This window comes from Thermoanaerobacter kivui (assembly GCF_000763575.1).
GTDB classification, from domain to species: domain Bacteria; phylum Bacillota; class Thermoanaerobacteria; order Thermoanaerobacterales; family Thermoanaerobacteraceae; genus Thermoanaerobacter; species Thermoanaerobacter kivui.
The window spans coordinates 2,062,844-2,178,186 of record NZ_CP009170.1; the positions used below are offsets into that span (position 1 = coordinate 2,062,844).

109 protein-coding genes, 3 tRNA genes, 13 pseudogenes and 3 riboswitches are annotated in these 115,343 nt (G+C 33.6%); of the genes and pseudogenes, 31 read left to right on the top strand and 94 right to left on the bottom strand.

The genetic code is table 11. The features are described from left to right. Window positions 1-139 precede the first annotated feature (139 nt). Window positions 140-664, top strand: a complete 525-nt coding sequence (locus tag TKV_RS10505) for a folate family ECF transporter S component (protein WP_236617254.1) — start codon at window positions 140-142, stop codon at window positions 662-664. A 235-nt stretch (window positions 665-899) separates the two neighbouring features. Here the strand turns inward: TKV_RS10505 and TKV_RS13990 are convergent, their stop codons facing one another. After that, window positions 900-1,298: a HEPN domain-containing protein gene (locus tag TKV_RS13990; protein ID WP_322785808.1), complete on the bottom strand. Its 399-nt coding sequence runs from the start codon at window positions 1,296-1,298 to the stop codon at window positions 900-902. Between TKV_RS13990 and TKV_RS10515 the strand changes: the two genes are divergently transcribed. Continuing rightward, window positions 1,189-1,779 carry an IS607 family transposase gene (locus tag TKV_RS10515; protein WP_049685894.1) on the top strand — a complete coding sequence of 197 codons (591 nt, stop codon included), beginning with the start codon at window positions 1,189-1,191 and terminating at the stop codon, window positions 1,777-1,779. The two genes, TKV_RS13990 and TKV_RS10515, sit on opposite strands and share 110 nt — an antisense overlap. Beyond that, a pseudogene (locus TKV_RS12545) lies at window positions 1,760-1,921 on the top strand (IS200/IS605 family accessory protein TnpB-related protein); the annotation flags it as partial. The gene TKV_RS10515 and the pseudogene TKV_RS12545, both read left to right, overlap by 20 nt. A gap of 49 nt (window positions 1,922-1,970) precedes the next feature. Here TKV_RS12545 and TKV_RS10525 read toward each other — a convergent pair. Both TKV_RS10525 and TKV_RS10530 read right to left on the bottom strand, forming a co-directional pair. Then, a pseudogene (locus TKV_RS10525) lies at window positions 1,971-2,381 on the bottom strand (nucleotidyltransferase domain-containing protein); the annotation flags it as partial. Between the two features lie 375 nt (window positions 2,382-2,756). Continuing rightward, entirely contained in the window at window positions 2,757-3,308 is a 552-nt protein-coding gene (locus tag TKV_RS10530) for a hypothetical protein (RefSeq protein WP_049685895.1), read from the bottom strand. Window positions 3,309-3,708: 400 nt separating this feature from the next. Between TKV_RS10530 and TKV_RS10535 the strand changes: the two genes are divergently transcribed. Both TKV_RS10535 and TKV_RS13640 read left to right on the top strand, forming a co-directional pair. Then, window positions 3,709-5,154, top strand: a complete 1,446-nt coding sequence (locus TKV_RS10535; RefSeq protein ID WP_322785809.1) for an ATP-binding protein — start codon at window positions 3,709-3,711, stop codon at window positions 5,152-5,154. A gap of 175 nt (window positions 5,155-5,329) precedes the next feature. Further along, window positions 5,330-5,470: a hypothetical protein gene (locus TKV_RS13640; protein ID WP_236617486.1), complete on the top strand. Its 141-nt coding sequence runs from the start codon at window positions 5,330-5,332 to the stop codon at window positions 5,468-5,470. Here the strand turns inward: TKV_RS13640 and TKV_RS12550 are convergent. From TKV_RS12550 to TKV_RS12555, 4 genes and pseudogenes are all read right to left on the bottom strand, one after another. Then, a pseudogene (locus TKV_RS12550) lies at window positions 5,407-5,618 on the bottom strand (transposase); the annotation flags it as partial. The gene TKV_RS13640 and the pseudogene TKV_RS12550 overlap by 64 nt on opposite strands. Window positions 5,619-6,057: 439 nt before the next feature. Further along, the gene (locus tag TKV_RS10540; RefSeq protein ID WP_049685897.1) at window positions 6,058-6,792 is read right to left on the bottom strand and encodes an ABC transporter permease; all 735 of its coding nucleotides are present in this window, start codon (window positions 6,790-6,792) and stop codon (window positions 6,058-6,060) included. Further along, window positions 6,789-7,757 carry an ABC transporter ATP-binding protein gene (locus TKV_RS10545; RefSeq protein WP_201769475.1) on the bottom strand — a complete coding sequence of 323 codons (969 nt, stop codon included), beginning with the start codon at window positions 7,755-7,757 and terminating at the stop codon, window positions 6,789-6,791. Before TKV_RS10545 ends, TKV_RS10540 begins: the two co-directional genes overlap by 4 nt. After that, on the bottom strand, window positions 7,741-8,148 hold the full coding sequence (locus tag TKV_RS12555) for an ArsR/SmtB family transcription factor (RefSeq protein WP_084574264.1): 408 nt from the start codon (window positions 8,146-8,148) through the stop codon (window positions 7,741-7,743). Before TKV_RS12555 ends, TKV_RS10545 begins: the two co-directional genes overlap by 17 nt. A 198-nt stretch (window positions 8,149-8,346) precedes the next feature. On the opposite strand from TKV_RS12555, the pseudogene TKV_RS10555 reads away from it, so the two are divergent. Then, window positions 8,347-9,701, top strand: a pseudogene (locus TKV_RS10555) (DEAD/DEAH box helicase family protein); the annotation flags it as partial. On the opposite strand, the pseudogene TKV_RS13645 reads toward TKV_RS10555, so the two are convergent. From TKV_RS13645 to TKV_RS10605, 14 genes and pseudogenes are all read right to left on the bottom strand, one after another. Then, window positions 9,672-9,812 (bottom strand): annotated as a pseudogene (locus TKV_RS13645) (IS256 family transposase); the annotation flags it as partial. The pseudogenes TKV_RS10555 and TKV_RS13645 sit on opposite strands and share 30 nt — an antisense overlap. Window positions 9,813-9,951: 139 nt before the next feature. Then, window positions 9,952-10,194 (bottom strand): annotated as a pseudogene (locus TKV_RS12560) (IS200/IS605 family accessory protein TnpB-related protein); the annotation flags it as partial. Window positions 10,195-10,354: 160 nt separating this feature from the next. Next, window positions 10,355-10,504, bottom strand: coding sequence for a hypothetical protein (locus TKV_RS13165; protein ID WP_173402340.1), 150 nt, complete (start codon window positions 10,502-10,504; stop codon window positions 10,355-10,357). 134 nt (window positions 10,505-10,638) lie between these two features. Further along, on the bottom strand, window positions 10,639-10,755 hold the full coding sequence (locus tag TKV_RS14295; protein WP_455342609.1) for a sunset domain-containing protein: 117 nt from the start codon (window positions 10,753-10,755) through the stop codon (window positions 10,639-10,641). A 347-nt stretch (window positions 10,756-11,102) separates the two neighbouring features. Then, window positions 11,103-11,318: pseudogene (locus tag TKV_RS13855) on the bottom strand (restriction endonuclease); the annotation flags it as partial. Between the two features lie 15 nt (window positions 11,319-11,333). After that, complete coding sequence (locus TKV_RS10565) at window positions 11,334-11,588, bottom strand: DUF2442 domain-containing protein (protein WP_003870397.1); 255 nt, start codon at window positions 11,586-11,588, stop codon at window positions 11,334-11,336. Between the two features lie 6 nt (window positions 11,589-11,594). Next, window positions 11,595-11,843, bottom strand: a complete 249-nt coding sequence (gene dhiT / locus TKV_RS10570; protein WP_049685899.1) for a type II toxin-antitoxin system toxin DhiT — start codon at window positions 11,841-11,843, stop codon at window positions 11,595-11,597. A 511-nt stretch (window positions 11,844-12,354) separates the two neighbouring features. Then, window positions 12,355-12,855 carry a gamma-glutamylcyclotransferase family protein gene (locus TKV_RS10575; protein WP_148307267.1) on the bottom strand — a complete coding sequence of 167 codons (501 nt, stop codon included), beginning with the start codon at window positions 12,853-12,855 and terminating at the stop codon, window positions 12,355-12,357. 124 nt (window positions 12,856-12,979) lie between these two features. Then, window positions 12,980-13,975: a hypothetical protein gene (locus TKV_RS10580; RefSeq protein ID WP_049685901.1), complete on the bottom strand. Its 996-nt coding sequence runs from the start codon at window positions 13,973-13,975 to the stop codon at window positions 12,980-12,982. Between the two features lie 2 nt (window positions 13,976-13,977). Continuing rightward, window positions 13,978-14,532, bottom strand: a complete 555-nt coding sequence (locus tag TKV_RS10585) for a hypothetical protein (RefSeq protein ID WP_049685902.1) — start codon at window positions 14,530-14,532, stop codon at window positions 13,978-13,980. Further along, the gene (locus TKV_RS10590; RefSeq protein ID WP_049685903.1) at window positions 14,529-15,911 is read right to left on the bottom strand and encodes an RAMP superfamily CRISPR-associated protein; all 1,383 of its coding nucleotides are present in this window, start codon (window positions 15,909-15,911) and stop codon (window positions 14,529-14,531) included. The genes TKV_RS10585 and TKV_RS10590 overlap by 4 nt, the downstream gene beginning before the upstream one ends. A 3-nt stretch (window positions 15,912-15,914) precedes the next feature. Beyond that, window positions 15,915-17,195: a hypothetical protein gene (locus TKV_RS10595; RefSeq protein ID WP_175574659.1), complete on the bottom strand. Its 1,281-nt coding sequence runs from the start codon at window positions 17,193-17,195 to the stop codon at window positions 15,915-15,917. A 392-nt stretch (window positions 17,196-17,587) separates the two neighbouring features. Next, window positions 17,588-19,306, bottom strand: coding sequence for a CRISPR-associated protein Csx11 (locus TKV_RS10600; RefSeq protein WP_084574270.1), 1,719 nt, complete (start codon window positions 19,304-19,306; stop codon window positions 17,588-17,590). Continuing rightward, the gene (locus tag TKV_RS10605; protein WP_455342610.1) at window positions 19,294-20,139 is read right to left on the bottom strand and encodes an RAMP superfamily CRISPR-associated protein; all 846 of its coding nucleotides are present in this window, start codon (window positions 20,137-20,139) and stop codon (window positions 19,294-19,296) included. The genes TKV_RS10600 and TKV_RS10605 overlap by 13 nt, the downstream gene beginning before the upstream one ends. Window positions 20,140-20,196: 57 nt before the next feature. On the opposite strand from TKV_RS10605, the pseudogene TKV_RS10610 reads away from it, so the two are divergent. Continuing rightward, window positions 20,197-21,704: pseudogene (locus TKV_RS10610) on the top strand (IS1182-like element ISTte1 family transposase). Window positions 21,705-21,749: 45 nt separating this feature from the next. On the opposite strand, the gene TKV_RS10615 reads toward TKV_RS10610, so the two are convergent. Next, a complete protein-coding gene (locus tag TKV_RS10615) occupies window positions 21,750-22,337 on the bottom strand; it encodes a hypothetical protein (protein ID WP_049685904.1) in 588 nt (195 codons plus the stop codon). A 505-nt stretch (window positions 22,338-22,842) separates the two neighbouring features. Here TKV_RS10615 and TKV_RS10620 point away from each other — a divergent pair. Further along, window positions 22,843-24,074, top strand: a pseudogene (locus TKV_RS10620) (IS110 family RNA-guided transposase). A gap of 169 nt (window positions 24,075-24,243) precedes the next feature. Here the strand turns inward: TKV_RS10620 and TKV_RS14195 are convergent. Next, window positions 24,244-24,744, bottom strand: a complete 501-nt coding sequence (locus TKV_RS14195; RefSeq protein WP_236617257.1) for a hypothetical protein — start codon at window positions 24,742-24,744, stop codon at window positions 24,244-24,246. A 4-nt stretch (window positions 24,745-24,748) separates the two neighbouring features. On the opposite strand from TKV_RS14195, the gene TKV_RS10630 reads away from it, so the two are divergent. Continuing rightward, window positions 24,749-25,135 (top strand): hypothetical protein, encoded by a 387-nt coding sequence (locus tag TKV_RS10630; protein ID WP_236617258.1) that lies wholly within the window; start codon window positions 24,749-24,751, stop codon window positions 25,133-25,135. On the opposite strand, the gene TKV_RS10635 is transcribed toward TKV_RS10630, so the two are convergent. Further along, entirely contained in the window at window positions 25,122-25,472 is a 351-nt protein-coding gene (locus TKV_RS10635; protein ID WP_148307268.1) for a hypothetical protein, read from the bottom strand. The two genes, TKV_RS10630 and TKV_RS10635, sit on opposite strands and share 14 nt — an antisense overlap. A 369-nt stretch (window positions 25,473-25,841) precedes the next feature. Here TKV_RS10635 and TKV_RS10640 point away from each other — a divergent pair, with 369 nt between their 5' ends. Next, window positions 25,842-26,234 carry a helix-turn-helix domain-containing protein gene (locus TKV_RS10640; protein ID WP_049685907.1) on the top strand — a complete coding sequence of 131 codons (393 nt, stop codon included), beginning with the start codon at window positions 25,842-25,844 and terminating at the stop codon, window positions 26,232-26,234. A gap of 176 nt (window positions 26,235-26,410) precedes the next feature. Here TKV_RS10640 and TKV_RS10645 read toward each other — a convergent pair. The 7 genes from TKV_RS10645 to yabQ form a co-directional block, all read right to left on the bottom strand. Beyond that, window positions 26,411-26,487: transfer RNA gene (locus TKV_RS10645), tRNA-Met, on the bottom strand. Window positions 26,488-26,492: 5 nt separating this feature from the next. Further along, window positions 26,493-26,569, bottom strand: a tRNA-Met gene (locus tag TKV_RS10650). Between the two features lie 9 nt (window positions 26,570-26,578). Then, window positions 26,579-26,668 (bottom strand) — tRNA-Leu (locus TKV_RS10655). A 95-nt stretch (window positions 26,669-26,763) separates the two neighbouring features. Next, entirely contained in the window at window positions 26,764-27,669 is a 906-nt protein-coding gene (locus tag TKV_RS10660; RefSeq protein WP_049685908.1) for a Ppx/GppA phosphatase family protein, read from the bottom strand. 80 nt (window positions 27,670-27,749) lie between these two features. After that, the gene (locus TKV_RS10665) at window positions 27,750-28,172 is read right to left on the bottom strand and encodes a S1 domain-containing RNA-binding protein (protein WP_049685909.1); all 423 of its coding nucleotides are present in this window, start codon (window positions 28,170-28,172) and stop codon (window positions 27,750-27,752) included. 91 nt (window positions 28,173-28,263) lie between these two features. After that, a complete protein-coding gene (locus TKV_RS10670; protein WP_049685910.1) occupies window positions 28,264-28,563 on the bottom strand; it encodes a septum formation initiator family protein in 300 nt (99 codons plus the stop codon). A gap of 61 nt (window positions 28,564-28,624) precedes the next feature. Continuing rightward, window positions 28,625-29,101 (bottom strand): spore cortex biosynthesis protein YabQ, encoded by a 477-nt coding sequence (yabQ, locus tag TKV_RS10675; protein ID WP_049685911.1) that lies wholly within the window; start codon window positions 29,099-29,101, stop codon window positions 28,625-28,627. Between the two features lie 76 nt (window positions 29,102-29,177). Here yabQ and TKV_RS10680 point away from each other — a divergent pair, with 76 nt between their 5' ends. Continuing rightward, window positions 29,178-30,806: a putative manganese-dependent inorganic diphosphatase gene (locus TKV_RS10680; protein WP_049685912.1), complete on the top strand. Its 1,629-nt coding sequence runs from the start codon at window positions 29,178-29,180 to the stop codon at window positions 30,804-30,806. Here TKV_RS10680 and TKV_RS10685 read toward each other — a convergent pair. The 6 genes from TKV_RS10685 to yabN all read right to left on the bottom strand — a co-directional run bounded on the left by TKV_RS10685 (window position 30,771) and on the right by yabN (window position 35,130). After that, on the bottom strand, window positions 30,771-31,439 hold the full coding sequence (locus TKV_RS10685; RefSeq protein WP_049685913.1) for an MtnX-like HAD-IB family phosphatase: 669 nt from the start codon (window positions 31,437-31,439) through the stop codon (window positions 30,771-30,773). The two genes, TKV_RS10680 and TKV_RS10685, sit on opposite strands and share 36 nt — an antisense overlap. A 130-nt stretch (window positions 31,440-31,569) precedes the next feature. Further along, window positions 31,570-31,866: a sporulation protein YabP gene (gene yabP / locus TKV_RS10690; RefSeq protein ID WP_049685914.1), complete on the bottom strand. Its 297-nt coding sequence runs from the start codon at window positions 31,864-31,866 to the stop codon at window positions 31,570-31,572. 88 nt (window positions 31,867-31,954) lie between these two features. Next, a complete protein-coding gene (locus tag TKV_RS10695; RefSeq protein WP_049685915.1) occupies window positions 31,955-32,935 on the bottom strand; it encodes a SpoIID/LytB domain-containing protein in 981 nt (326 codons plus the stop codon). 55 nt (window positions 32,936-32,990) lie between these two features. After that, window positions 32,991-33,236 (bottom strand): RNA-binding S4 domain-containing protein, encoded by a 246-nt coding sequence (locus tag TKV_RS10700; protein WP_049685916.1) that lies wholly within the window; start codon window positions 33,234-33,236, stop codon window positions 32,991-32,993. A 54-nt stretch (window positions 33,237-33,290) separates the two neighbouring features. Next, window positions 33,291-33,566, bottom strand: coding sequence for an HU family DNA-binding protein (locus tag TKV_RS10705; protein ID WP_003869740.1), 276 nt, complete (start codon window positions 33,564-33,566; stop codon window positions 33,291-33,293). Window positions 33,567-33,642: 76 nt separating this feature from the next. Further along, window positions 33,643-35,130: a bifunctional methyltransferase/pyrophosphohydrolase YabN gene (gene yabN, locus TKV_RS10710; protein WP_049685917.1), complete on the bottom strand. Its 1,488-nt coding sequence runs from the start codon at window positions 35,128-35,130 to the stop codon at window positions 33,643-33,645. Between the two features lie 152 nt (window positions 35,131-35,282). Here yabN and TKV_RS10715 point away from each other — a divergent pair, with 152 nt between their 5' ends. Further along, window positions 35,283-36,599: a tetratricopeptide repeat protein gene (locus TKV_RS10715; RefSeq protein ID WP_049685918.1), complete on the top strand. Its 1,317-nt coding sequence runs from the start codon at window positions 35,283-35,285 to the stop codon at window positions 36,597-36,599. A gap of 12 nt (window positions 36,600-36,611) precedes the next feature. Beyond that, on the top strand, window positions 36,612-37,850 hold the full coding sequence (locus TKV_RS10720) for an MFS transporter (RefSeq protein ID WP_049685919.1): 1,239 nt from the start codon (window positions 36,612-36,614) through the stop codon (window positions 37,848-37,850). Between the two features lie 9 nt (window positions 37,851-37,859). Here the strand turns inward: TKV_RS10720 and hydF are convergent, their stop codons facing one another. From hydF to TKV_RS10740, 4 genes are all read right to left on the bottom strand, one after another. Then, complete coding sequence (gene hydF / locus TKV_RS10725; protein ID WP_049685920.1) at window positions 37,860-39,086, bottom strand: [FeFe] hydrogenase H-cluster maturation GTPase HydF; 1,227 nt, start codon at window positions 39,084-39,086, stop codon at window positions 37,860-37,862. A gap of 2 nt (window positions 39,087-39,088) precedes the next feature. Beyond that, window positions 39,089-40,507, bottom strand: a complete 1,419-nt coding sequence (locus TKV_RS10730) for an aspartate ammonia-lyase (protein ID WP_049685921.1) — start codon at window positions 40,505-40,507, stop codon at window positions 39,089-39,091. A 72-nt stretch (window positions 40,508-40,579) separates the two neighbouring features. Next, on the bottom strand, window positions 40,580-41,761 hold the full coding sequence (locus tag TKV_RS10735; RefSeq protein WP_236617260.1) for a sensor histidine kinase: 1,182 nt from the start codon (window positions 41,759-41,761) through the stop codon (window positions 40,580-40,582). 200 nt (window positions 41,762-41,961) lie between these two features. Continuing rightward, entirely contained in the window at window positions 41,962-42,651 is a 690-nt protein-coding gene (locus TKV_RS10740; RefSeq protein ID WP_049685922.1) for a response regulator transcription factor, read from the bottom strand. Window positions 42,652-42,882: 231 nt separating this feature from the next. Between TKV_RS10740 and TKV_RS10745 the strand changes: the two genes are divergently transcribed. After that, window positions 42,883-43,260: a desulfoferrodoxin gene (locus TKV_RS10745; protein WP_049685923.1), complete on the top strand. Its 378-nt coding sequence runs from the start codon at window positions 42,883-42,885 to the stop codon at window positions 43,258-43,260. A 130-nt stretch (window positions 43,261-43,390) separates the two neighbouring features. Here TKV_RS10745 and TKV_RS10750 read toward each other — a convergent pair whose 3' ends face one another. Continuing rightward, window positions 43,391-45,088 carry an IS1634 family transposase gene (locus TKV_RS10750; RefSeq protein WP_049685924.1) on the bottom strand — a complete coding sequence of 566 codons (1,698 nt, stop codon included), beginning with the start codon at window positions 45,086-45,088 and terminating at the stop codon, window positions 43,391-43,393. 449 nt (window positions 45,089-45,537) lie between these two features. Between TKV_RS10750 and TKV_RS10755 the strand changes: the two genes are divergently transcribed. The 4 genes from TKV_RS10755 to TKV_RS10770 all read left to right on the top strand — a co-directional run bounded on the left by TKV_RS10755 (window position 45,538) and on the right by TKV_RS10770 (window position 46,959). Continuing rightward, on the top strand, window positions 45,538-45,915 hold the full coding sequence (locus TKV_RS10755; RefSeq protein ID WP_049685925.1) for a Spi family protease inhibitor: 378 nt from the start codon (window positions 45,538-45,540) through the stop codon (window positions 45,913-45,915). Then, window positions 45,912-46,157: a hypothetical protein gene (locus TKV_RS10760; protein ID WP_148307269.1), complete on the top strand. Its 246-nt coding sequence runs from the start codon at window positions 45,912-45,914 to the stop codon at window positions 46,155-46,157. The genes TKV_RS10755 and TKV_RS10760 overlap by 4 nt, the downstream gene beginning before the upstream one ends. Before the next feature lie 84 nt (window positions 46,158-46,241). Further along, complete coding sequence (locus TKV_RS10765) at window positions 46,242-46,604, top strand: C39 family peptidase (RefSeq protein WP_148307270.1); 363 nt, start codon at window positions 46,242-46,244, stop codon at window positions 46,602-46,604. 13 nt (window positions 46,605-46,617) lie between these two features. Then, the gene (locus tag TKV_RS10770) at window positions 46,618-46,959 is read left to right on the top strand and encodes a hypothetical protein (protein WP_049685928.1); all 342 of its coding nucleotides are present in this window, start codon (window positions 46,618-46,620) and stop codon (window positions 46,957-46,959) included. A 237-nt stretch (window positions 46,960-47,196) separates the two neighbouring features. Here the strand turns inward: TKV_RS10770 and TKV_RS14300 are convergent, their stop codons facing one another. Then, on the bottom strand, window positions 47,197-47,529 hold the full coding sequence (locus TKV_RS14300) for a hypothetical protein (protein ID WP_236617261.1): 333 nt from the start codon (window positions 47,527-47,529) through the stop codon (window positions 47,197-47,199). A 138-nt stretch (window positions 47,530-47,667) separates the two neighbouring features. Between TKV_RS14300 and TKV_RS10780 the strand changes: the two genes are divergently transcribed. Together TKV_RS10780 and vapC are read left to right on the top strand one after the other, a co-directional pair. Next, the gene (locus tag TKV_RS10780; RefSeq protein ID WP_049685930.1) at window positions 47,668-47,868 is read left to right on the top strand and encodes a type II toxin-antitoxin system VapB family antitoxin; all 201 of its coding nucleotides are present in this window, start codon (window positions 47,668-47,670) and stop codon (window positions 47,866-47,868) included. Beyond that, window positions 47,865-48,263 (top strand): type II toxin-antitoxin system VapC family toxin, encoded by a 399-nt coding sequence (gene vapC, locus TKV_RS10785; RefSeq protein ID WP_049685931.1) that lies wholly within the window; start codon window positions 47,865-47,867, stop codon window positions 48,261-48,263. The genes TKV_RS10780 and vapC overlap by 4 nt, the downstream gene beginning before the upstream one ends. Before the next feature lie 390 nt (window positions 48,264-48,653). Here vapC and TKV_RS10790 read toward each other — a convergent pair whose 3' ends face one another. The 3 genes from TKV_RS10790 to TKV_RS10800 all read right to left on the bottom strand — a co-directional run bounded on the left by TKV_RS10790 (window position 48,654) and on the right by TKV_RS10800 (window position 51,545). Then, window positions 48,654-49,703, bottom strand: coding sequence for a hypothetical protein (locus TKV_RS10790; protein WP_049685932.1), 1,050 nt, complete (start codon window positions 49,701-49,703; stop codon window positions 48,654-48,656). 316 nt (window positions 49,704-50,019) lie between these two features. After that, the gene (locus TKV_RS10795) at window positions 50,020-50,685 is read right to left on the bottom strand and encodes an ABC-2 transporter permease (RefSeq protein WP_049685933.1); all 666 of its coding nucleotides are present in this window, start codon (window positions 50,683-50,685) and stop codon (window positions 50,020-50,022) included. Next, complete coding sequence (locus tag TKV_RS10800; RefSeq protein WP_049685934.1) at window positions 50,673-51,545, bottom strand: ABC transporter ATP-binding protein; 873 nt, start codon at window positions 51,543-51,545, stop codon at window positions 50,673-50,675. The genes TKV_RS10795 and TKV_RS10800 overlap by 13 nt, the downstream gene beginning before the upstream one ends. A 503-nt stretch (window positions 51,546-52,048) precedes the next feature. On the opposite strand from TKV_RS10800, the pseudogene TKV_RS10805 reads away from it, so the two are divergent. After that, window positions 52,049-53,280 (top strand): annotated as a pseudogene (locus TKV_RS10805) (IS110 family RNA-guided transposase). 174 nt (window positions 53,281-53,454) lie between these two features. Here the strand turns inward: TKV_RS10805 and TKV_RS10810 are convergent. The 10 genes from TKV_RS10810 to argC form a co-directional block, all read right to left on the bottom strand. Beyond that, window positions 53,455-53,640 carry a hypothetical protein gene (locus TKV_RS10810; RefSeq protein WP_049685935.1) on the bottom strand — a complete coding sequence of 62 codons (186 nt, stop codon included), beginning with the start codon at window positions 53,638-53,640 and terminating at the stop codon, window positions 53,455-53,457. A 365-nt stretch (window positions 53,641-54,005) separates the two neighbouring features. Further along, a complete protein-coding gene (locus TKV_RS10815; protein WP_049685936.1) occupies window positions 54,006-54,452 on the bottom strand; it encodes a HesA/MoeB/ThiF family protein in 447 nt (148 codons plus the stop codon). A 646-nt stretch (window positions 54,453-55,098) separates the two neighbouring features. Further along, a riboswitch (Fluoride riboswitch) is annotated at window positions 55,099-55,172 on the bottom strand. Between the two features lie 187 nt (window positions 55,173-55,359). Further along, entirely contained in the window at window positions 55,360-56,676 is a 1,317-nt protein-coding gene (gene argH / locus TKV_RS10820) for an argininosuccinate lyase (protein ID WP_049685937.1), read from the bottom strand. Continuing rightward, window positions 56,657-57,889, bottom strand: a complete 1,233-nt coding sequence (locus TKV_RS10825; RefSeq protein WP_049686288.1) for an argininosuccinate synthase — start codon at window positions 57,887-57,889, stop codon at window positions 56,657-56,659. The genes argH and TKV_RS10825 overlap by 20 nt, the downstream gene beginning before the upstream one ends. A 13-nt stretch (window positions 57,890-57,902) precedes the next feature. Next, window positions 57,903-61,121, bottom strand: a complete 3,219-nt coding sequence (gene carB, locus TKV_RS10830) for a carbamoyl-phosphate synthase (glutamine-hydrolyzing) large subunit (RefSeq protein WP_049685938.1) — start codon at window positions 61,119-61,121, stop codon at window positions 57,903-57,905. Next, complete coding sequence (carA, locus tag TKV_RS10835; protein ID WP_049686289.1) at window positions 61,108-62,178, bottom strand: glutamine-hydrolyzing carbamoyl-phosphate synthase small subunit; 1,071 nt, start codon at window positions 62,176-62,178, stop codon at window positions 61,108-61,110. The genes carB and carA overlap by 14 nt, the downstream gene beginning before the upstream one ends. 1 nt (window position 62,179) lies before the next feature. Next, window positions 62,180-63,364: an acetylornithine transaminase gene (locus TKV_RS10840; RefSeq protein ID WP_049685939.1), complete on the bottom strand. Its 1,185-nt coding sequence runs from the start codon at window positions 63,362-63,364 to the stop codon at window positions 62,180-62,182. Next, window positions 63,351-64,250: an acetylglutamate kinase gene (gene argB, locus TKV_RS10845; protein WP_049685940.1), complete on the bottom strand. Its 900-nt coding sequence runs from the start codon at window positions 64,248-64,250 to the stop codon at window positions 63,351-63,353. The genes TKV_RS10840 and argB overlap by 14 nt, the downstream gene beginning before the upstream one ends. After that, window positions 64,247-65,467, bottom strand: coding sequence for a bifunctional glutamate N-acetyltransferase/amino-acid acetyltransferase ArgJ (gene argJ / locus TKV_RS10850; protein ID WP_049685941.1), 1,221 nt, complete (start codon window positions 65,465-65,467; stop codon window positions 64,247-64,249). The genes argB and argJ overlap by 4 nt, the downstream gene beginning before the upstream one ends. Window positions 65,468-65,498: 31 nt before the next feature. Then, window positions 65,499-66,533 (bottom strand): N-acetyl-gamma-glutamyl-phosphate reductase, encoded by a 1,035-nt coding sequence (gene argC / locus TKV_RS10855; RefSeq protein WP_049685942.1) that lies wholly within the window; start codon window positions 66,531-66,533, stop codon window positions 65,499-65,501. A gap of 310 nt (window positions 66,534-66,843) precedes the next feature. Here argC and TKV_RS10860 point away from each other — a divergent pair, with 310 nt between their 5' ends. The 4 genes and pseudogenes from TKV_RS10860 to gltA all read left to right on the top strand — a co-directional run bounded on the left by TKV_RS10860 (window position 66,844) and on the right by gltA (window position 71,774). Beyond that, complete coding sequence (locus TKV_RS10860) at window positions 66,844-67,887, top strand: IS30 family transposase (RefSeq protein WP_049685865.1); 1,044 nt, start codon at window positions 66,844-66,846, stop codon at window positions 67,885-67,887. Between the two features lie 369 nt (window positions 67,888-68,256). Further along, complete coding sequence (locus TKV_RS10865) at window positions 68,257-69,315, top strand: NADP-dependent isopropanol dehydrogenase (protein ID WP_049685943.1); 1,059 nt, start codon at window positions 68,257-68,259, stop codon at window positions 69,313-69,315. Between the two features lie 194 nt (window positions 69,316-69,509). After that, window positions 69,510-70,388, top strand: a complete 879-nt coding sequence (locus tag TKV_RS10870; RefSeq protein WP_049685944.1) for a sulfide/dihydroorotate dehydrogenase-like FAD/NAD-binding protein — start codon at window positions 69,510-69,512, stop codon at window positions 70,386-70,388. Next, window positions 70,375-71,774: pseudogene (gene gltA, locus TKV_RS10875) on the top strand (NADPH-dependent glutamate synthase). The gene TKV_RS10870 and the pseudogene gltA overlap by 14 nt, the downstream one beginning before the upstream one ends. Window positions 71,775-72,024: 250 nt before the next feature. Here the strand turns inward: gltA and polX are convergent. The 7 genes from polX to sigY form a co-directional block, all read right to left on the bottom strand. Beyond that, a complete protein-coding gene (gene polX / locus TKV_RS10880) occupies window positions 72,025-73,737 on the bottom strand; it encodes a DNA polymerase/3'-5' exonuclease PolX (RefSeq protein ID WP_049685945.1) in 1,713 nt (570 codons plus the stop codon). A gap of 174 nt (window positions 73,738-73,911) precedes the next feature. Beyond that, window positions 73,912-74,658: an ABC transporter permease gene (locus TKV_RS10885; RefSeq protein WP_049685946.1), complete on the bottom strand. Its 747-nt coding sequence runs from the start codon at window positions 74,656-74,658 to the stop codon at window positions 73,912-73,914. Beyond that, on the bottom strand, window positions 74,645-75,571 hold the full coding sequence (locus TKV_RS10890) for an ABC transporter ATP-binding protein (RefSeq protein ID WP_029687549.1): 927 nt from the start codon (window positions 75,569-75,571) through the stop codon (window positions 74,645-74,647). The genes TKV_RS10885 and TKV_RS10890 overlap by 14 nt, the downstream gene beginning before the upstream one ends. A gap of 1 nt (window position 75,572) precedes the next feature. Next, entirely contained in the window at window positions 75,573-75,779 is a 207-nt protein-coding gene (locus TKV_RS10895; protein ID WP_003868125.1) for a PLDc N-terminal domain-containing protein, read from the bottom strand. A gap of 19 nt (window positions 75,780-75,798) precedes the next feature. After that, window positions 75,799-76,131, bottom strand: a complete 333-nt coding sequence (locus TKV_RS10900) for a zinc ribbon domain-containing protein (protein ID WP_049685947.1) — start codon at window positions 76,129-76,131, stop codon at window positions 75,799-75,801. A 4-nt stretch (window positions 76,132-76,135) separates the two neighbouring features. After that, window positions 76,136-76,552 (bottom strand): hypothetical protein, encoded by a 417-nt coding sequence (locus TKV_RS10905; protein ID WP_049685948.1) that lies wholly within the window; start codon window positions 76,550-76,552, stop codon window positions 76,136-76,138. Continuing rightward, window positions 76,549-77,079, bottom strand: coding sequence for an RNA polymerase sigma factor SigY (sigY, locus tag TKV_RS10910; protein ID WP_049685949.1), 531 nt, complete (start codon window positions 77,077-77,079; stop codon window positions 76,549-76,551). The genes TKV_RS10905 and sigY overlap by 4 nt, the downstream gene beginning before the upstream one ends. Before the next feature lie 175 nt (window positions 77,080-77,254). On the opposite strand from sigY, the gene TKV_RS10915 reads away from it, so the two are divergent. Beyond that, the gene (locus TKV_RS10915; protein ID WP_049685950.1) at window positions 77,255-77,833 is read left to right on the top strand and encodes a YdcF family protein; all 579 of its coding nucleotides are present in this window, start codon (window positions 77,255-77,257) and stop codon (window positions 77,831-77,833) included. Window positions 77,834-78,050: 217 nt separating this feature from the next. Here the strand turns inward: TKV_RS10915 and TKV_RS10920 are convergent, their stop codons facing one another. Next, window positions 78,051-79,235 (bottom strand): hypothetical protein, encoded by a 1,185-nt coding sequence (locus TKV_RS10920; RefSeq protein ID WP_049685951.1) that lies wholly within the window; start codon window positions 79,233-79,235, stop codon window positions 78,051-78,053. A gap of 140 nt (window positions 79,236-79,375) precedes the next feature. Between TKV_RS10920 and TKV_RS10925 the strand changes: the two genes are divergently transcribed. Further along, window positions 79,376-79,594 (top strand): ArsR/SmtB family transcription factor, encoded by a 219-nt coding sequence (locus TKV_RS10925; RefSeq protein ID WP_003868119.1) that lies wholly within the window; start codon window positions 79,376-79,378, stop codon window positions 79,592-79,594. 106 nt (window positions 79,595-79,700) lie between these two features. Here the strand turns inward: TKV_RS10925 and TKV_RS10930 are convergent, their stop codons facing one another. The 5 genes from TKV_RS10930 to TKV_RS10950 form a co-directional block, all read right to left on the bottom strand. After that, the gene (locus TKV_RS10930) at window positions 79,701-80,324 is read right to left on the bottom strand and encodes a hypothetical protein (RefSeq protein WP_029688100.1); all 624 of its coding nucleotides are present in this window, start codon (window positions 80,322-80,324) and stop codon (window positions 79,701-79,703) included. A 29-nt stretch (window positions 80,325-80,353) separates the two neighbouring features. Next, complete coding sequence (locus TKV_RS10935; RefSeq protein ID WP_049685952.1) at window positions 80,354-80,758, bottom strand: hypothetical protein; 405 nt, start codon at window positions 80,756-80,758, stop codon at window positions 80,354-80,356. A gap of 466 nt (window positions 80,759-81,224) precedes the next feature. Further along, complete coding sequence (locus TKV_RS10940; RefSeq protein ID WP_049685953.1) at window positions 81,225-81,836, bottom strand: hypothetical protein; 612 nt, start codon at window positions 81,834-81,836, stop codon at window positions 81,225-81,227. 75 nt (window positions 81,837-81,911) lie between these two features. Further along, entirely contained in the window at window positions 81,912-82,130 is a 219-nt protein-coding gene (locus tag TKV_RS10945; protein WP_003868813.1) for a hypothetical protein, read from the bottom strand. A 203-nt stretch (window positions 82,131-82,333) separates the two neighbouring features. Then, window positions 82,334-83,035, bottom strand: a complete 702-nt coding sequence (locus tag TKV_RS10950) for a hypothetical protein (protein ID WP_003868812.1) — start codon at window positions 83,033-83,035, stop codon at window positions 82,334-82,336. Window positions 83,036-83,412: 377 nt separating this feature from the next. On the opposite strand from TKV_RS10950, the pseudogene TKV_RS14005 reads away from it, so the two are divergent. After that, window positions 83,413-84,833: pseudogene (locus TKV_RS14005) on the top strand (transposase). A 177-nt stretch (window positions 84,834-85,010) separates the two neighbouring features. Here the strand turns inward: TKV_RS14005 and TKV_RS10960 are convergent. Beyond that, window positions 85,011-85,478: a hypothetical protein gene (locus TKV_RS10960; protein ID WP_236617262.1), complete on the bottom strand. Its 468-nt coding sequence runs from the start codon at window positions 85,476-85,478 to the stop codon at window positions 85,011-85,013. Between the two features lie 95 nt (window positions 85,479-85,573). Here TKV_RS10960 and TKV_RS10970 point away from each other — a divergent pair. Continuing rightward, window positions 85,574-86,726 (top strand): IS3 family transposase gene (locus TKV_RS10970; protein WP_394213989.1). Its coding sequence is split into 2 segments (ribosomal slippage): window positions 85,574-85,845 and window positions 85,844-86,726, totalling 1,155 coding nucleotides; the frame shifts between segments, so codons are not numbered across the junction. Window positions 86,727-86,926: 200 nt separating this feature from the next. Here TKV_RS10970 and TKV_RS10975 read toward each other — a convergent pair. The 15 genes from TKV_RS10975 to TKV_RS11050 form a co-directional block, all read right to left on the bottom strand. Then, window positions 86,927-87,208, bottom strand: a complete 282-nt coding sequence (locus TKV_RS10975; RefSeq protein ID WP_049685955.1) for a hypothetical protein — start codon at window positions 87,206-87,208, stop codon at window positions 86,927-86,929. Window positions 87,209-87,696: 488 nt separating this feature from the next. Next, on the bottom strand, window positions 87,697-88,122 hold the full coding sequence (locus TKV_RS10980; RefSeq protein WP_049685956.1) for a hypothetical protein: 426 nt from the start codon (window positions 88,120-88,122) through the stop codon (window positions 87,697-87,699). A gap of 77 nt (window positions 88,123-88,199) precedes the next feature. Further along, window positions 88,200-88,832, bottom strand: a complete 633-nt coding sequence (locus TKV_RS10985) for a hypothetical protein (RefSeq protein WP_049685957.1) — start codon at window positions 88,830-88,832, stop codon at window positions 88,200-88,202. Window positions 88,833-88,867: 35 nt separating this feature from the next. Then, entirely contained in the window at window positions 88,868-89,353 is a 486-nt protein-coding gene (locus TKV_RS10990; protein WP_148307272.1) for a hypothetical protein, read from the bottom strand. A gap of 222 nt (window positions 89,354-89,575) precedes the next feature. Then, complete coding sequence (locus tag TKV_RS13045) at window positions 89,576-90,049, bottom strand: hypothetical protein (RefSeq protein ID WP_049685959.1); 474 nt, start codon at window positions 90,047-90,049, stop codon at window positions 89,576-89,578. Between the two features lie 593 nt (window positions 90,050-90,642). Next, entirely contained in the window at window positions 90,643-91,386 is a 744-nt protein-coding gene (locus TKV_RS11000; protein WP_049685960.1) for a hypothetical protein, read from the bottom strand. 294 nt (window positions 91,387-91,680) lie between these two features. Next, on the bottom strand, window positions 91,681-92,439 hold the full coding sequence (locus TKV_RS11005; RefSeq protein ID WP_049685961.1) for a LuxR C-terminal-related transcriptional regulator: 759 nt from the start codon (window positions 92,437-92,439) through the stop codon (window positions 91,681-91,683). A 187-nt stretch (window positions 92,440-92,626) separates the two neighbouring features. After that, window positions 92,627-95,314 carry a magnesium-translocating P-type ATPase gene (gene mgtA / locus TKV_RS11010; RefSeq protein WP_049685962.1) on the bottom strand — a complete coding sequence of 896 codons (2,688 nt, stop codon included), beginning with the start codon at window positions 95,312-95,314 and terminating at the stop codon, window positions 92,627-92,629. Between the two features lie 364 nt (window positions 95,315-95,678). Beyond that, window positions 95,679-95,846: riboswitch (M-box (ykoK) riboswitch) on the bottom strand. Between the two features lie 63 nt (window positions 95,847-95,909). Next, entirely contained in the window at window positions 95,910-96,446 is a 537-nt protein-coding gene (locus TKV_RS11020) for a phosphatase PAP2 family protein (protein WP_049685964.1), read from the bottom strand. 412 nt (window positions 96,447-96,858) lie between these two features. Beyond that, the gene (gene thiT / locus TKV_RS11025) at window positions 96,859-97,497 is read right to left on the bottom strand and encodes an energy-coupled thiamine transporter ThiT (protein WP_049685965.1); all 639 of its coding nucleotides are present in this window, start codon (window positions 97,495-97,497) and stop codon (window positions 96,859-96,861) included. 60 nt (window positions 97,498-97,557) lie between these two features. Further along, a riboswitch (TPP riboswitch) is annotated at window positions 97,558-97,660 on the bottom strand. Window positions 97,661-97,732: 72 nt separating this feature from the next. After that, window positions 97,733-99,616: an ABC transporter ATP-binding protein gene (locus TKV_RS11030; RefSeq protein ID WP_049685966.1), complete on the bottom strand. Its 1,884-nt coding sequence runs from the start codon at window positions 99,614-99,616 to the stop codon at window positions 97,733-97,735. Then, entirely contained in the window at window positions 99,613-101,838 is a 2,226-nt protein-coding gene (locus TKV_RS11035; RefSeq protein ID WP_049685967.1) for an ABC transporter ATP-binding protein, read from the bottom strand. Before TKV_RS11035 ends, TKV_RS11030 begins: the two co-directional genes overlap by 4 nt. 110 nt (window positions 101,839-101,948) lie before the next feature. Continuing rightward, entirely contained in the window at window positions 101,949-102,392 is a 444-nt protein-coding gene (locus tag TKV_RS11040) for a MarR family winged helix-turn-helix transcriptional regulator (protein ID WP_049685968.1), read from the bottom strand. A 155-nt stretch (window positions 102,393-102,547) separates the two neighbouring features. Further along, window positions 102,548-102,742, bottom strand: coding sequence for a nucleotidyltransferase domain-containing protein (locus TKV_RS11045; protein WP_049685969.1), 195 nt, complete (start codon window positions 102,740-102,742; stop codon window positions 102,548-102,550). Window positions 102,743-102,748: 6 nt separating this feature from the next. Further along, a complete protein-coding gene (locus TKV_RS11050) occupies window positions 102,749-103,219 on the bottom strand; it encodes a methylated-DNA--[protein]-cysteine S-methyltransferase (protein WP_049685970.1) in 471 nt (156 codons plus the stop codon). Between the two features lie 71 nt (window positions 103,220-103,290). On the opposite strand from TKV_RS11050, the pseudogene TKV_RS14205 reads away from it, so the two are divergent. Beyond that, window positions 103,291-103,659 (top strand): annotated as a pseudogene (locus TKV_RS14205) (bifunctional acetaldehyde-CoA/alcohol dehydrogenase); the annotation flags it as partial. Window positions 103,660-103,791: 132 nt separating this feature from the next. Beyond that, window positions 103,792-103,956, top strand: coding sequence for a hypothetical protein (locus tag TKV_RS14210; protein WP_158506613.1), 165 nt, complete (start codon window positions 103,792-103,794; stop codon window positions 103,954-103,956). Window positions 103,957-104,167: 211 nt separating this feature from the next. Here TKV_RS14210 and TKV_RS11070 read toward each other — a convergent pair whose 3' ends face one another. The 9 genes from TKV_RS11070 to TKV_RS11110 all read right to left on the bottom strand — a co-directional run bounded on the left by TKV_RS11070 (window position 104,168) and on the right by TKV_RS11110 (window position 115,269). Continuing rightward, window positions 104,168-105,451 (bottom strand): SH3 domain-containing protein, encoded by a 1,284-nt coding sequence (locus tag TKV_RS11070; RefSeq protein ID WP_049685974.1) that lies wholly within the window; start codon window positions 105,449-105,451, stop codon window positions 104,168-104,170. A gap of 276 nt (window positions 105,452-105,727) precedes the next feature. Further along, window positions 105,728-106,861: an aldo/keto reductase gene (locus TKV_RS11075; RefSeq protein ID WP_049686292.1), complete on the bottom strand. Its 1,134-nt coding sequence runs from the start codon at window positions 106,859-106,861 to the stop codon at window positions 105,728-105,730. A gap of 155 nt (window positions 106,862-107,016) precedes the next feature. Then, window positions 107,017-107,691, bottom strand: a complete 675-nt coding sequence (locus TKV_RS11080; protein ID WP_049685975.1) for a beta/alpha barrel domain-containing protein — start codon at window positions 107,689-107,691, stop codon at window positions 107,017-107,019. A gap of 160 nt (window positions 107,692-107,851) precedes the next feature. After that, the gene (locus TKV_RS11085) at window positions 107,852-109,120 is read right to left on the bottom strand and encodes an MFS transporter (RefSeq protein WP_049685976.1); all 1,269 of its coding nucleotides are present in this window, start codon (window positions 109,118-109,120) and stop codon (window positions 107,852-107,854) included. Between the two features lie 482 nt (window positions 109,121-109,602). Then, complete coding sequence (locus TKV_RS11090) at window positions 109,603-110,394, bottom strand: REP-associated tyrosine transposase (RefSeq protein ID WP_049685977.1); 792 nt, start codon at window positions 110,392-110,394, stop codon at window positions 109,603-109,605. 70 nt (window positions 110,395-110,464) lie between these two features. Next, entirely contained in the window at window positions 110,465-111,604 is a 1,140-nt protein-coding gene (locus TKV_RS11095; RefSeq protein ID WP_019908105.1) for an ABC transporter permease, read from the bottom strand. After that, complete coding sequence (locus TKV_RS11100; RefSeq protein WP_049685978.1) at window positions 111,605-112,720, bottom strand: ABC transporter permease; 1,116 nt, start codon at window positions 112,718-112,720, stop codon at window positions 111,605-111,607. 10 nt (window positions 112,721-112,730) lie between these two features. Next, window positions 112,731-113,666: an ABC transporter ATP-binding protein gene (locus TKV_RS11105; RefSeq protein ID WP_012268916.1), complete on the bottom strand. Its 936-nt coding sequence runs from the start codon at window positions 113,664-113,666 to the stop codon at window positions 112,731-112,733. A gap of 145 nt (window positions 113,667-113,811) precedes the next feature. Continuing rightward, a complete protein-coding gene (locus TKV_RS11110) occupies window positions 113,812-115,269 on the bottom strand; it encodes a TolB-like translocation protein (protein WP_049685979.1) in 1,458 nt (485 codons plus the stop codon). Window positions 115,270-115,343: the final 74 nt, after the last annotated feature.

The following is a 115,343-nucleotide window of genomic DNA, read 5'->3' on the forward strand; positions in this document are numbered from 1 at the left end:
AAAAAGTTGCTATATCCTAAAACTCTTGAAAGTACAGGATAGATATGATATGATGTTAAAGTATTAAAGTAATTTTTGGCAGAGGTATGTGTCCCGCGTAAAGTACGGAAGATGGAAGAAAGAAGGAGGCTCTATTTTAATGAAAAAATTTAGCACAAGGGAACTAGTTTTTTTGGCATTGCTGGTAAGTCTCAATATAGTCCTAACAAGAATAGCTAGCATTAGAATTGCCATTGGAGGTATTGAAGGTATAAGAATAGGTTTTGGTGCTTTTCCTGTAATTCTTGCAGGAATAATGTTTGGTCCTTTAGCAGGAGGAATAGTGGGAGCTGTAGGTGACATGATTGGATACTTCATTAATCCAATAGGACCCTATATGCCACATTTCACAATCACCTCAGCTCTTGTAGGCATTATACCCCCTCTGATTTTAAAACCAGTAAAAAATCCTATTTCCTCCCTATGGCAGCTAATAATAGCAATTGGAATAGGACAACTTATATCTTCAGTGATTCTTGTGCCCTATTTTATCCAGCTGCTTTTTAAGGTATCTATGGAAAATTACTTTGCCTCCGCGAATTATCGCACAAATTATTCAAGTTCCCTTATATGCCTTCTTTGCACAAATAATTCTCAAAAAACTGCATCTAGCTTTTCATTTTAAGGCCCAGCAAAAAATTCACTAGTTTTCTTCTTCGCTTAAAAAGGTTAGGGAGTCTTATACCCTAACCTTTTTCATTTTAAAAAATAATATTTAGAGAAATTTATAAATTTTACCAACATATATCAAAAAAATAATCGTCTACCTGATAGAATTGAAGCCCTTTTCAGGCTTTCGGTAGACGATACAGTTTGCGCATGGATGGTAGCGGCGAATCGCTCTCAACTTTGAACGGATTTTAAATTATGTTTTTACAATAAGAAAAAATTTCTTTAGCATACATTATTGCCTTTTCAGCTGTTTTAATATCTGGCATCCCTAAAACTGTTGTGCCTGGCATGGCAGTAGGATATCTCGTTGGAATATAAAATTGGTTTAATACTTGGGCTTTAGATAGGAAGTTTTCAAAAGATTTATCATGTTGTGTACAAAGATTTACAAGATCTATTAAATTATGAATTCGAGGAGGTAGGTAACAGTTGAAGATAGTCATGCAAAGTGGTATAATTTTAATTGGGTGATAACAAATGTTACTAAGCATGCAAAAAGTAAAGGAAATGTACTCAATTAGTCGAAGAACACTTATAAACTGGGAAAAGGAAGGATTAATAACACCTGTGAGAACTCCAAAAGGCATCAGAAGGTATAAAAAAGAAGATATAGAGGAGTTATTAGGCATGCTGGAAGAAAAACCAAAACCTAAAGTAGTTTTGTATGCAAGAGTGTCCACAAAGAAACAAGAAGAATATCTTAAGAATCAAATTAGAAGGCTTGAAGAATACGCTAATTCCAAAGGATGGCAGTATGAAGTCATACATGAGATAGCAAGTGGGGTAAATGAAAATAGAAGAGGCTTATTAAAGCTTTTGAACAAGATAAAAAGAGGAGAAGTTGAAAAAGTTGTAATAGAATATCCTGATAGACTAGCGAGATTTGGCTTTGAATATCTCAAATTTTTCATGGAAAGTTTTGGAGTGGAACTTATAGTTTTAAACGGGAAAGAAAACGAAGAAGATACAAATAAAGAGCTAGCAGAAGACTTAATAGCAATAGTAACATCTTTCGCAGCAAGAATTTACGGGCAAAGGGGCAAAAAGCATGATAGTGATACAGGCTAAACTTATTTTTCTAAACCAACAAGCCAAACAAATAGTATTAGACTTAATGAGAAGATGGTCATCCTGCATGAGATTTGCATATAACAGACTTTTAGAAGGAGAAAAAAGAGCAGATTTAAAAAGAAAGTTACCCCAGGATTATGTTTTTGACTTACTAAAAATGCTTTTAAAGCTTTTTCTACAGCCTGATGGGAAAAGAAACAAACCATATTGTATTTACCTGCTTTAAACATGATTTCTGCTGAGTCAAGGTCATCCATAGCAAAATCAAGCCATTGTTTTGCTTCTTTCATAAATAACCTTTCCTTTCTTAATATTTCTTCAACGTAAAACATACTTTCTTTCATTTCTTCTATTTCTTTTGGGGTATACACTATAATATCCGTGCCAATAGTAGGCTTAGCAACTTTAACAACTTCCTCTAATCTTTCGTAAAAAGACTTGTCAGTATCCTTTATAACTATTAAATCAATATCGCTCCATTCATTTATTTGATTTGTCGCTAATGAACCAAATAATATTATTTTTTCAGGTTGATACTCTTTTACCAGCACTTCTACAATTCTTGTAAGTTCTCGATTTAATTGTTCTATTCTGCTCATAGAAAACACCTCAATTTGAAGGTTTTACCTTTAATCCGTTATATCAAATTGCAATTGTTCTATAAGAGTTTATTTCCGTCTTTTTAATTTTTTATTTCCTCGCTTTAATTTCTGTAAGATATGATATAATTATAGACAGAAAAACACTTCGAGTGTTATGAATATGTGGAATGTGGGAATAGGTAGATGTGAGCTACCTATTCTTTTTTTATGTTTATTTCTATTCTAAGAGTTTTAAATTTCTATTTTAATTGTTTATAGATCTCAAAAATTCTTCTTCACAATTAATTATAGCATGCATATTATAACATTTCTATGCAAAATTTCTTAAAGTTTTCTCTTGAATGCAGTGGCAAAACTGCCACTGCATTGTTATTATACTTTTACTTTAGTAAAATCGAGACCATACTGATACGACAAAATTGCTAAAGCTTCACTCAATCCATACTCATCAACAGCGTAATAGCTTTCAAGGTTATCTAAAATACAACTCTGTTTGTTTCTTCTACACAACTTAACATGAGGGTAAGTACCATTGTGATGAGGCTGATATAATACCACCAAATCTCCTTTTTCTGCCAATCTCATCAGCTCATCTTTTTCATATTTGCCTTTCTTTTCTAGTATTTTTCTGGCTGTTTCTTTGAATTCTTCAGCTTTTTCTCTTAAAACTTTATAATCAAAATCAACAGTAATGTAAGTATTACCTCCAGCAAGTATATCGTTTGTGTAATCATCCCATCTTACATATTCATACTTCTTAGCAGCAGCTTCTACAAGCTTTTTAGAGACCTTCAAGTCTTTAATTCTAACTTCAATTGACTTATCTAAAAGGTATGTTTTAGCTCTGACGCTTACCTGCTTTGATGTTATGCCGTTCTTCTTTAGATCTTTTCTTATTTCTTCAGCAATTTCTCTAGCAATCATTTTGCATTCCCTCCCCTAAAATTTCTTACTTGCTCGGATTTGATAGTCTACCGCTAGAACTTACTCTCTTACACCATGTGCTTACACCTCCTCATTTTTTTGTTTGCTTCTTGTTTGCCCCCGGCAGTTAAAACGAAACGAGCCGAAGGTCAAGGGGTCAGGGAGGGATACCGGACCGAGCGCCAGCGAGGGAGGATATGCTCACCGACCCGACAGGGCTTGCCCCTTGACCGTTAGGCGAGCAGGCGTATAATTCCTTTTGCGGGGCAAACAAAAAAAGCACGTCTTTTCAACTAATATCACTAAATTTAAAATGCGGTTTAAAAAATTATCTATAAAATATAAAGTATACTTTATATTTTTTGTATAAAAACATAAAGTATGTGTTATAATATTATAAGTGGGAGGTGAAAAAATGTCTATTACAAGCTCAGAGAATATATTAAGGATTTTATATTCTTATAACCCATGGTGGAGGGAAGGATATTTCCCTCAAGATCTGTCTAAACCCGTAAAGAGAGTAGTCTATCATCAAGCATTCGAATTACTAATGCATCCAGCCATTAGAAGATATGTTATACTTTCAGGGGCACGCCGTGTTGGTAAAACCACAATTTTATATCAAATGATAGAAACCCTTTTAAAAAATCAAGTGCATCCAAAAAAAATATTATATGTATCTTTTGATCATCCTTTATTTAAATTAAGTTCCTTCGACCAAATTATTAACCTTTATGAAACAGCCATAAATCAAGAAAAGGAAGCTTATATATTTCTAGATGAAATTCAATATGCAAGTGATTGGGACAGATGGTTAAAAGTCTATTATGACACCAGACCAAACTGGAGAATTATTGCCACAGGTTCAGCTTCTCCTGCACTTATTGAAGGTACAAAAGAAAGTGGTGTTGGTCGGTGGACTGTTATTTCTGTACCTACTCTTTCTTTTTATGAATTTTGTGAAATACTTGGAGTCCTAGAAAGACCAAATAACTTACCCGATTTAGATTTAAACGAAATTTCAAATTTAAATGAGTCTCAATTAAGTGAGCTTATGTTTTTACTTATGCCCTTGCAAAAGTATTTTAATAAGTATTTAACAAGAGGGGGATTCCCCGAATTTGTATTCTCAGAAGATCAGTTCTTAGTGCAAAGAATATTAAGAGAAGACGTGGTTGACAAAGTTATTAAAAGAGATATACCTTCTTTATTTAATGTAAGAAACTTAGCAGTATTAGAGAAGGTATTTTTATACTTATGCTTCAATTCTGCAAGTGTTATAAATATTTCAACGATAAGTAAAGAAATTGGAGATGTTTCAACAGTAACGGTAGAAAACTATATTCATCTTCTAGAAAATGCGAATTTAATTTACAAAAGTTTACCCATAAAATTAGGCGGGAAAAAAGTTTTAAAAGCAAAACCAAAAATTTACGTTTCTGATCCTGCTTTGAGAAATGCAGTTTTAATGATAGACAATATACTCTTAGACAGTAAAGAGCTTGGAATAACGGTTGAGACAGCAATTTTTAAACATATTTATAATTTTTACTTGCAAACAAATGCTAAAATAGGTTATTTTAGAAAATCTTCTGATAATCAAAAAGAAATTGATGTAGTTGTTGAATTTCCACATAGCAAATCCTTAATTAAAGTAAAATTCAGAGAAGATACGACACTTTCTGAGAATGATGCCATTGTGGAGATGAGTCAAAAAGAAAAAAATATTGTTTCAGCAGTATTAGTAACAAAAAGACCAGAAGATTATGGAAAAGTCAAGATTTCTACAAAAGTACCGATAATAAAAATTCCTGCTCATGTATTTATGTATTTATTCGGAAGATAACACAGCTTTCCCTCACCTTGTATTTTGGTGGGGTTTTTATATATGTACCACTTTTAAATTTTTTAGCTAAGCAAACTATTAAAGTTTAACAAGATTTTAACTTAGGCTTAATTTTAACTTAACAAAGTAATATTATAATTAAGGTGTCGGACAGCTTAGAAAGGAAGTGAAAACAATGGAAAGGCCTCTTTATGTGGAAATAAGCAAAAATATAAGAGAAATGGTTAGTAACGGCATATTAAAGCCTGGGGAAAGGTCAGAAATTGTACCGAATCTTAAAGCTTGCATAACAATAAAAGCTCTAAACATTGCATGATGAGAGTAACCCTTACGGCCATGACTAGAGGAAGGGAATTCAGGTATTGAAGACAGATCAAGATTTTTAAACATAGAAGAATAAAAGTCTATTTTAGACTGGAAGTAAAGAGTTCAGGTATATTTAAAAGTAATTGAAGCTGGTACATGTAGGATTTCCTCCTCCTTAAGAAATATTTTCATGCTGTATATATAATAATTCGACAAATGGGAGGTGAAATCCTACATAAAAGATAAAAAATTCAAGAGTGATAGAAAAAAAGTATGTCTCCAGAATCGCTTAAATGAAGGCTTTTGAATTTTGCACAAGTCTATCCTCTGTATATCCAAAAGAGTGAACTTGGGGTGATAATAACAGCATCCCCTGTTTTTGATACTGCACAGGCTTATGCCCATAATGCTTGTGCAGTTTTTGCAGCCAGTGTATACATAGCGCGGCATTCCTTGGTCTATACTAATGTATACCATTTCCATATCTGACCATCTTCCAGTTTGTTTAAATTTTTTACATTTTTTATTATATTTTATTATATTTTTGCTATCGCGATGATGCAAGCTGTAATTTCAGGTTGTATTTCCAGTACAATACTACAGTATCCATCTCTTTTTTATATTCCTTTGCGAGAGGTAAAACAGCAGGGCTGCAAAGGCCAAAAGCATAGATGCGCAAATTTCGGTATTCATAAGCGAACTTCCTGTAATTGCTCCTTTTAACATGTCTGTCCCGTAGGTTAAGGGCAGGCAAAACGATATGGCTTTTAGTATGCCGGGCAGGTCCTGTATCGGTATGAACAGCCCGCACAGGAACAGCATGGGAAACCTGAAGAAGTTTGAGAAGGTCTGGGCCTCAAACACTTCTTTTGCTGATGTGGCAATCAAGAGCCCCAGTAGCGTGGAATTGATTGCGGTAAGCAATACTCCAATAGTGGCTGTACCCCACTTGATGCCGGTTAAATCTGTAAAGAACGATGCAAAAGCGACAGGCAGGAAGGCGTTGAGAACCCCAAACAAAATTGCCCCTGATATTTTTGCCAGGATAAGAACGCTTAAACTGATTGGTGCCAGCAGCAGCCTATCAAACGAACGACTCCTTCTTTCAAATGTGATTGTAACTGCCAGCATAGAGGTGGTTCCAAACAATATGCTCATTGCCATAAGGCCCGGCAACAATTCTTTTATCTCTACCCTTTGCGGCGAACGGATATACTGCATGAGTGTCCATGAAATTGGAAAAATGATCCCCCAGCTTATGTTCGGCGGTTTGAGGTAATAGGTGCGCATGTCTTTTTTCAAGATATTCCAAAATGCAATCCACTTCTTCATTTTTGTTTTTTCACCTCATCCTTTTTCAATTCGGCGGCTTGAATGCCGGTTACTTTTACAAACACATCTTCAAGCGTTGGTTTTATTGCCTTTGCTTCATAGACGGAGACGCCTTTGGCATCGAGGAATTGGAGAACGGGGGATAATTTTATGGGTTCTTTGGATATTAGCAGACAGGAGTTTTCACCTGGAACCTCTACCCGACAATTTTTAAAATTATCCTCAATTTTGGTTTTCAGGTTTTTTATATCTCTGCTGAGCTTCAGTTCAATGATGTGTTCGTCCTGTGCGTGCTGCATCAGCTGTTCCACCGTGCCAGTCTTTACAATTTTACCGTTTACGATAAAAGCAATTCTATCACAAATGCGTTCTGCTTCTTCTATATAATGGGTTGTTATAAAGATTGTCGTGCCCTGCTTTTTTAAATCCAGTATTAGCTGCCTTATCTGCCTTGCGCTTTCGACGTCTATCCCGGTGGTTGGTTCATCCAAAAACAGTATCTTGGGGTTATGTATAATTCCTGCGGCGATGGTGAGTTTGCGTTTCATTCCTTTGGAGTAGGTCTTAAAAGGGCGCTTACCCGCACTGACAAGATTAAACTGCTTCAATAATTCTCGGGCACGCCTTTCTCGCTCGCTCTTTCGCATTCCATAAAGGGCGGCGCAAAAGCACATATTTTCAAAGCCATCCATCTCATCATAGAGATTGTTGTCATCCGGCACGATTCCTATGATGCTTTGGACTTTCTTGATGTCCTTTATAGCATCCATTCCATCAATTATAATACGGCCGCTGGTAGGCCTGGCCAGGCCGGTAAGCATATTGATGGTTGAAGTTTTTCCCGCTCCGTTGGGGCCTAAGAATCCAAATATTTCTCCCTGCTGGATTGAAAATGAAATGCCTCTAACGGCTTCCACATTCCCGTATCTCTTTGTAAGGTCAGTTACCTTAACTATTTCCATCATGTTGTGCATCTCCCTTCGGTTTATGGTCTTCTTTTTTGTGAGGGCAGCACTGTTGTTCATTGTGGACGCGACATTTTCCCAAATTGTGTGGTGCATCACCTGCGTTTTCATGATTGCAAGTGTGGCCTTCAAGCGAGGCCAGTGATATAATCTCACAGGCAAGCTGGTGCAGTGTCTCCCTGTTTACGCTATAGTGCATGAAATAACCCTTTCTTTCGCCGCTTACCAGATTTGCCTCTTTGAGCACCTTTAAATGCTGTGAAACCGCAGCTTCTGATATGCCCAGCTTTCGGGACAAAGCCCTTACACAATAATCATGTTGCAGCAACATTTTGATAATCTGTAGTCTGCTTTCATCGGCTATGGCTTTCAATACCAAAAGTAGCTTCATAAAGACCTCCTGTAGCTTATTTAAGTATACGCTTAATTAAATTATATAATCGATTTTTGGTTAAGTCAATACTTAATTGGTTTGAGAATCTTTGCTATATATGAATTGTGGTATAATTGACCTTGAAGAGGTGAAAGCTGTGTTATGCGTTTTAAGTTGAAGTCGGATTTCAAACCCTAGGGGGATCAACCCAAAGCAATTGAGGCCCTGGTGGAGGGTTTAAATAAAGGCAAGAAGCATCAAACCCTGATAGGGGTGACCAGTTCGGGCAAAACCTTTACCATGGCAAACGTAATCAAGCGCGTTCAGCGCCCGACTCTGGTATTAGCTCACAACAAGACGCTGGCTACTCAGCTGTGAAGTGAGTTTAAGGCGTTCTTCCCCGACAACGCCGTCAAATACTTCGTGAGCTATTACGATCACTATCAGCCAGAGGCTTACGTGCCGGCCACTGATACCTACATCGAGAAGGAGACTTCTATTAATGATGAGATAGACAAGCTGCGCTACTCGACTACTTCGGTGCTTCTTGAGCGCCGGGACGTAATAGTTGTGACCAGCATATCATGCATATATGGTTTGGCTAATCCCAAGGAATACAGGGACCTCACCCTGTCATTGCGGCCTGGGATGGTAAAGGACCAGGATGAGGTGCTGCGCAAGTTGGTTGACATACAGTACCAGCGAAACGATATAGACTTCGTGCGGGGGACCTTTCGGGTAAGAGGAGATGTGGTGGAGATATTCCCTGCAGGGTCTTATGGCCAGGCTATCCGTGTGGAATTCTTTGGCGACGAGATCGACAGGATCACAGAGATCGATGCCTTGACCAGAGAAGTGCTGGGATACCGCACCCATGTGGCCATATTCCCTGCTTTGCACTATGCATCGTCGCGCGAACGCCTGGAACAGGCTATTGCACAGATAGAGTACGACCTGGAGATAAGGGTTAAGGAGCTTAAGGACCAGGGGCGTTTCCTCGAAGCCCAGCGCCTGCTGCAACGCACCAACTACGACATCGAGATAATGTGCGAGGTGGGATACTGCAACGGCATAGAGAACTATTCCCTCTATCTGGACGGCAGGCAACCCGGTGAGCCACCTTATACCCTGCTGGACTATTTCCCTGAGGATTTCCTCGTGTTCATAGATGAGTCTCATGTCATCATACCGCAGTTGCGGGCCATGTATGCCGGCGACCGCTACAGAAAGGACAACCTGGTGGAGTACGGTTTCAGGTTGTCTGCGACTTATGACAACCGGCCCCTTACATTTGAGGAGTTTGAGAGCAAGATAAACCAGGTCATTTACGTTAGGGCTACTCCGGGGCCGTACGAGCTCAGCAAGTCGTCGCGCGTGGTTGAACAGATCATAAGGCCTACGGGACTGGTTGATCCCAAGGTGGTGGTACAGCCGATTGAAGGTAGATCGACGACTTGATTGGCGAGATACGCCAGTGCGTTGAAAGAAATGAACGGGTACTGGTCACCACTCTGACCAAGAAGATGGTGGAGAGCCTTACCTTTGATTTGTTCGCTAGCCTGGGCTTGGAGTATTTGGTTGAGTACGGATTCCAATAGTTTGGCCATCTCTTCATGTTTAGCTCCATTTAGAAAAAGGTGGTGCAAAATTTCAGAATCGATGGTAATATTATATTGAGCCATTTCTCATCCCTCCAATTAGGTTTTTGTGTTGGCAATTTAATTCTAACCAGAGGGATGGAGGTGGCTCAATCTCTTTTTACACAATTATATAGACTTAACTGGATTTGATCAAGTCCAATTTTTTGTGTAAAATTCCCTCTACCTTGAGAACTCGCCAGAAATTATGGACACTAAAACTTGTTCCATCCAGAGGTTCTAGCACCCTTCCTGGCTTACTCTCAAGGCTTTGTAGAAATTCTATCACTTTCTTTATCTCTTTTAAGTGTTTTTTCTTCAACTGTTTGTTTCTGACTGTTTCCTTTACATGCTCTTTTAATTCTTCTAATTCATTTATAGTTAGTGCGTTAAGAAACTTTATATAATTGTCTGGTATCTTTTCTTCTCTGCTTTTCTTTTGTAAGATTAAGTGTTAAACTCATACTATGGAGATTCTCCTTTCTGTTAATGTTTTTGTTTGTCACTTAAATTTTATCAGAAAAAGGGGAATCTCCATATATTTTTTGTAAAAATTTTTCGCTTAATTTAGCCCTCAAATGGCTCTATTAGCGTAGTATATAATATACAAATTTTCCTACTATTTCTCCTATTTTTATTCCGCTTAATACTACAAGAGCAACTAGTATAAACAACAAAGAAACCTTAATTACAGGAAAATTATTTAATTTTTCCATCAAAAAATTGACACCATCCATTTATTTTACCTCCATAATTTCTATTGGTTCTGTCAAGGGCCGCGCTAGCTTGTTTATTGTAAAATAAAAATGGACAAAGTTGCAAAGAAAAATCCCCACTTTTGCAACTCAAAAATCCCCAGATTTGCAAAGGGTCATTGCAGGCACCCATTCGGTGGTCTAAACCCTGCTGCCTGTGCCTCTGCTTCTGTCTTGAACCACACTTCCGCTTTTGTTCTGTCGTACCATGGATCTCTGGGAATGTGGTATATTTTTCTCCTTTGCTGTTAATGTTGCCTTTAATTAAGCCATTCCCATTGGAATCCACATATACCTTGTCCGGTTCTCCGTAATAACCGTATGGTAAGCTTTGATTTAAATTATTGGTGGAAGTTTTTGATGAAGATGTATTTGATGTACTGCCGTTCCCACTGTTTCCAGCAGTGTAATCTCCCGGCTTGACATTGAAATTATTCTATTATTCGAGAAAACTTTATAAATTCCTCTAAATGTACAAAAAATAAACCTTTTCTTATTTTAATAGAAAAAGGTTATCAATCAGCTTTTTGTTATATTATTTGCCCCTATTCGTAGACAAAAAACGCAAATAGATTTTGATTTATTCTTCAAAATAATCATTGTCAATTCGCTTAATTTCATAAACTTCTTGAACAGATACACCAACATTAAAATCAATCATATATTCTGCTAATTGATAACCATCAATTAATATTATTTTTTTATTTGTCAATCGATTTGCATATTCAATAGCATCGTTCGAAAAAGTAGAGGTTGTAATAAAAATTCCTTTATTAGCCCCTGGGGTATCTAAAGCGCCATAAAACTCGGCTTAATTTAAACTGTGGTTAACTTCTTTACCATTTTTCCAAAGCTCATATTCACTCAAATCCATTTCGCTATTCCAACTTACACCATATCCTCCTGGATCAACTTTTACCGCTTTGAAAAAAGCTTTGTTTTTCAGTAGCTCAAACGGCCACTCATTAAGCTTTGGTTTCATATCGTATTCTTTCACTATTCCATTATCAAAAGTAACAAGCAGTTTATAATCATCTGTTGCTTTCACACTGACAACTTTATACATGTTCCATCACTCCAATCCAGGCAATTTTCGAAATACCTGAGTCTCCCACATTTCTAGAAGTTCACGTTGATATTTGCTAGCCCATTCAACGACTAACTCTCTTGCTCTTCTAGGTAAATCTCCTTCAATCATTTTAAGAGTATTAATATCAAATACACCTACGTATTCTCCATATATAGCATGAAAGTGTGGCGGAAAGTGATCTCCAAAGTACATTTTAATTACTATGCCATAAAACCTTGTTACCTCTGGCATTTTACTATCCTCTCCTTAAGTCTAACATATTTTATCATATTATATATCAAAGCAATTAATTATCCCTTAAATATCAAAAATTCCACTTCATAATTAATTATACCACAGCGTAGGGAAATATAATTATATTTTTAACTATTCTCTTAAAACATACTGCTGTAGCTTACTCTCTTACACCATATGCTTACACCTCCTCAAATTTTTTCTTTGCTTCTTGTTTGCCCCCGGCAGTTAAAACGAAACGGCCTGCGAGCCGAAGGTCAAGGGGTCGGGGAGGGATACCGGACCGAGCGCATGCGAGGGAGGATATGCTCACCGACCCCTTGACCGTAAGGGGAGCAGGCGTACAATCTTTTTGCGCGGGGGCAAACAAAAAAAGCACGTCTGCGAAAGCAGAGGTGCTCTCTTAACCGGATTTTTTGATTTGAGCAAAGCGAAAATGAAAATCCGTCCTGATTTTACATATTCAAAATTTTAACATGCTTTTCTACTTTTCCCAAAATATCTCCTTTTATAGAAACTTCATTAAATATGTCCTTATCTTTTCATCATCCCAATTGGTGGTTTCTTTTAATCCTTTCTTAATAATTTTTAGATACTTTTCTGATGGACTTTGTATTTCATTGGTCCAGCATCCAGTTATTGTTTTGATTTTAACTCCATCTTTTTCACCAAGTTCCAAAATATAGTTATACCAACTTTTGCCTTCTTGTTTCTGAATATCATAAAATTGTTCTTCAGTTATTTTCCACAATCTAATAACAGAATAGAATTCGAGGTTTGTCTCTTTCTTACAAGATAAGAAGGCTATCCCTTTATTTTCCCATCTTGGAGAGCATTTTGCAAAATACAGCCGGTAGGGAACATACATCCACCCCATAGCTACCGGTTCTGTTTTGTCCCTGCATCCCTCATACACTTTGCCTTCATATACTCCGCCTTTTATATAAACAAGAAATCTTTCTCTAAGCAAATTTGAACCATATGCACCGTAATAAATCACTTCACTCATTTCACTTTTTACCTCACTATCTTCAGTGATTGTACACTTATATTTATATTTCCACCAACCCAAAAATTTCCTTCGCAAAAGAAGTTTAGTCAACATTGATAAAAACATCTAGAAAACTAGCTTACTATTGTTTTTTATCTTTTATTAATTTCCCTTTAAAAAGTCGATAATTTTTTAACTCCTTACTATTTTTTGATGTTTTGTTATCTATAATTATTTTACTACCTATATTCACAAAATAACCTGCATTTTCGACTTTGGGATTATTTTGGGTAAAGTCAAATTCTGCAAGTAACTTAAGTTCTCCTTCAAATTTCACTTCGCGTGAAAACTCAAAAAACTGCTTTAAAATTAAACTATTATCACTGTCATCTAAAAACAAATAACCATTCTCATCTACATCCCATTTTTTGAGTCCTTCATCTGCGTTTCCTTCCCCGTCTTTTAGTTCATTAATGACAATTAACTCCAATTCACCAAAACCATATTTAGAATCTCCACCAATATAAACTTTAGAAAAAACATCTAACAAAAAATCATTATAATCTTTGTCCTCATTCTTTTTACTTTCATCATTTTTATCATTTTCTTTTATATCTTGGTCATTATTTCCATTTGTTATTAAAGAGTTTATATCTTTAATAACTTCTTCTTCAAACCCAATTAATCCTATCCAATAAAGTTGTTTCGAACTGCTTCCATCCTGTTTTGACCTTGGCAGTACAAATTCAAATTCATGAAGGCTTTCATCCTTTGCTTTCCTTGATAGTGGTTCTACTGCAGTTGATACAATAGTATCCACAAATTCAAATTTAAATTGTTCCTCAAGATAATCTCCTATGTAAAAATTCCCTTTTTTATATTTGGGAAATAAAGGGTCGGTATTTAAACATCCATCTTTTTCACATGTTACAGCAGGATAAAAGTTGGTAATATGTTCAAATATTTTTTTAGCTTTGTCAATTTCATTAAATCCATTTGTCTTTAAATACTGGTGAGTTAAAGCACCCCACATAGTCCAGCCAGGAATGAAAATTTCAGTCTCGTTTATAACACCCCACTCTATTGAACCAATATGTATAGGCTGGTTTTGCTTAAAAATTAGTTTATACCACTTCATTTTTATTCCCCCATAGCCTTTGCATGGTAGAGGGCATAGATTAGCACTTTTTCAAAAAGCTCTTTGAAAAAGAGTAAATCATTTAAGTTAGATGATAAATCTAAAAAGTATTTATTAAGCTCTTTATTCCTATCTTTTTCTTTCGCTTTTTTCTGGTTTTCTAATTGTTTTTTTTCTTCTTGAGAATTAGATTTATTTTTAATTTTGCCTTGTAGTTGATTAATATCTTTTTGCAGTTGATTTATTTCTTTTGTCAAATTAGAGATATTTTTAACCACAGCATCATAATCCAATGTTTTTAAGACAAACTTATCTATTTCTGCAATTTTACTCAACAATTTAAAAATTTTCTCTTCATTTAAACTCTTCTCATCTTCGTGGAATTTAACTTTTAATTTATCCAGGACATAAATCCACATAGCATAAACTCCATCATTAGAAAGGACTCCCAAAAGTTTACTTATTTCATTTTCCTCCAAAATTTTATCATTTACAATATCAAAAGCTATTTTATTTAATGTAGATTCCAATGTAGGTTCAAAATTAGCTTCATTCATTCTTGTTCACCTCCACTACCAGCAGTGTTGTTCCAAACAGATTTCTTATTAGTGTCTTCCTCATAATTTGTTTTTTTCTCTTTAATCTCTAATTTCAATCTTCCAAAGCCCCTTGTTGTCATACCACCAATACCTAATGTCTCAAAAAAGTGTTTAGAATCACACAAAGCATCCTCTAGTTTATCATAATCAGGCAAAGCTTTTATTTTATCTAATCCTTCAAAAGCTGATTTATTAAATATTCTCAAATCACCGTAAAATATAGTTCCCCTTGGTATTGCTTCAGAAGTAAACAGTGCTCCTTCTTTTGCTGCTCCTGTTATTGGATCTATTGAAACAGATGTCCTTACTTCAAGATTAGAATTGACAATTTGAGAAAACAAATTTTCTGGTACTATAATAATTTTTTTAATATCTAATTTAAACTTATCAAATTGTACGTCATTTATTTTAATTGGAAGATTTTCAACTTTGTAAGGTAGATAAATCCAGCCAAGATTTATATGTCCATTTTCTTGTCCATTCTCTATTTTTTCTAAAGCAATACAAAACTTTTGTTCTTCTGCATTTGATTTTTTATCTGTTTCTCCTTTTACTTTTTCATCATATAATCCAGCATTTTTTAATATTTCTTCTGTTGTTATCCATTTTGTGCCTAAACGTGTAAACACAGGGAAAAACAAGATATTTAAATCACTAAAATGAATCATCCCCTGCCAGCTTAAATCTTCCTTTGAAAAGCCAAATCCTTTACAAATTATACAATGTCCGCAATGTCCTGTTTTACCTTCATTATCTGTAGCATATGGTGCATTTGATAATTCTTCTTGCGGAGTATTATCCTGTCCAGCACAAGTAATTCGTGAAAATTTATTATATTCATAGTATCTCCAATTATTTTCATTATTTTCTGTTAATGTATTGATTTGAAATTTTTCTTCAAAATATTGTTTCAATTTTTCATGAATTTTTTTCCTTTTTTCTTCCTTATTTTTATCTTCATTCCCGTGCGAATGAATGTTTAAAATTCTATAAATACTCCTTTTTAATTCATTAAAAGAAACCTTCGATAACTCTTTATTCTCCTTTAATGCCATTTTTTCATCTTCTGTTATTACATTTTCATTTTTTAGAAATTCTAAAATTTGATCCAGGTGTTCTTCTATTTTTGACTTAACAAAGGGCATCAATTCCAGCGTCACATAATACCTCCAAGTACCAGCTAAACTTGAGCCAGGAATTTTGGGGAGCTTCGTTATTGGATCTCTTACTATTGTATTATCAACTCTACCTATGGTATATCCTCCTGTGCCTATATAAACTGGATCTGTTGCCATCCCATAAACTCTTAATTCCTTAACAGAATCATTTTTACACATTTTCTATACCTCCTTTAAAGCTCTATGCCAAAATTCAAACATATCCAATAAAAGGCATAAATTCTCTGGGGTCATCTTTTCTTTTAGTAGCTCGTAAAGATTATCATTTTCTTCAGATTTACCAATGTCAAATAAGTCTTTTATCCCATCTGCAAGCTCTTTATCATCTTTTAGTTTAAGAATATTAATAAAACTTGCAGCAAGAAATGCTTTTGTTCCTTCCTTATTAATATCTGTTTTGAATTCTTCATTTGTTTGGAATTCATTATTTACTAAAGCCTCCCATTTGTCATAGATTACAGAAATTAACTTTTGAAGTTTTGTACTTCTTGCAACTCCATCTCTATTTCCTTTACCAAATAGTTCTCTAAATTTTTTAAACTTTTTCCAAATTTCTAAGTCATAAGGTCGTGAGCTTTTAAGTGCTATTTTTCTCTTCCATTTATTGTTTTCATCATAATAAATATCATTTCTTCTTGTATTTGTATCCAAAAACTCAAAGTCAAAAGTATTAGGTATTATAGTGATTTCCTTATCATCATCAATCTCGTCAATGTTAGATATCCAACACTTATAGCTGTCCTCTGGTTTTATATAAAATTCATAACCTTTGGAATAATTATCCCAATATAATGAATAATATTTATCAGTATTGTTTTGTAATTCCTCATTCTTTTGGGATTTTAATATTTCTTTAACTTTAGATGGTTTTTCTTTCATCGATAATCTCTCTATTTCTTCTACATCCCTCCTAATTTTTCTTAAAGCTTTTATACCTACATAAAGGGGTTTTTTATAATCCTGAATTACTACACCTATATGAAGTGGAAGTTTCCCATAAACAAATTTAAAATTTTCGTAATATTTTTTCATGCCATTATCAATCAAATTAGGCACATACTCAGCAGGTATAATAAACTGCCAGCTAATAGGTGTAGGGTCTATAATGGAGATATAAGGTTGATAATATTCAAATTTTGTGTTTTCAACATATTCAACTGATGTTATTACTTTTCTGTTACCAGTATACTCTTTCAGATTAAACTCTTTACCTATTTGCAAATCTTTCACATAAGATATTAAATAAACCTTACCTTTATCAGCCCAAAAAATAGCTTCTCCATCCTGATATTCGCCATCTGAGATATTTTTGTCTGTATCCTTAATTTTTACATTTTCCCAATAAAATCTTTTCCTCCTGTTTTGAGGAATACCTGCATAAGCACATATATCTGCTTTTATATCCTCAAAAAATTCTTTTGTGCTATTCCATATCCTTCTCAACCTCGCTGGAGAAGGATTTTTTCGAAGGAGAAATTGAAGGATAAGCGTAGACAAGAAGTCTGTATCTGAATCAGTAAGATTGTTCCAATCAATTTTTCTCTGATCAAAATCTATTTTTGATTTTAATGGTCTATTTTGATTTTTATCCCAATCATCTAATTTCTTGTAAATGAATTTTTCCCATCTATCACCAATAGAACGTTCAAGTAAGATGTTTTTTATTAACCCAACAATAAAAGCAAAACAAAAAATATCTATTATTAAATTTAATCCCTCATGTGAATAATAATTTTTCCATTTGTCTAAAAAAATTTCAGAATTATCTATAGAAAATATTTGATCGCCATTTTTATTTAAAACAGATTTAGTTTTGTTATTTTTATTGCTTTCTTTTATATTGTCCCCTCTACATTTAAAAAATGGAAGAAATTTCTGTTAAATAAATCTAAAATCATTATATCTTCACTATCAGGCGGTAAATTATTTTTTTCCCGCAGTAGATTAATAATTTTTTTCTTTACTTTCTCATAAGGTGTTTGAATTCCATGTTTGTCAAATAACTCAACAAAACTCTTAATACTATTTAAACTTCCAAATGAATTGAAGCTTTTTAAATTTTTGTTACTTGAATTTAAAAAATTGGTATAATATTTTTTTACTTCTGCTAATAATGTATTTAAATCTGATTTTAAATTCTTAAAATTCTCTTCCCTCACCAGTAAACTGTTTAGCATATCACCATTTAACCAGTCATGAAGCTCAAACTTCATTGTCACCAATGCAACTCCATCATTTTTATCTTTTAATTCATCCATCCAAATAGTTTCTTTACTCGTATCTTCAAGCCATTTATCAATCCTGCCCTGCGTTTTTTCCTTATAACATGTATCGCAAATATTTTTGTCTTCATCCAATCTATCCGATTTGAATACTAATCTCTGCCCGCAAACCTGACAAATGCCTTTTGCTCTTCCGCTTTCAGATTTTTCAATACATATATCAATTTCTTTCTTGCTCCAATCTGCTTTTAAAAAATTTTCTTTTGCATTTTCAAGAAGATAACATAGGTTCATAAGACCTCTTGAAGCTTTAGTAAGAAAAATAGCCGGATAAAATTCGTCAAAGGACTTTTCTTTAAAAATATTTAATATTTTTTCTTCTATTTCCTTTAAATCTCTCTTTAATCTTGCCAAATTACTATCGTCGTTTAAATCATCACCTAAGCCTTCACCAACTAAAAAATAAACTCCTGTTTCATCTCGATATATTTCATTTCCAATAGGATATTCATATTCCAAAAGTTTCTTTACTTCATCATCTATTTCTCTTGCCTTATCTCTATACCACAGTATTTGCTGAGGTTTATAACCTTTTTCTGCTAAACCAAGCTTATCATATTGTATGCCAAGAATACGCCATCGGACATCCATTCGTTTAGGCAAACTTTGAATATTATTATTTTTTAAAATATATTCAGAAAGAGAAGCTTTAAACATTGTGGTTGCCATATAAGCTTGTTCCCACAATGATACATCGTTTATTGGAAATCTATCGTCACTCAATAAACCAGCAAAAAAATTTTTAAATTTTTCTCTAATTGATTTAAATTTTTCCCAATCTAGGTTATTAGAGCCAAGGATATTGGTTATAGAGTTTTTTAAGTCACAAATCTTATTATTTATAGAATCTTCGATTTCTGATAAATAAATAATTCTATTTTTAAAACTCCCAAAAGGATTTGATAACCATCTACTATATTGAGGTTCAACCTTAATATCATCTTTTGGCGATCCCTTATCTATGCCAGAGTTTAGGCTTTCACCAACTCCATATAATACTTCCAATAAATATTTTTTGTCTTGTCGCCTTCTCCATTCACGCCAATTATTAAGAAAATAACTCCATAATTCAAATTCTTCTTCTAAAATTTTTATTTTTTTGCCTTTAATATCATTTTCCCAATCAGATAAAGATTTTTTATCTAAATTAATATCTGCCTTATTTTGTTGGTTTGGATCTACTTTATCCCACAAAGCTAACAAGGAAACTGTCTCTGCCTTTAAAATTTCATTTCTATACTTCTTTAAGTTTTCTAAATTTAACCCTGCCATCTTGACCACCCCTTACCTGCTAGTTCATTACTTATATTTAAATCTTTGTTAGTAAAATAATACTTATCTTCACATAATTCAAAAGTCCCCCATCCAAGTTTTGTTTTTGCTCCTATTCCATTCTGTGAAACTTTCTCAATTGCTAATAAAAGATTTCCTAAATCTTTTTCCGCTTCACTTTTTAATACTTCATTTTCTTTTAATATGCCATCAAATGGAATGTATATAATCTGTAAAATTCCTTCTGTCCCTTCTGGAACTACTTCATGGTAAATAGGTTGTGTTCCAGCTCTTTTTCTTCTATCATGGGGATTTATTACCTCTAAAGAAAGTCTGTCAAAATATGTAGGATAAAATATAGCTCTTCCTTTATGTGTTTGAAATTCTATTGGTAGGTTTTTATTATCTTTTTGAAGTTTCTCAGAAATTTTCTTCTGAAGAATAGCTTGAAGTTCCTCGTATGAATTTTTGTCTTTAATTTCGCCTATAAAATCTTTGTCTATCATCATTCCAAGTTCAAATAATATAAATTCTAAAAGCTTTTCTTTAAACTTCCCTAAATCACTACTATCCCCTTTTAAATAATCCTCTATTCCCTTTATACTTTCAGAACCTGCTCCAAATATTCTTAAGTAACTATCAACAATTTTTCTCCTTTTTTTAAGGTTAGCCTCTTCATTTATTAAATCTTTAAACGCAGCAGCTAAAGAACCTTTCCAACTACTTCCCCATATCATAGGCACTTTAAAGACTTTTTCCTTTAATACTGGATTTGAAATTATATAAAATTCGTCATCCAGACTGTTGACAAAATATCGGGAACCCGTTATGATGAGAAGGGTTCCTTGTTTTTTTAACGGTACAAAGCAAAAGAGGAGAGGAGAAGAAAGATGTTATCAAAGAAACAGGATGCCAGACATCAAATAGAATTTGTAAGCATAGATCAGTTAGTTCCAAAAGATCACCTTTTAAGGAAGATAGAAAGAGTTATAGAGATTTTAGTTTCATATATGATTTAGTAAAAGAGAAATATTCCGAAGATCACGGCAGACCAAGCATAGACCCAGTAGTACTCATAAAAATACTTTTCATTCAATATCTTTTTGGTATACCATCGATGAGGAGGACAATAGCAGAAATAAAAACAAATGTAGCGTATAGATGGTTTTTAGGGTATGGGCTGACAGAAGAAATACCTCATTTTTCAACATTTAGTCAGAACTACATAAGAAGATTCAAGGGGACGGATATATTTGAAAAAATATTTACGAAAATTTTAGAAGAAGCAATAAAACATGGGCTAGTAAATGCAGAGGAAGTATTCATAGATTCAACCCATGTAAAAGCAAGTGCCAACAAGAAGAAATACACCAAAGAAATAGTAGAAAAAGAAGCCAGGACTTATCAAGAAAAACTAGAAGAAGAAATAAACAAGGATAGAGAGGCTCATGGCAAAAAGCCATTAAAGAAAATCAAGAAGATAAAGACGAAAGAAGTGAAAGTAAGCAAAACAGACCCGGATAGCGGAATGTTAAACAAAAACGGAAAAGAAAAAATCTTTGCATATTCTTTTCACACAGCCTGCGATAAAAACGGATTTGTATTAGGAGTAAAAGTTGAAGCTGCAAATGTACACGACAGTGTGATGTTTCAAGAAGTATTAGAAGAAGTTGAAAAGAGGGTAAGAAAACCGAAAGCAATAGCAGTAGACGCAGGCTATAAAAATCCGTACATATTAAAGACAATATTTGATAGACAAATAATACCAGCAGTGCCGTATACAAGGCCAAAAACAAAAGATGGTTTCATGAAAAAACATGAATTTGTTTATGATGAATACTATGACTGTTACATATGCCCGCAGAATGAAATATTAACATATGTTACAACCAACAGAGAAGGATATAGAGAATACAAATCAAACCCAGAAAAATGTAAAAACTGTCCTCTAAGAGAAAAGTGTACCCAAAGTAAAGACTACACAAAGAGGATATTCAGGCACATATGGGAAGGATATGTAGAAGAAGCAGAACACCTAAGGCATACACCTTACTGTAAAGAAGTATATGAGAGAAGGAAAGAGACAATAGAGAGAGTATTTGCAGATTTAAAGGAGAAGCATGGTTTGCGATGGACGACGTTAAGAGGGAAGGAAAAATTGTCCATGCAAGCGATGCTTGTTTTTGCTGCCATGAATTTAAAGAAAATGGCCTTATGGTTATGGAGGAAGGGCAAAGGGCCCTTTGACATTTCAAAACTTTATTCATTATTTGGAGTTTTAAAGAAAATTTTATCCAGATATATACAGCCCCTGCTTTCGGTACTAAGAAAACAGGGGCTAAAATTTTGCTTTGTCAACAAACTGAAGCACGTCTGCGAAGCAGAGGTGCTCTCTTAACTGGATTTTTGATTTGAGCGAAGTGAAAATGAAAAATCCCTACCGTTAATACACAATATCTATTATCTTATTATCCTTATCGACCAGTACCATCACCCAGTTTCCTTTTTTCAGCTCATCTTTATTATACCTCATCACTTTATCTGAGTCAGAAAATTTCTGCATAACAGTTTTATCTGAAGCAGTGTACCTTTCTTCCTTTCCATTTATGTCTACCACAACATAATTATCATTCGCTTCTTTTAAAATCCCCAATATACTTGTGCTTCCATCTTCAAGAGCTTCTTTTCTGCCCTGTGTGATGACGTAAATATAATTTTCACCGTCTTTTCTTATGATTTTTACAAACACACCTTCTTTAATGTCCTTGGGCATTCCCTCAACAAATACAGTTTTCTCAGCTGTAAAATCATATTTAACTTTTTCTCCACCGCTTTCTAAAACTATTTCGCTGTTGTTGGAGCTTACAACGGTTCCTGCAGTGAGCTCTTTTTGAGGATTTACCTTCTCACTTTTAACAGCTTCATTTACAGTATTTTCGGTTCTCCCTGTATCTTTCTTTATCTCACCGCAGCCCGCCACTAGAAAAATGACAAGAAGTAATGTCAAAGTAAAGCTTAAAACTCTCCTCATATCTTACCTACCTCCTCGTATAATTAATTTTAAAGACAATAAATTTGTCTCACTTCTTAAAAATTTAATAAAGTGCATTTATAACTGGAAATCTTTAATATTCTCATCTTGTCTAAAATCTTATCTATTGCCATGAATCCGTAATATTGCGCAATATGCAGGATTCATGGCGCGTCCGTCTCATCTTTTTTCGGCCTTATTATTTACTTTTGAGATAACTTGTAGCATTATTATACTGTAAAGTTAATGTGGGACAGGCTTTCGTCCTCCATGCGGCTTGACCGCTCTTTTAAGTGTGGTCCCTACACCAGATTTGCCTTTTCTTACGCGAAATCTGCTTTGTCATATATAAGCCCCTGGCAGCAGAGGATTCAGGCTTATATATTAAGAGCTAATTGCGAGGTTGCTAAATAATCTGGTTGCTAGGGTTATCTCAAATTAACTTTTACTTACTTTATCACTTTTGAAAGGAGGTGTAACGATCTTGAATAAGCTTTTTGTTGGTATGGATGTAAGCCTGAATGATGTCAAGGTTCATATTCTCGACCAGGAGGGTAATGATGCTTCCTCCCGTTTTTCTGTAGAAAATAACCCTCATGGTTGTGATGTTATAGTATCACGTATCTTGGAGTGTTGTAATAAATACAATATCCAAAAGGTCTTTATTGGTTTGGAATCTACTTCAGTCTATGGCTGGCACCTCCAGTATTATTTGGCTGATCATTCTGCTCTTAAGCCTTATCAACCTTCTATTACTACTTTTAATGCAAATATCATTAATGCTTTTAAAAAGTCTCTCGGCAATTTACCTAAAAATGACTGGATTGATGCCTTTGCTATTGCTGAAAAACTGAGATTCGGTAGACTCCCTAAATCTTGTTCTGTAGATTTTAGATATCTTGCTCTCCAGAGGCTTACTCGCCATCGCTTTCACATTGTTAATAGTATTGTTAGAGAAAAAAATTATTTACTCAGCAATTTGTTCCTTAAGTTTAGCGGTTTGTGCCAAAATAAAGTCTTTAGTAATAATTTTGGAGCAACTGCTACTGAAATATTTAATGAGTTTTTCACCCTTGATGATATTGCGGCTCGACCGCTTGATGAACTTGCCGGCTTTTTGGTTAGTAAAGATTGCTTTGATGATCCTGAAGCTACAGCTAAATTGCTTCAAGAGGCTGTTCGCAAGTCTTATAGAATTAATGCTACTGTAGATGATTCTTTAAACTTTGTTATCAAGTCTTGCTTTGACAATCTACAGTCCCTTGAAAAGCAGAAGAAAGCTGTAGAAAAAGCCATTATTAATGAGGTAAAAGGATTTAACAATGAATTTCTTTGTCTTACATCAGTAAAAGGTATTGGCCCAACCATCGCAGCCGGCTTAATATCTGAGATAGGCGGAATTTCAAGGTTTGATAATGATAATGCCCTTGCAAAGTTTTCCGGCCTTTATTGGTCAGAGTACCAGTCTGCTGATTTTAAAGCGGAGGACACATATCTCAAGCGTACTGGTAATGAGTATCTCAGATATTATTTTATCCAAGCAGCTTTAAGCTCAGGAAGTATTTACCTGAGTTCTCACAATACTATGCCCGCAAATTTAAAGAAAGCAAAACTCACAAGCATAAACGTGCTCTTGTATTGACTGCACGTAAAACTGTAAGGTTAGTCTTCGCTCTGCTGCGCGAAGAAAAACTTTATAAATCCCCAATAATGAAAGGAGATGATTGTATAAGTTAACATATTACCCCATAACCATATTTTACATTAATTTTCATTAGCTTATTGCGTGATGGTTAGCTTTGCTATACCCTTTTTTAGGTTATTTTATTAAATTTTTTTTGAATTTTTTTTATCACCCTCTTGACATATTACCGAAATACTTAAAATTTATCTTTTAGCTAAAACTTTAAGGAAGAAACGAAAGCACTGTGTGCACAAAAAGCTGATTCCAGAGTACTAAAAAGCCAACAAACAGCACAACAATGTAAATTCCTATTGATTTAACTGCAAATAAAACACTTATAAAAGGAAATAAAACTTGAATTACCGCTTCAACTAACAGCAGTGTCTGTTTATGCTGCGTCTTCCTAACAATCTTATCTCTTATCATGCCTACAATCCCGTCTGTAATAAATGCCCATCCAATCCAAATCATAGGCAGATACACAAAAATTTCGCTTTTTATTGTATTATAAGCCATTAAAGGATTGATAAAAGAAAGAAGGAAATTAGTAAAAGAAATAGAATAATGTATGTGATAACGTAAAAATACAGCTGCAAGCAAACTTAAACCCATTATTATACCCCACAAGCCAAAAGAAGGAGGAGACTGAAGTACAGATACATTTGAGCTGTACTCAATTAAATTTTCAAAAAAGCTCTCTTTTGTTCTCTCTTTAAGCCACATTCCAATGTGGGGGAGGACGGGAAGGTCCAGCATAAAGCTTAAGTCTGAACCTCCTAAAGTAAGTCTCGTAAGAGATATTAAAGAAAGTGATGTTGATGCGATTGTGAAGTTTGCGAGAAGCAAGTTTGATGTGATAATTTTTGACCTTCCGGATGAGTTTAATGAAATTGTTAAAACTGCGCTTGATAATGCCACAAAAATAGTTGTGCTGTCGAGAGGGACAGAAGGAGAGTTCGGAAGAATGAAGGAGTTCCCTTATGAGTTTTTGACGGTATTTGTTAGGCCAGAAAAAGGGGTTAAGAAGTATGTGAAGCTTTTAAATTTGAGATATAAAGTTGTGAGCAGCTTCAGTAAAGAAATTGAAGAAATAGATGATTTTATCTTTTCTTGATTGTAATTTTGTAAAATTCCCGATTTAAGATTTCTTTTATATTTATCATATCTCTGTTTCTATAAATAAATTTAAAAAGGTTTATTATAAGTATTGATATTGCCAAAGTTAAAATCTCAAGACGGTTTAGTTTTTCAGAATCACATTTTATCCTGCAGGGAGGAATTTCAAACTTCTTTACAAAATTCTCTACAAAACGGTTACTGTTGATAAATAAATGGGTTTTCAGAATGAAGGTATCGCTGTTTTTCATGTTATTTAAAATGTTTGGTAAGGCTTTGCTGCCAAAATCTTTATATAATTCAAAAATTGCTGTATTACGGTTTTTAATTATCAAAAGCAATAAAGTTTTTGGATGTTTTTGGAGGTGCCATTGATGATTACAGTAAAATGCAAGAAAAAAAGGGAACCCTAATTCCGATAAAAAATATAAGCACAGCAGTGACAAAGCGATTATGAGGCATAACAATCAAGATGATCCACATAACAAACATTATAGCAGTTCTAAAACAGATGTGGTTGGCAAATCTGAACACTGCTCATTACCTCCTACTTTATGTCCCGTTTAGCAACTTTACCTAATCTTATTATAGTTCCGTTTAGAAACATTGTCAAGAGTTTTTTAAAAAAATTTTTTCTTTTTGGGACATATTGTTTATTTTAGGGACATTTTTAGCTACAATAACATAAAAGGAGGTTTCAAAAAATGACATTTTCAGATAGATTGAGAGAACTACGTAAAGAAAAAAACTTAACCCAAGAGGACCTTGCAAAGATACTAGGAATAAGTCGTTCTACTATAGCGGGATATGAGACAGAAAGGAAGGAACCAGACTATGAAACCCTAAAAAAAATAGCGGATTTTTTTAACGTTTCCATTGATTATCTCCTTGGAAGAACAGATATTCGCTCTCCAGTTGACGAAATCACAGAGGCTGTTTCGGACGACCCAGAGCTGCTGGAGTTTTGGAATACATTAAAAGAAAGGGAAGATTTGAAACTTCTGTTTAAGCAGACGAAAAAGCTTTCTCCTCGAGATATAAAGCAAATAATCAGGATTATAAAAGCCATAGAAGATGAAGAAGATAAGGGGGAATGATTTAGTTGAGCAGTATCAATTTACTTAACACTTCTCTCATGAAAGCTTTATTGGATGAAACAATACCATTTCATGAAGTAAAGTGCTTAAAAACTACATAAAAAAAATAACCGTCACCCCAGATGAAATAAAGTGCGAATTTTACTTCTGGATAGGTGACGATTTCCGTTCTTTGCTGGTAGCGGCGAGTGGATTTGAACCACCGACACTGCGGGTATGAACCGCATGCTCTAGCCAACTGAGCTACGCCGCCATATTTGGTTGCGGGGGTAGGATTTGAACCTACGACCTCCGGGTTATGAGCCCGACGAGCTACCGGACTGCTCCACCCCGCGGCAGTATACTGGTGCCGGAGACCGGACTCGAACCGGTACGGGCTTTTAGAGCCCGCAGGATTTTAAGTCCTGTGCGTCTGCCAGTTCCGCCACTCCGGCACACATCATTTCCTCAAGACAGTATTTATTATATTACATATACACACTCAAGTCAATAGTTTTTTTGCCCAAAAAAGCAGCAATTTGCAAGCTACTTAAGTTTTTAGATTCGCAAATCTATATAAAACTGCCCCTTCTAAATTATCCCATTCGCTAACTGTAATTTCTTTTAAATTTAGCATCTCTAATATAGTCAACAATATTGCAGTTCCCGTAATTATTATGTCAGCTCTTTGAGGCTGCAATCCAGGGATAAGTTTTCGCTCTTCCAATGTAACAGACATAAATTTATCAAGAATCCTTTTAATCTCTTCTTTTTTTAACTTATATCCATGAACTTTTTCTTGAGAATAAATTTCCAGCTGCTGTGAAACTGCAGCAAGAGTTGTTACCGTTCCTCCTATCCCGATAATATTTTCAACTTCTTTGTATTTATCAAGGGAATTGATGACCATATCTATTATGTGAAGTCTAATTTCATCATATTCTTCAGTGGAAGGAGGGTCATTTTTAATAAATTTTTCAGTAAGCCTTACAGCCCCTATATCAAAGCTTTCTTTCACAAATTCTTCGCCTTTATAGGCAAGCTCAGTACTTCCCCCTCCTATATCCAAAACTACAGCATTTTTTTTGTTAACGCCTTTTACTGCACCAATGTATCCGTATAAACTTTCTGTTTCCCCATCTATAATTTCTACATCTAAACCCAATTTTTTAATTTCCTCGAAAAAAGCTTCTTTATTTTTGGCGTCTCTCATTGCCGAGGTAGCAAAAGCATATATAATCTCTGTCCCTTCCTCGCGAGCCAAATTTACAAATTGTTCAATCACTTCAATGCTTCTTCGTATAGCATTGTTATTCAATTTTTCAGTTTTAGATATACCTTCTCCCAGGCGAGTAATTTCTACGTCTTTTCGTATTTTTTTTATGTTTTCCCCATCTATGTCACAGATAAGCTGTCGTATTGAATTTGTCCCTATATCAATAGCTGAAACTCTCATAATAACCCCCAATTATTATAGACAAAATTGTCTAAAATTTATCCCTCACATTATGAAAAATCTTCGGGAATAACCCGAAGTTAATATCCATTGCTTTTTCTATATCCAGTATTTCTTCTCTTTGAATCGAAATTCTTTCGAAGCTGCTGCTGCCTTTCGTCAGAATCCTTTAAAAACTTAAGCAAGCGCTCTTCAAAAGAACTATTAGCATTATAATTCCTGTTGCTCTGCCAAACAAAATCCCTTGGGCCCTTTTCTCCATTATTTTTAGGCAAAGCTTTTTTGATTGACAGACTTATTCTTCCATTGTCATCCATTGAAAGCACTTTTACTTTTACTTTGTCGTGCTCTTTTAGGTGCTCCCGTATGTTTTTCACATAAGTGTTAGCAACTTCTGAAATGTGGACCAGACCGGTTTTACCTTCTGGTAGCTGAATAAATGCTCCAAAGTCTGTAATATTTAACACAGTGCCTTCAACAACATCTCCAACCTCAAATGGCATATAAATAAAAATCCTCCCTTTAAAAATTTATTCAATGAGCTTATTATATATTAAAATACAAAATATTTCAAGACAAATTTTTTTGAAAATTTCACTTTTTTTGCTCTGTAGCCTTGGTTTTTGAGATATCTATGTAAATTATCTCACCTTTTTTTACTAGGCCTAATTTTTGTCTCGCTTCGTTTTCAATGAAACTTTCTGTCTGCGTATATCTAAGCAATTCATTCAAATAGTTATTTTCTTTAATTGCAGCAGTTTCTCTATTTTTCAAATCTTGATACCTATTATTAAGTTTGTCTAATGCTATTTGCTGCTCAAAAAAGGTAAAAACCACGTATATAATAAATACAATAAGCAATATCGGTTTTAACTTTATCTTTCGCTTTTTCATAGTCAAAACACCCGCTTTTCTCAATCTATTATTCTTATTCGACAACGATTTAAAAAATCCTTTATTTTTTTTTCTTAAAAAGATTAAAATGTGATAAATTATTTCTCACAAAAATGTATGGCAAAGCCACAGCTCTTTTTATAAACCTATAAGGAATAATAAGAAAATTGACTATAACTCTCACAGGATATATAATAATTTTTATCATCCTCTTTACTACCTCAGCCACAAATTGATATATTTTAATTAAAGCTTTAGTAATAAATTGGCTTAATAATAAATTATAAGACAACACGCCTATTGCAAAACCCAAAAAGCTATAAAGCCTAATTTCTACGTAATTGCTGATATACATAAAATAAAGCATAACAATCGTTCCAATAATCCAAAATATAATATCGGCAATATTGGAAAAAACTTTTCTAAGTTTCAGTATACGCCTTATCACTTTAAAAACATCATATATAAATCCCAAGACAAATCCGCCGTATACTGTAACTAAAAAGGCATAAATCTGACTTTGTATAGTCATTACCATTTACATACCTCCTTCTCTGTTATATTATATTTATATATCCCAACAAGAATGAAACTAAAATAGGGGGGATACTATCATGACAACTGTGTATATTTCAGGGCACAGAAATCCAGACACAGACTCCATTTGCTCAGCTATTGCATATGCTTATTTAAAAAGAATATCTGAAGGCATAAATGCCATACCTGTGAGATTAGGACCTATAAACCGTGAGACAAAATTTGTCCTTGACTATTTTGGAGTAGAAGAACCTATCCTTATTGAAAATGTGTATACACAAGTTCAAGACATTAAATTTGACAAACCCCTTGTGTTTAAAGAAAATACCCCCATGTTTGAGGCATGGAATACCATGATGGAAAAAAATATAAGGACAATAACCGTTGTAGATGAAGAAAATAAACTTATAGGAATTGCAACAATGGGAGATTTAGCAAAAGCATACTTTTCTTCCTCTCATTCCTCTCACGAATTGTCAAAATACAAAATCCCTATAGAAAATATATTGACTACTTTAAAAGGAGAAGTAATACTAAAATACGTAGATTACCTTTATGGCAATGTATTAGTATCTGCAATGTCTAAGGAAAATGTATTAAGCAGAATAAAAGAAGGGGATATTTTAATTGTAGGAGACAGAGAAGACATACAACTGGCCGCAATACAAAAAGGTATCAAAGCTCTCATAATTACAGGTAACAACAGCCTTCAAGATGAAGTTTTAAAACTGGCTGAACAACACAAAGTAACGATTATAAAAGTTATGCCGGATACTTTTGATACAGTAAAACTCTTAAACCAAAGTATACCATTGTCCTATATAATAAAAAAAGATGATTTGGTAATTTTTAGAACTAGCGATTACATCGATGATGTAAAAGAAGTAATGCTGAAATACAGGTACCGCAATTTCCCTGTAGTTAACGAAGAAGGAAAAGTGGTAGGACTTTTGGCAAGACGACATATTTTAGATTATGAGAGAAAAAACGTCATAATGGTTGACCACAATGAATTTTCACAAGCGGTAGAAGGGATACAACAAGCTAGAATACTCGAAATAATCGATCATCACAGGATTGGAACTATACAAACCGACCAGCCAATATTATTCAGAAGCCATCCAATAGGGGCTACAGCAACAATCATAAACAGAATCTTTGAAGAAAGAGGTTTAATACCAGAACCAAAAATAGCTGGAATAATGTGTGCTGCCATTTTATCAGATACTCTTGTATTTAAATCTCCAACTTGTACTCCAGAAGACGTAAGGGCAGCCAAAAAGCTTGCAGAAATCGCTGATATAGACATTAACCAATTTGGAAATGAAATGTTTAAAGCTGGTACTTCCCTCGAAGGAAAAAGCGTTGAAGAAATATTTTATACAGATTTTAAAGAGTTCACAATCAACAATTACAAAATCGGCATAGGGCAGGTAAACACTTTGACAGATCCAGGAGAATTAAAACAAGACCTTATAAGCTTTATGGAAAAAGTAAAAAAAGATAAAGGCTATGATATTTTATTGCTTATGTTAACAGATATAATAAATGAGGGGTCTGAAATACTTTTTGTAGGAAACAACAAAGAACTGGTACAAAGAGCTTTCAACGTTGAAATAAAAAACAACAGCTTCTATTTGCCGTATGTCATCTCCAGAAAAAAACAAGTTCTACCGCCAATTGTTAAGGCGATAAACAGCCATTAAGTTTATTGCCTTAATTTTTTCTATAATATCACCAAAATTTTTAAAAGGAATGTGTGGAATGCCATTTTCTCTGCAATATTTCTCTAAAACATCTTTTGCAAAAACCTCATCTGCGTGCTTTGCAACACAAAGGTCTGAATATCCATCCCCTATATAGACTACATAATATCCCCTACTTTTGTATCTCTTCAATACTTCCAGCTTACACATTCCACATTTATTGCAATCCCTGCTCTTGTAAGGGAAATCCACTTTTATTTTTCCATCCTCAAACCAAAGTTTGTTACTGTAAAATTTTACATTAAATCTGTATTTCTCCATAATAGCTTTTATATTAAAGTCATATCCATCGCTCACTATTACAACTTCATAACCTTTTGTACTACAAAACTCCAAAAACTCCATAAAATAATCATCTATCTCAATAGTGTAAAGCAAATCCAAAAGTCTTTTCTCATCCATTTCCATAAGCTTTAAAGTCTCAATAGCGCATTCTTCTGTAGACATCTCGCCTTTTTCCCACAATTCCTCATAATACTGCCATCCATCTTTCGCAAACTTTTTCACCATCAAATCAACAGTATCTACTTTGGTAACAGTACCGTCAAAATCTATCAAAAAAACCTTCTTCAATTTCTTTCCCCCCTCACCATTTATTTTATATCCAAACGCCTTCGTTTATATAAAAACAACCCAAACTTATTATAACATCTAAATTTTTTAAAATCGAATAGACAAAACAAAATAAGCCGCAATACGCGACTTATTTAAACATCCTACTTATAAATCCTCCAGATTTTCCTATAAAACCAACTTTGTCGCTGTAATTTAGATTTATCACTTCACCATCAATTGACACTTGTCCGTCATCAAGGTTTAGTTTATTGATGTGCAATCCTTGCCCTTTTATTGTCAAAACTCCTAAATCAGTCTCCAATATTACCGTTTCATCATCGAAACTTACAACATTGGTTACACCTGATACACTGATTTTTTCTCTATTTTCAATTGTAAGGTTGTGAGGCTTTCCTCCTCTTGCAAAACCTTTTTTATCCTCCATCTTGAACCTCCTCTCTCTTTCAATAACTATTATTATCTATGAATCTTGTACTTTTTTTAGAACAAAAAAATCCTCCTTCCGGAGGATTTTAATCCCAAATTTTTACTATATTTATACCTTTAAAATAATAGTTTAGTATATCTTTTGCCTTTTTCCCCTCTTTAGCCATCTGATATGCTCCCCATTGAGACATTCCTACACCATGCCCAAACCCTCTTCCTTTTATCACCAATTTACTTCCATCGTAAGAAACTTCATCTATCATAGTGGACTTTAGCCTTTCACTTCCAATTGCCATTCTAAAATCGGGAGCATTTACAGGCGTTTTGTCAAAAAGAAAGTTTACAGTTCTTCCTGAAGCCCCTTTTGTGCCTATTTTCACAGTTTTAAAATCGTTTATACCCAGCCCCATTTTCTTAAATGCATTAATCACTTCACTTTTGGTAAAAATAGCTGTCCAATGCTTTACATTAGCTGGTGCACTAGGACTTTCATTTGACTTTACACTCACAATATAAGGAGGTTCGGTCTCTTTGAAATTAAGGCCTTCTTTAGCCAAAGCAGTTTGTCCTGCTGCATGAGAGTGAAACCAAGCATTTATAAATTTTCCGTTATAGACAGCAACTACTCCTCGGGTATCTTTTACGGCTTCTTTTATTTTAGAATTTATATTTGAAGGGTTCCAGGCCTGAGCCTCCTCAAAATCTGTTGATATGTCGGCTCCAGGATATTTTGACTTTTTAGTACTTACAAAATTTAAAACATATGTCCTAGCTAAAATTGCCTGGGCTTTTAAAGCCTCAATTGGCCAATAATTTTTTATCTCTCCCGCCACTGTACCTTCAACATATTTCTCCAAAGGCATATTTTCAATTTTGCCTGTTTGCACAACATAAACTTTAAGAACAGGTTCTTTGTTTTCACCCACATTTATTTTTGCGGGTATTTTAGGTAGTTCCATTCGTGGCTTCCTAATAGGTTCTGGTTTCTTTGTAGGCGGCTTGCAAGCAGTCATAGCAAATAACAAAGCTACTAACACCGCAATTAATTTCAGTTTGTTCCTATACAATTAAAATCCCTCCTATACTTTTGTTTATAGTATTTGAGGGATTTTCACAAATCATTCATTCTTCTATCAATTTATACATTTTGTAAGTCTCGTCTTTTAAAGCATGTTCTTTTACATCTAAAACCTCTACTTTGACAATTTTATTTCCAAAGTTTATCTCTATTATATCATGTTCTTTTACTTCGTTACTAGCTTTTGCTTGCTTGCCATTTATAAAAACTAATCCCTTGTCACAGGCCTCTTTTGCAATCGTACGCCTTTTGATAAGCCTTGAAACTTTCAAAAACTTGTCGACTCTCATACTTCTTACCTCCAGACAAAAGTAAGAAAATCAGGTCATAAAGACCTGATTTTCTTAAGAATTTACTAAATCCTTTAACGCTTTTCCTGCTTTGAAAATAGGAGCTTTTGAAGCAGGAATAGTTATTTCTTCTCTTGTCTGAGGATTCCTACCTTTTCTTTCAGCTCTTTCTCTTACTTCAAATGTGCCAAACCCTACTAATTGAACTTTGTCACCATTCTTCAATGCTTCTTCTACTGCTTCAATGAAAGCATTTAATGCCTTTTCAGCGTCCTTTTTTGTTAACTCACTTTTTTCTGCAATTTTCGCAACAAGATCTGCCTTATTCACAACAATACCTCCTTAGTTAATATGGCTTTACTCTTATTTATTCTTCACAAAATCGAAAAATCCTGCTAATTTACGCTTATTTTTCATTTTTTTTATTAAAATTATTCATCTTTGCTTCATTCCACAGCTTATCCATATCACTTAAAGTCATTTCATCCAATTTTTGTCCATTCTTTGCCGCAGTTTTTTCAATGTATTCAAATCGCTTTATAAATTTTTCCACTGTGTTGTGAGTTGCGCTTTCTGGTTCTACATCTAAAAATCTAGCTACATTTACCACTGCAAAAATTAAATCTCCAACTTCCTCAATAATCTTTTCTTTATCTTTCCCTTTATACACCTCCTTTAATTCTTCTAATTCCTCATAGACTTTAGAAAGTGCATCCTCAACCCTCTCCCAATCAAAACCCACCTTTGCAGCTTTTTCTTGTACCTTATAACTTCGCATAAGAGCTGGTATATACCTTGGAATGTCTTTTAAAGCATCAGTAGAAGAATTTATACCTTTTTCTTGTCTTTTTATTTCATCCCATTTTTTTAACACTGCATTAGAGGTTTTAATTTCCTCTGTACCAAAAACATGAGGATGCCTCCAAATCATTTTTTTGCATATGCCATCTACCACATCTTCAAAATTGAATGTTCCCCTTTCCGTTGCAATTTGTGAATGGAAAACAACCTGTAAAAGCACATCTCCCAATTCTTCTACCATCTTTTCCTCAGATTCTTTTTCAATTGCATCAACTAACTCATAACTCTCTTCCACCAAATATTTTTCAAGGCTTTGATGGGTCTGCTCCTTATCCCATGGACATCCCTTTTCACTTCTTAAAATTCTCATTATCTCTAAAAGGTCATATATGTCATACTTTTCTTGAAAGAGTGTTTGTACAGGTGGTATGTATAAAGAAGTAAGATAATCAATACAATCGAGCCTGTCAATCATATAAAGGGGTATTGTCTCTATTACTTGTTTCCCTGGAATTCCCGCATTTTTTATAACAGTCACAGGATAACTGTCTCCATACACTTCTGCCAGTTTTAACTTCACTTCTGAAGCTATAAATCTATCATACACCTGCACAACAATATTGCCACATCTCTTATCAGGCTTTTGAACATCCAAAGACAAACCATCAATTATTTTGAGACCATATATAGGGTCAATTTTCAATTCGCCTATAATGGTATCAATAAAAGAAATAGCTGGTATAACCTCTATTGATATATCGACACAATCTCTACAGAAGTTTAATATGTATTCTACCGATTTTTCTGCAACATAGGGATGACCAGGAACAGCATATACCACCATTCGATATTTTTTTGCTATATCCATTATTTCCCGAGCAATATTTTCATAAACTTCTTCAAAAGTGGTACTTTTTTCGTATATTTTGTCAAAAGTGTCAAAAACAATTCCCCGCTCCTTAAGATAAGAAACAACCGGATGTTTTTCTGTCCGCAAAAAAACTTTATCAGCATTTTTCATTTTCTCTATCGTCCCCAGTGTAATAGAATCTGCCGAGCCCGGTCCTAATCCTACTATAAATAGTTTATTCACAACAACCACCTCAAAAGCTAAAATGTACAAATAATATTATATCACTTATTTGGATTTTTATATAATTAAATTTATCCTTTGCACAAGTGTTGAAAAATCTGTCAAATTAAATTATAATATATTTTAGCACGCACGTTAAGGGGTGGTAGTACATGGATATGGTTGAATTAGGTAGAAGGATTAGAGAAGAAAGAAAAAGGCAATTCTTAAAACAAGGCGATTTATCAGGAGATGAATTTTCCAAAGGCTATATAAGCCTTATAGAAAAAGGTAAAATAAGTCCATCTTTAAAAGCTTTAAACTTCATTGCACAAAAATTAAATAAGCCGGTAGTGTACTTTTTAGATGAAGACTATGTAGAAAAAGAAGAATTAAAAAAAGAACTTTCCAAATACAAAAATATACTCGAAAAATTTTTAAATGCACAAAGGGCATTTGACAGCAAAAATTATGAAGAAACTATCAAATTATACCTCGATATTTTAAAAAATGCAATAGATGAATATTCATCAAATTTGATAAATTTTTATCTGGCTAAATCCTATTTTGTTATTAAAGATTACCCAAAAGTTCTTGAAATTTTAGACAAAATATCCTCTTATTTTGAGAAAAATTCCTTCAACGAAATTATGGTAGAAATTTACTACATGAAAGGCCTGTCTTTGGGTAACTTGCAAAAATTTCAATCTTCTTTAGAAAATTATTTAAAAGCTTTAGATGGCTTTGAAAAATATTCTTTAAAAAATACTGAATTGAAGTCTCGCATACTTTTTAGCATAGCAAATTTATACAGCAAAATAGGAGAATTTATCAAGGCAAGAGATTATTATATAAAATGTCTCGAGTACTCTACACAAATTAAAGCGGTAGATTTTATTGCTCTTTCTAATAATGGCCTTGGACTTGTAAACTATGAGCTTAAACAATATAATGATGCTTTAAAACACATAAGGCGTGCTATTTTGATAAGCAAAACATTAAACTTAAAAGAAGATATTGCTAATGAATACAATTATTTGGGTTTTGTATACACAGATTTAAAAAAATACGATATCGCAGAAAAATATTTCTTTAAAAGCTATTCCTTATACAAAGATTTGGGCATGAAAGTGGGAATGGCATATAATCTAACAGAAATAGGAAAAATTTATTATTTTAGGGAAGACTACGAAAAAGCCCTTGAATATTTAAACGAATCATTAGAAATTGTAAAAGAGATAAACGAAGAAGAAGAGATGGGAAGGATTTATACAATTCTGGGCAATTTACATTTAAAACAAGGTCAATTCGAATTAAGCGAAAAAGAACTTTTAAAATCTGTGGAAATACTCAAATACCTTGGCCTTAAGAAAGACTTGTCCGAAGCATATAAAGGATTGGGAAATTTGTATATTGCCCTCAATAATACTGAAGAAGCCAAAAAATATTTTAATCAATCGATAGAACTATTATATGAGAATTTAGCATGAGGGGAAATAGTAATGAATATAGCAGAAAAATTAGAATATTCGTTTCCTTCTCTCAAACACAGAAATTTCAGGCTCTTCTGGTTCGGACAGATGATTTCCCTTATAGGCACGTGGATGCAAAACATAGGCCAGGGTTGGTTAGTCCTTGAACTAACAAATTCTTCTTTCTTATTAGGTCTGGTAAGTGCTGTTCAGTTTTTGCCTGTGTTGCTTTTTTCTTTGTTTGCAGGAGTTGTAATAGATAGATTTCCAAAGAGAAAATTGATTTTATTTACCCAGACAAGTTTTGCAATTTCTTCATTCATTTTAGCCACTTTGACTGCCTTAAAAGTCATAACATATTGGGAAATATTAGCTTTAGCTTTATTTAACGGCTTTTTAAACACAATAGACATGCCAGCAAGACAATCCTTCATAATTGACTTAGTAGGAAAAAAAGATTTGATGAACGCTATTGCTCTAAACTCAGCAGTGTTTAACGCAGCAAGGATAATAGGCCCAGGAATTGCAGGAATATTAATTGGCAAATTGGGATATGCCGTATGTTTTTATTTGAATTCTGCAAGCTTTATCGCTGTGATAATAGGACTCATATTAATTACAGTAGAAGGCATAACACCAAAAACTAATGACGCCAAAACAAAGATTTTTGAGGACTTAAGGGACGGATTAATATACATCAAAAATACCCCTGTCATACTCACCACAATACTCATGATTGCTATTTTGAGCACTTTCTCTATGAACTTCAATGTATTGGTACCTGTTTTTACAAAAAATATCCTCCACAGAGAAGCTACAGACTATGGTTTTTTAATGTCATCAATGGGAATAGGGGCACTGATTGGAGCATTGACACTGGCTTCAGTAAGTAAAAGAGGAGTAAAACCCGTGTATCTATTTGGTGGAGGCTTTGGACTTGGAATTTTTCAAATACTCATAGGCATACAGAGCAATTACCTTTTAACAGCTCTACTTTTAGCCTTATCCGGCTGGTTTATGATAACCTTCATCTCCTCTGCCAATACCACAATACAAATTAATGCAGCAGATGAATTCAGAGGTAGAGTGATGAGCGTATATTCTCTAGTTTTTGGTGGTGTTACTCCTATAGGCTCAATGTACTCTGGCACGTTATCGCAAAAATTTGGTTCTAATATAGCTTTTATAGTAAGTGGAATAATTGCTATTATATATACACTTTATGTTTTATTATTTCAATATAAAAAAGTTTATGGGACAAAGGTATAATGTCCCATTCTATTCTTCTTCATAAATCATTTTTGCCAGTGGAAACATTTCTATAGCTCTCGGCATTAAACCTTGAACATAAGCTATTAATACCCCATAGTTTACTATTGGAATGTTTTTGCTTTTTGCATATGAGATTCTATACATCATTTCTCTTCTGTTCAGCATACATGCTCCACAATGTACAATCAAGCTGTATTCTTCGAGATTGTCTGGAAAAGTTATGCCACTTGACCAGTCAAATTGTATGTCTCCTCCAACAATCTGGCGTATCCATCTAGGTATCTTTACTTTTCCTATATCATCAGACTGCCTGTGATGTGTACATCCTTCAGCAATGAGGACTTTATCACCAGGTTTTAATTTTTTTATTGCTTTTACACCCCTTACAAGTTCCTCCAAATCACCTTTATATCGTGCAAAAAGAATAGAAAAAGATGTAAGCGGTATATCTTTCGGCGTATCAGCACTAACTTTCAAAAAAGCCTGAGAATCTGTAATAACTAATGATGGCTTTTTCCCTAGATTTTGAAGTGTTTCTTTTAACTCATGCTCTTTTGTAACAATAGCCATCGCATCATTGTCAAGAATATCTCTTATTGTTTGTTGCTGCGGAAGTATAAGTCTTCCTTTTGGAGCAGCTTTATCTATAGGAATAACAAGAACTACAAAGTCTCCCGGTTTTATTAGATCACCCACAATCGAAAGTTCCCTGTCGTCATATGGTGCTTTTTTTATTAACATCATTTTTAGGGTTTCAATTCCATGTTTTTTTAAGGCAGAAACTTCAATAAGTTCTAGTTTTAATTTTTCTTCCCATTTTCTCTTATCTTCCTCAGAATATTGTGACAAATCCTTTTTATTTATTACCCCTATAACTGGAATATTTTTATCTCTAATGATTTTCAAGACATTTTCTTCGAACTCTGAAAGCCCTATAGTGCCGTCTATGACAAGAATTGCAAGGTCTGTTCTGTTTAAAACTTCATAGGTTTTTTTTACTCTAAGTTCCCCTAACTCTCCCGTATCATCAAGTCCAGCAGTATCGATGATTACAACAGGTCCTATTGGAAGTATTTCCATTGCCTTCGACACAGGATCAGTAGTAGTACCTGCAACATCAGATACAAGAGCTACTTCCTGGTTTGTAAGAGCATTTATAAGGCTTGATTTACCTGCATTTCTCCTGCCAAAAATAGCTATGTGGAGTCTGGAAGAAATAGGTGTCGTGTTCATAATTATTTTTCTCCTTTCAATCTTCTTTTTCCTGGTATTCCCGGTTTTGTAATTTCATAAGGGTTAAATATTATATCAAGTTCCTCCTCTGTAAAGAGTCCCGCCTCTAACACAACTTCCCTTATCGTTTTCCCTTTTTCTTTAGCCATTTTTGCAATTTCCGTAGCCTTTTCATACCCAATGTAAGGAACTAGCGCAGTTGCATACGAATAACTTTTTTCAACAGTTTCTTTTAAGTAACCTTTATTCGCAGTTATTCCCTTAATGCATTTATCTATAAATATTCTTATAGCATTTCTTAATAGATCTATCTGCATAAAAAGATTATATGCAATCTGAGGCAATGTAAAATTAAGCTCAAACTCACCTGCTTGGGCACATAAAGTTATTGCATGGTCACATGCTATAACTTGAAACGCTGCCTGCTTTACAGCCTCAGGTATGACAGGATTCACCTTACCAGGCATAATCGATGAACCTGCCTGTACTTCTGGTATATTAATCTCCATGAGTCCACATTTAGGTCCCGACGACATAAGCCTTATATCATTCGAAATTTTTATAAGGTTAACGGCTGCCGCTTTTAAAAGCCCAGATACCTCAACAAAAACATCATTATTCTGGGTAGGGTCCATCATATATTCCGCCCTTGCAAGTCCAAGTCCCGTTATTTCTCTCAATATTTCTATAACTGAGAATATATATTTTAGCTCGGCATTTACACCTGTCCCAACAGCAGTACCGCCAATGTTGACCTGCCTCAATCTTTCTTCAACCTTATATATCCTCCATCTATCCCTCGCAACTGCTTGCGCATATGCACCGAATTCCTGTCCAAGCATAACAGGAAGAGCATCCTGTAACTCGGTTCGTCCCATTTTACATACATCAGAAAACTCTTCTTCTTTTTCTTGGAGCACACTTTGAAGCTCAGCTAAATCCTCACTCAAAGGCTTTAAAAGGCGTATTGCTGCAATTCTCACCGCTGTCGGGAAAACATCATTTGTAGACTGACTCAAGTTTACATGTTCCAGTGGGTGTATAATGGAATAGTCTCCACGGCTTCCTCCAAGTAATTCTGCTGCTCTATTTGCAATAACTTCATTTGCATTCATATTGGAGGATGTTCCTGCACCCCCTTGCAAAGCATCAACAATAAATTGATCATGGTATTTACCTGATATTATCTCATCACAAGCTAAAATTATTGCCTTTGCTCTTTTTTCATCAAGCAAGCCAGCTTTCATATTCGCAATTGCTGCGGCCTTTTTGACCATCGCAAGCGATATAATAAGTTCTCTATGGATTTTTTGTCCTGATATATGAAAATTTTCATAAGCTCTTAATGTATGTATGCCATAATAAGCATCAACTGGCACCTCTTTTTTCCCCAGCAAGTCATGCTCAATTCTATATTTCATAAAATTTGCCTCCACTATATATATAAATCATCAATATAATCAATAATACAAAACCGTCAGATTGTCAACAATTTATTGATATTTAATAGGCAAAGTTACAGTAAACACAGTACCTTTGTTTTCTTCGCTTTCAACGGTTATACTTCCACCATGTTCTTCAATTATTTTCTTTGCTATGGCAAGTCCCAATCCTGTACCACTGTATCTGCTGTTTTTACCTCTATAAAATTTATCAAAAATGTGTTTCATTTCACTCTCTGAAATGCCATGACCTTCATCTTCCACTTTTATTATTGCTCTCTCTTTCGCTTCAAGAACAACTTTTACAGTTTTACCACTCTCGCAAGCTTTTATACCATTATCAATAAGATTCACTAACACCTGTTTTAGCCTATTTTTATCTCCATAGACTACAAGATTATCGTTATTTTTTTCACATATTAAGTTGACACCATGATTTTCCGCAACAGGTTTTAACGCAACAACTGTTTCACGAATTAAACAATTTATATCCACATCATCAAAAGTCAGTTTAATCTTATTTAGCTCTATCTTGGAAAAATCCAAAAGCTCATCTACTAAGCGAGAAAGCCTATCCGCTTCTTCATCGATGATGTTCAAATACTCATATAATTCGCTATTTTCTCCCACCATATCCATGGCAGTTACTGCAAATCCTTTTATGGAAGTAAGCGGCGTCTTTAATTCATGAGAGATATTGCTTATAAACTCGTTTTTCATCTCTTCCAACTGCCCTAATTCTTCTGCCATTTTATTAAAAGAATCCGCCAATACCCCTATTTCGTCATTTGAAATCTTTTGAGCCCTGACTTTAAAATTACCTTTTGCCATCTCCTGAGTCGCCTTTTTCACCATGTTAAGAGGCTTTGTAAGTCTGTTTGCTATAAAAAAACCTATCACCAATGCAACTAAAGAAGAGGCCGTTATTACTACCCCAAAAAATAACACTAACTTTTTTATTACATTGTAAACTTCCTCTAAAGAAGAAGAAAGCCTCAATACTGCTATATAATTTATTTTATTTTTTATAGGCACTGACACGTGGAGAACTTTTTCATTGTGGAGATTTTCTATATAGACTCCATTTTCTCCTGAAATAGCTTGTATCACATCTGGAGTGAGTATCTTTACGGGAATAGGAGTAGAAGAGATAGAAGAGTCTCCCAAAAGCATACCTTCTGTATTTAAAACCTGTACTTGTGCATTGGTATCTGCTGCAAGCTTTTTAACCACATCTTGGCCTATCGCGTATATATCTGCATCAATGTAACTATCAAATACACGAGAAAAGGAATTGCCCTGTGAAGTAAGTATTTCAATTATGTTGTTTATATAATATTTTTCAAGGGTTAAAGTAGATATAACTCCAAAAAAGTTATTATCATTGCGACCAATAAAATGTAAGAAATTGTAAGTTTAAATCTTATACTCATTTAATTTCCTCCAAAATAATACCCAATTCCCCATTGAGTATGTATGTATTTTGGTTGGTCGGGGTTAGTTTCAATTTTTTCTCTCAGCCTTCTAATGTGAACGTCCAGTGTTTTTGTATCCCCTATAAAGGACTCTCCCCATATAAAACCAATAAGTTCTTCTCTTCTTACCACTCTGTCTCTATTTGTCATCAATATCTTTAAAAGTTGAAATTCTCTTGGAGTTAGAGACACCTCTTTTCCCTTCACAAAGACTTTATTTTGGCTTAAATCCAATTTTACCTCTCCAAATTCTATACTACCAGCATTTTGCATAATCGGATTAAACTCATAAACTCTCCTTATAATCGCTTTTACTCTTGCCACAAGTTCTCTTGGGTTAAAAGGCTTGGTGACATAATCATCTGCTCCTAACTCTAAACCTAAGATTTTATCCACATCCTGGCTTTTAGCCGTGAGTACAATAACAGGAGTATTTATCTTCATCGCTTTTATCTCCCTTAAAACTTCAAAACCGCTTATATCAGGAAGCATTATATCCAGTATTATAACAGAAAATTTTTCACTTCCAATTAAATCAAGAGCTCTCTTCCCTTCATGCACTATTTCTGTATCATAATATTTATCTAAATTTATTTTTATAAACTTAGCTATATTGACATCGTCTTCAACCACCAATATTTTGTGCATCCTATACACCTCCCCACCATTATATTATCATACTTTCATAAAAATTAACAAATGCATTTTTTCACTTTTCCGATATTGTTATTTACTAAAAAATTTCTTTTCCCTCTTGAAATCCAAAAAATTTTAATGTATTATAAATATAAAGGATAATATATTTCCATTAAGATGTATTATCCAATGCAAATTAATTCTAATTGCATGGCTTTACATAATTTAAAGGAGGAATTGACAATGGCTGACTTATATGGCGTTTATAAATGCGAAAAATGCGGAAATATTGTAGAAGTGCTTCATGCTGGTCAAGGGACATTGGTATGCTGTGGTGAACCAATGGTTAAAATGCAAGAAAAAACAGGAGATACAGGTACAGAAAAGCACATACCAGTTATTGAAAGAAATGGCAATATTGTAACCGTAAAAGTGGGAAGTGTTCCTCACCCAATGGAGGAAAAGCATTGGATTGAATGGATTTCTCTTTTAGCTGATGGCGTATACATGAGAAAAGTATTAAAACCAGGTGAAAAACCTGAAGCAGTTTTTGTAACAGATGCTAAAGAGTTAAAAGCGTGGTCCTACTGCAATTTGCACGGACTGTGGAAGTCTGAGTAAAAAATAAGGGCGTAAAAGCCCTTATTTTTTACTATCTAGCTTATACTTTTCTTGACTTTGTCAGTTTGAAACCCAAAAGGCTTGGGAATACAGGTATTGACAAAAAATGGGCGTGAAATTTGTCACTACATTACTTTCTCATGCTAATTAATTCCATGCCTTCCTCATATGTAATGAAATTTTTTGGTGCTTTTATTTTCATCACCTTCAATATGTCTTCAGCTTCCTCTTCCATCTTTTGTTTGATTAAATATTTCTTCCCATTTATCTCTATCTCCACAAAATTCATTGAACCTATCGCTTCTTTTATTCTATCACTGCTTAATTCTTTCCCCTTAGACCTCAAGCTGTATTCTAAAGTTCTTTCCAGTAAAAATGCTAAATAGCACACAACAAAATACCCTCTTATCCTTTTTTCCGTCCAGTGAAATATTGGTCTTACCTCCAGACAACTTTTCATTACTCTGAAAGACTGCTCTATCTTCCATAAATCATGATATGCATTCAAAACTTCTGTCACACTCATTTCTTTCTTGCTGGTCTGAATTGCATAAAAACCGTCAAATTTCTCATCTCTCTTTATTGCTTCTTCATCCAGTACATATTCTTCTGATTCGGAAATGCGTCTTAAATATTTCCTTCCGCCTCTCTTTTCTGCTGCCCTTACATTGCCGGGCTTTTCTAAAAGTTCTTTTGCTTTTTCTACTAGCCTTTGCCTGTCTTCTTTATCTTTTTTGGCCCTCTTGCTTGAATAGGTTATTATTAGATTCTCAGGTATCTTGAATATTTCCCCTTCTCCTGTTTTGATAATATTCTCTCTTTCTATGACCTTGAATCTAAACTCTTCACCAAATATTTCTCTGTCAAATCTCCACTTTTTCTCCTCAAGAACTTGATACCCTTCTTCATCAAATACTCTATCTAAAATCTCTTTACTCATGTTTTTCAGTCTACTTGCCACAATGTAGTCGTATCCCGCTTCTTTTATCAGCTTTAAATTAAGTTTACTGTTAAGACCTTTGTCTGCAACTATTATTACTTGGTCTATGCAGAATTTCTCTTTCAGTTTCCACAAAATTTCTATCATGTTCTTGCTGTCAACAGTGTCTCCTGGAAACAGTTCATATCCAACTGGTCTTCCTTCTTTATCTACAAGCATGCCCATTACCACTTGTACCTCATTTACCTTGTTATCCTTGCTAAATCCAAAATCCCTTAAATCATCTTGCTTAATACTTTCAAAGTAAAATGTTGTCACATCATAAAAAACAACATCAACTACCATGCTAAATAAATCTCTATTCTTGTGATAAAGATATAGCTCTAAATCCTCTTTTATCTGGGCCAGAATATCTAATCCCCTGTACAGCTGATTTAAATCAATATCTTCTTCAAATCCAAAGTATCTGTTTTTGCGGTAGTACGTCTGAAGTTTGCTTACTGGCTGAATTAATCTTTGTACTGTCATCAAAAACGTTACTTTATCAATGTCAAACTTTATCCTGGAATTTTGAGAAATATACTGTTTGAGGAATTTATCTATTTCAAGCTCTTCCCAAAGTTTTCTATACACAATATATCCCCAGTTTTTAATAATCCCTTCTGAAACATCTTCTAGAAAAAGCTTGATGGAACCTGTTTCTTCACTGGAGCTTAAAAATATTTTCTGCAATTTATCTACAAGATTAATGAAAGAGGGGTCATTTTTGAGTTCATCAATTCTACCGAGATTAAGCAAGACTTTTTGCTTTATTTTACCATTTTCGCGATAATTATGAACAATTTTGGCATACTCATAGCCACCAGCTTTAGTTATTTTGAGAAACATATGGCATCACCTTTATGTTAGTTTATTACATTATACTACAAAAAGTGAATATAGTCAAGTATTATGGCAATAATTAGGAGTAAAATTGTCCCTACAGTTTTGAAAAATTTTTTAACCCTAAAAACAAAAAACCCTTGAAAATCAAGGGTCTGATATTTTTTACCAGCCTAAAAATGGCCTCCAACTGACAAAGTCGAGAAAAAAAAATTTTAATTATAGTTTTCTTTTTAATAGATGTATGTTGTAATATGATAAAAACTAAAGAAAATTATCAAAAAATTTTTAAAAGTTTTCATTTACATTTATGCCTAAATATACTAAAATAAAGACAAATATGAAAATATAATAATCTATAGAAGGGAGAAGTTGCTCATAAAAAAATCATATCAATTATTTCACTTTTTTTGTTTATTTTTATATTTAGCTTACCTAATATTGCATTTTCACAGGTGGGTGATAATAAACTAATAAGTGTTTCTGAAATTATTGTAAATAAAAATGATGCAAAAAAGATCGCAGAAAACCATATCATTAGAGAGAAGTATAGTGCTGAATTTAAAGATTGGATTAATGGTAAAGTAGACAACGGGACAGAATTAGTTGATTTTAATAATAATTTAATTGCTTATATTTTTAATGTATATGACAAAACTGGGCCATTAGGTTACGTTATAGTAAGTGCCAATAAAAATATGCCGCCAATTTTAGAATATTCTAGAGCTAATTCACCATATAGCATTGGCTTATCTAAGATAAAGCAAAATCTCCAGAAAAATGAAACATTAAAAAAACATCTTATGTATATTTTTTCCCTAACACATACATGATAAGATTTACTGTAGATAAAAATAATTACATGCAAGCGGAGGAATTGGTTGATGTTAGAAATTATAAAAAATTTGCTAATAAAGACATAAATCAAGGTACAATAAATTTCTCAGATATTAATAATGTAAAAACATGGGATAAATTATTTGATTTTAATCCAATGAGTAGTGGAACAATAACTACAAAAAAGATAAGTGGCGTTGCAGATTTAACATGGTATAAAGGCTGTGCTCCTACATAAGCAGCTAACTTGATTTATTATTGGGATTCGCATGGATATCCTAACCTTGTTACTACTGAAACTTCTAATCAGGTAATAGAAAAATTGGCAACGTATATGGGAACAGATAGTAGTGGAAGTACAAATGTTTTTAACATTATACCTGGTACTATTCAATATATAAAATCAAAAGGATATACAAATTTCGATGGTTATAATTTAAATCCGCCTACATATTATGATATAAGAAATGAAATAGATAATTCAAGACCTCTATTATTATCGGTAATAGGACATCCAACTTATAAAAATCACACAATGACATGTGTTGGATATGAATACACAACAGAACTAGGGCAGATAACAGAAAAATATGTAATAGTACATGATACATGGAGTAGTACTCCTGCAGATGTATATATTACATTTGATGGGACGTTTAAATATGCGGATATATTTATTCCATGAAGAAGGTGGTATTATGATATCAAAAAAATGGATAATTTCTATAATTTCTATGCTACTTATTTTAGTGCTTACAGGATGTTCAAATCCAAATAAACAAGAAGATGTGGTGGGTGGGATATCAGATAAAGAAGCTTTGAAAGTGGCTCGAGAAAAAGTAGGAATTACTGAAGTAAAATCAAAAGAGCTTAAAGCTTTAGAAGTTGATCTCAATAAATTTTTTGGTGACCCGAAACTTGCGGACAAATCTCCTTGCCCTGTTTACTGGATAATAAAAGGTGTTGATAAAGAAGGAAAATCTTTGACTGTCTATGTAAATTATAAAAACTCCAGCATCTATTATGTAAAAAATGAATAGACAGTAGTTAATTAGCAAAACTATTGGTATCATTTGCACGCATAATGAAAAAATATAATTTAATATTGGAAATTTAAATCGTAATATTGGATAAAAATAACTTATTACCTATTACCTATAAAACATAAATAATTACTAAAACTATACAGACAAAGGGGGCGGCTCTATAGCAGTTATAAACAACATTTCCACTGTATTTGAATGATTTCTTCACTACCTCTTTTATTTGTTTCTTCGTTAGTTTAATGCTATTGAGAAACTAAAAAAGATAAATCCAATGATATAACCACAGATAAAATAAAAATAATTTGTAAAAGGAAGGAGGATAAATCTATAGTTAAAACAAATATTAGCAACGTTTTTACCCCCTTCGTTTATTGCTATCCATATTCTATCTCTATAATCTTGGTTCCTTCGATGTTGCTGTAACTCCATACCTTCTTCTAATAACTTCCCAAAAGTTTCTATTACTTCATTAGTAAAATTTATTGCATTTTGCAGTATAATATCTTCAAAGCTAATTTTTTTCACAAGAGACACCCCTTTCTGTGATTTTGTTGTTTCCACCATTTATTTTATTACAGGGGTTGTCTTTTGTTTTTCTTATATCCTAAAAATCCTACGATAATTTTACACGGACAAAAAATTCCATTCTCCCTTGACTTAAAAGATTAAGTGTATTACAATACACATTAGGAGGTGTATGTGATGAGAACAAATATAGTCATAGATGAAAATCTCATCAAAGAAGCGTTAAAAATCTCAGGATTAAAAACTAAAAAAGAAGTTGTCAACTTAGCTTTAAAAGAATTTGTAGAAAACCGCAAAAAGAAAAACCTTATGGAGATAAAAGGAAAAATACAGTTTGATGAAAATTATGATTACAAAAAAATGAGGGAAGGCAAATGATTTTGGTAGATACATCTGTTTTAATATCTTTTCTAAAAGGCATAGAAAATGAACAAGTAAAAAAACTTGAAGAAATAATACAGAATAATATACCCTTTGGAATAAATAATTTTATTTATCAGGAACTATTACAAGGAACAAAAACTGAAAATGAATTTAATTCAATTAAAGAATATTTAGGTACACAAAAATTCTATAACCTAAAATATGGTATCAAATCTTATGAAAACGCTGCGAAATTGTATTTCAAGTGTAAGAAAAAAGGAATCACCATTCGCAGCACTATAGATTTACTCATAGCACAAACAGCCATTGAAAATAATTTATACCTGTTACATGATGATAAAGATTTTTCTTTAATTGCACAAGTTGATGAAAGGCTAAAAGAGTACTAATAAACAGACAAGGGGACGGTTCTTCCGTCCGGTCTAACATTATTCCTTCCAATCTAAGACTGAAGAAAGAACAATAGGAATGATTTTTTCCTCTTATTACTACTAATAATATCAATTATCACAACATCTGAATGCTCTGTGCCATACATCCCAGCCAATAAATATTTCCCATCTGATGAAGGTTTATACGGTAAAAGACCGGCAGCCTTTCCTTTAATATATTTCAGCTATTATTCAATTGTCATTTATCTTTTCTACTAACAATACTAATTTCCTGATATTGCCATAAGAGTATGCAGGATTGACTTCACATGAATCTGTTAAAGGGTTTTTGCAATCTATGACTTAAATACATATAAACTGCCTTATTCTAGCATATAAAAATGAAATTCACTCAGAAAGCAATATAAATTGTGGTACCGTCTTATCACTTTTTTCGCGAACCCATGTCATTATATCCCCATAAATTACAGGACCATTTATTATTGGTATATTGATAATTTGGGTTCTGGCGGTTTTAATATTATATAATTTTATATTACGATTGGTATTATACCATGTAACATATTCTCTGTTTAACGAAACAGCCCATACTTCTCCGCTATATGTTGGAATTTCAATTTTCTTTTTACTCTTGATATTATAAAGCATGACTTTTTTATTACCTTCTACCCATGCAACATTATCTCCCCAAATATTTGATGAAGTACCTCTATCAGATAATTTTAAAATCCGATTTTCTGCAATACTGTATAAATACACTCCACCAATCTCTTTTTGCCTATCTATTCTTGATTCACTCCAGACAATATAATTTTCAAAAATGTGGGGGTCACTAAAATGATAATTATCTTTCCCTTTTAAAGTTTGTATTATTTTTTGTTTGTTCTCTTTTAAATCATATAAAAATACCGAACTCGACTTATTTTCCCCATCTGATTCATAAGTAGACCATACAAGTCGATTACCATTGAGAGATAACCGCGGTTCAACACTAAATTTGCTGCCTGAAATTTTTCCTTCTACAAATTTACTCTCAGCAATTATTTTCACATCTCCAGTTTTTAAATCTTTAACGTATATCCTCCAATCGTCTCCCCACATCCCCTGATTATCTGATGCTTCAACCCATCCTATACATTTGCCATCTGTAACAGCACTGCCTATATTTTTACTGTAATCTACAGGTTTTACTACAATCTCAGTTTCTGTACTTTTAATATCATAAAACCCTAAACTTATTTTATTGTTTTCATCGTATATCGCAAGCAGTACCTTCTTTTTATAAGGGTCAAAACCAACGGGAAATTGTTTTTCTTTAAGTGAAACAACTTTGTTTATGTCTATCTCTTCATTTACTTTGGTATTTGTCTTTATGCCACAAGAAGAAAATGCAATGGAAATGATTAATAACCATAAAACTATAAGAACTTTTTTCAATGTTTTTCATCTCCTTTCAATACTATCTTCCTCTTTTATTCCATTATAACTTTTTAAATATTAAAATTTATTAAAAAATTATTAAGTTTTAGTTACAAATTGGTTACAGATAAAGTGGGAAGCAGAGTATAATCTTTTTGATATAAATGGCAAAATAGAAAAAGATAAAGCCTATCCCAGATTAATAAAATTCTCTCCTGTCAGCCCCGATACTGCATATATAAATATCAAATCCAGTAAATTTGAAGTAAAATTGCCTGTAAAATAACACTTAAATAGGGGGCCGGTTCTTTTTAAGAATGGCTCCCTCTATATTTTAAAACTCTCTATTTTCATAAAACCTAACAGAAAGTAAATATGAAATTGTAAGTAAAATAAAGGCAAAAACAATTATAAAAAACATCTTTACAACATCTGATTGACTCATTATAAATGAACTGATATTTTGTAACCAACTGGATCCTGCAAGTTTCCCTACCAGTTTTTCAACATATGATATACTTAAAAAGAAAAATACGAAGAAAAAAATGTAAAAAACTCTTGAAATATTATGACCAAATTTAAACATTAGCGGTAAATATAAACTATTCAAAAAGCCCACAAGCAAAAAACCATAAGCTATGGAATTAAAAGTAATGGGATATACAATGACTGGTACCCCTATTAGTTTTATCAATACTTCAAATAGTAAATAAAATACTATTCCAATTGCTGAATAGACAAATATAGAAATATATTTAGATAGTACAATTTCGTATCTTTTTAAAGGCAGACTATTTAATAAGATATCAGCTTTATTTGTCTCATCGGCTGAACTTGATAACACCATACCCATATATACTACACCTACTATTATTGCTCCGGCTGCAAGGTCTTTCGCACCTTCTGGCACACCCAGTATTGTCATCAAAGTAATAAAGGCAGCACCAAATAAAAGAATCTTTTTGCTCACAAGTATATCCTTTAGAATTAAACTAAACATTTAAACTCCTCCTTTGTAAAATATAGCATAACATCCTCCAAAGTAGGTTTTTCAATGATTACATAATCTTTTAAAAGCTTTTTTATTTGCATTTTATCCTTCACTAATCCTTCAAATCCGAATTTATTTTCCTTAATTCCTACAAAATATTTTTTAATATTCTCATCCAAAACATCTTTGCTTCCTTTGACAATTCCATAATTCTCTATAATTTCATCTTTTGTGGTGCTAAATATTATTTCACCTTTATTAATCAGGGTAATGTAATCGGCAATTTTATCCAAATCAGAGGTTATATGAGTTGAAAAGAAAATACTTTTGTTTTCATCCTGTATTAAAGAAGAAAAAATATCCAGAAGTTCACTTCTTATCAAAGGATCCAGCCCTGAAGTCGGCTCATCCATAATGAGAAGTTCAGCCCCATGGGACAACGCTATGGCAAGGGCAAATTTTATTTTCATCCCTCTGGATAAACTCTTTATCTTTCTTTTAGCAGGCAAATCAAATTCTTTTAAATACTTCATAAAAACTTCCTCATCCCAGTTTTTATATAGGGGTGCTATAACTCTTTTCATTTCAGAAATAGTTAAGTCCCCATAAAAATAACTTTCTTCATATACAAAGCCAATTTTCTCTTTTATTTCCTTTTCATATTTTATATTATCTAACCCAAAAACTTTAATTTCCCCTCCATCTCTTTTTAGCAAATTCATAATAAGCTTAATAGTCGTACTTTTCCCTGCCCCATTAGGTCCAATGAAACCCATAATAAACCCTCTTGGCAGTGAAAAACTGACATCTTTTAATGTAAACCCTCTAAAATTCTTCCTTAAATTCTTAACCTCCAAAATTGGCTCCACCTTTTAGACCTCCTCGTATAATTAATTTTAAAGACAATAAATTTGTCTCACTTCTTAAAAATTTAATAAAGTGCATTTATAACTGGAAATCTTTAATATTCTCATCTTGTCTAAAATCTTATCTATTGCCATGAATCCGTAATATTGCGCAATATGCAGGATTCATGGCGCGTCCGTCTCATCTTTTTTCGGCCTTATTATTTACTTTTGAGATAACTTGTAGCATTATTATACTGTAAAGTTAATGTGGGACAGGCTTTCGTCCTCCATGCGGCTTGACCGCTCTTTTAAGTGTGGTCCCTACACCAGATTTGCCTTTTCTTACGCGAAATCTGCTTTGTTATATATAAGCCCCTGGCAGCAGAGGATTCAGGCTTATATATTAAGAGCTAATTGCGAGGTTGCTAAATAATCTGGTTGCTAGGGTTATCTCAAATTAACTTTTACTTACTTTATCACTTTTGAAAGGAGGTGTAACGATCTTGAATAAGCTTTTTGTTGGTATGGATGTAAGCCTGAATGATGTCAAGGTTCATATTCTCGACCAGGAGGGTAATGATGCTTCCTCCCGTTTTTCTGTAGAAAATAACCCTCATGGTTGTGATGTTATAGTATCACGTATCTTGGAGTGTTGTAATAAATACAATATCCAAAAGGTCTTTATTGGTTTGGAATCTACTTCAGTCTATGGCTGGCACCTCCAGTATTATTTGGCTGATCATTCTGCTCTTAAGCCTTATCAACCTTCTATTACTACTTTTAATGCAAATATCATTAATGCTTTTAAAAAGTCTCTCGGCAATTTACCTAAAAATGACTGGATTGATGCCTTTGCTATTGCTGAAAAACTGAGATTCGGTAGACTCCCTAAATCTTGTTCTGTAGATTTTAGATATCTTGCTCTCCAGAGGCTTACTCGCCATCGCTTTCACATTGTTAATAGTATTGTTAGAGAAAAAAATTATTTACTCAGCAATTTGTTCCTTAAGTTTAGCGGTTTGTGCCAAAATAAAGTCTTTAGTAATAATTTTGGAGCAACTGCTACTGAAATATTTAATGAGTTTTTCACCCTTGATGATATTGCGGCTCGACCGCTTGATGAACTTGCCGGCTTTTTGGTTAGTAAAGATTGCTTTGATGATCCTGAAGCTACAGCTAAATTGCTTCAAGAGGCTGTTCGCAAGTCTTATAGAATTAATGCTACTGTAGATGATTCTTTAAACTTTGTTATCAAGTCTTGCTTTGACAATCTACAGTCCCTTGAAAAGCAGAAGAAAGCTGTAGAAAAAGCCATTATTAATGAGGTAAAAGGATTTAACAATGAATTTCTTTGTCTTACATCAGTAAAAGGTATTGGCCCAACCATCGCAGCCGGCTTAATATCTGAGATAGGCGGAATTTCAAGGTTTGATAATGATAATGCCCTTGCAAAGTTTTCCGGCCTTTATTGGTCAGAGTACCAGTCTGCTGATTTTAAAGCGGAGGACACATATCTCAAGCGTACTGGTAATGAGTATCTCAGATATTATTTTATTCAAGCAGCTTTAAGCTCAGGAAGTATTTACCTGAGTTCTCACAATACTATGCCCGCAAATTTAAAGAAAGCAAAACTCACAAGCATAAACGTGCTCTTGTATTGACTGCACGTAAAACTGTAAGGTTAGTCTTCGCTCTGCTGCGCGAAGAAAAACTTTATAAATCCCCAATAATGAAAGGAGATGATTGTATAAGTTAACATATTACCCCATAACCATATTTTACATTAATTTTCATTAGCTTATTGCGTGATGGTTAGCTTTGCTATACCCTTTTTTAGGTTATTTTATTAAATTTTTTTTGAATTTTTTTATCACCCTCTTGACATATTACCGAAATACTTATTTCTCTTGTTTTAGTCTTTGCAGAACCCTTAATCCCTCTTATCTTGTCTTTTATTTAAGACAAGTAAAAATATGGCAAATAAAAATAATAAAATATCGAAGTATATAACTATATCCTCCCTTACCCCAATAGCTTTTGATATGCGATCAGATAATGAAGCTGTAGTTGCAATAAGAGAACCAATTACAATAACTAATAAATTTAATTTTTTCATAAATATTCACCCCCAATCTATTTTATAATATAGGCTTGTGCATAATTTGAAAGCCTTCATTTAAGCCATTCCCAAGATGTACTTTTTTGCTATCACTCTTAAATTTTTTATCTTTTATGTAGAATTTCCACTCTTATTCGTCGAATTATTATATATACACCATAAAATACTTATAAGAAGGAAATCCCACATGTACCAGCTTCAATTACTCTTAAATATCCCTGAACTCTTTACTTCCCATTCTAAAATTGATTTCTATTCTTCAATGTTTAAAAACCTTGATCTCTCTCCCATACCTGAATTTCCTTCTTCCGGCTCCGGTCGTAAAAGTTACTTTCATCATTCAATGTTTAGATCTTTTATAGTTATACAGGTATAGTTATACAGGCTGAAAAATTTGGCGAAACTACTAACCTCATAGACCACCCCATAATAACCTTATTATTGCTTATTTCTGTGGCTTTGATATTTACACATACCTCATTCACCCATTCTGTAGCATTTTCTGGTGTATCAAAAGATTTAATTACCAATGTTTTGTTTGCAATATATTTTTCTATATCTTGAACCGAAGATATTTTTTCTTTATAAATAATTAATTCAACTTGAGGATCAAGCTTTTTTATTTTTTCAGCTAATACTTCGACTTTATATTTTCCTATATCTTCGTAGCAATAAAACAACTGTCTATTCAAATTACTCTCTTCTACTACATCAAAATCTACAACAGTTATTTTTTTAATTCCCATTGCCACAAAATTCCACAAAACATGTGTACCAATTGCGCCAGCACCCACCCCAAAATTGGGCATCAGAAGGAGCATCTACTAATTTAATTTCTTCCATTAACATGAATAATTCACCCCCTTCTTTTTTAGTACACCTGGGCAATTATATTTTCTAATTGGAAGTACTTCCAGTTTTTATATTAATTCTATCTTATATCATTTATCAAACTATAACTTTGTCCGTTTTTTTTTTTTTTTTTTAGAATATTATTTCCATATTTTATATGTTTTCCTCACACTTACTCTGTTTTTCTTGTATTTTCTTAATTTCTCATATTTTATATTTATAATTTTAAGCTTTTTCAAGACTTTCAGATGTTTATTAATTTTTCTTTCGTATTTTTTAGCATAAATTTTACTTTACTATATTTAATATATCTATCCTATCCCGAAAATAAAGCACTGCCGAAAAAGACAAAAAAAACAACAACCATATGAACCTATAGTATCATATTTTTAAAAAATTACTCTGTAGGTTTTATATGGTATTATATTAAATCGTGCGTAAACCTTATGCTGTATCCTCCACGGTGACTTTTAATCCTAATAATCAGCTTACTTCATCTTCGTTTTTTTAAATAATATGCTATGGAAAGGCATAAGAAAGCACCTTCCTTTCAAAGTTGTAGGCAAATGCACTAAATACAAAAAAGCTGACAACCCCTACGTCTTTACCGTAGAAGCCATCAGCTGTTTATCAGCAGTTCGGATTTTCCAAAAGGGGGCTTCATCCCTTTACCGAGGTTTGAAGATAAATAAAAAAAGATGTAGGGTTAGAAAACATATTTGAGGCTAGTATAACAATGAATATTCGAATGACATGGCAATATTACAAAGATGATATTCTTTTGCGTAATATTGGAGAACATGATAAAACGCTCAAAAACCCTTGAAAAAGCCTATGCAAAAGTCATGCATAGGCTTTTTCAAGCTATATTTTGGGTGAACCTATTGTTTTTCTCTTTTTTAAAATATTTTTTATATCTATCGCTTCATATACATCTTTTTCTATCACATCGCTGAATTTTTTAAGTTCTTCAAGTGATAAATCTTCAATAGCTAAATTTCGTTCTAATGCATATAAAACTACTTTGCCTGCAATTTCATGAGCGGTCCTAAAAGGAATGCCTTTTTCTACAAGATAGTCCGCAAAATCTGTAGCATTCATATAACCATATTTTGCGGCTTTTTCCATGTTGTTAGGCTTTACTTTAATTGTTTTTATCATCTCAGTAAATACTTTCAAAGACATTTTTAAAGTGTCTATTCCATCAAACAAAGCTTCTTTATCCTCCTGCATATCTTTGTTATATGCAAGAGGGAGTCCTTTCATCACCGTAAGTATTGTAATCAAATCACCATAAACTCTCCCAGTTTTCCCCCTTATAAGTTCTGCTGCATCTGGGTTTTTCTTTTGCGGCATCATACTGCTTCCTGTTGAGAATCTATCGTCCATCTCAATAAAATCAAATTCTTTGCTGGACCACAAAATTAATTCCTCACAGAATCTGCTCAAATGCATCATTGTTATAGAAGCAAAGCTTAAAAATTCTATTACAAAGTCCCTATCGCTTACACCGTCCATGCTGTTTAAAGTTATATCATCGAACCCTAAAAGAGATGCCACGTATTTTCTATCAATATCAAAGGTGGTACCCGCAAGTGCACCGGAGCCCAAAGGCATTACATTGACTCTTTTCACCATATCCTCAAGCCTTGATAAATCTCTTTTAAACATTTCAACATAGGCAAGAAGATGATGGCCAAAAGTCACAGGCTGTGCCCTTTGCAAATGCGTATATCCCGGCATAATCGCCTTTTTATAAGTTTCAGCCATTTCTTTTAAGGTATCTATAAGTTTTATTAAATCCTCTTTTATTTTGTCTATCTCATCTCTCAAATAAAGCCTTTCATCCGTCGCAATTTGGTCGTTTCGACTTCTTCCTGTGTGAAGTTTGCGCCCTGTATCGCCTATTTTCTCAGTTAAAAGCCTTTCAACATAAGAATGAACATCTTCATCATTTGGTATCTCTCCAACATTGGTTTCATCAAGAATTTCCTTTAACCCTTTTTCTATTAAATTGAGTTCATCTTCTGTCAGCACTCCAGCTTTATAAAGTCCTTTTGCATGGGCAATTGAGCCTAATATGTCATGCTTTAGAAGCCTAATATCAAAAGAAATGGAGGAATTAAACTCCTCCATTAGTTTGTCCGTCTCGCTTTTAAACCTACCTCCCCACAGCTTCATCCATATCCTTCCTCTCCATTTCCATCAACGCCTTAATTTTTAAAGAAAGTCCAAAGAGATTTATGAATCCTTCTGCATCTTTTTGATTATAAACCTCATCTTTACCAAAAGTTACAAATTCTTCATTGTAAAGAGAATAAGGAGATTTTGCTCCTGCGTTTATGACATTTCCTTTATAAAGCTTTAGTCTTACAACACCCGTTACATTTTTTTGCGTTTCCTCCACAAAAGCGTCTAGCGCAGCTTTAAGTGATGAAAACCACAAACCGTTGTAAACAAGGTCTGCATATTTTTGTGAAACCAAATCCTTAAACCTCATTGTTTCCTTATCAAGCACAAGATATTCAAGTTCTTTGTGAGCAGCGTGAAGCAGTGTCCCTGCAGGAGTTTCATAAACACCGCGAGATTTCATCCCTACAAGCCTGTTTTCCACAATGTCGGCTATCCCCACACCGTTTCTTCCTGCAATTACGTTTAATTCTTCTATTAATTTGACGGGTTCTAAAGCTTTGCCGTTTACTTTAACAGGGATGCCCTTTTCAAATTCTATAAGCACATATTCTGGCTTATCTGGGGCTTTGTCAGGTGGGGTGATTATATTGTAAAGGTCACTTTTAGGCTCATTCCACGGGTCTTCAAGGTCGCCACCTTCATGGCTTACATGCCACAAGTTATTATCGACACTGTATATTTTTTCTTTAGTAACAGGGATTGGAATCCCTTTCTTTTTTGCATAGTCTATTTCATCTTCCCTTGATTTTAAATCCCATATCCTCCATGGTGCTATGATTTTTATTGAGGGGTCAAGAGCATGTATTGATACTTCAAACCTCACCTGGTCATTGCCTTTGCCTGTCGCACCATGGGCTATTGCTTTTGCACCCTCTTTGTGGGCAATTTCCACAAGTTTTTTGGCAATTAAAGGCCTCGCCATAGAAGTGCCTAAAAGGTATTTCCCTTCGTAAACAGCACCAGCCTTTAAAGTAGGGAATATATAATCTTTTACAAATTCTTCTTTTACGTCTTCGATATATACTTTGCTGGCACCACTTGCCAAGGCTTTATCTTTTATATATTTAAGTTCCTCTCCCTGTCCTACATCAATGCAAGCTGCTATTATCTCACATTCATAATTTTCTTTAAGCCATGGTATAATTACTGATGTGTCAAGTCCTCCTGAATAAGCAAGTACTACTTTTTCACCTTTTAACATTTTTAAACACTCCTCACAAAACCAAATTTTTAACATTATCCTTTTGTATTTCTTCATATTCGTTTATAGATAAAATAGACAAACCACTCACATTTACTTTTGCTACAGCATTTAATGCCGCCTTTATAGTATCTATAGATGTAAAGAGAGGAATTCTGTATTCCACTGCAGTTCTTCTTAACTTAAATCCTATATTATCAGGTTTTTTGCCTTTTGTCGGTGTATTTACTACAGTGTCAAAATATCCGTCTTTCAACAACTTTATTGCATTATCAAGAACCATAATATTTACATGAATACCCATCAAACTTAAATACTTACCTGTCCTGTATGTTGCATATATTTCATACCCTAAGCTCTGCAATTTTTCAACTAAAGATACTGCTTCTTGAAAATCTCTTTCCGCTATTGAAAGAAGAATCTTGCCTTTTTTAGGTATTTTAAGACCGGCTCCTTCTAAAGCTTTGTAAAGAGCTCCTTCATAACTTAAATCTATACCCATAATTTCTCCTGTTGATTTCATTTCAGGTCCTAATGAAACCTCAGTATCTGTCAATTTTTCCATGGAAAATACAGGAGCTTTCACAACCGTGTATGGAGCTTTAGGCCATAAACCGCCTTTATAACCTAATTCCTTTAATTTTTTACCTAGTGCAATTTCCACTGCCAGTTTCACCAGAGGTACACCTGTCGCTTTGCTCATAATAGGTACAGTACGTGAAGCTCTGGGATTTACTTCTAACACGTATACAGTGCCTTCTTTTACTGCAAATTGAATATTTATAAGTCCTTTTACATTTAAAGCTTTTGAAATCCTCTCTGTGTATTCGATAATAGTGTTTATCTCCCGTTCAGACAAATTTCTTGCAGGATATATTGAGAAACTGTCTCCTGAATGTACTCCAGCTCTTTCTATATGCTCCATTATTCCGGGTATTAGCACACACTCACCATCTGACACCGCATCAATTTCTACTTCTCTTCCATCTATATATTTATCTATTAAAATAGGTTTGCCTGGAGATATTTCTGTCGCATGTTTTACATAGTCAATCAGTTCTTGAAGTGTGTTAACTTTTTCCATAGATTGACCACCTATAACATACGAGGGCCTTACAAGAAGTGGAAAACCAAGTTTTAGCGCAATATCTTTTGCATCTCCTACTGTCAAGGCATAATCGCCTTTAGGTTGATTGATGTTTAGCTCTTTTAAAAGTTTTGAGAACTTTTCCCTGTCTTCACTTATATCAATGCTTTCATAGGAAGTGCCTAATATTTTTACTCCGTTTTTGACTAACCCTTCTGTAAGATTTATTGCTGTCTGGCCGCCAAACATTACCATTACACCGAGGGGTTTTTCTTTCTCGTATATGTTTAAAACATCCTCCAATGTAATAGGCTCAAAGTACAGCCTGTCACCTGTATCAAAATCTGTACTGACAGTTTCAGGATTGTTGTTTATTATGATGGATTTGATTCCTGCATCTCTTAAAGCCCACAAGGCTTTAACAGAACAGTAATCAAACTCAATTCCCTGACCAATTCTTATGGGTCCAGAGCCTATTACAATTACTTTTGGTATATCATGGATTTCAACTTCATCTTCTTCACCATAAGTGGAATATATATATTGTGTGACGGATTCAAACTCTGCTGCACAGGTATCTACCATTTTATAGGAAGGATATATGCTATATTCTTTTCTTAATGCTCTCACATCTTCTTCTTTAATTCCCTTTATTGTTGCAATTTCTCTGTCTGAAAATCCCATTCTCTTTGCTTTTTTAAGAATCTCTTCCCTTAACTCATTTTTCTCTATTTCCCTCTCCATATTTATAATATTTAAAAGCTTATTTAAAAACCATTTGTCTATTTTTGTAACGTCATTAATATAATCAATGTCTATATCGCAGCGAAGAGCTTCTGCTATATAAAATAGCCTCATGTCATTAGGAACTGATATGCCTTTTAGTATTTCTTCTGTTTTCATGCCTTTTATATTGTTTAATCGAAGGCCGTAAGCTTTTATCTCTAATGACCTTACGGCCTTCAAAAGGGAGGCTTCAAAAGACCTTTCAATTGCCATTACTTCTCCTGTCGCCTTCATCTGTGTACCTATTTTTCTATCAGTAGTATAAAATTTGTCAAAAGGCCATCTCGGTATTTTTGTCACAACATAATCCAGTGCAGGTTCAAAAAATGCAGTTGTTTTACCTGTTACAGGATTTTTTATTTCATCAAGTCTAAGCCCTATTGCAATTTTTGCAGCAACCTTTGCAATAGGATAACCTGTCGCTTTTGATGCCAGTGCGCTTGAACGACTAACCCTTGGGTTTACTTCTATAACATAGTATTTGTGGCTTTGGGGATCTAAAGCAAATTGGATATTACATCCTCCCTCAATTTTTAAAGCCTTGATTATTTTAATGCTTGCACTTCTTAACATTTGATATTCGTAATCTGACAAAGTCTGCACTGGCGCTACGACTATACTATCTCCTGTGTGAACTCCTACTGGATCAAAATTTTCCATGCTACAGATGGTAATACAATTATCATCAGCATCTCTCATTACCTCAAACTCTATTTCTTTCCATCCGTACAGAGATTTTTCAACAAGCACTTCTCCAACCATGCTTTTTTTAAGGCCTAAATCTACAATCGATATAAGTTCCTCATCATTGTTGGCTATACCACCGCCTGTACCTCCGAGTGTATATGCAGGCCTTATTATCAAAGGATAACCGTAATTTTTAGCAAATTTTAAGGCATCCTCTACATTTGTGACTGTGATACTTTCAGCAACTGGCTCCTCTATTTCCTGCATTTTTCTTTTAAAAAGTTCTCTGTCTTCTGCAGTTTTTATTGACTCAAAAGAAGTTCCCAAAAGTTTTACATTGTATTTGTCTAAAATTCCCTCTTCTTCGAGTTTGACAGCAAGATTGAGCCCTGTCTGTCCTCCCAAGGTAGCAAGAATTCCATCCGGCCTTTCTTTTGCTATTATTTTTTCAACTACGGGAGCAGTAGGATTTTCAATATAAACAATATCTGCTATATCAGTGTCAGTCATTATGGTAGCTGGATTGTTGTTTACCAGAACAACTTGTACGCCTTCTTCTTTTAAGGATTTACAGGCTTGGGTTCCTGAATAATCAAACTCTGCTGCTTGCCCTATTATAATAGGGCCTGAGCCTATTACCAGAACCTTACTAATATCCTTATACTTCGGCAAAATAAGACCTCCTTTTGTAAACCATGACTATATCCATGAATTTATCAAAAATATCTGTTGAATCACGGGGTCCAGGACATGCCTCAGGATGATACTGCACAGAAAAAACTGGCAGAAACTTATGCATAATGCCTTCTACTGTTCCATCGTTTAAGTTTATATGGGTTACAGTTATCTTGTTTTTATCTATTGACTCCTCTTCAACAGCGTATCCGTGGTTTTGAGAAGTTATATAGTCTTTATTTGTTAGTAAATCCTTAACAGGTTGATTTGCACCTCTGTGGCCAAATTTCATCTTTACTGTATTGCATCCAAGAGCAAGGGCTATTATTTGATGCCCTAAGCATATTCCAAGCACAGGTTTTATACCCATAAAGTGTTTAGTAAGTTCTATTGCATAAACTGCATCTTTAGGGTCACCCGGTCCATTTGAAAGAAATATTGCATCGGGATTTATTTGCATAACATCATCATAACTTGCATTGTAAGGAAACACATAAATGTCAAATCCAACTGAATTTAGCATTTTTAAAATGCTCTTTTTTGTGCCAAGGTCAATAAAGGCAAGTTTTGGACCAATACCCGCTATACGGTATAACCTTTTTGTAGAAACTTCTTCTAAAAGATTTGTTTGGTCAAATTCTATGTCGTCGTCAGGGTTACAAGTTATAATTCCTCTCATAGTTCCATTTTCTCTAAGCTTTTTTGTCAAAGCCCTTGTATCAACACCTGATAATACCGGTATGTTGTGCTCATCAAGATAGCTCAAAAGCGACTTCTCACTCTGGAAATTACTAGGCTTATCACAATATTCCCGTATCACAAACCCCCTTATATAAGGCTTTTCTGATTGAAAGTCGTATTTGTTAATACCATAATTTCCTATTAAAGGATATGTCATGACAACTATTTGGCCTGCATAGGAAGGATCTGTTATGGCTTCTTGATAGCCTGTCATCCCTGTGGTAAAAACAACTTCTCCATATCCTTTTTTGTTTTTGCTTATTAACTTGCCTTCAAATATGCTTCCATCCTCAAGTTTTAAATAACCTTTCATGCTAAAACCCCATTTCACAAAGTACATCCTCCAGTATTATTAACGCCGTATCTATTTCCTCTTCTGTCACAGTAAGAGGAGGAACAAATCTTAAAACATTGTGGCTGATACAATTTATAAGTAAGCCTTTTTCCATTGCCTTTGTCACAATATCCGGCGCCTCTTCCATATCCATTTCGCAGCCTATCATAAGGCCTTTTCCTCTCACTTCTTTTATGACACTGTATTTCTCCTTTAAATTTTTAAGTTTTCTCCTAAAATACTCGCCTTTTTGAGCTACACTATCTAAAAAGCCTTCCTTTGTTATTTCATTCATCACTGCAATTCCTGCGGCGCAAGCTAAAGGACTCCCGCCAAATGTGGAGGCATGGTCTCCCGGTTGAAAAACAGCTTTATCCTCTTTTGCGACAATAGCTCCTATTGGGAAGCCTCCTCCCAATCCCTTTGCTAAAGTCATAATGTCAGGAGTTATGCCGTAATGTTCATATCCAAAAAGTTTTCCCGTCCTTCCTATACCTGTCTGAACTTCGTCTATTATAAAGAGAATGTCATTTTCATCACATATTTCTCTTGCTGCCTTTATATACTCCGGTGTAGCTTCATGGATACCACCTTCGCCTTGCACTACTTCCAGCATAATTGCACACACTTCATCATCAATTGCTTCATAAAGAGCGTCAATATCATTAAAAGGTACATATTTAAAACCAGAAAGAAGTGGGCCAAAACCTTTGTGATATTTCTCTTGACCTGTCGCAGTAAGTGCCCCAAAAGTTCTACCGTGAAAAGAATTTTTGGCAGATATAACTTTATACCTTTTATCACCGTATTTTAATGAGGCATATTTTCTGGCAAGTTTTATGGCGCCTTCATTTGCTTCTGCACCGCTGTTTGCAAAAAATACTCTATCTCCAAAGGAGTTTTCCGCAATTATCTTTGCAAGTTGTATCTGATTCTCATTCCAATAAAGATTAGAACAGTGTATAAGTTTTTCGGATTGGTTCTTTATAGCATCAACTAATGCCGGATGACAATGCCCCAGTGAATTTACTGCAATGCCTGCAACAAAATCGAGATAAACATTCCCTTTGTCATCCCACACTTTTGTCCCTTTTCCCTCTACCAGGGTAATAGGGTATCTGCTGTAAGTATTCATTAGATATTTCTTATCCTCAGAGGTTATCATCGTCAAAACATTCCTTTCCTATCATAGTACCTATTCCTTCATCAGTAAAAATTTCAAGAAGCAATGAATGTGTAAGCCTTCCGTCAATGATGTGAGCTCTTTTCACGCCATTTTCAACAGCTTTTATGCAACATTCAAGTTTTGGTATCATTCCACCGTTTATGCGTCCCGAATTCATAAATTCTTTTGCATGCTCTAAGTCCATTCGGGATATTAGGCTACTTTTATCATTTATATTTGATAGAATTCCTTCGACATCTGTAAGTAAAATTAGTTTTTCAGCCTTTAATGCTTCTGCGATTTTTCCTGCTGCAGTATCCGCATTTACATTGTATGTTTTGCCGTCATCTCCGAAAGATGTCGGTGCAATAACAGGTATATAGCCTTTTTCCAGCATCATCGTTATTACATCTATGTTTACATCTACAATTTTTCCTACGTATCCTATGTCGCCGTTTGAGGTATCTTTTTCCGCCTTTAAAAGTCTCCCATCTTTCCCGCTTACGCCAATCGCCTGGCCCCCTAGTTCATTGATCAAGGATACAATTTCCTTATTAATGCGCCCCACTAGTACCATTTCAACAACTTCCATAGTTACCTCGTCAGTAACCCGCAGTCCCTTCACAAACTTTGACTCTATGCCTAATCTTTTTAGCATGTTATTTATTTCTGGTCCACCGCCATGTACAACTACGGGGTTTAATCCTACAAATTTCATCAATACAATGTCCTGCATTACCATTCTTTTTAAATTGCAGTCTAACATTGCACTTCCACCGTATTTTATTACAACTGTCTTGCCGGAGAACTTTTTAATATAAGGGAGTGCTTCTATTAAAACATGGGCTTTTGCGATTTCGTCACCATATTTTTGCTTTCTAATCATGTTCTATAACTCCCGTTAATTTTTACATAATCATAACTTAAGTCGCACCCCCACGAAGTCGCACTATATTCCCCGGCCTTCATATCTACGGTTACAATAATCTCATTCTCTTCCAAAATTTCTTTGGCTAAAGCCTCATCAAAAAAGATGTATCCGCCGTTTTCACAAACTTTAACCTCTCCCTTCACGCTTTTTAAATATATGTCAACTCTACTTACGTCAAAATCTGCCCCTGAATACCCCACTGCCGCGAGAATCCTTCCCCAGTTGGCATCTTCACCGAATATAGCTGTCTTTACAAGATTTGAGTTTACGATAGACTTTGCAGCTAATCTTGCATCTTTTTCAGTTTTTGCATTTATTACATTTACTTCCATGAATTTAGTTGCTCCTTCCCCATCCTTCACAATAAGTTTTGCAAGAGTTTTATTCACATACTCTAAGGCTTTATAAAACATATCAAATTCATGAGTCCCTTCTTCTATTGTTTTGTTTTGCGCTTCCCCATTTGCAAGTATTATCGCTGTATCATTTGTGCTCATATCTCCATCAACAGAAATCATGTTATAAGTTTTGTCTACAGTTTCTTTAAAAGCTTTATTTAATGCAACCTTAGTTATATTAGCATCTGTAAGTATAAAAGAAAGCATTGTGGCCATATTTGGATGTATCATACCTGACCCTTTCGCAAATCCTGTCATTGTAACAATTTTACCTTCTATTACAAACTTGGCTGTCACACCTTTTAAAAAGGTATCTGTTGTCATTATAGCTTCAGCCGCCTGGTACCCACCCTCTATTGAAAGATTTTCTGCCGCAGCCTCAATCCCTTTTAAAACTTTTTCCATAGGAAGAGGTACTCCAATAACTCCTGTAGAACATACCAGCACATTTTCTTCATCTATTTTAAGAAGTTGTGACACTTTCCTTGCCATGTTAACTGCGTCCTTGAATCCTTTTTCTCCTGTGCATGCATTGGCATTACCACTGTTTATAATAATCGCCTGTGCCTCTCTTTTTTCTATATTTTTCATATCAAGAAGGACTGGCGCCGCTTTAACCTTATTCGTTGTAAATACTGCTGCTGCATTTGCCACTTTTTCAGAATATATAAGTGCAACATCTTTTTTGCTTTTTTTAATCCCTGCAAAAATTCCCGAAGCCAAAAAGCCCTTCGGCAGTTCGATGCTTCCTTCTAAAACATCAAACTCTTCCATCATTCAATCCTCCACATTCTTCTATTTTTATTTATGGATATACAGCAATCATATCAAGCCCAGTTTTTTCCTCTATTCCAAAAATGATATTCATATTTTGCACTGCCTGCCCCGACGCACCTTTGACGAGATTGTCAATCACAGACATCACTATAAGGGTATTGGCGTGTTTATCAACTTCAAACCCTATGTGACAAAAATTCGACCCATAAACATTTTTTGTTGCTGGGTAATTGCCTGGTTTCAACACTTTTACAAAATATTCATTTTTATAAAAATCAGCATAAATGTCATAAACAGTGTCTATATTAACCTCTTTTTTTAATTTACAATACATAGTACTTAAAATTCCTCTTGTCATTGGCGCAAGGTGGGGAGTAAACACAACTGACACTTTTTCTCCGGAAGCTTTTGAAAGCTCTTGCTCCATCTCTGGGATATGTCTATGCTTTGCAACATTATACGCTTTTATGTTTTCATTGCATTCTGCATACATATTGTTATGTGAGGGATTGTGACCTGCCCCTGATACACCTGACTTTGAATCAACAATTACATTCCCCTCTATTATGCCATTTTTCAAAAGAGGCATAAGTCCCAAAATAACACTTGTAGGGTAACATCCAGGATTTCCTACAACTTGAGCCTCTTTTATTTTTTCTCTGTAAACTTCCGGAAGACCATATACCCTTTTAATACCTTCATAATTTTCATAATCTCCACCATACCATTCTTTGTAGACGGAATACTCATCAAATCTAAAGTCAGCTCCTAAGTCAATCACCTTTACTCCTTTTTTTACAGCTTCTCTGGCAATTTTTGAAGCATGACCTGAAGGCAAAGCCGTAAATATGACATCGCACTCTGACATTCCCTTTTGGAAGTCTACCTCTTCCAACACTTTGTCGCAAAAACCAATAAGGGATGAATAAACATCTGAAATTGCTTTGGTATTATAACTTTGAGAAGAAAGATATTTTATCTCTACTTTTTCATGCTTTGAAAGTATTCTTATAAGTTCGACCCCCGTATAACCCGTTGCCCCAAATATTCCTACCCTCACCATTTAAAGTGCCTCCTTCTTTTACATCCTCTGTCATTTATTAATATATATACGCTTTAATTTATATTTATGCATAAAGTGTTAAAAAAATATTTCCCTTCATAAATACAATATTTAATTTATAATTATACAACTTTTATTTTACATTATACCACCATAAAAAATTTTTTCAAGAGTTTTTTCATAAAAAATTTCGTTAAATTATTTCGGTTAGTTGTATAATTAAATGCAACAGATAAAAAAATAGAAACCATAGTGAAAATCGTGTATGATATAGGTGTCAACTAAACATCATACAAGGAGGATTTTCACTATGGTTCATAATAATTGTACCACAAAAAAGCGTTCTTTTAAACATTTAAGTAGCTATGAACGAGGAGAAATCTATGCATTACTCAAGGAAGGAAGGAGCATTCGGTATATTGCTAAAAAACTTAATCGATCTCCAAGTACTATAAGCCGTGAAATTAAACGTGGAACTACTACACAACTTAGAAGTGATTTGTCTTCTTATACAAGCTATTTTCCTGAAACTGGTCAGGCTGTCTACGAAAAAAATCGTTCAAATTGTGGAGCTAAATTTAAAGCAGCTAAAGCAGAAGATTTTTTGAAATATGCTGAAAATAAAATATTAAATGAAAAATGGTCACCAGACGCAGTTGTAGGTTATTGTAAGAAGGACCCAAGTTGGAATAATAAAACCATTGTTTGTACTAAAACACTCTACAACTATATAGATAGAGGATTATTAAAAGTTAAAAACATTGATTTACCTTTAAAACTACGCTTAAAACCAAGGAAGAAACAAAACCGTAAAAATAAACGTATTATGGGTAAAAGTATTGATTTTAGGCCTAAAGAAGTTGAAAGCCGCGAAGTTTTTGGACATTGGGAAATAGATACGTTAATTGGCAAGAAGTCTAATGACAAGGTCCTTTTAACATTAATAGAGCGTAAGACTCGCCATGAAATAATATTACTATTGGATACAAAAGACAGTAAATCTGTTAAAGATGCACTATCAAAATTAAAAGATATGTTTGGTGACAATTTAAGCAAGGTCTTTAAAACAATAACATCTGATAATGGTACAGAGTTTAGTGATTTAGAAAGTGCTCTTTTAGAATATGGCGTAGAAGTATATTATACACATCCATATTCATCTTGGGAAAGAGGTACAAATGAACGACATAATGGTCTTATACGACGTTTTATCCCTAAAGGAAAAAGTATTAGAGATTTATCTATAGATACGATAAAGAGAGTAGAAAATTGGCTTAATAACCTTCCACGAAAATTGTTAAATTATAAAACACCTAAAGAATGCTTTTATGAGGAACTGGCAAAAATTTGTTAAGCCCATCTCTTATAAAGTATAGAGCTCGTTCGTGATTTGTCAAGGGGCAGGCTTCGCCTGACTTAAACCCTTGACAAATCACGACCTTCGCTCAATTTGTTAACTAAGATGGGCTTAAGGTTATATATGATTTGTTCCAAATCCTATATCTACATGATTTTCATTAGGTGTTGCATTTAATATTGCAATTTATAGTTAAATTATTTCGCAAAAATAAAAAATAATTATTGACAAATCTCTAACGATGTGTTATTTTATAATTGTATTTGTATACTGTATATTGTATGTTGTATACTGTATTTATAATTAACGGGTAAGTTAGGATTCTCACTAATAACTTACCTAGTATTTTAGGAGTTGTTTTAAATAATGAAAGGTTTTGCAATGCTCAGTATCGGTAAGGTTGGCTGGATTGAGGTAGAAAAGCCTAATCCAGGGCCCTTTGACGCTATCGTAAGACCCCTAGCTGTGGCCCCCTGCACTTCGGACGTTCATACCGTTTTTGAAGGTGCTATTGGCGAAAGACATAACATGATACTCGGTCACGAAGCTGTAGGTGAAGTAGTTGAAGTAGGTAGTGAGGTAAAAGATTTTAAACCTGGTGATCGCGTTGTTGTACCAGCTATTACCCCTGATTGGCGAACCTCTGAAGTACAAAGAGGATATCACCAACACTCTGGTGGAATGCTGGCAGGCTGGAAATTTTCGAATATAAAAGATGGTGTTTTTGGTGAATTTTTTCATGTGAACGATGCTGATATGAATTTAGCACATCTGCCTAAGGAAATTCCATTGGAAGCTGCAGTTATGATTCCCGATATGATGACTACTGGCTTTCACGGAGCCGAACTGGCAGAAATAGAATTAGGTGCAACGGTAGCGGTTTTGGGTATTGGTCCAGTAGGTCTTATGGCAGTCGCTGGTGCCAAATTGCGGGGTGCTGGAAGAATTATTGCAGTAGGCAGTAGACCTGTTTGTGTAGATGCTGCAAAATACTATGGAGCTACTGATATTGTAAACTATAAAAATGGTCCTATCGAAAGCCAGATTATGGATTTAACGGAAGGCAAAGGTGTTGATGCTGCCATCATCGCTGGAGGAAATGCTGACATTATGGCTACAGCAGTTAAGATTGTTAAACCAGGCGGCACCATCGCTAATGTAAATTATTTTGGCGAAGGAGATGTTCTGCCTGTTCCTCGTCTTGAATGGGGTTGCGGCATGGCTCATAAAGCTATAAAAGGCGGTTTATGCCCTGGTGGACGTCTAAGAATGGAAAGACTGATTGACCTTGTTTTTTATAAGCGTGTCGATCCTTCCAAACTCGTCACTCATGTTTTTCAAGGATTTGATAATATTGAAAAAGCTCTAATGCTGATGAAAGATAAACCAAAAGACCTAATCAAACCTGTTGTAATATTAGCATAAAAATGGGGGCTTAGTCCCCCCATTTTTATGTTGATAAAGCTAAATACAACGGTTTTTTTTGTGACACATCGGCCTTTTGTTAAAAAATAACAATAAATAGTTATTTTCGTAACATTTTTATTGTCATTAATACTAATAATATCTTCGAAAGTGATAAAATATTGCTGAAATCTTAATAGAAGAGGAGGATTATCATGTTCAAAATTTTAGAAAAAAGAGAATTGGCACCTTCCATCAAGTTGTTTGTAATAGAGGCACCACTAGTGGCTAAAAAAGCAAGGCCAGGCCAATTCGTTATACTAAGGATAAAAGAAGGAGGAGAAAGAATTCCTCTTACTATTGCAGATTACAATTCAGAAAATGGCACTGTCACAATAGTATTCCAAGAAGTAGGTAAAACCACCCAGGAATTAGGAACTCTAGAAGCTGGAGACTATATCCAGGACTTTGTTGGGCCTTTAGGTGTACCGGTGGAGTTTCCTAATCACAAGAAAGTTTTAGGAATAGGCGGAGGCCTTGGTATTGCTCCACTTTATCCTAAACTCAAAATGCTTCATCAGCAGGGGGTAGAAGTAGTTTCTATTATAGGTGCTAGGACAGCTGAATTGCTAATCTTGGAAGAAGAGATAAAAGCTGTAAGTGACAGGATGTACGTGTGCACCGACGATGGCTCAAAAGGCCGCCATGGGTTTGTCACAGTAGTACTTAAAGAGCTTTTAGAACAAGGCGAAAAATTTGATGAGATTATTATCATAGGTCCCCCGATTTTGATGAAAATAGGAAGCGAAATTACCAAGCCTTATGGCATACCCACTATGGTGAGCCTTAATCCCATAATGGTAGACGGCACAGGCATGTGCGGTGGGTGTCGTGTCACCGTAGACGGAGAAATCAAATTTGCTTGCGTTGATGGTCCGGCTTTCGACGGCCATAAAGTAGATTTCGATGAACTAATAAAAAGATTGGCCACTTATAAGGAGGAAGAAAAAATTTCCCTCGAAAGATTTAATGAAGCTCATGAATGCAAATTAATCAACAAAATAGAAGGAGCTGATAAAGATGCCGTTAAATAGAAGCAAAAAGAAAACACCCATGCCTACCCAAAAGCCTGAAGTCCGCAGGCGTAATTTTAATGAAGTAGCTTTGGGCTATTCGGAAGAAGAGGCAGTTAGTGAAGCCCAGAGGTGCCTTCAGTGTAAAAAACCAGGATGTGTTGAAGGGTGCCCCGTTCAGGTACAAATTCCCCAGTTTATAAAGCGTATTGCAGAAAGAGATTTTGAAGGAGCTATAAAGATTATAAAGGAAACCAACAGCTTGCCCGCCATATGTGGCAGAGTCTGTCCACAAGAAACGCAATGCGAGAAAAACTGTGTTTTGGGCAAAGTAGGTGAACCTGTAGCCATAGGTCGCCTGGAACGGTTTGCAGCAGACTGGGAAAGAGCCAAAGGCATCCATCCCCCGGTAATTCCTAAAAAGCTTGGTAAAAAAGTGGCCATCATCGGTTCCGGGCCCGCCGGTCTCGCCTGTGCAGGAGATTTGGCTAAACTCGGCTACGATGTAACGATCTTTGAAGCTCTTCACAAACCCGGTGGCGTACTGGTATACGGTATTCCTGAATTCAGGCTACCAAAAATTATAGTGGAACAAGAAGTAGAGTTTATACAACAGCTGGGCGTAGAAATTAAAACTAACATGGTTATGGGCAAAGTTTTAACGATAGACGACCTTTTTGAAATGGGGTATGAGGCTGTCTTTATCGGCACTGGAGCTGGCCTCCCGAAATTTATGGGCATACCTGGTGAAAACTACCTGGATGTGTATTCAGCCAACGAGTTTCTAACCAGGATAAACCTGATGAAAGCCTATTCTTTTCCCAACACTGACACCCCCATAAAGGTAGGTAAAAAAGTAGCAGTAATAGGGGGTGGCAATGTAGCTATGGATGCAGCCAGGTCTGCCATAAGAATGGGAGCTGACGAGGTTCATATTGTGTATCGCCGTTCTGAGGAAGAAATGCCCGCAAGAAAAGAAGAATTCGAGAACGCTAAAGAGGAAGGTATTATATTCGATTTCCTCACAAATCCAGTGAGAATAATAGGTAACGAAAATGGTTGGGTCAAAGGTATTGAGTGCATCCGCATGGAACTTGGAGAACCTGACGCTTCGGGTCGTCGCCGTCCAGTTCCTATAATGGGTTCTGAATTTATTATGGATGTTGAGACGGTAGTAATCGCCATAGGTACTGGCCCTAATCCCCTCCTCACAAAGCCACTGAAGGCTTAGAACTTACAAAACACGGTTATATCGCTGTGGATGAGGAGGGACGGACTTCCAGAGAAGGGGTATGGGCTGGAGGCGATATTGTAACAGGTTCAGCTACTGTGATTTTGGCCATGGGTGCCGGAAAAAAAGCAACTCGTTCCATCCATGAATACTTACAAAACAAAAAATGGCGGTAAACATCTTTCGGTAAACTAAAGAGACGATAGCAAGTCGGTGCTGTGGAAGGACATACATCCAGCTATCGTCTCTTTTATTTATGAATTTATCGTTTTGCCTGCTCATTTATTTCCTGTTCAGCAATCGTTTTTAAAATTTTGTTGCTTGCATCTATTAATAAAAGCTACCTTCTATTTTGCATCTTTCAAAAGCAAAAAGCCGCCTTTAGGCTAACTCATTATTCCTTTACTACCCATTGCTTTATTCATCTCACTTCAATTGGAATAATTTGTAGATTTCATGAACTTCATAAGTGTTTATTACATCTTTTGCCTCTAACCAGCCTTTTCTAGCAATTCCCACCCCATACTTTATATCATTTAAGCCCTCTACGCCATGGGCATCAGGACATATCGCAAGTTTTACTCCTTTTTCTTTTGCATGCTTTACATACCGCCAGTCTAAGTCAAGCCTATAAGGGGTTGCGTTTATCTCAATTATCTTGCCATAATGGCCTGCTGCTTCTATCACTTCATATATATCGATTTCATAACTGTCTCTCGCTAAAAGAAGCCTTCCTGTGACATGCCCTATTATAGTTGTATATTTATTTTCTATGGCTTTTATAATTCTCTTTGTCATGTCTTCTTTGCTCATCCTAAAATTTGAATGAATAGAAGCAATCACAAAATCGAATTGTTTTAATATTTCTTCTTCATAATCTAAAGAACCATCAGGCAGTATATCAGACTCTATTCCTTTAAATATGACTATATCGTTATATTTCTTACTTAACTCTTCTATTTCCTCCCATTGCCTTACTAAGTCTTCTTCTTTGAGTCCTCCTGCATAAAAAGCAGATTTGCTGTGGTCTGTGATGCCTATATACTTATACCCAAATTTTCTCGCCGCCTCTACCATTTCTACAAGAGTATTAGTCCCATCACTGTAAGTCGTATGAACGTGGAAAACTCCTTTTATATCTTTTTCTTCTATTAATTTCGGAAGCTCACCTTTTTCTGCCGCTTCTATTTCTCCCATGTTTTCTCTTAATTCAGGAGGAATATATAAAAGTCCTAATTTATTAAATACCTCCTCTTCGCTTTTACATTCTATAAGTTTGTCTCCTTTAAAAAGGCCGTATTCATTCATTTTGATACCCATTTGCTTCGCCTTATGCCTCATTGCAGTATTGTGCTCTTTGCTGCCTGTAAAGTGGTGAAGTGCATAAGGAAATTCTTTTTCCGTTACAACTCTTAAATCTGTATTTATACCCGACTTTAAAGTGACACTGGTTTTTGTATCTCCTTTTGCTATAACTTCCCTTACATCTTGGTAATTTACAAAGGCTTCCATAACTTTTGAGGAATCTGATGCCGCAGCCAAAATATCAATATCTTTTACTATCTCTTTTTTCCTTCGTAAACTACCTGCAATTTCCGTCACTAATGCAGTTTTAGTCATATCTAAATATTCCTTTAATTTAAGCGCTTCTGTGTAAGCTTCTGGATATAAATGCTGACCGCTGAATTGCTTTACAAACTGTATCCCTTCCAAAATTTTCTTTTGAGTTTTTTCCCCAAAACCCGCAAGGTCTATCAATCTATTTTCTATACAAGCATATTCCAACTCTCTAATTGTGGTAATATTCAATTTTTCGTATATAGTCTTTATCTTTTTTGGACCAAGACCGGGAATTTTAAGCATTTCAACAAGCCCTTCAGGAATAGAGGCTTTTAAATCCTCATAATATTTCATTTTACCTGTTAAAACTAGCTCCGTAATCTTTTTATTAATTGCCTCCCCTATCCCTTTTATGTCTTTTAATCTATCCTCTTTAACAAGGATTTCTATATCTTCATCTAATAATTCTATTGTCCTCGCAGCATTATAATAAGCTCTCGACTTAAAAGGATTTTCCCCTTTAAGCTCCAGCAATAACCCTATATTGTTTAAAACATTCGCAATCTCTTTTTTATCCATTTTATACTTCCCCTTTAGCACACAAAATCTTTAGTACATTATACCACAGAAAAAATAAAAAATAGAGGATTAAATATAGCCTCTCTTTATAAAAGACAAGGGGACGGTTCTTTTGTCTTATTCCAATATGAAACAAAAAAACCATCTCCTTGTTCGGGAAGAAGTTATATTATTTCAATTTTGTTTCATTATTTTCATTGTAAATATGAACAATATTATGCAATATAGTATTGCCGATATAATTGTAGTTAAATTATTTTCTGTACTAAAGGAATTCGCAAGTGAGATTAAGTTGTAGGGAATAAATTTAGCTATTTTATCAATATTTACTAATATTGCTGAGACTATATGAAGTATTAATACTGATAATGCAGCTATTATACCTTTTTTCAAAATGCTACTCAAAAATATAAGCAATGTTATTGTGAAAATATAATAAGTTGACATTAAGATAGATGATATTAATATTTTATTGAAAGCTATGACGTTGTTATGGAAAAGTGTTGTTGCGTAATAGTAGTTAATAGCAAATCCAGTTATTATGAAAATTGACAAAGTAACGGAATAATGAAGTATTTTTGATATGACAATAGCTGAAAGGTTAGCACCTTTAGAATAAGGGAATACTAATTTTTGTGAAGACACTTCTTCACTTAGGGTTCCCATGAGTGTTAAAAGCACTATCAGTAATGATATTTGATTTAAATCCTTTATATAATTTTGTACTGCAGATTTCATATCAATTTGTATTAAAGAAGCTAAATCACCATTTATTTCATTTTTAAGCATTTCTGGAAGCAATTTAAGGATTATAGGATCAAGTATAGCAAATAGAACAATGCCAATTAGAAGTATTAGATATTTGTAATGCCTCCACGATTCTATTATTTCCTTTTTCAGATATGCTTTAAAGGTGTTCATTTTGCTTCACCATCCTTATAAATATGTCCTCTAGAGTATTTTCTCTTCTTTGCAGTGATATAACAGGTATACTAAGTTTTGATATTTCATTGAGGATATTCTTTTTTGCTGCTTCAATGTCATTTACGTAAATACTTATAATATCATTCTCTATTTTAATATCATCAATCCATTTTACATTATTAAGTTTTTCTTCAGCATTGGTAGGTAAATTTTCAAAGACAATATCATACACAGGCTGAATATATTTTTGCTTTAATTCTTTTAATCTTCCTGAAAAGATAATTTTACCTTTATCAAGTATGCCAACATAGTCGCAAACTCTCTCAGCATCACTTAATATATGGGTAGATAAGAATATGGTTTTTCCATTTTTCTTCATTTCCAAGATTTGATTAAGTATATCATATCTGCTTTCTGGATCTAAGGCAGATGTAGGTTCATCTAAAAAAATTATTTCAGGGTTATCTAAAAGAGCCACCGCCAGTCCTAATTTTTGCTTCATTCCTCTTGAATAACCTTGTATTTTTTTGTTGGCGGCTTCTTTTAATTTAACTGTATTAAGGAGTTCTTCCACTTCTGTGCTAGCTTTTTGATGAGGAATACCTCTTATTTTGCTTATAAAATACAGGTATTCGCTGCCAGTCATGTAGTTATAAAAAGTAGGATTTTCAGGAAGGTATCCTATTTCGTCAATTAGTTTCCTATTATTTCTATTTAACATTTTACCATTTATATATATTTCTCCCTCATCATAATCAATAAGCCCTGTTAAAATGTTCATTGTGGTAGTTTTACCAGCACCATTTCGCCCTAATAAGCCGTAAATATTTCCTTTTTCAACTTCAAAACTTATCCCTTTTAAAACTTCATATTTACCGTATTTTTTTGTTAGATTAAAAACTTTTATCATGTTATTCTCTCTCCCTGCCTATAGTTAAAAATATCAAGCAACCTAATATTTCTCCAAAGATTATAATTAAAAACCATGCCCATTTTGGAAGATATTTAACTTTGTCTTTTGAAAGTCTGTAAATTGAAAATACAGTAAGTCCTAACTGGATTATAGCTAAAGGAAGAAGTAGTTTTATTAATTCAGGATTGCTTAATTTATCAATCATTAATCTAGACCTCCTCAGATTATTTTAATTTTGTTGAACATTCAGGACAGTATTTCCAATCATCTTTTATTTCGGCTCCACATTTTGGACATGTTTTCTTTAAAGAAGTACCACAATAAGGACAGAATTTGTAATCATTTCTTACTGTTTTTCCACAATTAGGACATTTAAGATATCCATACCTTGTTACAAAAAGGTATATGATTAAAGAGGTAGGTATATTTAGGAGTCCAAAAATCCCCCATACCCAGTAGTATTTTTCACCACGTTTTTTTGCATCCATAAAAATCCATAAAGCTTGAAGAAATAATAGGGGTATTACAATTATTAAAATTAATGTGTTTTTGGACATTTTATCATCTCCTTGAAGTCTTTAATTTGTAAAAGGGTATTAAGATTAATGGCAGATTGAAATAAAGGAAAATTTGCGTGTATAGTAGCAACCTAAGATCCAGATTTGCCATAAATAATACTGATGATATTAAGAAAATTATTGATGTGGTTATAAAAATAAGCAATTCAAGTCTATCTTTTCGTTTATTTCTTATTTGCTCTGCCTTTTCTATAATTTCTGCGATATTTACTTGCAAGTCTGACATATCAATTTTAACATCTAAGGTATCCATGTAATTTAATGTTAGTTTTAAATTTTTTTTGAATGTATAACAGTCATTGCAATTTTCAATATGTGAAATTACTTCTGTATTGTCACTAAGTTCATTGTAGTGAATATCAATTATTTTGTCTTGTATTTTTTTACATTCTCTTTTCACAATATACCCCTTCTTCCCATTTCTGACATTATTTCTTTTATAGCATTGTGTAAACGTGACCGTACTGTGCCAACAGAGCAGTCCATTATTTTCGCAATTTCTTGGTATTTATATCCATAATAGTGTTTTAAAATGAATACTGCTCTTTTCTCATAAGGCAGTTTCATTAAAATATTCATTAGTTCGCTGTATTGAATATTTGTCATAGCGGTCTCTTCTACATCTTCTTCAGTATTTGAAAATATTTCTTCTACAAGTTCAATATTTTTGTGTTTTTTTAAATAATCTTTAAATGTATTAGTTGCGATTTTTAAAAGCCATGTTGAGAACTTGACTTCAGGAGTAAAATTTTTAATATTTAAAATAGCTTTGAGCATTGTTTCCTGTACTATATCCTGGGCAAGCATCGGTTTACCTGTCATTTTAATGCAATATCCTAATAAAGTATTATAGTTTTGGGAGAGTAACTCATTTAGAGCATATTTATTACCATTTTTTGCTTTATATATTAGTTCTTTCTCTTCCATCACCTGCCCACCCTTCTACAAATTAAACGCGTGACTAAGTAAAAAGTTCATAATTTTATTTCATCAAAAACTGGTTATTTATAAGTGTATTGTGAAGAATTGTTTTAGTAATAGGATATATGTTGTATAATGATATAAAGGATTTTATTATAATAATTTTCTGGAGGAAAGTTTAATGAAATTATTATTGAGGTTTATAGGGATTTTAATAGTAATTTTTGTTACAGTGGTAATAACATTAGAATATCAGATAATTTCTTTTTCACTTTATGAAAAACCAAAAAAATCTGATGTGATAATAGTTTTAGGCTGTGCAGTATATGGAAAGACGCCAAGTCCTTTTTTCAAAGAAAGGCTTGATGAGGCTTTGAGACTTTATAAAGAAGGGTATGGTAAGTATATAATAGTCTCTGGAGGAAAAGGTCCTGGAGAGAATATTTCGGAAGCTGAGGCAGGAAAAGAATATCTTTTAAAAAATGGCATACCTGAAAAGATTATTTTAACTGATAATAAATCTCTTTCTACATATGAAAATTTATTTTTTTCCAAGAAAATTATGGATAAAAATTCATTAAAAACAGCAATAATTATTTCAAATAAATTTCATTTAAAAAGGGCAAGTGTAATAGCAAAGCGTATTGGAATAGATGCAAGTTATTCTGGGGTCTTCTTAAAAAGATATATGTTGAGTGATGAAGCTTATGGTTTTTTACGTGAAATACCTGCACTTTTATATACATATTTAAAGGAATGAAGAATATGGTTGTCTTTTATTGCATCAAAATTAACCGCAATAGCACCATAAAACAGGGCTTTTTCAGCAATTTCGGACGGTTCTTTTGTCTGCAGACAAAAGAACCGTCCCCTTTGTCTTCGGATAGCCTAAAAAGGCAATAGTACATTAAACCCCTTCCTCACCTTACTCACCTTGCATCAGACTTTCTATTAATATAAAAAATCCACTAATTAGATTACTTTAGCTGCTGCTCAGCAATTTTTTTTAAAACTTTGTTGTTCGCATCCACTAATAAAAGCTTTACGTTATTTTCTTGTTTTTTGAGCTGTACAATTTTGTTAAATCCAATAGCTTGATTCTCGTAAATGTTAAAGCCAAATTCTATATTTGAATTGGGAAGTATATATTTTTCAAAATTCTTTAAAGCTATTGTATTTCCGTTTTTTGTATCAATCATTTCGGCTTTCCCTTCTTTGTAGAAAATTACGGCAATACTGCCTCTTTTATAAAATAACGGCATGTCATAATTTAAGTTTTCCGAAGCATTTGGTATTATGGTGTGCTTTGACATTTTTAAATTGATTAAATCCATATCATATGACTTAAATTCTTTATCGTTGGCCGTGATAAAAGTAACCACATCCCCGTTTTTCCTCACCAATAAGCTGGGCTTATCTAATGAAGCTATCTCTTTTTCATTTCCATTTTTATCTATTTTATATATTTTTGTTGTCTTTATATTTATGTTCTTGTACAAATATATGTTTCCATTTTCGTCCACATATAGCAAATACCCATTTGCAATGAAGGTGGGTTTTCCCTCATTAAGCTTTTTGTATACTTTTCCTAAGCTTTCAAAATATATCTGATAACTACTACCATTTTTTACTGCTATAACATTTGTAACAGGCATATCTACTTTCACATCATAAGTTTTAAAAGCAGTCAAATCCACCATCTTGATCGTCATATCGCTGTCCTTTTCATCTTTATCAACATATGCAAAATATTGCTCATTTGGCAGCAGCGAATATTGGCTTGAAATCATGTACTTAACAGCTGCATACTCTACTGCCAGCTTATTCCCTTTTATTAAATTTACAATGTTTACGGCATAAAACTTGTCTTTGTCAATTTTTCCTGTCAAAGCATAATTCCCTTCTGTGCTTAACAACATTATGATTTCACCTTTTTTTAAATCAAGTTTTGTGGGAAGTTTATAAAAATTCCCTTTTGACTCTAAAACCAGGTTTTCTCCATCTTCAATGATGATTTTGTTCTCATCTGCATAAACTAACTTTGGGTCAGAATTTTTAGTGAATTGATACTCCTCCAAATTTGTATATTCATTAGAGCAGGATGCCAAAATCAATGACCCTACTATTAACACTGTCAATAAAAAATACCTCATCCTTTTCATAGCCTCACCTCATAATTTGCAAAATCTTTAACTGATATATATTACTTCTACATCTCTTTCCTAAATTCCTCCTCTGTTTACCAAATTGTAATATTTCTGTAACATTGCTGTAATATTTTTATGTTGTACCCTTCCTCTGTATGCCACCTTCACTCCCTTTAGGCATAAGCAGACCTCTTTTATACATCCATCTTCGCAAATTAGAAGAAGCAGGGCTTGTAAAAGCAAGTATGGAAATATCCAGTGATGGAAAAGCCACAAAATATTATGAATTAACTCATTTTGATATGAGACTAACACCTCAAATGCTTTATGAAATCTCTAAAGAAATTAATTTAGAAAATGAAAAATCTCAATAACGAAAACCCTCAGACAAAGTCAGACAAAGGGGACGGTTCCTTTTGTCTGAGGGTTTTTACTCTTTTCTACATACTGATCTAAAATAGAAATTCAGCCTCAGCAGTTTTAAGTTCGCACCATAATAAATCTTTTACTCAAAATAGCAGCTAAATAAATTATTATAACCAGCATACTAACTTTTTCTAATACTCCGAAATATGAAGCGAAAAATACCAATATTATGACAGACATGCTGCCAAATATATTCACCCATGTATCTTTTATGACTTCATATATACTATTCTTTTCTATCGGTATATCAAAGGCTAGGTTGTACATACATATTTCTATTTCTATAATGCTTCGCAACACCTTAGAAAATTTTTCACCTTTCAAAGATTTTTTATACTTATAAAAGTAAATTTGCTTTAAAACATTTGTGAACATTACAGTTGTAAAAATTACATAAGTTCCAATCTCACCGCCTCTTCCTTTAGCATGAACATAAAATAATATCCCAACTATAAACCACACAAATGTCCTAACTTTTGACCTGCCAATCATTTTATATATAATCCCATCGTCTAGAGGAACTTTGCGCCAACTACTAAAAAACATTTTTCGCTTTTCTACAAAATTGATTATTAGAGGAGGAATTTTATCTCTATCAGACAATTTGTAAATATAAAGTACCACTTGATATAAAGATTCGAGTAGAATTAAAATGGCATTAAACCATACCGCCAACATAATAATAATCTCCTCATAGATATTCTCCTTTAGTAATAATATTCAACTGTAGTCCCGTATTCCATTCCAATCTCTAATGTTTGGACTTTTATAGGTTTTGTATAAGTTCCATCAGAATAATCTACTAATGTCACATAAATTACATAAACATTCTCATAATTGCTCCAGGCTTTCCACATCCACGCTCCCGTATAAGTATCTTGTAAATAGTTATTATTAAACCATGATATTAATGTGTTTGTAAAGCGATCTATAACAAAGCTCGTAGGGAATCCTAATTTATATTGATAAGCCAAAGAAGCTACAATAAAATCAACTGATAATTTAGCTACATATCTTGCCAATTCATTATTGTTGTGCCTATAAATTATGTCCGAAAGTAAAATATCTCCACCAATGTCAGCATGATAATTAGGTAAATAAATAAAATCCATACTAGAACAGACAACAGGAACGGTTCCTCTTGTCCGATTTATTTTTTAGAAATTTTCAATTAACACTATAGAAATATCCAAAATCATCAGTTACATACAATCCCCAACTTAACATATATACTTTTGTAACAGTTTATTTCGCATTTGGAATTTTACTGATTATTCTATATTTTTTAAATAAAAATAAAAAATAAGGCAAATACTCAGTAAATTATAGGTATCTATTAGCTCTTATAATTCCACTGATAGTTATAATGATTTTGTATCCAATGGCACCATTTTACTTTAATTCTATTATTATGTCAAATTACTTCATTAATTTACTTTCCATCGCCGTAGGATATTCTCTTGTTTTCACAATTTATAAATAAAGCCCAGACAGTGCTTTTCTGTTCGGGCTTTTTAAATTTCAGACAAAGGGAACCGTCCCCTTTGCTTTAGAAATAGTAAGGCAATATTACAAAAATTATTGATTGAACTTTATTAGGAACTCAATAGGTTCATTTCTATAAGTAACATTTTCCACCTGCTTGTAATTTCTACCATAAAGTTGAGTATTTATGTCCATTATTTTCCATTCATTTCCCTCATTTATAAAGGTATATTTCCGTAAATAATAATCGTAATAAAAATGTCCTTTATAAGTTGTTACTACTTTCCCCTTTGAAAAAATGTATTTGTTTTTGCCATCATCATAAACTTTTGAAATCTGTACCTCTATTTCTGTTTTAACAGGCTTAAGAGTATTTCTAATTTCTTTTAATTGTTCTTCTGTAAGTAAGGCTAAATTTTTCCTTTTTACCATGTTTATAGCATCAGGGAAAAGCTCGAGTTTCGGCCTATAAGTTATTATTAGCTCTGCCTCATTAAATTCATCTGCAAATTTTGCAACTTCTTTTACCTTTTCGATATAAGTATCTGTACTCAGATAAAAGTTTGCATATTTATTACTCAGTTCCTCTATTGCTTTTACTTCTCTTAACAATTCTTCACTGCTATTGTCAAATATCCCACATCCAGTAAAAAATGAAGAAAACATCAATAACAGCAAAAAAACTATAATAATATTTCTCCCCATTAAACTTCACTTCTTTATTGATATTCCCATAATTAATTGCAAATGTGAAACTGCCAATAATTATTATTACAAATCTTATCTATTACCCCTGTATTTCTTCCAATTTATATATGTATTTATACTCAAAACAATAATTAATATAACTAACAAAATGTTAGTTATATTAAGAAGACTTACTATATCTCCTATACGGTGATGCGTGAAAAAAACTTCAGAAGATACATTCCCAACTTCTGCACGAATGCCATTTAAAGCATTAGAAATTTGATCTAAAATTTGAGAATAATCTCCCATGTTATTACCCCCACATGTTAAATGTAACGTCAAACTAAGACCTTAAATTCGCATCTCTATAGTCTCCAAAGTATTGAAATAAGAATTTTTCCAGAAAAAGGAGGTGCCTCCCTTAATGCCATAAGTAGTAGTTGTATCAAAAACAAATACCATTCTCTAGAATAAGATGAGAAAAAAGAAAAATTGTTTTATTTGTCCAATTTCTAATACACACTATAAACATAGGTAAGTGAAATATTTTTCCTTAAATAATACACATTATTATTAACATAACTAACAGTAAATCCAATTGATTTTAGATATTCGATAGAAAAGGAACCAGTTACAGTCGCATTCGTTGTTACTACAATAGTAGCTGTACCAGTTGTTTCTATTGCTGTTGTAGGAAAACTACCTGTTCTAGAAATAGTAATAGCATATTTATCTCTTAATTCCCAGGGGCCACTACTTGCTTCCACCCAATAAGTATAATTTACCTTATCAATTTGTCTAAAAGACCCATAAGTATAAATTGTCAAAACTGTGTACAATCTTGAAACAGCAGCTCCATCTGTTCTTTCTTTGTATATCGTGTGAGTAGTATAAATGCCAGAATTTTGTGGGAACACAAAATTTTTTGCTTCAACATCAGTAATAACAGGTTCAACTTTTTCTCCATATGCCTCTAAAAGCTCACCTGTACTTTTATCCCTGATTTCAACTCTCACAGAATTACCTTTTTCTATCCTTTCTAATTTTACTTTAGAAAGGTCAAACGGCACTGTCACATAAATATCTTTTAGTTTTATTTTATTGGAAACATGTAAAGGATAATCCTTGCTTGTTATATTATCAGTCGCTCCAAATACAACTGTTGTTGAAAATATTAATATCAAAGTAAGTAATACTGTCACTATCCTTTTCATTTAATCTCATCCTCCTACCTTAAAATCTTGGTCGTAAGCAAAAAGCATTTCTCAAATTCCTTCCCTCTCTTAACACTTTCAACTCCTTTCCTAATAATTCTAAGGACTACCGGTAGTTCCTTCTATATCCATGGTATCTTATTTCTAGCATCTTGTCAATTGACCAAAAGTATAAATTTTTATTAAAATAACCCTTACTTTTGTACTTTAGTATAAAAACTGGATTTTCCTCCTTTAAAATTTGTACTAGTAGGTCTTTGCAGAATCTAAAATCCTTATGGATTAAGGGATTCTGCTATATATTTTCAAAGGAATTCCTCCACTTTTGTCGAATTTATATAGAGAACCAAATCCCAAAAAGAAATGGAGGAAATCCTATGAAAATCAAAGCTAAACAACTTTCTCTCTCCGATATTTACGATGATGTTCAATCCTTCTTTGAAGAAGATAAACCCAAGTTTATTAAACTATTTGATTCCTTTATTGATTTATCTGAACTTATTCCACCTTCTTTTTACGCCCATTATTATTCTCACTTCGGGCGTCATAGGGATTTTTCTCTTGAATCTATGCTCACTGCTTTGATTATCCAAAAAATTCTCTCTATCCCTACTTTAAAACTCCTTGTCCATGTTCTTAAGCTATCTAAAGAATTAAGAGAGCTTTGTGGCTTTAAAAGAGTCCCTCATCCTTCTCAATTCTCTAGATTTAAATCCATTTTCCTCAAAGATTTGGAGAATTTCTTCAATAATCTTGTTAATTTAACTGAGCCTATTTGTCAGGCTATTAATCCTTCACTTTCTAATATCCTCATCGCTGATACTACTGGCTTTGAACCTTATGTCAGAGAAAAAATAATCCTAAGTTCTTTGATTCCCTTTATAGAAATATTAAAAAGTTCTCTAAATCTAATCCTGATTTTGATGCCCACTCTTATGCTTGTTCTAAAATGCCTAAGTTCGCTCACTCTAATCCTGATGCTAAATTCTCTTATATTAATGGCCATTATTGTTACTCTATCAAAGCTACCATCCTCACTAATGGCTTAGGCATTATTCAGCATATTAGTTTCTATGACGATGATTCTTTAAATGTCAATACTGCTAAATCTGCTGCCGAGTCTAAAGATTTGTACGATTCTAAAACTTTAATCCCTTCTCTTAAGGAATTCTTTAATTTACATCCTATTTTCTCTTATAGATACTTCTTAGGTGACGCTGGGTTTGATTCTTTTGATAATTATAAATACTTGTTCTCAAAGCTTGGCATAATCCCTATTATCCCTATTAACCCTCGAAATTCTAAAAACTTACCTCAGCCTACTTTTAACTCTGATGGTATCCCTACCTGCCCCCGTGACCCTTCTCTTAAAATGTCCTATGATGGCATCGTTCGGGAAAAAGGTAGAGCTACCAGAATTAAATGGCTTTGCCCTATGTCCAAAAAAGTTAGACTAAATGGTAAAACTACTTATATCCTTCAATGTGATAACCCCTGTACCTCTTCTAAATGTGGCAGAATATTCTATACTACCCTTGATATTGATTTTAGAAAAAATACTTTTTTCCCTCGTAACTCTAAAAAGTGGTCCAAACTTTATGAAAAACGCCCTATTATTGAAAAATCTATTTCTCTTTTAAAAAGTTCTATCGCTGTTGATAGCTTTAAACTCATAAATACTAGGTCTATCAAAGCTGATGTTTTTCTTGGGGCTATCACTCAACATATTGGTTTAATTATTACTGCAAAGCTTGGTACTTTTGAACATCCTTTATCTTTGAAAAAACTTTTGGCTTGATAACTTGTTCTTATGATTTGATTTGTTTGTCATCTTTTTACATTAAAAAGGTGTGTTAAGTATTGTCTTTTTTGAATTTGTATCTTTCTTCCATTTCTCTTTTTCCGTCTTGAGTGTGCCTTTAAAATGTAATTTCTTTATTTTGTTCCTTGTAATGTAACTTTTTTACTCTAATATTTATCTCATTTTGCAATCACCTAAATTTGTACTAGGGTAATTTTTATAAACATTTAATCCTAATGTCATTTTTAAATCTGAAAGCACGTATTTGTCAAAATTTTCTATAAGCTCTATTTTCCCTGTCCTCGTATCAACTATTTGCGCTCTTCCATCTCTATAAAAAACTATTGCAATATTTCCTCTATCATACAGTAAAGAAACCATGTCGTTGAGATTTCCTGATAAAGCAGTGCGTTTCCCCGTTATCAAATTTATAAATTCTATATTGTTTTCTAAAAATTGTTTATCAGTAGCTGCTGTAACAAAAATAACTGCTTCACTCCCTCTCTTTATCAATTCATTAGGTTTGTCAATTAAAGCTATTTCTTTTTCTCTTCCATTTTTGTCCACCTTATATATTTTCGTGGTTTTTATGTTTATATTTCTGTAAAAATATACATTGCTATTTTCATCTACAGATAACAAGTACCCATTTGTAACTAATTTAGGTTCCCCTTGCTCTTATAATGATACCAGAAAACTAGACAGACAAAAAGTCAAAAATAAGTTAGAATATAGTTATGAATAAGAGAAGAAATTTTACACCAGAACAAAAAGCAAAAATTGTATTAGATGTATTACGAGAAGAAAAAACGCTTAATGAAATATCTGCTGAATATGAAATACATCCGAATATGATTAGTCGCTGGAAAGCAGAATTTGTCAATAATGCAGCAAAGGTGTTTAGCAAAGAAACCGACGAGTTAGAAAAGGTCAAAAAATCATATGAAAAGGAGAAGGAGGAATTATTGAAACAAATAGGGCAGCTCTCTTATGAGAATGCCTGGCTTAAAAAAAAATCTGGCCAATTCTAAATCTCGTGAGGAACGCATGAAAATGATTGATAGGGGTGATAAAAAGCTTAGTATTAGCAGACAGGCTGAGCTCTTAAGTATTAATCGCACAAACCTTTATTACAAGCCTGTACCAACAAGCGATGAAGAATACATGATTAAGCGTATCATTGATGAGGTCTATACAGCCCATCCCGAATATGGATATCGCAGAATGACAACTATACTAAGGAGGGATTATGGAATTCTTATCAACCGTAAAAGGACTCGCCGTTACACGCGGGAGATGGGCATACACGGATTTTGCCCTGGACCAAATCTTAGTAAGAGACTGCATAGCAAATACCTATATCCATACTTATTAAAAGGACTAAACATTGATCATCCTAATCAAGTATGGTCAATAGATATAACATATTGTCGGATGAAGCGAGGCTTTATGTATTTAGTAGCTATTATAGACTGGTATTCCAGGTATATTGTAGGATATGGGCTGTCTAGTACACTTGAACATACATTCGTCATTGATACACTCAAAAAAGCCATAAAGCGGCATGGAGCACCAGAAATCATAAACAGTGACCAAGGTTCACAGTTTACTTGTGAAGACTATATAAACTTGCTGAAAGAAAATAAAATAAAAATATCTATGGATAGTAAAGGTAGGGCATTGGACAATCATCGTATAGAACGATTTTTCAGGAGCTACAAGGGGGAGAAGCTTTACCTAGAAGACTGCGAAACTGGGCATCAGCTAAGAAAAATAACACAAGAATATATTGAATACTACAACAACAGGAGACCACACCAGTCATTAGAGAATAGAACACCTGCTGAATATTACTACAGAAAATCTAATATTCTTGTGCAAGTTGGTTAAATCTGTGGCATTTATAACATGCTCCCTGTGGTGAGCTTTTCATTCCATGCCTTGATGCATCAGTGGTTACTATGATATGTTTATGCTTGACATAGCTGTATGCATCTATTGTAATAAGACTATACACTCAAATAACTTCAGTTTATGTATCTAACTTACATTTTATATAAAATTATCAAAATAAAGGAGGTGCAAAAAATCTAACTTAGATTTTTGAAAAAATTGTCTTGACAGATGGGGACATTATATTCTATCCCAAGATTTAATTTTATAGGTAACCTGTAGAAATTCCCTCTCGATTCAACAACCATATCTTCTCCATCGTTAATAATGACTTTATTCTCATCTGCATAAACTAACTTGGGGTCAGAACTTTTATTGAATTGATACTTCTCCAAATTTGCGTATTCATTAGAGCAGGACATCAAAATCAATGACCCTACTATTAACACTGTCAATAAAAAATACCTCATCCTTTTCATAATCTCCCCTCATAGAAATATTTTGTAAAATTTCTCAACGGGGACAGTTCCTCTTGTCCGATTTATTTTTTGGAAATTTTCAATTAACACTATAGCAATATCCCAAATCATCAATCACATACAATCCCCAACTCAACATGTACACTTTTGTAATAGTTTATTTCGCATTTGGAATTTTACTGATTATTCTATATTTTTTAGATAAAAATAAAAAATAAGGCAAATACTCAGTAAATTATAGGTATTTATTAGCTCTTATAATTCCTCTGATAGTTATAATGATTTTTCATCCCATGGCACCATTTTACTTTAATTCTATTATTATGTCAAATTACTTCATTAATTTACTTTCATTCGCCGTAGGATATTCTCTTGTTTTCACAATTTATAAATAAAGCCCGGACAGTGCTTTTTGTCCGGGCTTTTTATATTTCAGACAAAGGGAACCCTCCCATTTGTCTGAAATATAAAAATTTGTTTACTATTTTTTACTTAATAGATTGCCAAAAATGCTGCAAATAACTATCTTCAATCGGCCCATTAACGATTTCATAGGTATATCCATTTATTATGATCATGTTTTTCTTATCTTTTTCATCAAAGGCTACAAATCCACTTTTATCATGGCAATAAAAATTGATTGCATAATAAGAAAAATCTACTCTCCCCTTTAAATGACTATTCATCTTATATTTATATTCTCTTAGCCATCTGGTTAGTTCCTTAATTTTTTCTTCATTTTCTGTTACGTTAGATTGTCCGTCCTTTAATATTTCTACTTTGTAAACACTATCAAGGTTAAACCCAATCGCTTCATCAATAGTCTTTACTCTATAATCATACCAATTTTTAATTAAAATAGCAGAAAAATAAATTAACAAAACCCATAAAATAATCTTTGCTTTTTTACTCATTTTACCACCATTAACTTCATAAATTCTAAGGACTTATTCTGACTTTTTATATCTTTACGGTATAAAATTTCTATAGCTTAATCACTTTGCAGCGGATTAAATTTTATCAAAAACTCAACAGGTTCTCCTCTAAAAGTAGCTTTTTTTTCTTGCACACGAGTTCCACCGTCAAGTTCTGTATCTATTCTTTTTATTTTCCATTCTTTTTCTTCTTTTACAAAAGTATATTTTCGTAAGTAATAGTTATAAATAGTATATCCTTTATAAGTCGTTACTGCTTTTCCCTTTGAAAAAATATATTTATTTCCACCCTCGTTGTATACTTTTGAAATTTGTACTTCTACTTCAGTTTTTGCAGGTTTAATAATATCTCTAAGTTTTTTTAACTCCTCTTCCGTAAAAAGGGCGGTATTTTTCCCTTTTACCATATTTATAGCTTCTGGGAAAAGAACCCATGCTGGATCATACGTTATTATTAACTGACCTTCATATAATCTATTTTCATAAAATTCTTTTGTAAATTTTGCAACCTCCTTCACTTTTTTAATATAATCGTCCGTAGTCAAATACCAATTCGCATACTTGTTGTTCAATTCTTCTATTGCTTTTACTTCCTTTAACAATTCCTCATCAGTATTATTAAAATCACACCCAATAAAAAAAAGAAAAAGGAATGATAGAAGAGAAAGTATAATGATATTCCTTTTCATCAAATGCCACCCCTCTATTTAATTTTTATGTGCCATTAATAAGTCGGTAAAGAACTGCTAAATGTCGTATGATATTCTTCTCTAACTATAGATAAACCTGTATTAGGCTCAGTATATTCTATGCGTGTAAGTGTTCTGTAATAAGAACCATCTGGTGCAAGGATTTCTTTTAACACAGCTCCTTTTGCAAGGTTTAATTGAATGTAATAAACAGCGTCATTAATTACTGGATTGGTTTTTGATACTAAACGTATTTTTTGCCCTGTTACTGCATTTATTTCCCATGTCTCCTCCCAACTATACCAAACCTTATGTTTCAATGTACCAACTCGAATACCATTTACATTCAACGCATAAGGGATTTCTCTATAGTCAGAACGGTACACTGTAACATAGTCTGCAATATATTCTGGTTCAAGCTTTTGAATATTTTTAGAATCACTAGAATTTGATACCATAGCAAAAGAAGTAGAAAATGTTACAGCAATCAATAATGAAAAAGTAATAAGAAGTGAAAACATTTTTTTCATTATTTCCATTATTTTTTAACTCCCTCCTTTTACTAATTCTAAGGACTACCGGTAGTTCCTTCTATATCCATGGTATCTTATTTCTAGCATCTTGTCAATTGACCAAAAGTATAAATTTTTATTAAAATAACCCTTACTTTTGTACTTTAGTACAAAAACTAGGTCTTCATCCTCTAAAATTTGTACTAAAGTACAATCTAACATTTTTATCCCCTATAGTGATGTAAGACAATAAAAACTTATATTAAATCTAACTTTGTTGCCTTGTATATGCAGTCCTTCACATTCTTTGTTCCCAATAGTTTGTATTTCCTTTTCTTCCGAAATCTCAACCATTACCAGATCGTCTAAGCTAAGATTCTTATTTTTTAATTCTTGATTATAAATTTGAAAAACCTCACTTAATTGGGCTTGTGGAATATTCGTTTTTGTTACCAAAAAGTATAATGGTAATTCCTTTCCTTCTATCACACCCGTGATAAAATCTTTGTTCATTACTATAGAAATAGTTGCTTCATCACTCCCTATAATAGCTTCCCCCTCATAAGTGTAAAAACTTGATTTCTGGTGTATGATACTACTTTTGTATTCAGCTGAAAAAGAAACATAAATACTGCTCAGCTCAAAATAACCAAAAATTTTATTATTGGTTATTTCTATGCTACAATTATTAAAAACATTATCCATCTCTAAATATCCTCTTTTTACTAAATTGTAATATTTATGTAACATTGTTGTAATACTTTGATTTTATAATGCAACATTTAAAGAAAAAAATAAAAGAGCAGGAATTTCCTGACACTGTTTCGAGTTATTCTTACTTGTCCCTTTTATATTTCTTCCAGTGGATGTGGATATTTTTGCTTAAAATCCAGACAGATGAACCTCCCCTTGTCTTTTGTCATACTTTATCCAGCATATATCCTTATGAGTTCTAGTATAATTACAAATATTACAACACAACTTACTATCAGCCCCATAATTATCCCTATTATTCGTTTTGATTTACTACTTAATTTATTAAATCTTTTAAACATGGTTTAATATCTCCTCTCTAATAAAAATCTGATTACTTAACGGCAATAAATACAGTTTACAAAATTAATGCTACTGCATATTACAAAGCGTTAACTTTGTAATATGCAGTAATTTATAAAAACAACATCCAAAAATATTTAAACTGAAACTTTAAATGTCCAGAATCCTTTAATTATTCGTCTTGAAAAGTTAATGTTCTGAAAAATTAATCTTCACCACGCGAATTAATACTTTTAAATATTTTATAATTTATTTACCCATCCTCCAGCATTGTTGTAAATATCACCCCACACTCCAACTTGAACAGTCTGGATTGGAATTCCTAAATCTATCATAGTTAAATCTGCAGTAGAATATGCTTTATCCCCAAAAATCCAAGCAGTTTTTCCACTCCACGAATACGACCAGGCTGGAGCTAATAAATTTCTTGATACAACATGATCATATCCAACTATACTTAATATCGAATAATTATCATGTTCATACTTAACCCATGAGGTTGTTTCAAATACGGTTATTCCAAATACTTCTACCCAGCGTTTATATGTTGCAGTAGTCAGTTCAATTGATGAACTAGAAATTGTATAATCTCTTTTATCTAGTAATTTATCAATACTATTATCAACTACTATATCACCAGCTAAAAAGGTTTCTTTTTCGCTATCTCCTAATGCTTTAAACACATCCCTCATTAGTTCTTTATTATTAATTATTTCAATGAATTTTTCTTGCTTATCTTTTGTTAAAGATTTGTATTTATATAGCGCATTTATAATAGCATTTTTTTCTTCACTATTACTATTATTGGCTTTTTGGATTAAATAAGATTCATATTCTTGGGGTGAATTAACCATTAATTTTTTATTGTTTAAATTCGAAATTTTTAAATCGGTAGCAGAGGCTGGACTCAAAGTTGAAATTGAAAGAAACAATGCAATTGCAAACAATAAAATTAACTTTTTAATATTTAAAGACTTTTTTACCATTATTAACACCACCTGTATTATTTTTTAACATGTTATTATCTAAAATATATTCTCTTTTTCTAACACTTTCAACTCCTTTCCTAATAATTCTAAGGACTACCGATAGTTCCTTCTATATCCATGGTATCTTATTTCCAGCATCTTGTCAATTGACCAAAAGTATAAATTTCCACTAAAATAGCCCTTACTTTTGTACTTTAGTATAAAAACTGGATTTTCCTCCTTTAAAATTTGTACTAAAATACAATCTAACATTTTTTGTCCCTTATTTAGTGATGTAAAAACAATAAAAACTTATATTAAATCTAACTTTGTTGCCTTGTATATACAATCCTTTACATTTTTTGTTCCTAATAGTTTGAAAATTTTCCTTTTATGATACTTTATATTGCTTAGTGACATATTAATTGTTTTTGCAATTTCTTTATCTGTTTTCCCTTCTGCCGTAAGCTTGAGTATCTTTGTATCTATTTCGTCAAATTTTTTCTTTATTCTTTCCATCTCAAATTCCTGGTAATTTCTTTCTATATATCTTGCTATTAAAAATACTACTGCGACTAAATTATCATTAAACTCATTTTCAGAAGATATGTCTACTATCCCTATCAAATTTCCTTCTTTATCAAAAATAGGCCCAGCAGTACAATTTAACCTTTTTAAATCTTCAATATAGTGCTGTTCTTTTCTCACAACCGCTATATTCTTCTCTCTTATCGCCAGTGATACTGCATTTGTACCTGCAATTTCTTTTTTTAATACCATACCCTTTTTTAAGTAAAAATCGATATCGACATGGGGTAAGTTTAATTCCAGTATTACACCTTCTTTATCAGTTAACAAAAATATAAAGTTTCTAAAATCATTAATATCTTTCAAATCTTTAATGCTTTTGCGAAAAGCTTTAATTAATGAATACCTTTTGCTATCTTCAACAATTTTTACATTATTCAACGCTACTAACTTTTTATCCGGTGTTAAGCCCCTTTTTAAACATCTCCCCCACGACTGTTCAAATAGACCCTTATGTGTATCAAATCTTATGACCTCCCCCATATTATCCCTCCTATTTTACTACTTCTACATATTAATATAAATCCCTCCTTTGTTTACCAAAATTTTATATTTTGTAACATTGTTGTAATATTTCAATCTTCTAATGTGTTGTATTAAAAAGAGCAGGATTTCTCCTGCTCATGTTTTTATATATTTCTACTTGTCTGTATCCGTTGTCTAAAAAATGTTACAGCAAACTTCCAAATTTTTTTACAAATCTCGTTTTAACGTATTGCGCCAAAGTCAAGTATGCAAGAAGCGTAGCTGCCAAGAACAAGAAGTATATTGCTGGTAGAGGCGTCATCCCAAGTTTAACTCCAAAAGAAGTAAATGGCACAATCGTTCCTACTGTAACAGCTGCTGAGGTAAAAAGTAATAGTGGCCATGAAGCAATGCTTTGTATAAAAGGAATCTTCTCGGTCCTAAGCATGTGAACTACCATTGTTTGCGTCCATAAGCTTTCTACAAACCAGCCTGTTTGGAAAAGTGAAACAAATTGGAGTTTAAGTGCTTCAGGCAACAAGAAGTAAGAACCACCTATAACCAACGGACCAATTACAAAAAACATCAAAGCATAAGTGGTTATATCAAAAATTGAACTAGTAGGTCCAAACCATACCATGAAATTGCCTATATTTGCAGCATCCCATTTTCTTGGCTTTTGTATATACTCTTTATCCATTGTATCCCAAGGCACTGATGTCATTGACAAATCATAAGTTAAATTAAGGAAAAGAAGTTGCAATGGCTGCATTGGCAAAAAAGGCAAGAATGCACTTGCTACTAAAACTGAAAATACATTACCAAAATTAGAACTCGATGTAATTGCAATGTATTTCATAATATTTCCAAAAATTCTGCGTCCTTCTACAACTCCCTCTTCTAATACCGTAAGACTTTTTTCTAAAAGTATTATATCTGCTGACTCTTTTGCAATATCTACTGCAGAGTCAACAGAAATTCCAACATCGGCTTCTCTTAGTGCAGACGCATCATTGATACCGTCCCCCATATATCCAACAATGTGGCCTTTGCTCTGAAGTGCCTTTATTATTCTCGATTTTTGCATAGGAGAAAGTTTTGCAAAAATTGTCGTCTTTTCTGCTACTTCTGCTAATTCTTCATCTGTCATATTCTCTATTTCATTTCCTAATAGAATATTCTCTACAGCAATCCCCACTTCTTTACAGATTTTCTTTGTCACTATTTCATTGTCACCAGTAAGAATTTTTACATCTACTCCATGTTCTTTTAAGGCTTTTATCGCATAAGGTGCAGATTCTTTTGGCGGGTCTAGAAAACCTATATAACCCATGAGAACCATCTTACTTTCATCCGCCACACTGAAAACTCCCTCTGGTGGAACATCATTTTTTTGAGCTACGGCAAGCACCCTCATTCCGTCTTCATTTAATTTTCTTACCATTTCTCTTACTTCTTGGCGTATTTCATCTGTCAAAGGAACAACTTCACCTTTGTACTCAGCGTATTCGCAGATGGAAAGCACTTCTTCAACGGCGCCTTTCGTTACAAGCTGCCTTTTCCCACCTTCGCTCTCTAAAACTACAGACATTCTTCGCCTTACAAAATCAAAGGGTATCTCATCAACTTTTTTGTATATTTTATCTAAACCATTAAAGCCCTTTTCAACTCCATACTCTAAAATAGCTACATCCATCAAGTTCCTTAGACCTGTTTGATAATAACTGTTAAGATATGCATGTCTTAAAACTCTGTCATCTTCATTTCCATGTATATCAAGATGTTTTTCTACAACTATTTTGTTTAATGTCAAAGTGCCAGTCTTATCAGTACAAAGTATATCCATTGCTCCGAAATTTTGAATAGCATCTAATCTCTTGACAATTGTCTTATGTTTTGCCATTGTCACAGCACCTTTAGCAAGGTTTGTAGTGACTATCATTGGAAGCATTTCGGGAGTAAGTCCAACAGCTACAGCCAAGGCAAAAAGCAATGCATCCAACCAATTACCCTTTGTAAGGCCATTTATCACAAAAACAATTGGAAACATAACTGCCATAAACTTGATAAGCACTTTGCTGACATTGTTAATACCCTTTTCAAAACTTGTCATTGCCCTATGCCCTACAAGGGACTTTGCCATTGAACCAAAATAAGTACGGTCACCTGTTGAAAGAACTACAGCAATAGCAGAGCCACTTACTACATTGGTACCCATAAAGCATATATTTTCTAAGTCTGAGAGGTTTAAATCCTTAGCTTTCCTTTTTTCTTCTTTTAAATCCGGATATTTCTCAACTGGTTCAGATTCTCCTGACAAGGTCGCTTGGTTTATGAATAAGTCCTTGGAAGTAATAACCCTAACATCTGCAGGTACCATATCTCCTGCTGCCAAATGTATTATATCACCAGGTACTATTTCTTCCATTTTTATTTCTCTCTCACCTGTATCTTTGCGAATAACTGCAGCAGTTGTGTGGACAAGAGCTTTTAGTTTTTCAGCTTCTACATTAGAACGGTACTCTTGAATAAAACGAAGTAGCCCACTAACCGTTACCATTATAGAAATAATAATTATAGTGCTCCAATCCCTGTCTTGAGGTGCAGTAAAAAGCACATCAGTTATATATGACACAATTGCCAAAAATACCAATATGCCTATGAAAGGATTTATAAATGCTTTAATCAATTGAATATACCAAGGATCCGGTTTTTCATGAGCTACCTCATTTAACCCATACATTTCAAGCCTATCTTCTGCTTCCTCAGAAGTCAGCCCTTCTATATCTGTACCTAATTGTGCCAAAATTTCATCAACATCTTTTCTGGCAAACTCAATTAATTGAGAAAGTATCATATCTGTGAAGCCATTTTTCTTTGCGATTTTGATCATTCCCATACACCTCCAAAGCACAATAATAGACTAAGGCTGCTGAGTCTTTTGCAACCCTACAATTACAGTATTTGTTTTTTTGTGAAAAACTTTCGTATTTAGACGATGGAATTAAAAGGAATAGTTTTGGAGGTATATGTAATAGGACATCAAAAGAAGGGATAAATGGGCACTCCTACCAAGAACAAAATTTATAAAAAAGGCCACCTGTGAGAAGAATGGACGTGGCCCGAAACTATGCCCATCCTTCTTCAATGTCATATTACATATACCTTTGTGGCTTTTACTACTACCTCCACCGTCCATTCTTCTCACCTCCATTTTTTTGCAAATTAAAAAACCTCTCAACGAATGAAAGAGGTTTTTAAACATTTCAATTCGTTGAGCTTTGGCACTATACAGCTTTGGAAGACTCTCCAGCTGCATTAAGTAAAACCTTAATTCGGTAATACTTGTTGACCCGTTAGCATCTCTCGATGTTTCCGGGCAGCAGCGTGTATCTGTATAGGAGCCTCACCTAACGATTGTATTAACTTGTGCCCTTCTACATTATATTCTTCTATTTACAATCTGTCAATCTATTTTGAAAAATTTTTTACAAAAACAACTTTGTACCTATAAAATGGGTTAGATAAGAAAAAGTAATACCTATCGTTGAGCCCATTAATACATCTGAAGGATAATGCAGTCCAATGTATATCCTTGAAATCCCTACAAGTACTGCCAGCGAAATAAAGAACACTGCAAGGCTTGGAAAAAACATCGAAAAAGTCATAGCAAGTGAAAAACTGGCAGTAGCATGACCTGAAGGAAAAGAATAATCTTTTAAAAGATATTTAAAAGTATTTGTATTAGCCAATACCATATAAGGCCTTGGTCTTGTGTATTTTCTTTTTAAGAGTTGAACAAACAAATGACTGCTTACAAGCGCGGTTAAAGCTTCTAAAGCAGAGGCTTTCACATTGTTTTTTCCGAAAAATACTAAAAATAAGCAAGAAAATATTGTAAAGAAAGGACCGCCTATATGAGTTATTTTGGGCATTATTTTGTCCAATATATTACATTTTATTCTTTCGTTTATATAGAAAAAAATGTTTTTGTCTTTGTCAAGAAGCACTCTTTTTATTTGCATCAGCAAAATCCCCTCCCTACAATCTCATTTCACTAATGCTTTTATCGAAATTTTTCCGCACAATTTCACACACTCTATCAGCGGAATTTTTATAAACCAATTCTTCCATTCTTTTTTAATTTACTTAAGTTTATCAAGGTCTTCAAACAACAATTCTCTTGATTTTAAATTTTATATTCTTTATATATACATTATCGTACTTTTCAAAAGCTTTTTCAACAGCCTTTGCTACTCTTTTATGGCCTGTTCCTATTTATCCATGGGCTTTCCCATAACCTTTGATTAAATTATCTTATGATAACATTAAAAAAACATTATAGGGATGTTAATTTTATATTAAATTTTTTCTTACAAAATATTATACCATTATTTTGGCTATCCATTGAAAAAATAAAAAAGGGGAAATACCCCTTTAAGCAATTGCTTTCTTTTTAATTTCCTCGATAGCATTTCTAACTTGAGGAATTAGTGAAACTGCAAAACATATTGCCACTTCTACACCTATTATGCTTCCATTAACTAAAAGTGAATAAACTATAGGACTCATTCCTTTTGGCGCATAGCTTGCAAAAAAGAATACTCCGGATAAAAAGTGAGAGAAAAATCGTCCAAATCCACCGACTAAAATTCCCAAACTCAGGTTTTTTCTAAAAAAGCCAGCAAGTCCTAATGCACCAAAAGCCAAAGGATAGTCGAGAAGTACTTGCACCCATTGGACTATAAAGGGGTCTTGAATAAGTTGCAAAAGTCCATATGCCATACCAACAATGACGCCAGGACCTGGTCCATAATAATACGCAAATATAAAAAGTGGAAGCATGCTGGCAGGCGTTATGGAACCACCCTGTGGCCAATGGTAAAACCTTATATATGACAGCACAAAAGAAATAGCAATTGAAAGTGCCCCATATACCAACATTTTTGTGTCAAACTTAACACTTTTCCTCATTAGATATAGAAGAAAAGCTGCCAGCAAAATTGCCAATATAATCGACAATGTCACCGGTTTTATTTTAGCAAAATCAGAAAATATACTTATAATGTAAGACATAATAAAAAAACACCTCCAGTTAGTGAAGCTATGTTCGCTGAAAAAAAATACCGCGAATGCGGTATTTTTAAGCCGCATTCCCTACGTAGGCATTACCCTCGTCAGGTTCCAAGGGTTTGGCTTAAAAGCCATCTCAGCCATTAAGGCTCCCCCAGCGGACATAACCACCTATTTTGTTTTCACTTTAACTTTATCATTTTTTGCTGCATATGTCAATAATGATTATTAAATGCTATTAACTTGCCATCTCTTCCTCTTTTTCAAACTGACTGTTATAGAGACTTGCATAAAAACCGCCTTTGGCAAGAAGCTCTTCGTGGGTACCTTGCTCTATAATATCTCCATGGTTCATGACAAGTATCAAGTCAGCATCCCTTATCGTAGAAAGCCTATGAGCGATTATAAAGCTTGTGCGTCCTTTCATAAGGTAATCCATCGCTTTTTGTATTTGTATTTCTGTAAGGGTATCTACAGAGCTTGTAGCCTCATCGAGTATGAGAATTTTGGGATCTTTCAAAATAGCTCTTGCTATAGTTAGTAACTGCTTTTGCCCTTGAGAAATATTTGTGGTCTCTTCATTTAATACCATGTTATAGCCCCCTGGCAATGTCTTTACAAAACTGTCAACATGAGCTGCCTTAGCAGCTTTTATAACTTCCTCATCAGTAGCATCGAGACGGCCATATCTTATATTGTCCATAATAGTACCATTGTAAAGCCAAGTATCCTGAAGCACCATGCCAAAAAGTGAACGCAAATCTTCTCTCGTAAAATCTCTTATATCATGCCCGTCAATCAAAATAGCTCCTTCATTCACATCGTAAAAGCGCATTAAAAGTTTCACTATAGTAGTCTTTCCTGCTCCAGTAGGACCGACAATTGCAACTTTTTGTCCTGCCTTAATAGAAGCAGAAAAGTTATTTATCACCATTTTATCAGGTCTATATCCAAAACGAACATTTCTAAATTCAACATTGCCTTTTATATCTTCAACTTTTACAGGCTGTGGATTATCTGAAACTTCCTCTTCTTCCTCCAAAAACTCAAATACTCTTTCTGCACAGGCAGCAGTTTGTTGCAGTATATTGGAAATATTTGCAATCTGGGCAATAGGCTGTGTAAAAGATCGGATGTACTGTATAAACGCCTGAATATCCCCCACTTCTATTGCATTTTTTATGACCAACCAACTACCCAAAACTGTAACCGCCACATAACCCAAGTTTCCTATTACATTCATAAGTGGCATCATAATACCTGTCAAAAACTGTGACTTCCAAGCTGCTCCATACAAAGTGTTATTTAATACATCAAACTTTTCAATGCTCTTTTTCTCTCCATTAAAAGCCTTTACTATATTATGGCCTCCATATACTTCCTCCACATGACCATTTACATGCCCTAAATAATCCTGCTGCTCTCTAAAATACATTTGTGAATGTTTGACAATAAAGGCAATTACCAAAGAAGACAAAGGAATTATCAAAAGCGCCACTAAAGTCATAAGCCAGTTTATGGTAAACATCATAATCAAAACGCCTACTACTGTCGTCACAGAAGTAATTATCTGAGTCAAGCTTTGATTGAGAGTCTGAGTAATTGTATCCACGTCATTTGTAATACGTGACAATATTTCCCCTTGATTTGTGCTTTCAAAATATTTCAAAGGCAGGCGGTTAATTTTTTCAGAAATTTCTTTTCTAAATCTATAGGTAACTTTCATCGCAACCCCAGACATTATCCATCCTTGCAGGTATCCGAATAAAGCACTTAAACCATATAAGCCTATGAGAATTAGAATTATCTTTCCTACATATTCAAAGTCTATGCCACTGCCTTGCCCTGTTATTTTATTCATTACACCTTCAAAAATTTTGGTTATGGCTTTACTGAGTATTTTAGGACCCGCAATGGAGAAGGAAGCACTAAGAGCTGCTAATATAAATACACTTATTATAGAAATTTTATAAGCTGATAAATATTTTATCAACTTTTTCATTGTGCCTTTAAAATCTCGCGCTTTTTCTCCACCGCGAACCATGCCATGGGGACCGCCTCCCATTCCTGGCCCGCGAAGTCTGGGTATCTGTTTGGGGTCTATTCTTCTATTTTCACTCATGCCAATTCCTCCTCCGACAGCTGTGATAAAGCTATTTCTCTGTAAGTTTGACAGTTTTTAAATAGTTCTTTGTGTTTTCCTATGCCCACAATTTTACCTTCTTCAAGCACTATTATTTGGTCTGCATGTAAAAGAGTTGACACCCTTTGTGACACCATTATAACAGTGCTTGATTTTAACCTTTCTCTTAAGGCTTTCCTTAAAACTGACTCTGTTTTAAAGTCAAGAGCTGAAAAACTTTCATCAAAAATGTATATTTCAGGCTTTTTAACAAGAGCACGAGCAATGGAAAGCCTCTGCTTTTGCCCTCCTGAAACGTTTGTTCCTCCTTGTGCAATCTCTGAATCAAATTTCTTGGTCTTTTCATTTATAAATTCCATTGCTTGTGCAATTTCTGCTGCTTCTTTTACTTCCTCGTCCGTAGCCTGGTCATTTCCGTATTTCAAATTTGATTTAATTGTACCGCTGAAAAGCCAGCTTTTTTGGGGTACATATCCTATTCTGCGACGCAGGTCTTCCTGTTTTACCTCTCTTACATCTACACCATCAACCAAAACCTGTCCTTCTGTCACATCGTAAAATCTTAAGATCAAATTCACTAAGGTACTCTTTCCAGAACCTGTTCTTCCTATTATGCCTACTGTCTGCCCTGGCAAAATCTCGAAATTTATATCCTTTAAAGCGTATTCTTCAGCACCTGGATATTTAAAAGATACATTCCTAAATTCTACAGTTCCAGCCATATTTTCATTAAATTGTTTTGGATTTTCTGGGTCTCTTATAGAAGGCTCTGTAGCCAAAACCTCAGCAATACGCTCTGCCGATACTGATGCTCTTGGTATCATTATAAACAGCATTGAGAACATCAAAAATGCAAAGATAATCTGTATAGCGTATTGCATAAATGCCATCATGTCTCCAACTTGCATGCTGGAATTTTGGATTTGGTGAGCTCCTACCCATACTATCAAAAGAGTAATTCCATTCATCACAAGCATCATACATGGAAATATAAATGCCATAGCACGATTTACAAAAAGCCCTACTTTTGTAATATCTTGATTAGCTTTGTCAAAGCGCTCTTCTTCAAATTTTTGATTATTAAAAGCTCTTACCACCATTATTCCTGACAAATTTTCACGAGTAACTAAGTTTAATCTATCAATCAATTTTTGCATTAGCATAAACTTGGGCATCGCAATGGAGTACAATACTGATATTATACCTAAAAGTACTATTACTGCTAAAGCTATAATCCAAGACATTGAAACACTTTTGCTAAGTGCTCTAAATACACCACCTATACCCATTATAGGCGCATAAAACACCATTCTTATCATAATTACAAGAAGCATTTGTATTTGTGTAATATCATTTGTAGTTCTTGTTATCAAAGAAGCCGTAGAAAATTTGTCAAATTCAGCATTAGAGAAGCTCTCTACTCTTGCAAATAAATCTCTTCTCAAATCTCTCGCTACTCCAGCTGCCACTTTTGATGCAAAAAATGCTACCATAATAGTGCTTAATGCACTCAGTCCAGTTATCAATAGCATTATAAGGCCAGTATGAAGAATGTAATCAGTTTGAATTTTGTCTGTATTTATGCCAATTGCCTTGTATTCTTCTTTTACAGCCATTGTTGCAGCTTGTATAACCATATTGTCACCTAAAGAAGCAAACTTTTTGTTCATTTCATCTCTTATTTGCATAAGTTGCTCTTCTGGCAATTGAGACATCATAGCAAAGAGGTCTACATTTGCCGGTATTTTCTTTCCATTAAATTCTATACTTCCGTTTTTTGCACTGGTTTTAGCTTTTTCCACACCTGTAACAGCTAAAAAGGCTTTCCCCATAGGTAAATTTATTTTGTCAATTTCTGATTTATCTACGCTTTTAAGGACATATACAGGCTCTTTTGAAAGAATAGGATATTTTTTTACATATTTATCATAATCAGGACTGGATTTGTCTACTAATGTATAATCTTTTAAAATCTCTTCCTTTTCTTCAGGTGTAACAAATAGCAAAAGTTTATCCATTTCGCTTTTCCTTATAGCCTCAGGCACTGCATTTACTATGCCACCTTGCTGTATTCCATTGTTAACTATCTTGGACATATAGTCAGGCAATGACAAATCACTCATTGCTTGAACAAATATAAAGAACACTGCTAAAAAAATCAACAGAATATAGGGTTTTAAATATTTCGCCAGTTTTACCATACCAACACCTTCTCCTCCTAAAAATTTGCCTCGATTTCTTTTGTGAGAACTACTTCTTTTTAAATTTCTACTTCCTCAACTTATTTACTTAATTTTGTTATACTTCCTCACTATAAATCATGTTGTTTTTCCAATATTTTTTTCAGTGCTTCTAATCCTTCAATTATTTTATTAAGGTCTTGTGGGCTTGCTCTACTTATTAATTTTTCAAACTTCTCTTCAGCTTCTTTGAAATGTTTTTGAAAAGTATCTTTAAACTTAGGAGTCACACTGACATAAACAACTCTTCTATCTTCAGTGCTTCTCGTCCTCTCTACCAAGCCTTGCTTTTCTAATCTGTCAATAATGCCAGAAACAGTGCTATTGGAAAGCCCTAATCTCTGACTTAAGTCACTTACTTTCATTTCACCGTAATGAGCTAAAATGCCCATAAGCATTCCTTGAGGACCCGTAATATCAAAATCTTTACACTCATATTTCATAGAATGCTTTATAATATCCATTATTTGTTTTAAAAGCTTAAGTATCTTTAATCCATTGTTTATCTCTTCCATCTTCACCACCGCAAATTATTTCGTATTAAAATATTTTGTATGCAAATATTTTGGACGCAAAATATATTTTACTCTTCTCATAATATCATGTCAAGATTTCTTAAAGCTTTTCAAAAAAATAAAATAAAAAAACCGCTCAAATTTTTACGGCGGTTTTAGGATACAGCTACCATTTTATATAAATTAATCTCCCTTCTTTCTTGTCTAAGTCTATATATATTAAACACAGCAACAGAACCAAATAAAAAAGCCATAACTATATTGTCCTTATTTTTAAAAAACTCCTTTAAAATTTTTAAATAATCCATCCTCATCACCTTACTTTCTACCCTTATTATACCATGAAACATGAATTTTTAATGAACCTCTACTCCTTCATGTCTTAATAAAAATTTTTTTATTTCAATTCCCCCGCCAAAGCCTGTCAAGCTTCCGTTGCTCCCGATAACTCTATGACAGGGAATTACAATGGGAATAGGATTTTTATTAAGGGCTTGCCCAACTGCTCTTTGTGCATTTGGTTTGCCAATTAATTTAGCAATTTGCCCATATGTCCTAACTACTCCATAGGGAATATTAAAAACCTCATTCCACACCGCTTTTTGAAACTCTGTGCCATATACATCCAGCTTTAAATCAAATTTTTTTAATTTCTTTCTAAAATATAGGTCAAGTTGACGTATACACTCTTCAATATAAAACTTACTACCTTCTTCAAATTCCTCTAATACAGATTCTTCATTTTCAAAGTCAATGCGACATATACCTTTACCCGACGAAAAGATTGTAAGCACACCAATAGGTGACACAAATTTTTTGTAGAGCACAATATCCTCTCCTTAAAACTTTAAAAACTGGTAAATTAATTATAACACAATATTAAAGGATAAAAAATAATGCCATGGCTCTTGCAGGTGTAGAAAAACATATGGAATTGGCAAAATTAGCCCATGAAGAAACAAAAATGGGTGTTTATGAAGACAAAATAACGAAAAATCTTTTTGCAGTAGAATATGTGTACAATTATATAAAAGACAAAAAGACTGTCGGCATCCTTAGTGAAAACTTAGAAGAAAATTATATGGAAGTGGCAGAACCTGTAGGAGTTATAGCCGGCGTAACACCCGTTACAAACCCTACTTCTACAACAATGTTCAAAAGCTTAATTGCTATCAAAACAAGAAATCCAATAATTTTTAGCTTTCACCCAAAAGCATTAAAATGCAGTATAGAAGCAGCAAAGACCATGTACGAAGCAGCATTAAAAAAATGACAGAGTTCGGCGGACTTGGTCACTCTGCAGTAATACATTCTGAAAACCAAGAGATTATTAATGAATTTGCAAAAAGAGTCCGTGCAGGAAGAATTATAGTCAATGCACCAGCTTCCCAAGGAGCTATTGGGGACATTTATAAGACACAGGTATGGATCTTTAACACACGCCATTGAAGCGTATGTATCCGTCATGTCGTCAGACTATACAGACCAGTGCACTGGCTCAAACCCAAGAATGCCATTGGTTTCAGAAATTGCAAATATTTACAGAAAAGCTTATGGAGAATAAGTTAAAAAACAAGTGGAGAATACCTCCCTCCCTGTCATTCTGAGGAGTGCAAAGCACGGCGAAGAATCTCAAGGAAAGGGTATTCCTTTAGGGTCTGAGATTCTTCAGCCCCTTCGGTTCCCCTCAGGGCTCCGCTACGCTTCGGCTTGCGCTCCGGCTCAGAATGACATAGAAGAGGAAGGCTTCGGCTCAGGATGAAACTTTGAGAGATTTATTCTATTTCCAAAACAGAAGTAAATTTTTCTACAAAAGGTATGCCCGAGGCTGTCGGCAAAAGAACGGAAGTTACCATGACCTCATTTACAGGGACAAACACATACTTGTCTTCTCTTTTCTCCCCATATCCATGAAAGTCATGGATTATGTATGAAATATCTTTTTCTTTTCCAATATAAATCATAGTGTGTCCCGGCATGTATACCAAAGCCCCTGGCTTTACATTGTCAAATACTTTTATCCTCTCCTCAATTGACATGCCCTCAGTAAATTTATAGGATTTACCTGCACTCATTTCTTGTTCATCAGCATTCCTGGGAAGTCTAATACCAAATGTTTTAAAAACATACATTACATAACTGGAACAATCTCTTCCTTCAAAGCTATCTCCCCAACCGTATCTATCCCCTACAAGTTTAAAAGCCTGCTTCAAAATGTTTTCTCTTGTATAGGGAAGATATCCAACATTTACATCTTCTTTCTTTGAAATTAGAGCATATCTAAACTCAAGATTCCTTTCTTCATTTCTAATAGGCAGTTTTATAAGATAATGTCCAATAACTGATTGATTGCCAACTTGATGTAAAACATTTCCTTCTTCTAGATATATTTTCGTCCCCATTGTAAATTCCAATTTAGAAACATTTTTGTCAAAGGGATTGCTTTGAGTCTTTATATAGTTTCCTGTGACCAATAAAAAACTTAGTGAGTTTATATAGTCAAATAACTCTTTTTTGTTTTTCGCAACTGCAATATCTTCAGCTTTAATCCATCCACTGTAATTATACATTTGCACAAAATACCACTTCTTATCTTTACTTTTATGTAAAATAACTAAAGGTTCAAAAGCTTGACATCCCGTCTCTTGAAACCTGTCAAATTCAATATCTCCCTGCTTGTCAAAAACAGCTTCCTCCGTGGGAAAACTTCTAATAGAAGTATTTCGAATTGCTATACCGTATTTAACTGGATTTACATCTTCAATTTTTTCTAAATTTGTATTTTCTATTACATCGTCATAAAAGTCTTCTTCTATGAGGTTGCCGTACCTATTGTACATAGGCTTTTTGGGTATCTCATAACTTTTGGTTAACTTAATAAGCTCATCTTTTTTTAAACTCTCTTTATATGTCTCAATGTCACATACCATACCTACCTTATTTATTATCTTTCTGTTAAAGTTTTCAATCTCTTGTGGTGTCATAATAACTTTGTCGGCATTGTCTATTTTCCTAATCCAATATTCTGGACTTAACATATCTTCAATAACCTCAAACATACAAACTCTCCTCTCATATATGCAAATTTATACACGCCTATTATAGAAAAATTTTAAAAAAATGAAACTAAAAGCGAAGTTTTTCGTCTATACTATAGAGATATGTTTTTAAAAGGGGCGGTATACTAAATGGAGAAAAAATTTTATTTAGTCATCATTTTAATACTAAGTCTGATATGTCTTCTTCTTGGAATAACAATATTTTTAACTGCTTTTCATCATGGTATTACATAAAAAGGAGAAGGAGCGAAATGTAAAACTCCTTCTCCTTTTTCGTTATGCTCTTTCAAAATAATCTGCAACTTCTTTAAGATAATCAATTATTGTAAGATGTTGTGGACATACACTCTCACAGGTACCACATTCAATGCAGGAACTCGCTTTTGCATCTCCCAAGTTTTCGTAATCCCTGCGGTTAGCTTCATAGGTGTTATACATATGAGCTTCGTTGTAAAGTTCAAAGTTCCTTGGTATATTTACACCATTTGGACAAGGCATGCAGTAGTTACACCCTGTACAGGCAATTGGTGAAAGCTCTTTGTATTTGTTTCTAACTTTACTCACAATCTCAAGTTCTTCTTTTGTTAAGGTATTTATTCCTGACCTTTTTGCGCTTTCAATATTTTCTTTTAGTTGCTCAAACGTGCTCATGCCACTTAACACAACCGAAACCTCCGGCTGATTCCATAACCATTGAAGTGCCCACTCTGCAGGGGTACGCTTAACCTTTGCAGTATCCCAAATGTCTTGCACTGCTTTTGGAGGGTTGGCAAGCCTTCCTCCTCTTATAGGCTCCATTATTACAACACCTAAGCCTTTTGAAGCAGCATATTTTAATCCCTTCTCTCCAGCCTGCACATCTATGTCCATATAGTTGTACTGTATTTGACAGAAATCCCATTTGTCATAATAATCTACAATCTCTTGGAATACAGGATACTCATCATGGAAGGAAAACCCTATGTATCTTATCTTCCCTTCTTGTTTTTTCTTTTCAGCCCAGCTTAAAGCATCAACTTTTTTCATGTTCTCCCATTTATTTTTATCTAAAGCATGTAAAAGATAAAAATCTATGTGGTCTGTCTGAAGTTTTTTAAGCTGTTCATTTAAATATTTGTCCATATCTTCTTTCTCGTTGATTAGCCAGGTGGGAAGTTTCGTAGCAAGAAAAGTTTTTTCTCTGTAGCCGTCTTTTAAAGCTTTACCTGCAACTATTTCGCTGTTACCTCCATGATACGGCCATGCTGTATCAATATAATTCACGCCATTGTCAATGGCATACCTTATCATCTTTATCGCTTCAGCCTCATCTATTTTATTGTTGTCATTATCAATTACAGGAAGCCTCATTAAACCAAATCCTAAAGCAGATACTGGTACATTTAGTTTGCCAAATTGTCTGTATTGCATAGCACCCTCTCCCATTTATAAAGTGTTTTAATTTATTATATCACACATGCCTCCACAAACAAAAATGCGTTTTCATTGTCATAATGCTAATTACCATTTTATCGTAACACATATTTTATTGACAAATTTATAAAAGGGCCAAAAAGCCCTTTTAGTTATTCCCTTTCTTTTCTGTATTTGTCCATTATCTCTGAGAAAATCTCTGCATTTGTAGGAGGAGTATAGGATATAGCATTAGCGCCTGCTTCTATCGTCTTTAAAATGGTTTCCTCAGTAGGACCTCCTGTTGCAATAATGGGTATGTCGGGACAAATATCTTTTACACGTTTTACTAAATCAGGTGTCTTTTGTGCACCAGATATGTTAAGTATTGTAGCGCCAGCTTCTACTCTCCCTTTTATGTCCTCTTTCTCCGACACTATAGTTACAACAATAGGTATATCTATTGTCGCTCTAATTTTTTTGATTATATCATTGGCAGTAGGAGCATTTACAACAACTCCCATTGCTCCAGAAAATTCCGCGTCAAGAGCCAAGTTAACAACTCTCTTTCCTTGTGTAAGTCCTCCACCCACCCCGCAAAATACCGGTATATCCGCTGCCATCATAAGAGCGTGAGTAATAACTGGCTGAGGAGTAAACGGATATACTGCTAAAACAGCATGAGCATTAGTATTTCTAATCAAAGCAATATCTGTTGTAAAAACAAGGGATTTTATTAATTTACCATAGACCTTTATTCCCGAAGCTTTTTGATGAATAACTTCAGGAACTAAAACCATTTTTTGCCTTAAAGGTGAAGTTATCTCGGGAACAAAATTATCAGGCATTTTATCACCATCTTTTGCTCTTATTTTATAAAAATATTATACCAATAATTGTTTATAAATCAATACCTTTTAAGAATTAATTCCATATTTTTCAAAGATCCACTTCTTACCGTATAAAGTCCATACAAAGCAAGAAAACACTATTAAAATTATTTTATAGCTACATGCCTTCCACATCCTTTTGAATTTCTTCTTCAAAAGAAAATTTGTCGTCAGTTAACCTATGAGCAAAAATAGGTTTAATAAACATCACAAAATACAAAAGGCTTGCAAGAAGTATTATAAAAGTAATTAAAAAAGGAAATGTATAATTTTTACTTTCTAATATATAGCCAGCTAAATAGCTGGCTATTGCTGATCCTACGCTTCTTAAAAGAGACCTCATGCCGGCAAAGAAATCCCGTTTTTCTTCAGTTACTACAGACATTGTTTGACTCTCTATCATGTTATTTAAAAGAGTAAAACTTCCACTTCTCAACAAAAACACAGGGGAAAACACAACTACCGGAACATTAAAAGCTAATATAAGTGCAAACAATAAATTCATCCCATATACATAGTAATAAGCTTTAATGGTTCCAAATTTATTTATTATCCATGGCATTATCATAGAAGCAAAAAACAAAATTAGCCCATTTATTGTAAGCAAATAGGAGACATATTCATCGCTCCAACCCATCCGAAATTTCACAATCACGTTTTGGAAAGGAATTATCGTAGAAAAAGCCATACCCGCCAAAAAAAGATAAAAAATAATTAAAAGAATTTTTTTATCAAAAACTTGGTAAATTCTAATATTTGACAATAACAACTTACTCTTACCTTTATCAAAACTATTGTTTACGCATGGCAACAAAATCCCTCTTAATAAAGCCGCCACTAAAATTAATACGGCTGATATATACACAGAACTTTGATATTTTGTATTACCATATGGAAACCAATTGGGTATAAAGCCTCCCAAAAGCGTACCTACTCCACTAAATAGAGTAAAAACAGCAAATAAAAGGCTATAACTTACAGTTTCCAATTCATTTGTCTCAGCATATGAAAATAAAAGCTGTATTTCTGTTGTAATCAAAAAGGAAATTCCTATAAATTGTATAATCTGTGCCAAATAAAAAACTCCTATAGATTCCCCTAATCCAAAAAGCCCATATCCTATCCCTGTAAGAGTTATTCCTGATATAAAAATTCGTTTTCTCCCAATATAATTAGCAAAAAAACCTGCTGGAATAGCAGCTGCCCCCATCACTAAAGTTCCTACAGAATTAAGAGCTCCTATTTGTTCAGGAGAAACGTTTAAAGCAAGCAAATGCAAATTTAATACTAAACCAAAAATCCCCATTCCTATACCCAATAAGGCTTCAGTTGCTATAAAACGTTTTACTTCTTTGGGCAAAAATTTAACCTGGGCGATGAACGACATATCTGTTCTCCTTTCCTCCCGTATATATCCTCCAAAAAAGCCGCTTTAAAAGGCGGCTTTAGAAATACTCAAAAGTTATCCATGTCTTCTTAAAAAAGGTATTTCACAAAGTCATTGATTCCAAAGGAAAGCAAAACAGACAAACCAATTACTACCATTACCGTTGTTAACTTCAACTTTTAAATTGCGAATTACTTCATCAACACTCATTTTATGTAAAGCACTTTTTTACTTCAACACTTTTGTCTTCCATAAAATATCACCTTTTTACTTTTTCTTTCATTTTCATTATACTCCTAATAACTGCAAATTGCAATCAGTCAAATTCTCTATTGCGGGAAAAGTAAAGAGCAATTTGAGTGCCTTTTCCTTGTCTTTTGAGAAAATCCCCAAAATTAAGTCTGCAGACAAAGCAGACAAAGGGGACGGTTCCTCTCATCTGATCTTTTAAATTTAATCAGCCTATATAGTCAAGCTTTGCCTTATTCTTTCAAAATCTTATGTATACTATACCTACTCACCCCAGCAATATAAGCAATATCTCTAATTGAAAGTCCGGTTTTTTCTCTGTATTTTTTTATTAAGTCATGCCATTCTTTACGTTTTTTAATTTCCAGATTTTCTATATCTTTAATCCCAAATTCCATCGCCATTTCTTTAAATAACTCTTTGGCTTCTTCCGTACTCATTTTTTCTTCTTCAATGTCGATAAAAACTTCAGTGCCTTCTGTCTGCTCCATATATTTCTTAAACTGTTCTATAGCTTTCTTTTTATCATCAGAGAAAATACCTAAAATCAAGTCTGTATCTACAATTTGACACATTTCATCATTATCGCTAAGATAACAGCTATAACTGCTCCACTTATAATCAGAAACTTTTTTCACTAGTCCCGCTTTTACCGGATTTTGATGAATGTATCTTACTAATGCTATAACGTAACTCTCATCTTCAACTGGCTCACTTCTAAACCTATCCTGAAATAAATGCCCTGTCCTATCGTATTTTTTATTAAAATAAGAAGCATAAGTTCCTGCAATCCTCTTAATAGAACCTGATAAATCTTCATTGCCTTCCTTGATCATCAAATGAACATGGTTACTCATTAGACAAAAAGCAGTTAAATAAAACTTCCCGTCTAGCTTTTTCTCTGCCAATATTTCTATAAAGCGCTTTTTATCATCATCATTGTTAAATATATTTTTCTTTTCATTTCCCCGCAACATCACATGATAATATCCACTCTTGCTTTTAACTCTTGACTTTCTAGGCATTTATATCCACTCCCAAAATAATAATTCAGACAAAAGGAACCGTCCCCCTTGTCTGATTATAACATATAAATTAGATAAAATCTCCCATTTTTTCAGAAGTTTTAATTTTATATATTCCTAACAGGATAAAGGTTAATGCAAAAGCCAACAGTATGATTATATTCATATAAACATCGCTTAAACTACCACCCATTTGAATTTTTTCTATAGCGTCTATTGCCCATTTCTGTGGTATAAAATCAGAAAGCTTTTGAAATGATTTTGGCATTAAATATAATGGCCAGAAAGCTCCCCCTAACATACAAGTAGGTGTAATAATTAAAGTAGACAAGGTATTAGAATAACTTGTAGAGGGTGAAAAAGCAACTATCATTGAACTTAAACCAATAGATGTTATTCCAAAAGAAACCAGTACTAAAAAAACATCAAATGTCGCTTTTGTGAAGCCTAAGTTTAATATAAAGGTAATCAACGCAAGTATAAAAGCTATTTGAAAAACTGTCAAAATTAAATTTACAAAGAAATTGCTCACTAAATAAGTTCTTGGCTTTAAAGGAGAAGCAAAAATTCTGTAAAAAGTTTTATCTCTCTTCTCCACAAGTACAAAATTAGAAATATTAAAAGTGCTAAACATCAAAAACATTATAAAAAATCCTAAACTTCTTGTTGTTGCCACTGCCATCTTCCCTATATCTTCAACAATATATGTTTTCAAGCTAAAAGGACTGTTCTTATAAAGGTCGTACATCTTATAAAAATTTTCTTTATTTCCTTCAGATGCCTTGCTTAAATTGTAAAGAACATTTATCTTGCGGTCAAGATAACTTTTCAAAAATAAGCTGGTTTCTTCCCCTTTTATTGATACAATCTCTACATCCTTTGGATTTCCCTTCAAAATTTCTTCTTCAAATCTTTGAGGAATCACTATAGCGCTGTCAACTTCTCCTTTCGATACTTTATCATTTATCTCATTTTCTTTCAGAAAAACAACCTTGAATTTATCCGTTTTTTCCAATGAATTAATTAAATCTGTTGAAATCTGACTTTTATCTCTATTTACAACACCTATTCTAAGTTGCCCGCTGCCACCATAGGTAAAAAGCAAAAAGAAAAGTGGAATTATAATACCAGAAATCAATAAAATAATATTCCCTTTCCTTCTAAAAAACAACTTTACTGTATTCTTCATAACCAAAAATAGCTCTCTCACTTAAAAAGCCTCCCTTCTGAATAAGTAAGCTGACAACACTATGAAAAAAGCTGCAGGAATTAAATTTACCATGAGGGCTGTAGGTACATATTGATAATTGCCTCCCAATATCACATTAAATATGGCTGTATTTGTCCATGTAATTGGAGAAAAATTTGAAAGTTTCTCAATAAATTGACTTCCCATTTCTTTTACAGGAATATAAGAACCACCTAAGAAGGCTATAAAAGGAATTATACCGTTTAGTAAACCTTGTGCCATTGCTCCATTTTTTATAATAAACCCCAAACTCACTCCCAAGCCCACCACAAAAATTATCTCACTAATTATAATCACAAAAACTGTTACAATATCCTTTCCCCAATTAGCTCCGAAGATGTATTTGCTAAAAAGAACAATAATCAAGGCCTGTATAAAAACAGAAAAAGTTACCCCTAACACCTTCCCCATAAATATTTCATATTTCTTAATAGGAGAAGCTAATATTCTGCGCCCTGTCTTTTTTGTCCTTTCCATATCTATTGAAAATACACCACTCATAGCACCGTATAAAATTATTAAAGTAAGCATTGTAACAGAATAATAATCGAATGATGTTTGTTTAACTTTTCTGTCAATAGAGGTTATTTTTATAAATTCTCTATTTAAATTTATATCGCCGCTATTTTTAAGAAAGGCAGGATTTTGTGAAGCTATAGCTGTCATTCCTTTAAAAGTATCAGCAAAAGAGTCAATCATACTTGCTGCAATCTCCGTTTTTATATCTCCATGTGCATTCTTATAAAAAGTTATATCTTTACCTTTTAAAAAAACATAACCATCGTATTTGCGTTTTTCTATTTCACTTATTCCTTTGTTGACATCTTTTATTTCTACAAATTTTACTCCCATTTTATCAGTTTCTTTAATGAAAATATCAAAACCCTGTGAAAGTATTGTATCTCCTTCATCTGTATATATAACTTTTATATCCCCTAATTTTATATCTGATGTTGACGAAAACGCAAAACCTAAAATTCCAATAAGAACTATTGGCAATAGTATCATGAGTGCCATTACTTGCTTGTCATAAAGGATTTCTTTTATTTCTTTGAGCATTATGGTAAAGATTCTCATATTCTCACCTCTAATCTCTCAATTTTCTTCCTGTCAGGGTAAGAAAAACTGTCTCCAAATCGGGAATTTCGTTTCTTAGGTTACGTATTGGTATGTTTTTTGAAATAAAATAGTGGATTATATCATCAAAATTGCTCACATCTTTTAAACTTGTTATCTTTATCGTGCTATCTCTTATCTCAACAGCTTTTACACCCTTTATTCCTTTCAATTCCTCCTCTTTTATTCCATCAATTGAGCCAATTTCAATATAAACTGTATTCACATCTGTAACCATTGAAGTGAGTTCTTCCTTTGTTCCTTCAGCTATAACCTTGCCATGGTCCATTATAGAAATCCGCGTGCAGATAGCCTCTACTTCCTCCATATAGTGACTTGTGTAAATAATTGTACTACCCATTTCATTTAACTTTTTAACAGATTCCAAAATGTGATTCCTCGATTGAGGGTCTATACCTACTGTAGGTTCATCCATTATTATTAATTTAGGTCTATGGGCAATGGCACAGGCAATATTTAGCCTTCTTTTCATACCACCTGAAAATTTATTTGGTACTTCTTTCGCTTTATCTGAAAGACCTACAAACTCTAATGCCATCTCTACACTTTCTTTTAGCTCTTTTCCCCTAAGTCCATAAAGACTTGCAAAAAACTTTACATTTTCATAGGCCGTTAAATCTCCATAAATAGCAACATCCTGAGGAACAATACCTATATTTTTCTTTATAAATTCAGCATCTTTACGTATGTCTTTGTCAAAAACATAGACTTCACCCCTGTCAAAACTTATCAGTCCGCAGATTATGCTTATAGCTGTCGTCTTCCCTGCCCCATTAGGACCCAATAGACCGTAAATTTCTCCTTCTTCTATTTCTAAATTTACATTGTCTAAAGCTATAACATCACCAAACCTTTTTATTACCTCCTTCATTTTAACTATCTTCATGCAACACCCTCTCCTTTCAAAATAAATTTTCAGACGAAAGGAACCGTCCCCTTTGTCTGAAATTGATTTGGTTTTCTAGGAATATAATAAAGGAAATGGTGAAAGTTTTGTAGTATACAAAGTCACCATTTCCTCATGACTAAAGTCACATTGTATTTAAATTTTTCATCATGTATTCCATTATTCTTACAGCCTCATTTATAGTTTTTACATCATCCTTTAATGGTCCAAGCCATATGCAGTAAGCTAAATCATTGTCTGCAATTGGAATAATTCCAAAAATCTCAATATATGTTGTAGGGTCATTGGAAGCAGCAGGAGGGCTTCTCCTCAAAACGGCAATTTTTCCTTCTCCGATAGGAGTTTTTATATCTTCTTTTTTTAAAAGTTCGCTGTGATTTAGAAGAAAACCTCCAAAATATTGGTCTTTGTAATAACTTATAACATATATACCACCGTTAATTTCATCCTTTGAATTTAAGATATAAACTTCATTTCCGCCTGTAAATTTCTCCTTCCACCCATTTGGCAGAGCAATCTTGAGTTTTTTTAAATACCCAATCTCATTATTGCGGCAAAGTACCGTTTCCATATAGGGCATATCTTGAAAGCTATTTAAATCATAAAAGAGTACTTTCTCAGCTCGACTAACGCCAGCCAGCTTCCTTTCAGAAATAAATTTCACTGAATTCCATTCCAAATTATCGCTTTCCTTTAATTCCCTCACATTTCCATTTAAATCAACACTTACTATAGGAGCCTCTATAAAATTACCTTTATCGTCATATTTATAAATCTTGAATATAACATGTTCACCATCCGGAAATGCCATACTGTCAAGCGAATAAAATTTGTATTTTAAAATGTTTTTGTACGTTTTTATTATTTTGAAGTTATTTCCATCCAAAACATCTAAGCAGTTTTTCTCATCGTTTAGCACAAATATAGTTCTACTTTTATCTAAACTCCCATACGTTACACTTCCGTTAAAACTGTAAACCGGCTTTACGACCTTGTTTTCAAAATTTAGATAGTTTATTTTGTTATCACAAATAAACAGCACCCCTTTATTGTTAAAATATGGTTTGATTTTGCCGCAAGAATTTATTTCACCTTCTAAAGGATACTTCTCAAATGTTCCTTTATTTACATCATAAGAAAATATATACCCACTTTTAGCATTTAAAGAATCCGGTGAAATACCATAGATATACTCCCCATCATTACTCCACACTGGATATATTCCATCTCTTACAGGAAGAGTAAGTCTTTCTGGAGCGCTGCCATCAATGTTTATCACATAGTATTCAAATGAAGCAGCATCGTAATGGATTCCCACAACAATTTTGTCTTGTCTTGGTGATAATTTATAATATCCAATGCGTTTATTTTTTAAAAATTCACTTGCTATTTTGTTAGAATTGCTGTCGTACAAAAGGACGGTATAAAGGGTATTATCAAAATCTTCGCTTGAATTAGGAAGTGAAAATACCAGCCTTATAGGTGGTTCTTTCCTAGTTGTGGATGATTCTTTAAGCTTTACTACATCACAGGAAGTTAAAAAGAACATCACCATAGTAAGAAATAAAAATAATTTTCTCATTTACTATCCCTCTAATCTTATAATTTTTCCCTCCTTTTTAAAACGATTATATCATAATAAAACAAAAATTTCCA

Bases quoted from the DNA above. Each gene is read 5' to 3' on its own strand.
- TKV_RS10950 (WP_003868812.1), bottom strand. From the start codon at position 83,035: ATGAAAAGGATAGTGACAGTATTACTTACTTTGATATTAATATTTTCA.
- TKV_RS14300 (WP_236617261.1), bottom strand. From the start codon at position 47,529: ATGGTGGAAACAACAAAATCACAGAAAGGGGTGTCTCTTGTGAAAAAA.
- TKV_RS10515 (WP_049685894.1), top strand. From the start codon at position 1,189: ATGTTACTAAGCATGCAAAAAGTAAAGGAAATGTACTCAATTAGTCGA.
- mgtA (WP_049685962.1), bottom strand. From the start codon at position 95,314: ATGATCAAAATCGCAAAGAAAAATGGCTTCACAGATATGATACTTTCT.
- TKV_RS10575 (WP_148307267.1), bottom strand. From the start codon at position 12,855: ATGAGTGAAGTGATTTATTACGGTGCATATGGTTCAAATTTGCTTAGA.
- TKV_RS10680 (WP_049685912.1), top strand. From the start codon at position 29,178: ATGACAACTGTGTATATTTCAGGGCACAGAAATCCAGACACAGACTCC.
- TKV_RS10530 (WP_049685895.1), bottom strand. From the start codon at position 3,308: ATGATTGCTAGAGAAATTGCTGAAGAAATAAGAAAAGATCTAAAGAAG.
- TKV_RS10760 (WP_148307269.1), top strand. From the start codon at position 45,912: ATGATAAGATTTACTGTAGATAAAAATAATTACATGCAAGCGGAGGAA.
- TKV_RS10840 (WP_049685939.1), bottom strand. From the start codon at position 63,364: ATGATAACCTCTGAGGATAAGAAATATCTAATGAATACTTACAGCAGA.
- TKV_RS10975 (WP_049685955.1), bottom strand. From the start codon at position 87,208: ATGAAAAGGATGAGGTATTTTTTATTGACAGTGTTAATAGTAGGGTCA.
- TKV_RS11035 (WP_049685967.1), bottom strand. From the start codon at position 101,838: ATGGTAAAACTGGCGAAATATTTAAAACCCTATATTCTGTTGATTTTT.
- argB (WP_049685940.1), bottom strand. From the start codon at position 64,250: ATGATTAGAAAGCAAAAATATGGTGACGAAATCGCAAAAGCCCATGTT.
- TKV_RS10815 (WP_049685936.1), bottom strand. From the start codon at position 54,452: ATGCCCAATTTTGGGGTGGGTGCTGGCGCAATTGGTACACATGTTTTG.
- TKV_RS11005 (WP_049685961.1), bottom strand. From the start codon at position 92,439: ATGGGGGAGGTCATAAGATTTGATACACATAAGGGTCTATTTGAACAG.
- TKV_RS10895 (WP_003868125.1), bottom strand. From the start codon at position 75,779: ATGATTGATAAATTAAGCAATCCTGAATTAATAAAACTACTTCTTCCT.
- TKV_RS10580 (WP_049685901.1), bottom strand. From the start codon at position 13,975: ATGAAGTGGTATAAACTAATTTTTAAGCAAAACCAGCCTATACATATT.
- TKV_RS10505 (WP_236617254.1), top strand. From the start codon at position 140: ATGAAAAAATTTAGCACAAGGGAACTAGTTTTTTTGGCATTGCTGGTA.
- TKV_RS10720 (WP_049685919.1), top strand. From the start codon at position 36,612: ATGAATATAGCAGAAAAATTAGAATATTCGTTTCCTTCTCTCAAACAC.
- TKV_RS13990 (WP_322785808.1), bottom strand. From the start codon at position 1,298: ATGCCTTTTGGAGTTCTCACAGGTGTTATTAATCCTTCCTTTTCCCAG.
- yabP (WP_049685914.1), bottom strand. From the start codon at position 31,866: ATGGAGGATAAAAAAGGTTTTGCAAGAGGAGGAAAGCCTCACAACCTT.
- TKV_RS10935 (WP_049685952.1), bottom strand. From the start codon at position 80,758: ATGGATTTTATTTATTTACCTAATTATCATGCTGACATTGGTGGAGAT.
- TKV_RS10945 (WP_003868813.1), bottom strand. From the start codon at position 82,130: ATGGGAGATTATTCTCAAATTTTAGATCAAATTTCTAATGCTTTAAAT.
- thiT (WP_049685965.1), bottom strand. From the start codon at position 97,497: ATGTCTTACATTATAAGTATATTTTCTGATTTTGCTAAAATAAAACCG.
- TKV_RS10630 (WP_236617258.1), top strand. From the start codon at position 24,749: ATGTGGGGGAGGACGGGAAGGTCCAGCATAAAGCTTAAGTCTGAACCT.
- TKV_RS10915 (WP_049685950.1), top strand. From the start codon at position 77,255: ATGAAATTATTATTGAGGTTTATAGGGATTTTAATAGTAATTTTTGTT.
- TKV_RS14195 (WP_236617257.1), bottom strand. From the start codon at position 24,744: ATGTGGCTTAAAGAGAGAACAAAAGAGAGCTTTTTTGAAAATTTAATT.
- TKV_RS10565 (WP_003870397.1), bottom strand. From the start codon at position 11,588: ATGTATAAAGTTGTCAGTGTGAAAGCAACAGATGATTATAAACTGCTT.
- TKV_RS10615 (WP_049685904.1), bottom strand. From the start codon at position 22,337: ATGAGGAGAGTTTTAAGCTTTACTTTGACATTACTTCTTGTCATTTTT.
- TKV_RS11070 (WP_049685974.1), bottom strand. From the start codon at position 105,451: ATGTTTGAGGTTATTGAAGATATGTTAAGTCCAGAATATTGGATTAGG.
- TKV_RS10930 (WP_029688100.1), bottom strand. From the start codon at position 80,324: ATGTTGGCGGTATGGTTTAATGCCATTTTAATTCTACTCGAATCTTTA.
- TKV_RS10810 (WP_049685935.1), bottom strand. From the start codon at position 53,640: ATGAAAAAATTAAATTTATTAGTTATTGTAATTGGTTCTCTTATTGCA.
- TKV_RS10640 (WP_049685907.1), top strand. From the start codon at position 25,842: ATGACATTTTCAGATAGATTGAGAGAACTACGTAAAGAAAAAAACTTA.
- TKV_RS10745 (WP_049685923.1), top strand. From the start codon at position 42,883: ATGGCTGACTTATATGGCGTTTATAAATGCGAAAAATGCGGAAATATT.
- TKV_RS10665 (WP_049685909.1), bottom strand. From the start codon at position 28,172: ATGCCATTTGAGGTTGGAGATGTTGTTGAAGGCACTGTGTTAAATATT.
- TKV_RS10940 (WP_049685953.1), bottom strand. From the start codon at position 81,836: ATGGGGAGAAATATTATTATAGTTTTTTTGCTGTTATTGATGTTTTCT.
- TKV_RS10740 (WP_049685922.1), bottom strand. From the start codon at position 42,651: ATGCACAAAATATTGGTGGTTGAAGACGATGTCAATATAGCTAAGTTT.
- TKV_RS10985 (WP_049685957.1), bottom strand. From the start codon at position 88,832: ATGAAAAGGAATATCATTATACTTTCTCTTCTATCATTCCTTTTTCTT.
- argH (WP_049685937.1), bottom strand. From the start codon at position 56,676: ATGAAGCTGTGGGGAGGTAGGTTTAAAAGCGAGACGGACAAACTAATG.
- TKV_RS10900 (WP_049685947.1), bottom strand. From the start codon at position 76,131: ATGTCCAAAAACACATTAATTTTAATAATTGTAATACCCCTATTATTT.
- TKV_RS11100 (WP_049685978.1), bottom strand. From the start codon at position 112,720: ATGAGAATCTTTACCATAATGCTCAAAGAAATAAAAGAAATCCTTTAT.
- carA (WP_049686289.1), bottom strand. From the start codon at position 62,178: ATGAAAGGTTATTTAAAACTTGAGGATGGAAGCATATTTGAAGGCAAG.
- TKV_RS10600 (WP_084574270.1), bottom strand. From the start codon at position 19,306: ATGGCAGGGTTAAATTTAGAAAACTTAAAGAAGTATAGAAATGAAATT.
- argJ (WP_049685941.1), bottom strand. From the start codon at position 65,467: ATGGAAGAGTTTGATGTTTTAGAAGGAAGCATCGAACTGCCGAAGGGC.
- TKV_RS11045 (WP_049685969.1), bottom strand. From the start codon at position 102,742: ATGTTTCATGGTATAATAAGGGTAGAAAGTAAGGTGATGAGGATGGAT.
- TKV_RS11080 (WP_049685975.1), bottom strand. From the start codon at position 107,691: ATGCCTGATAATTTTGTTCCCGAGATAACTTCACCTTTAAGGCAAAAA.
- TKV_RS11085 (WP_049685976.1), bottom strand. From the start codon at position 109,120: ATGTCGTTCATCGCCCAGGTTAAATTTTTGCCCAAAGAAGTAAAACGT.
- TKV_RS10920 (WP_049685951.1), bottom strand. From the start codon at position 79,235: ATGAAAAGGATGAGGTATTTTTTATTGACAGTGTTAATAGTAGGGTCA.
- sigY (WP_049685949.1), bottom strand. From the start codon at position 77,079: ATGGAAGAGAAAGAACTAATATATAAAGCAAAAAATGGTAATAAATAT.
- TKV_RS10770 (WP_049685928.1), top strand. From the start codon at position 46,618: ATGATATCAAAAAAATGGATAATTTCTATAATTTCTATGCTACTTATT.
- TKV_RS11075 (WP_049686292.1), bottom strand. From the start codon at position 106,861: ATGCAATACAGACAATTTGGCAAACTAAATGTACCAGTATCTGCTTTA.
- TKV_RS10890 (WP_029687549.1), bottom strand. From the start codon at position 75,571: ATGATAAAAGTTTTTAATCTAACAAAAAAATACGGTAAATATGAAGTT.
- yabQ (WP_049685911.1), bottom strand. From the start codon at position 29,101: ATGGTAATGACTATACAAAGTCAGATTTATGCCTTTTTAGTTACAGTA.
- TKV_RS11040 (WP_049685968.1), bottom strand. From the start codon at position 102,392: ATGGAAGAGATAAACAATGGATTAAAGATACTTAAGCTTTTAAAACAA.
- TKV_RS10865 (WP_049685943.1), top strand. From the start codon at position 68,257: ATGAAAGGTTTTGCAATGCTCAGTATCGGTAAGGTTGGCTGGATTGAG.
- TKV_RS10780 (WP_049685930.1), top strand. From the start codon at position 47,668: ATGAGAACAAATATAGTCATAGATGAAAATCTCATCAAAGAAGCGTTA.
- TKV_RS11020 (WP_049685964.1), bottom strand. From the start codon at position 96,446: ATGCAAATAAAAAGAGTGCTTCTTGACAAAGACAAAAACATTTTTTTC.
- TKV_RS12555 (WP_084574264.1), bottom strand. From the start codon at position 8,148: ATGAAGCTACTTTTGGTATTGAAAGCCATAGCCGATGAAAGCAGACTA.
- argC (WP_049685942.1), bottom strand. From the start codon at position 66,533: ATGGTGAGGGTAGGAATATTTGGGGCAACGGGTTATACGGGGGTCGAA.
- TKV_RS10825 (WP_049686288.1), bottom strand. From the start codon at position 57,889: ATGTTAAAAGGTGAAAAAGTAGTACTTGCTTATTCAGGAGGACTTGAC.
- TKV_RS10795 (WP_049685933.1), bottom strand. From the start codon at position 50,685: ATGTTTAGTTTAATTCTAAAGGATATACTTGTGAGCAAAAAGATTCTT.
- TKV_RS10660 (WP_049685908.1), bottom strand. From the start codon at position 27,669: ATGAGAGTTTCAGCTATTGATATAGGGACAAATTCAATACGACAGCTT.
- hydF (WP_049685920.1), bottom strand. From the start codon at position 39,086: ATGAACACGACACCTATTTCTTCCAGACTCCACATAGCTATTTTTGGC.
- TKV_RS10590 (WP_049685903.1), bottom strand. From the start codon at position 15,911: ATGTGTAAAAATGATTCTGTTAAGGAATTAAGAGTTTATGGGATGGCA.
- TKV_RS10540 (WP_049685897.1), bottom strand. From the start codon at position 6,792: ATGAAGAAGTGGATTGCATTTTGGAATATCTTGAAAAAAGACATGCGC.
- dhiT (WP_049685899.1), bottom strand. From the start codon at position 11,843: ATGCCAGAGGTAACAAGGTTTTATGGCATAGTAATTAAAATGTACTTT.
- TKV_RS10990 (WP_148307272.1), bottom strand. From the start codon at position 89,353: ATGTTTTCACTTCTTATTACTTTTTCATTATTGATTGCTGTAACATTT.
- TKV_RS10870 (WP_049685944.1), top strand. From the start codon at position 69,510: ATGTTCAAAATTTTAGAAAAAAGAGAATTGGCACCTTCCATCAAGTTG.
- TKV_RS13165 (WP_173402340.1), bottom strand. From the start codon at position 10,504: ATGGATGGTGTCAATTTTTTGATGGAAAAATTAAATAATTTTCCTGTA.
- TKV_RS10885 (WP_049685946.1), bottom strand. From the start codon at position 74,658: ATGAACACCTTTAAAGCATATCTGAAAAAGGAAATAATAGAATCGTGG.
- TKV_RS10545 (WP_201769475.1), bottom strand. From the start codon at position 7,757: ATGATGGAAATAGTTAAGGTAACTGACCTTACAAAGAGATACGGGAAT.
- TKV_RS10715 (WP_049685918.1), top strand. From the start codon at position 35,283: ATGGATATGGTTGAATTAGGTAGAAGGATTAGAGAAGAAAGAAAAAGG.
- TKV_RS10585 (WP_049685902.1), bottom strand. From the start codon at position 14,532: ATGAATGAAGCTAATTTTGAACCTACATTGGAATCTACATTAAATAAA.
- TKV_RS10700 (WP_049685916.1), bottom strand. From the start codon at position 33,236: ATGAGAGTCGACAAGTTTTTGAAAGTTTCAAGGCTTATCAAAAGGCGT.
- TKV_RS11105 (WP_012268916.1), bottom strand. From the start codon at position 113,666: ATGAAGATAGTTAAAATGAAGGAGGTAATAAAAAGGTTTGGTGATGTT.
- TKV_RS11090 (WP_049685977.1), bottom strand. From the start codon at position 110,394: ATGCCTAGAAAGTCAAGAGTTAAAAGCAAGAGTGGATATTATCATGTG.
- TKV_RS13045 (WP_049685959.1), bottom strand. From the start codon at position 90,049: ATGGATAATGTTTTTAATAATTGTAGCATAGAAATAACCAATAATAAA.
- TKV_RS10730 (WP_049685921.1), bottom strand. From the start codon at position 40,507: ATGAAATATAGAATTGAGCATGACTTGCTGGGGAAAAAAGAGGTGCCA.
- TKV_RS11030 (WP_049685966.1), bottom strand. From the start codon at position 99,616: ATGAGTGAAAATAGAAGAATAGACCCCAAACAGATACCCAGACTTCGC.
- TKV_RS11000 (WP_049685960.1), bottom strand. From the start codon at position 91,386: ATGGTAAAAAAGTCTTTAAATATTAAAAAGTTAATTTTATTGTTTGCA.
- TKV_RS10980 (WP_049685956.1), bottom strand. From the start codon at position 88,122: ATGAGTAAAAAAGCAAAGATTATTTTATGGGTTTTGTTAATTTATTTT.
- TKV_RS10750 (WP_049685924.1), bottom strand. From the start codon at position 45,088: ATGTTTCTCAAAATAACTAAAGCTGGTGGCTATGAGTATGCCAAAATT.
- TKV_RS13640 (WP_236617486.1), top strand. From the start codon at position 5,330: ATGGAAAGGCCTCTTTATGTGGAAATAAGCAAAAATATAAGAGAAATG.
- vapC (WP_049685931.1), top strand. From the start codon at position 47,865: ATGATTTTGGTAGATACATCTGTTTTAATATCTTTTCTAAAAGGCATA.
- TKV_RS10860 (WP_049685865.1), top strand. From the start codon at position 66,844: ATGGTTCATAATAATTGTACCACAAAAAAGCGTTCTTTTAAACATTTA.
- TKV_RS10670 (WP_049685910.1), bottom strand. From the start codon at position 28,563: ATGAAAAAGCGAAAGATAAAGTTAAAACCGATATTGCTTATTGTATTT.
- TKV_RS11110 (WP_049685979.1), bottom strand. From the start codon at position 115,269: ATGAGAAAATTATTTTTATTTCTTACTATGGTGATGTTCTTTTTAACT.
- polX (WP_049685945.1), bottom strand. From the start codon at position 73,737: ATGGATAAAAAAGAGATTGCGAATGTTTTAAACAATATAGGGTTATTG.
- TKV_RS10925 (WP_003868119.1), top strand. From the start codon at position 79,376: ATGCCACCTTCACTCCCTTTAGGCATAAGCAGACCTCTTTTATACATC.